The following is a 115343-nucleotide window of genomic DNA, read 5'->3' on the forward strand; positions in this document are numbered from 1 at the left end:
GGACGCTCCTATGGTCTGTCAAGGACTGGTGGGTGTTCGAGGAGGCGGTAGAGGTCGCGGGCGATGTAGCGCTTGAGGCAGCGTTTGATCTCGCGTGGGGTCTTGCCCTGGGCGGTGCGGCGGGCGGTGTAGTCCTTGGTCGGCTGGTGGTAGCGCTGACGGGACAGGACGATGGTGTGCAGTGCCCGGTTGAGTTGTCGGTCCCCATGGCGGTTGAGTCGGTAGCGGGTGGTGGTCTGGCCGCTGTTGGCGGGGATCGGGGCGACGCCGGCCAGCATCGCGAACGCTGCTTCGGAGTGGATCCGGCCAGGGTGGGACCAGGCGCACAACACCACGGCGGCGACGATCGGGCCGACGCCGAGTTGGTCGAGCAGGTCGGGTCGCCAGCGCTTCACGATGGCCAGGATCGCTGTTTCGTGGCCGGCAGCCTCGGTCTGCAGGCCCTGGCAGCGGCGCGCGAGCTGGCGCAGCACGCGCGCCGTGGTGCTGGTCTCGGTGTCCCAGCTGGGCTGGATGCGTAGCTTGGCGGCGATACGGACCTGCTCGACCGGCCGGTGGCCGCGCAGCTTGGCGCGCAGGACCTCAGGGGCGGCGATGGTCAGGCTGAACAGTTGGCGCATGGTCACGGTGTAGGCATCGACCGCGGAGCCACGCGCGGCGAGCAGCACGGAGAGGGCTTGTCGGTCCCCGGCCGCCCGGGGTGTGCCCAGCACGGGCCGGGCCAGGGCTTCACGGGCGGCGCGGACCGCGTCGATCTTGTCGGACTTCGCCCCGTGGCGGCGCTGGGTGCGTTCGGGCCGGTCCAGCTCCACCACGTACTCCTCGCCGGCCGCCAGCAAACGGGTCAGTCCGGCGCCGTGGCCGCCGGTGCCCTCGATCGCCCACGCGCGCAGCGCGCCGTGCTCATCAGCGAAGTCGATCAGTGCGCGGTAACCCTCGGGGGTGGTCGGGACGCTCAGGTCGGCCAGCGCGGCACCGGTGTGGGCATCGATCACTGCGGCTGTGTGGGTCTCGACGTGGGTGTCGACCCCGATGACGAAGTCGACGACTTCGGCCAGACTGGTCATGCGTTCTCCCTTGCTCCGGAATGGACGTGGTTCCGGTCCGGGAGGAGTCACGGCAGGACTGTGACGGGACACCTCAGGTGCTGTGAACACCTGAGGGTCAAGCTCCTGATCAGGCCAACAAGGCTCCGACCGGGCCGGGGTCGGCCACCCGTGACGGACAAGTCCACTGAAAGGCACACAGGCCAGTCAGGCCAAGGGTCACGTCACCAGGTGGCTTCCCCACAGCCCATCACCAGACGAGCTGTACCGCCATCCTCACAGTCAGTCCTCTAGCGTGGTGGAACTCAGCGGGGGCCGTTGAGCGTCTCGATGCTGGGGCGGAGGGAGGGGCGACCCGGGTTCGGAGTAACGACCGAGAAACCCCCAGGGTGCCCACGCTGACCCATCAACCCCAGTCTGCCCTGTCCACCCTGATCGCGGAGGTGCTCGCCGATCCCGACCTGCGCAAGACCAGGTGTCCAGCAGCCTGATGTGTCCCGCTTCGTGAAGGTCTTCGCAGACGGAGACCAGGGATCGTTGCGCCGAGGCGTTGCTGCTGGCATCAATGGCGTCGGCCCGAGGTGAGTCCTGTCGCCTTGGGGAACCGTCTGTCAAACGAACGTGATTGTTGGAGATGTGCCGTCCCGATAGGAAACAGCAGTGTCCATCGGGACGTGGATGAGGGCAACGTGTGGCCGGAAGGGTTCGGCCGTCCGGTCGTGGCGCGTCTGACCGATGGGTCAGCGGCCGGGGGACTGGTTGGCTGCGGCGGCGTAGGCCTTGCGTCCTTGGAGTGTCAGGGACAGCCAGGTACGGGACGAACCGAGTTGTCCGCGCCGCTCGAGACGGACGTCGCCGGCGTTCGTCAATGCTGCGACCTGTTCGTCCAGCTCCGAGGCGGGGACCGCCAATCCCTCCACGACGGCGGCGCGTTCGAGGGCGGAGACGGGGTAGAGACAGGCGCACAACGCCGCTCGGGTGGGAGACCGGAAGGACTCCGGGCACTCCCGCATCAAGATCGGCGCAGCAGTACCAGCGAGCCTTTCGATCGTGAAGCGCTCGGTCAGCCGCAGGTAGCCCAGGCCGCCCGACATTGCGATGACCGCTACTGCCAGCGCCCACCACGGCTGCCAGGCATGTGGCACGCGGGCCTGGCCCAGCACGAAGACGGCGAGGTACATCGCCATGAACATCAGCGCCGAACGTCGATCCGTCAGGCCCTCGCCGGGAACGTCGCGTCGCTTGGCGAACGAGCGATTGAGGACGACGGCGATCGTGATCGTGAGCGCCAACAGGATGATCCCCACGATCCAGCTCCAGATTGCCTGGAAGGAGGCCACCCCCAGGGTGACGCCCATGCCCGCGGCTAGGACGACATCGACCCAGCCGGGACGGCGGGAGGCTTCCAGGGTGCGTCTGCGTCGGTCGGTGAGGTCCGGGACGTCCATGCCTCCACCGTAGTGGGCCTCTCCCCAGCCTCGGCCCGTACGTACGCCCGAACTGATCCAGCCCGAAGGTGTGCAGACGGCGGGGCATGGCGAGGTCTGCCAGTCGACGGTTCCGAGTCGGCAGCCGGGACGACACGACGAGGAGCAACAGGGCGGAAGGCGTACTCGCCCTCGTACGGAGCCGGGTGCTTGCGCGTTCACCGACCGCTGCATAGCCATCCCATTCACGACTATGCATCACAGCGTGGTCGCCAGTTCCTCGACGGCGGGTGTCTGTCAAGCGAACGAGATTGTTGGACTTCTCGAAGGGGGATCCATCAACCAGGTGTACGTCGACGAACTCGCGTCGCTCAGTACCGAACAGCTCCTCGACAGGCTGCGGGATCATCTGCGCCCACAGGGGCTGGCCACGACCTTCGGGGGCCGGCTCGCCCTGCTCGATGTCACCATCCACCATCAAGACATCCGCCGACCGCTTGGCAAGCCACGCCAGATCCCGGCGGACCGACTGCGCTGCGTACTGGGTGACGCCGTGCGGAGCCCGGAGCTGCCGGGGCGCATCCTCTCTGCCAGGATCGCTTTGCCGTCACCCTGTCGCTCGGGCTATCGATTCGTTCGTGAAGGTGGTCGAGGTCTGGCTGCGTGCCGACATCGCCCCTGAAGGCCAGCGTGATCCCTGAACGTCTGGTCGCCGAGTACGGCCTTCTGCGGGCATCTGGGCGGCGGTGAGCCCTCGGCAGGGCAGGCGAATGACCGTAGCCCGGCTGGTCGACACCTCAGAGGGAAGGAGCCCTGGCGGACGAGACCGGACCCTGCGATCGCTGGCCTCAGCCGGAAGGGAACGCCGGTAGTTCGATGGCGTCGTGGAAGCTCTTTCCCATCGCCAGGTCCGTCACGTGCGGCAGTTCCATCAGCTTCATCACCGCGTTGCGGGCCAGCAGCCCGGACCTGCTGCGCGGGGCGAACGCCGAAGCCAGTCGTCTGGCCGCCGCCTGCTTGGAGCGCAGGAATGGGGCGAGCGTGGTCTGGTAGCGGGCGAACGCCAGCGCGTGGTCGCCGCCGGATCGTGCCAGCTCCGCGGCCAGCACGTACGACTCGATCATCGCCAGCGCCGATCCCTGGCCGGCCAGCAGCGAGGGACAGGCCGCAGCGTCCCCGGCCAGCGCCACCCGGCCCCGGGTCCATGACGGCATCTGGATCTGGCTCACCGCGTCGAAGTAGAAGGTCGTGGCCCGGGGCATCGCCTCGAGGAGTGCCGGGATCTCCCAGCCCGCGCCGCGCAACCGTTCCCGTAGCAGCGCCTGCTGGTCGGCCACGCTCCCCAGCGGCACCGTGCCGTCGTGCCGGACCGTGAGGACCACCATGGTGACGTCGTCGCGCAACGAGACCCGGACGGCCTGGAAGCCGACCTCGGCGTGCATCATGGCGACCAGTTCGTCGCGGGGTCGGTAGCCCGGGACGTCGAAGACCGAGACGACGATGTCCTGGTAGCGCTCGAACTGCTCGTCGGGGCCGAACACCAGCCGGCGGACCCGGGAGTGCAGGCCGTCCGCCCCGACCACGAGGTCGAAGTCTCGGGGCTGGCCGTGCTCGAAGGTGACGTGGACCCGGTCCCCGTCGTCCTCGAGGGCGTGCACAGTGTCGCCCAGGACCAGCTCGGCCTCACCCTGCAGTGCACCGTAGATGGCCTGGGCCAGGTCGGCCCGGGCGATGCTGACGTACCGCTCGTTGGGGCCCATGATCGCCGCCGGCTTCATCGAGGCGATCCGGCGACCGTTGCGCCCGACGGCTCGCGCCTCACGCATCACGTACCCCTCGCGGCGCAACTGGGGGATGATCCCCATCCGATCGGCCACGTCGAACCCGGCTCCCCAGAAGTCGATCAGGTAGCCACCGCGGCGCAGCTCGGGCGCGTGCTCGACCAACGTCGGCCGGTGCCCCGCCCGCAGCAGCCAGTAGGCGAGGGTAGGCCCGGCGATCCCGGCCCCCACGATCAAGACCTTCACCTCGGCGCCCTCCGTCCTGGACTTCCGGTGCTGCCACAAGTGTGGACCGGTGCCCCAACGACGTCAGCAGGGCCAAGGCCCTCCTCTTCGTGCGAACGACCAGGTCAGCAGGGTGACCCTCGAACGGTCAGCCGAGTTCTCGCAGAGCTTCGGGCGCTCGCTGGTGGAGGTCGTCTCGTCAAGGTCTGCATCGTCCCGGGAAGTGTCGGTCAAACGAACGAGATTGGCACACGCCGTTAGGCCCCGTGGGTGAGGCGTTCAGGTTCCGGATAGGTCAGCCTTCGCTGTATGGTCAGTGTGTGCTGACCATTGCTTCTCGTGTTGATGTCATGAACCGGTTGGGCCGGGCCATGGCCGACCCGACCCGCTCGCGGATTCTGTTGTCCCTGCTCGAGGCGCCGGGGTATCCGGCGCAGCTGGCGCGCGACCTGGACCTGACGCGTACGAACGTGTCGAATCATCTGGCGTGTCTGCGGGGCTGCGGGATCGTCGTGGCCGAGCCGGAGGGGCGCCAGACGCGCTACGAGATCTCGGACCCGCATCTGGCTGCCGCGCTGATGGCTCTGGTGGAGGTGACCCTTGCCGTCGATGAGGAGGCGCCGTGCGTGGATCCGCAGTGCCGGGTCCCGGGCTGCTGCGACGGCGGTGAGGGGGCGCGATGAGCGACGAGTGCTGCGGAGCGGACGAGCCGCGACGCCCTTCCCCGACGGTCCACCGGATCACGTTCGGTGCCCCGCGCCCGGCTGGCGATGCCCGCCCCGGCCACGGCCAGGACTCTTCAACGCTGGCGGTTCCGCCGCTGGCGCATGAGGACGGCGACGGCTGTTGCGGTCCGGATCCGGCCAGGCAGAGCGACGGCGAGCCGGGGGAGGTGCGGCCGCCGTGGTGGCGAGACCCCGCCTTGCTGCCTTCGACGGTCTCGGGGGTGTTCCTGGCTGTGGGGCTGGTCCTCGCGTGGTCAGGGCTCGAGGTGCCGGCGCTGGTCGCCCAGTGGGTCGCCCTGCTGGCCGGGGCCTGGACGTTCGTCCCCGGCGCGATCCGGCGGCTGGTGCGCGGCCGGCTGGGTGTGGGCCTGCTGATGACGATCGCCGCGATCGGCGCGGTCCTGCTCGGCCATGTCGGGGAAGCCGCGGCGCTGGCGTTCCTGTTCTCCCTGGCCGAGACGCTGGAGGACCGGGCGATGGACCGGGCCAAGGAAGGCCTGCGCGCCCTGCTGTCCCTGATCCCGCAGACCGCCCGGCTGTCCCGGACAGGTGGTGATGTCACGGTCCCGGTCGCCCAGATCCGTGAGGGCGACGTCCTGGTGGTCGGTGCCGGGGAGCGGGTCGCGACCGACGGGATCGTGGCCCAGGGCCGCTCCAGCATCGACACCTCCGCGGTGACCGGCGAGTCGATCCCCGTGGGGGTCGGCCCTGGTGACCCGGTGCCGGCCGGGGCGGTGAACGGTTCGGGGAGCCTGCTGATCGAGGCGACCGCTGACGGTCGGGACAACTCGCTGACCCAGATCGTGGCCCTGGTCGAGCAGGCCCATGCCCGCAAGGGCGAACGCGCCCGCCTCGCGGACCGGATCGCGCGTCCGCTCGTGCCGGTGGTGCTGGTCGCCGCCGCACTGGTCGCCGGGTTCGGCCTCCTCACGGGGGATCCGTGGACGTGGATCGAACGAGCCCTGGTCGTGCTGGTCGCCGCGTCCCCCTGCGCCCTGGCGATCGCGGTGCCGGTCACGGTCATCAGCGCCATCGGGTCCGCCTCCGGATTCGGCGTCGTGATCAAGTCCGGGGCCGCGTTCGAGCAGTTCGGCACCATCCGCACCGTCGCGTTCGACAAGACCGGCACCCTGACCAGCAACCAGCCCCAGGTCGTCGACGTACGTACCGCGCCCGCGATGGGCAGGGAGGAGTTACTGGGACTGGCTGCGGCGGTCGAATCCACCAGCACCCACCCGTTGGCCGCCGCGATCATCACCGCGGCCCCCGGCTCCCCGGCCGCGGCGCAGGTGAGCGAGGATGCCGGCCACGGCATCACCGGACGTGTCGGGACGCGCATCGTACGGGTCGGCAGCCCCCGCTGGATCGATCCCCAGCAATTGGGCGACGATGCCGATGCGATGAGCGGGGAAGGCATGAGCGTCGCGGTCGTCGAAGCAGACGGGCAGGCCGTGGGCCTGATCGGGATCCGCGACGAGCTGCGCCCCGAAGTCGCCGAAACCGTGAGGATGCTGGCCGACCAGGGCATCGAGACGCTCATGCTCACCGGCGACAACCCACGCACCGCGGCAGCCCTCGCGGCACAGGCCGGCATCACCAGGGTCCTGGCCGACCAGCGTCCGGCCGACAAGGCCGCCGCGATCACCGATCTGGCCCGTACCCACCCCACGGCGATGGTCGGGGATGGCATCAACGATGCCCCGGCGCTCGCGACCGCGACCGTCGGGATCGCGATGGGCGCGACCGGGTCGGCGGCAGCGGTCGAGTCCGCCGACATCGCCTTCACCGGCCACGACCTGCGGCTGATCCCCGCGGCGCTCGCCCACGCCAGACGCGGACGGCGGATCATGACCGCCAACATCGCCCTCGCCCTGGCGATCATCATCGTCCTGTTCCCGCTCGCCCTGTTCGGGGTGCTCGGGCTGGCCGGGGTCGTCCTGGTCCACGAGGCCGCCGAGGTCATCGTCATCCTCAACGGCATCCGCGCCGCCCGCAGACCCTCCGGGCTGCCCGCCACGGAGGCGGGCGCCGCACTCGAACCGGTCCGCGCATAGGTCTGACCCGCGAGCCGCGGTCGGGGCCCGATTCGAGGGGGAGGGCAGAGTCGGTCGGGTCGGTGCTGGTGGCCGGTTCTCAGAGAGGCGTGGGAGGCCCCATCCGGGGCCTCCCACGGCTCCTATGTCGTGGTGTGGTCGTTGCCGCGCATGCGGAGGGCGACGACGAGGCCCGACAGTGCGGTGAGCGCGGCGACCGCGCCGATGGCGGCGGGGATTCCGTACAGGTCTGCGATGAGCCCGGAAAGGAGCGCCCCGACGGCGAACCCACCGTCGCGCCACAGCCGGTAGATCCCGACGGACCGGGCCCGCCAGGTCGGGTGGGCCACGTCCCCGATCGCGGCGAGCAGGGTCGGATAGACCATGGCGGTCCCCAGGCCCAGGAGGACGGCGGCGACCAGCCAGATCGCGAAGGTGTCGCCTCCGGCGACGACGGCCAGGCCGACCGCCTGGACGAGCATGCCGGCGGTGATGAACCACTTGCGGCCCCACCTGTCGGAGGCGGCCCCGGTGAAGAGCTGCCCGGCACCCCAGACCGCGGGGTAGACGGCCGCGAGGATGCCGATCTGGTGCAGGCTGAGCCCGGCGCCGGCGAACAGGACGGGGAACAGGCCCCAGGCGAGGCCGTCGTTGAGGTTGTTGACCATGCCCGCCTGGCTCACCGAGGACAGGGAGCGGTCCTTGAAGCTGGTGAGGGTGAAGATCTCCTTGGTGGTGAGGCCGGCGTGCGCCTGGTCGTGGGCGTTGACGTGCTGGGAGGCCTCGGCCCTGGCGTGGTGGTGGGTCTCGCGCACCCTCAGGACGGACAGGCCCAGGCCGAGGGCGATGTACGCCGCGCCGAGGAGGAACGGGGCGGGGCGCAGCCCGTATGCGGAGGCCAGGTACCCGGTGGCGAGGGCGGTCACGGCGACCCCGAGGTAGCCGGCTGCCTCGTTGAGGCCCATGGCGAGGCCGCGCTGCCTCGGGCCGACGAGGTCCATCTTCATGATCACGGTGGTGGACCAGGTCAGGCCCTGGCTGGTGCCCAGGAGCACGTTCGCCGCGACGATCCACGCCCAGGTGGGCCCGAAGATGAGCATCAGCGGGATGGGGATGGCCACCAGCCAGCCGGCCACCAGCACCGGTTTGCGGCCGTACCGGTCCGAGAGCGTGCCCGCGAAGTAGTTCATCGCGGCCTTGGACAGGCCGAAGGCGAGGATGTACGTCAGCGCGCTGGTGTACAGACCGAGGTGAAACGTCTGGGACGCCAGCAGCGGCAGGACTGTGCGCTCCTGGCCGAGGGTGCCGCCGACGAGGGCGTTGACCGCGACCAGGAGGAGGAATTGGGCCAGGTTCTGCCGCAGTCCCAGCACCGGGCCGGAGGCGGCACCCTCTCCCGAGCCCCGGGTCAATGATCCTTGCGTCGCCCGCTCACTGTTCGACCCCCGTGGCGACCGGGCGGCCTGCCGCCGCAGCCCACTCGTCGGGACCGCCGTCGAGGATCGTGATGCCTGACAGCCCGGCGCGTTCGAGCAGGCTGGCGCCCCCGCCGGCGCGTTCGCTGTGCCCGCACATCACCACGACCGGGCCCTCGGGCAGGGGGCCATCGGTCTTGAGGAGGTCACCGAGTTGGAGGTTGATCGCGCCCGGGACATGGCCGGCGGCGTATTCGGCCGCCTGGCGTACGTCGACGACGGTCGCGTCCGACATCCGGGCCAGGCCAGCGGCGTCGGTGAGTTCGGTGCGTTCGGTCGCGCCACCGTTCGCGGTCCAGGCGGCCATGTCCCCGGTGAGTTCGCCCGCGGGGGAGTCGAAGCCCACCTTGGCTGCGGCGGCGGCGATGGCCTCGGGATCCTGGTCCGCTCCGCGCACGATGACCAGGGGGGCCTGGGGATCGGCGAGCCAGCCCAGCCAGAGCGCGAACACGGGCCGCAAGGGGATGCTGATCGCGCCGGGGAGGTGCCCGGCGGCGAACTCACGGGTCGGTCGGGCGTCCACGACCTGCGCACCGGCGGCCAGCAGCTCCCGGACGCGGGCGGGTGAGAGCGGCGCGAGGCCCGCGGGCGAGGCCAGCACGGCCGGGCCACGGCGGTTCACCTCGGGCAGGCGGCGGAAGTAGCCGGGGAAGCTGCCCATCCGGGCCATCAGGGCCTGGACGAAGGCATCCTCGCGCTCCAGCTGCAGCAGCGGGTTCGTGCGCCGTTCGCGTCCGATGGTCGTGGTGCGCTCCGCTCCGGCGCCGGCCGAGCAGAAGGATCCCGCGCCGTGGGTGGGCCAGACCGGGGTCTCGTCGGGCAGTTCCATCAGCCTGTGCAGGGAACGGTACTGTGCCCTGGCCAAGGGGACGGTCTGCTCGGGGCCGACGAGGTCGGTCCGTCCGGCGGTGCCGACCATGAGCGAACCGCCGGTGAAGACTCCGGCGAGAGTGTCGCCCTCGTAGAGCAGGTAGGAAAGGTGCTCAGGCGAGTGCCCGGGAGTGGACAGGGCCCGGAGGGTGAGGCTGCCCAGGTCGAGGTCCTCACCGTCCGCGAGCCCCAGGTGGTCGAAGGCGCGCTCGCCCACGGCCGGGGAGATGATCCGCGCTCCCTCGACTGCTGCGAGTTCGGCGGTGCCGGAGACGAAGTCGGTGTGCAGGTGCGTCTCGACCGCGTAGACGATCCGCAGGCCGCGCGTTGCCGCTTCGGCCCGCAGGGCGCGCAGGTCGCGCTGCGGGTCCAGGGCCAGGGCGCGGCCCGCGCCCAGATCGAGCAGGTAGGTGGAGTTGCCGAGGCCTTCGTCGACAACAGGGATGGGGGCGATGGGAGCCATTCTCGTCCTCTCCGGGGTCGGAGCCCCAGCCGGCGTAGTATTCCAAGAAAGCCTGGAATAGAATTGACTCTAGTATTACATGGATCTTTGGAGGATCAAGTGGGGGACCGTGCAGAGAAGGCCGCGCTGTTCGAAGAATTCGCGCGAGTGGGCAAGGCCCTGGCCAACGGCAAGAGGCTGGAGCTGCTCGACCTCCTGGCCCAGGGCGAGCGCAGTGTCGAGGCCCTCGCCGCCGCCGCGGGCCTGGGTCTGAGTACGGCCTCGGCCCACCTGCAGGCACTTCGCCAAGCCGGGCTCGTCTCCACCCGCAGGGAGGGCACGAAGATCTTCTACGGGATTGCCGGCCCGGACGTCCTGCGGCTGTTCGCTCTCCTGCGCTCGGTCGCCCAGGACCGGGTTCCTACGGTCGAGCCCCGCCGCGTCGCCTATCTCCAGCTCGAGGGGCCCCGCGCCCAGGAGCAGGCCCTGACCCGAGAAGAGCTGGCCGCTCATGCCAAGGAGGGCAGGCTGACCATCATCGACGTTCGTCCCGCCGACGAGTACCGTGCCGCCCACCTCCCCGACGCGGTATCCATCCCGCTGGAGGAACTCGAGCAACGCATCTCCGAACTGCCCGCCGACGGTGAGCTCGTCGCCTACTGCCGGGGCGCCTACTGCGTCATGGCCTACGAAGCGCTCGACATCCTGCGCGCCCACGGTCTCCACGCCCGCCGGCTCGAGGACGGCATGCTCGAATGGCGATTGGCCGGTCTGGCCGTCGACGAAGGAGAGGCAGCCTAGAAACGGGTGCGAAGGTCCCTGCGCCCGCGAAGTGATCTGACCCCAGGGCAGCGGGCGTCCCGGGATGCGCCTACGCGCTCTCGACCCAGGTGGTGAGGAGGTGAGCCGCCTGCTCGACGTCGCTGGCCGTGGTCCAGCGGCCGAGAGGGAGCCGGACGGCGGACATGGCCCGGTCCGTGGGGACGTCCATCCGCATCATCGTGAGGTGGGCACCGGCCGCGCCCTGAGCCATCGGGCAGTATCCGGTGAGGATGCCGGAGTGGCCTCAGGGGCCGAGGGCGGATCTTGGGCCGGATGCCTGCTCAGTGCCCCTCTCCCAGTCTCCCGGACAGGCGCTCGAGGCGCCGCAGGCTCTCGCCGTCGAGGCCGACGATCTCTGCCTTCTTGCCCCGCGCCGCGTACTTGTTCCGGACCGCATCGAGGGTCGCGACCGTGGATGCGTCCCAGATATCCGCGGCAGTGAGGTCGATGATGACGGTCTCGGGGTCGCCGGCATAGTCGAACTGGTAGACGAGGTCGTTGCTGGAGGCCCAGAACAGCTCGCCCTCGACCGCGTAGCGGCGGACGTCGACGGTTCCGTCGCCGTCGACGTCGGTTTCCCAGACCGGCTCGATCAGCACCATGTGGGCGACGCGGCGGGCGAACATCACCATTGCGGTGAGGACGCCCAGGACGACGCCGATCGCGAGGTTGTGCGTGGCCACGGTCGCGACGACGGTCACGAGCATGACGAGGGTCTCCGACAGCGGCATCATCCGCAGGGTCGAGGGCCGCAGGCTGTGCCAGTCGATGGTCCCGACCGAGACCATGACCATGACGGCGACCAGGGCTGCCATCGGTATCAGGCCGACCACATCACCTAGGGCGACCACGAGGATGAGGAGGAAGAGGCCGGCGATGAAGGTCGAGATCCGGGTGCGGGCTCCCGACTGCTTGACGTTGATCATCGTCTGGCCGATCATCGCGCAGCCACCCATGCCACCGAAGAAGCCGGTGACCACGTTGGCCACACCCTGGCCCCAGCTCTCGCGGGTCTTGTCAGAGTGCGTATCGGTGATGTCGTCGACCAGCTTGGCGGTCATCAGGGACTCCATGAGTCCGACCAGGGCCATGGCGATCGCGTAGGGGCCGATGATCCGGAGGGTGTCGAAGGACAGTGGGACGTTCGGGAAGAAGAACTCGGGCAACGACTGCGGTAGCGCACCCTGGTCGGAGACGTTGGGGACGCGCCAGCCCGCAACCACGACGACCGCGGTGATCACCACGATGGTGACCAACGGGGCGGGTACGACGGAGGTCAGCCGAGGCAGGAACACCAGCATCGCGATCCCTGCCGCGACCAGCGGATAGACCAGGAGCGGGATGTCGCCGCCGATCAGGTGGGGCAACTGGGCGGTGAAGATGAGGATGCCCAGGGCGTTGACGAACCCTGTCATCACGCTGCGCGGGATGAAGCGCATCAACTTCGCCACGCCCAGGACAGCCAGCACGACCTGCAGCAGCCCTGCCAGGATCACCGTGGCCAGGAAGTAGTCGAAACCGTAGTTGCGCGCGACAGGGGCAATGACGAGGGCGACCGCTCCGGTGGCGGCGCTGATCATCGCCGGGCGACCGCCCACGAAGGCGATCGTGACGGCCATGGTGAAGGACGCGAAGAGCCCGACCTGTGGGGCGACGCCGGCCAGGATGGAGAACGAGATCGCCTCGGGGATCAGTGCCAGTGCGACGACCAGGCCGGCCAGGACCTCGGTCTTGAGTCGACGTGGCGACCGGAGGACGGACCGAACAGTATCCGGGTGACCCTGGGAGTGTTGATGCGCCAGCTCGGGCGCGACGGTCGGAGTCATGGGGTTGCCTCGCAGATGGGGGAGGAGGGGCCCGCAACGGAACTCGCCGCGCGAAGGCCCCGATTGCCAAACCTAACGTTACGTGAGGTTGGTTAGGGTGCGGAAATCGGCGCGGAATGCGTGCGCACCCAGGGCAGGGCTACTGCCCGGATCCGTCCGAGGCAGAGAGGGCTCGCAACCGATCGAGGAACTCGTCGGCCATCTGCATCTTTCGTGACAGATCCGCGCGGCGCTCAGCTGCGAGGCTCTCGAATCGCCGCAGCTCCTGCAGTGCCGTCTCGGGCGCTTCGCCAGCGGCAAGGGCGTCGGTCAGGGTGAGCAGGTCCTGCATCTCCTGCAGGCTGAACCCCAGCGGCTTCATCCGCCGGATGAGCAGCAGCCGTTCCACGTCCGCCTCCGAGTACAGCCGGAAGCCGCCGTCGGTGCGTCCGGTCGGGTGCACCAGGCCGATCTCGTCGTAGTGCCGCAACGTACGCAGGCTGAGACCGGTGCGCTCAGCCACCACGCCGATGTGCATCACCGAGGACTCCTGGGCCTGACCACTCATCGGCCCAGTCTGCCCGATCTCGTCCGCGAGGGCGCGCTGGCTGATCTGCTCATCACCAGGGGTCTTGGCCGACCAGCGTCCGGCCGACAAGGCCGACGCGATCACCGATCTGACCCGTACCCACCCCACGGCGATGGTCGGGGACGGCATCAGCGACGCCGCGCCGCGCGCAGACCACCCGGACTGGCCGCACACCGCAGACGGCCGCGGCACTCGAACCGGTCCGCGCATAGGTCCCACCCACGAGCCGTGGACGGTCACACCGAGGGGGACCGGGTAGCTGGTCAGGATCGGGCGGGGTTGGCGGGTGGGAGCGTGATCGTGAACCGCGCGCCGTTTCCGGGGCCGTCGCTGTGGGCGAGGAGCGTGCCGTGGTGGGCTTCGACGAGGGCCCGGGCGATGGTCAGGCCGAGGCCGGACCCGGTGCTGTGCGGCCCCTTCGTGAAGCGGTGGAAGAGGTGTTCGGCTTCGGACGGGGGGAAGCCGTCCCCGGTGTCGCTGACGATGATCTGCGCGGGCGCGCTTCGGGCGGTGTCGCGCGGTTGTGCCGTGAGCGTCACGGTGCCTCCGGGCGGCGTGTGGCGCAGGGCGTTGTCGAGCAGGCACCCCAGTGCCTCCTGGATCCGGTCGGGGTCGACCAGCACCAGGGGGAGACCTGGGTTGATGGTCGCCTCGAGGTGGATGCCGGCGGCGCGGTAGCGCTCGCGTTGGGCGCCGAGGGCCTCCTCCACCAGGGCGGGGATGGCGACGGGTTCGACGTTGAGGAGGAGTTGGCGTTCCTCGGCCCGGGAGACGACTTCGAGGTCGGCGACGAGGCGTCGCAGCCGGGCGCTCTGGGCAGTCAGGGTTTCCAGGGTCAGGTCGTCGGGAGGTAGGACGTGCTCGCGTACGGCTTCCAGGGTCGCTTCGATCGACGTGATCGGTGTGCGGAGCTGGTGGGCCAGATCTGCGGTGAGCTCCCTGCGGGTCGTCTCGGTGGACTGCAGCCGCTCGGCGAGGTCGTTCAGTGAGGTTGTGAGAGTGGCGAGTTCGGGTCCCATTCCGGGGTCGAGGACGCGCGCGTCGAGGTGTCCGTCGGCCAGGTGACGACCGGTGTCGGCGGCCTCCGCCACGGCCGCTGCGAGGCGTCGGGCCACGAGCCAGCTGATCGTGGAGGCGGTGAACGTGGCGATGACCACGCCGACGCCGACCGACACCAGGACGGCCTGGTCGACGGCCCGGCCGATGTGTTCGAGGACCTTCGCATCGAGGGGCACGGCGGCCCTGCGCAGGTGCAGCTGGAACACGGCCGGTGCGACGAGCAGCACGGTCAGGACGACGGTGCCGGCGCCTGCCACGATGACCAGCAGGTTGTTGAGCAGGAGGCGGGGTGCCAGCCCGAGGCGCGCGAGCCCGGCGCTGATCGGCCGGCGGGTCATCCCGGACCCATCCGGTAGCCGACGCCGCGGATCGTGAGCACGTAGCGCGGGTCACGTGGATCATCGCCCAGCTTGTGGCGCAGGTGGCCCACATGGATGTCGACGAGGTGCTCATCACCCGGTGCGGAACCTGCCCCACCCTCCCAGACCCGGTCCAGCAGCTGTGCCCGGGTGAACACCATCCGGGGGGCGCTGCTCAGGGCCTCCAGCAGTTCGTACTCGGTGCGCGTCAGGGGGACCACCGATCCGGCCACGCGGACCTCGCGGGCCGGCACGTCGATGACGAGCTGGCCGAAGACACGCGTGTCCGTGCCGGCCGGCGACGCGGCGCCGGCCACGGGGGTGCGGGGGCGTCGCAGGAGGGTGCGGACCCGTGCCACCAGCGCGCGGGGGGAGAAAGGCTTGATGACGTAGTCGTCGGCGCCGACGGCGAGCCCGATCAGCATGTCGACCTCATCGGCGCGCGCGGTCAGCATCAGGATGTAGCAGGTACTGAAGGTACGCAGGCGTCGACACACCTCGATGCCGTCCATGCCGGGCAGGCCCAGGTCGAGCACGACGACGTCGGGCTCGGACTCCTGCGCGAGCGCGAGCGCCGTCTCCCCGTCGGCGGCGGTGCGGACCTCGAAGCCGTCCTTGACCAGGTAGCCCTCCACGACCCGCACGATGCTGGGCTCATCGTCGACGACCAACGCGCTCAGCTTCTTCTCTGTCACTAGGCGTCCTCCTCCGCAAGGAACTGGCCGTGCCACGTGTGGTACCAGACCGCGCCCGTGGTGGCGTTCACCGACAGCATGCCCACCTTCTTGCCACCTGAGGTGGTGTCGATCGTGTAGTAGCCGGGATAGGCCTCGGGGGTGGCCGCCGTCTGGCCGGCCGCGTTGGTCGGCAACCACCGGTTGGCGATGGCCACCGCCTGATCGGCGGAAACCGTGGCCGTACGGTTGCCGGTGTTCCACATCATGGCAGGCCCGTACTCGGTGGCGACCGCACCGGTGGCCGGATCGACGAGTACCTCCGTCGTGGGGGCACCCGAGGTGTCCTTCAACTCGACATAGAAGTTGTTGGTGAACTGCATCACTTCACCCGGACGCAGCCCGCTGGAAGCGGCGGCCTGGGTGGCGCGGGCGCGGGCCTGGGCGATCGTCCCGACCCGCACGCCGTCACCGGCCAGCCATACCCGGCCGCCCATCATGCCCCCGGACGGTCCACCGACCTGTCCGCGGCCGCCGGGACCCGTCATTGGGGCGCCGTGCCCCGACCACTGCGGCGCGACACCACCCACAGGTGCTGGGGGCCGTCCGAACCCCCATGCCACGAAAGCCACCGAGGCGACCAGCAGTAGGCCGGCAACGGCCAGCACCACCCAGGCCAGCCACCGCGGGCCGGCCTTGCTCAGACGCTTCCTGGTCATCGGCGTTCCTTGCGGGCAGCCGCCAGCACCTCGCGCTGGGTCTGGTAGGTCTCCAGGTCGATCTCGCCGCGCGCGAAGCGGCGGTCCAGGATCTCCTCGGGAGTCTCCTGTGGGGGCTGCGGGGAGCCGCCCTCCACCCGGCGCGCCGGCAGCAGCCGGCTCACCGCCCACGCGATGAGCGCGATCAGGACGATCCAGAACACCACCATCCCGATCATGGCGCCCCAACCCATGCCCCAACCCATGCCGCCCCAACCGTTTCCGCCCCAACCCATCATGGTGATCCTCCTGGTCTGCGGGGCGGCCACTCGACCGCCCGATGTCTTCCAGCCTCGCAGCGGCCGGTAATGATGGAGGTGGGGGCAAAGTAAAGATTTCCCACAGCCCTGGACAGTGCCCGCGAGGCTGCTGCCGGGTAGGGCAAGCACACACCCCGGGACGCTCGTAGGCAGTCCCGGGGTGCGTGGTCGACGCGCGATCAGGCGGCACGCCGGTTCGGTTGGGCTGCGTCCTCCGGTGCGAGGTAGGGCATGCCCGCGGTCGGGTCGAGGCCCTGGTCGCGGACGCTACGCAGGGTGGCCACGCGCTCCTGGTAGTCCTCGGGAGTGATCTCGCCGGAAGCCAGACGTGCGGTGAGCGCCCTCATGGCCTCATCCTCCGGGCTCGTTGTGGCGCCATGCCCGGTGCGATACGGCGCCCGTGCGGCGCTGTGGCTGTCCCGACCGGCCTGCGAAGGTGTGGTGACCAGCCGGTTCCCGAGGTGGGCGCGCCGATAGAGGTAGACGAGCGCGGCGATGACGAGAACCGCCAGGACGAACAGGAAGAAGCCTGCGAACATGCCTCCCCATCCCGCGCCGCCGTAACCTGCGCCGCCGTAACCTGCGCCGCCCCATCCCATTCCGCCCCGACCCATCATGGTGATCCTCCTGGTTCCAAGAGGCGATCACTCGACCGCCCGATGTCTTCCAGCCTCCCAGCGGCCGGTAATGATCGAGGTGGGGGTAAAGTAAAGATTTCCCCCCCAGTCGTCACACCGGGCTGGCTGGCCCCACCGCGTCGGTGTGTGAGTTCGGCTGGCGATCAGGCGTGCCGTGGCATCACCGCGACGAAGTCGCGGCTGGAGGGCTGCAGGTAGCGGTCGGCGGCGGCGGTCTCGTCGCTGGTCAGCTTCTTGGCCGTCGTGGCATTGGCGGTGTGGGTGTAGGTGATGTAGCTGGTCCAGTCCTTGTTGATGTCGAGCTGCATCGCCTCGACCGCTCCGGCGTCGTGGAGGATGTGGGCGAGCGCCCCGACGGTCAGTGAGGGGCCGATCACCACGACGGTCGACCCGTCGGCGCGGGTGCCGACACCGCTGCGCCATACCGCGGCGGCGCTGCCGACGGTCTTGCCCCAGATGGCGGGGCTGGGGTTGGAGACGGCGGGGGTGATGCTTCCCTTGTCGACGAGCAGGGTGAGGTTCTGGCGCACGGCCGCGACGCCGGCGCCGGGTTGGCCGCCGGGCCAGCTCTCCACCTTCAGCATGCCGTCACTGCCGAGCACCATCGAGGCCGCGCCCTGGCGCAGTGGCGCGACGGCGTGTCCGTCCTGCCAGTAGCCGCCGTGGGCGTCGACGATCTTGAAGCCGCTGTTGAAGGAGGCCAGCACGGTCGAGGCGGCGGTGCCGCTGAGCTGGCTCGTCTCGTGCGGGACCGGGCCGGGTTCCTTCGTGCCGGGATGCAGCACGAACGAGTTCAGCCGGGGGTCCATCCAGACCACGTGGACGACGTAGGAGGTGTGCACCGCGTCCGGGCGCAGCGAGGTGACCATCGCCGCGGTGTGTCCCTGGGAGGAGTAGAGCGGGTGCCACTGCCCCTCGCCGGGCAGGGCCGGGCCGCCCTGCGAGGGGATGGTCGAGGGCCGTACGCTCTCGGTGCGTACGGCACCGGAGGAACCGACCTGGAGGGCGGAGCGGTCCGGGGTCCCGCCGGCCTTGGGCGGGTTCAGCTGGTACTGCCACTGTTCCAGGAGGGTGATGAGGCCGCTCATCCCGTGGTCGCGGGCCCATTCGGCGACGCGGGCGGCGGTGGTGTCGGTGCCCGGGGCGGCGAGCGCCTGGCCCAGCGAGACACCGTTCCACAGCAGGAGGGTGGCGAGCACGAGGGCGGGGACCGCCAGCCAGCGGCGGCGGCGCCGAGGGCGGCCTTGTGGTGCGTCCTCGTGGTGCGCGGTGCCCACCCCCGACCGGGCAGCACCATCACGGCGCCGGCGGTCCGGCAGTTCGTTGGTGGCAAGGTCTGTCATGGGACTTCCTTCCTGTGTTGCCGCTCGAGGGTCAGGCTCCGGCCACTCGGACAGCGATTGTCTTCCACTGTCCCCGCCGCCTGTGAGAAGCCGATGAGGACGGTCCCACCCCGACAAGGCCCCAGGCCTAGGCTGGGGGCGGGAACCAGGAGGTGATGATGAGCCGGATCCTGCTCGCCGTCGGCATGCGCGCCAAGCTGGCGCTGGCGACCATGGCGATCGTCGGGCTGGCCCTGGTGATGGGGACCGGCATCGTCAGCCTGGCGCTCTACTCCGCGCTGACATCGTCACTGAAGACCCAGGCCACCGCCCAACTCCAGGCCATCGTCGATCTGGTCGGCCGGGAAGGGCTCGAGGGCCTCAACGGGGAAACCGGCGCCGAGGTCGGCGCCGGCGCCGTCGTCCAGCTCATCGATGCGCAGGGTCGCCTCCTCTACAGTTCGCGTCCCGGCGCCCCCCTGACCACCCTCCACCCGGCCATCGGGCAGGTCCTGGTGGAGGGCATCACCCCCCTGCCGACCCTGCGGGACATCCCCGGCCCGGTCACCGCCGCCACCGGGGTCCTCATCGACGATCACCCCGTCACCGCCGCAGTGGCCCTGCCGCAGGTCTCCCAGCGCGAGGCCGTCACCACCGTCGTCAAACTGCTGCTGCTCGGCACCCCGGTCATCGTCCTCGCCTCCGGGATCATCGCCTGGTGGCTCATCAGCCGCTCGCTGCGACCCGTCGAGGGGATCCGCAGCACGGTCGAGTCGATCTCCTCGCGACACCTCGACGCGCGCGTCCCGGTCTCGGGGACCGACGACGAGATCGGGCGCCTGGCCCTCACCATGAACGCGATGCTCGAACGCCTCGAACGTGGCCGCCGCCAGCAGAACCAGTTCGTCGCCGACGCCAGTCATGAGCTGCGCTCCCCCCTGGCCAGCCTGCACACCGCCCTCGACATGGGCACCGGTGACCCGACGGGGGAGCGGTGGAGCAGCCTGGCGCCGGTGATGGTGACCGAGACCCACCGGATGGAACGGCTCGTCGACGACCTGCTCACGCTGGCCCGTGGTGATGCCGGCTCGGTGCCCGCCACCCGCTGGCGCGATGTGGACCTGGACGACCTGGTCGTCGAGGAGGCCCGCCGGCCGCGGCCCTCCGGCCGGGTGGAGGTCAGCTTCGACGTACGCCCCGCGCGGGTCCGTGGGGACCGACTGCAGTTGGTCCGGGTGGTGCGCAACCTGGCCGACAACGCCGTGCGGGCGGCGACCTCCCGCGTGGTGCTGTCGGTCGCCGCCGAGGGGGCCGAGGCGGTGGTCCGGGTCGAGGACGACGGCCCCGGCATCCCGGAGGACCAGCGGGAGCGGGTGTTCGAGCGGTTCGTCCGGCTCGACGAGGCGCGCAACCGCGACGACGGTGGCAGCGGGCTCGGTCTGGCCATCGTCCGCGAACTCGTCGCCTTGTACGGCGGCAGCGTGGCCGTGGACCGCTCCGGCCTGGGCGGCGCCCGGTTCACCCTCCGCCTCCCGCTCCACAGGCAGGCTTCACCAGAAGAGGACACGAGCGACCAGACCGTGCCCGCTCCTGACCTGCCGGGTCCCGCCGTGCTGGATCAGGGCACGGGCGGGCTGTCGACCAGCCGGTAGCCGACGCCGCGCACCGTCTCGATCGAATGCCGCCCGAACGGCTCGTCGACCTTGCGGCGCAGGTAGCTCACGTAGACCTGGATGATGTTGGTGTCCCCGGCGAACGCCGGGTCCCACACGCCGTCGAGGATCTGCGTCTTGGAGACCACCTGGCCACGCCGGCGCATCAGGTACTCCAGCAGCATGAACTCCTTGGCCGTCAGCTCGACCTCCGCTTCGCCGCGCCACACCCGGTGGCTGGCCGGGTCGAGTGACAGGTCGCCCACGCTCAGCACGGTCGGCCGCTCCGGCGCACCCCGACGGATCAGCGCACGCAGCCGTGCGACGAGCACGACGAAATCGAACGGCTTGGTCAGGTAGTCGTCGGCCCCCAGGTCGAAGGCGTCCACCTGGTCGTACGGCCCGTCCTTGGCCGTCAGCATCAGCACCGGGGTCCAGACCTGGCGGGCCCGCATGCCCTTCACGATGTCGTAGCCGTTCAGGGCGGGCAGCATGATGTCGATCACCGCGACGTCGTACGCCCCCTCCAGGGCCATCCAGAGACCGTCGCGCCCGTTGGACGCGACGTCGACGATGAACCCCTCGCTCCGCAACCCGTCGGAGACCAGCTTCGAGAGGGACGGATCGTCCTCGACCATCAGCATACGCATGCCTCCATTGTGTCGCCCCCACCGAGTGGCGAAGATCCGCCCCTCCCCACGGCCCGGGACGGCGTTGACTGCCTCCACGGCGTTCTTGCAGTTCGGCCGGTACAGGCCCCGCCACCAGATCGGCGGGGCCAGGAGCTACTGGGTGACGATCGGGAAGCGGACGCACACGCGGGCTCCGCCGTCTGCACGATTGCCGATCTGCAGAGTTGCGCCATGCTCGCGGGCAATGGACTCCACGATCGCCAGCCCGAGACCCGCGCCGGTACCGACCTCCGTGGGCTGTTCGCGGGCGAAGCGCTCGGTGGCGTGCGGCAGAAACCCCTCCTCGAATCCTTTTCCGCGGTCACCGACACACAGCAGGACTCCCAGGCCATCATCCCGCTCATCGGGCTCGACGAGTACGTCCACGCGACCACCGACAGGGGACGCCTTGACGGCGTTGTCGATGAGGTTGATCGCAAGCTGCACCAGCCGGTCATGTGAGCCGACCATGGGGAAAGGCCCATCGGTGACCTGCAGGGCGATCGCGACATCGCTGTGTGCCCGATTCATGAGATCGACGGCTTCGGCGGCGGTGGCGGCAAGGTCAACGAGCCCCCGATCCGGGCCGGTCGCTGCCGTATCGGCTGTGGCCTGGGCCAACAGCCCGTTCACCAGGCGGACCAGGCGTTCAGTGTCCGCGTGCGCAGATCGCAGAGACTGCTGGACCTCCTCGGGTCGGCGGCCCGCTCGCGCGCCCAACTCCAGTTCGGCGCGCAGCATGGTCAGCGGGGTACGCAGTTCATGGCTGGCGTCGGCGACGAAGCGTCGCTGCTGGCTCAGCGAATGCTGCATCCGCTCGATCAGGTCGTTGAATGTGTGGCCGAGCCGCGCCACTTCGTCGTGACGGCGTCCCACCGGGAGCCTGGCAGCGGAGTCCGGGTCCCCGCTGATCTGCTCGGCCTTCTGCCGCATTCGTTCAATGGGTTTGAGGGTCGCCCCGACAGCCAGCCACTCGACCATCGTGGCCAGGGCCATCAGCGTGGCTCCGCCGGCGACCAACTGGAGCACCATGTCATGGAGGGTCGCCAGGGTGGTGCGACGACTGGTGCCGGTGATCACCAACGCGGAAGGTGTTCCGCTGGACTCCATCGACATCGCGAACACGCGGACGGGTTCACCTCCCGGCAGGGTGGTGTTCACCGACAGCGGTGCCGTACGCGCCTGGGCCAGCTGAGTCGGGGTGAGCAGCGGATCGGTTCCCGCACCCTCCGACGTCTCGACCAGACGGTCCGAGCCGTCGACGACTTGCGCGAGGGTGTCCACCGGTGAGAGTCCGGAGGCCCGTAGGGCTCCGTCCTGGAACCCTGTGCCGGCGCCGTACTGCTGGACCAGGGCGTCCGCGCGGGCTCGCAGCGAGGTGTCCATCGCGACATCAACGGAGTGGGACAGGGAGTTCACGAGCCACCACCCCACCACGGACACGACGATCAGCATGCCCAGTGTGAAGATCAGGGTCACCCTCAGCCGCAGACTCATGTCAGCCAGTCGCAGGTCTTGCGAGCCGGTAGCCGCGTCCCCGGACCGTTTCCACGTCATGCCTGCCGAAGGGACGGTCGATCTTGCGCCGAAGGTAACCCACGTACTGATCGACCACGTTGGAGTCACCGTCGTAGGCGAAATCCCAGACCTTCTCCCGGATGAAGGTGCGTGACAGCACATCTCCGGGGTGACGCATGAACAGTTCCAGCAGTGCGAACTCCTTGGAGGACAGATCGAGTGCGACCCCGTCGCGCTCGGCCCGGTTGGCGGCCGGGTCCAACGTGAGGCCTCCCACCGTCAGCACGGTGGGACGAGGGACGGCGCCCCTGCGGGCGAGCGCCCTGACCCTCGCCGTGAGTTCGACGAAGGTGAACGGCTTGACCACGTAGTCATCTGCCCCCTCGTCCAGTCCCGTTACCCGCTCCGACACGCTTCCCAAGGCCGTGAGCATGAGAATCGGGGTCCAGACTCCCCGCTCACGGAGCTGACGGCAGACATCATGACCACTGATGTCGGGAAGCCTGATATCCAGCACGATGACGTCATACGGCAGAGTCCGACCCCATCGCAGGGCTTCCCGACCGGTGGTGACCACGTCGACGACCCAATGTTCTTCACGCAGCCCCCGGCCCAGGACCTCGGCAGTACGCGGATTGTCCTCCACTACAAGCACGTGCATGCGTCAGCCTCCTGGAGCCCGCGTGGTGGGGCCGCCTCCTGGCGGCCCCACCACGGTGAGCGATTACTCCTGACCGTTGAACTGATGATCCACGTTGGCGCCGTTCGCGTCAGCGTGACCGCCGGGGCCGTCGTTCGCCGATTCGAGAGTACCGTGTTCGGCAGTCGTGGCCTCGGAACTCTCCGACCCGCCAACGGCGGCCTGCGTGGCGCTGCTGCTGGGGACCGGGGAGGACGGGGCCGCGAAGGCCGGAGCCACGGCCAAGCCACCCAGAACGGGAGTGGCCACCAGGGCTGTGGTGACGAGAAGTTTCTTGATGTTCATGCTGACTTCCTTCGGTCGATGCATTCAAGCCGGCTGGCTTGATGTGTCCACCGTTGCTCGGGCTCGATGTAAACACGATGTGAGATTCGGGCCCGATCTCCTCCCGACCCACCGATGCGGTCACCCCCTGGGCATGGTGCATCGGTGGTTGTGTCGGGTGGGAGCTGGGGTTCATGGTGCTGTGCCAGTTCGTCCACCAGGGCGACCTGGGGGTGGCGGCGCAGGACCGCGTCGAGATCCAGGTCGCTCACCTCCATCCCGCGATACACCACGCAGCGGGGCGGGATGATCTCCAGACCGGCGAGCAGGGCGGCGGTCTCGGGCCGGTCATGGGTCTCGACCAGGGCCACCACCACGTCCGTTCCCCGCGCGGCGCGGCGTCGGCCCTCGTCCAGCATCGCGTAGGTCTTCCCGACGCCGGGAGCGGCGCCGAGGAGGATCTTGAGCCGCCCGCGAGGGGGAAGGCTCGGCCGGCCGGGGGTGGCCGCGTCGGTCATCGAGGTGGTCCTTCGCGTCGGTGATTCGTCGCGGATCGAGCGGCTGGAGGGCGAGGTTCGCCTCGGTCACGTCGACCCGCGGACTGCCGAGGAAACCCAGCGTACGACCTGCGTAACCGGCGCGGAGGGCCTGACGCACCGTCGCTTCGGGATGCCGTGGGTCCTTGCGGTCCGGGGCACCTGATCGGCGGCGTACGTCGACGAGATGTGGTCCTGGGACCTCGTTGACCGCCACCGATTGTGTTGGGCGAACATCCAAGCCCTGAGGGGCGCATGGGGGGAGCGCCTCCTCAGGGCCCGCCCCAGTGTAGTGAGTCGATCGTCCAACCTCGTTGTCGGATCAATGTGATGCCTGCCACGGACTGGCTCCCGGTGGGAGGGCGACTGGCCGTCCGTGGCTCGATGGGGGGATCATCTACCTCGGTGCCCCGGATGGTGCCGGTGTACGTCGAGGAAGGCAGTCGCATGGAATCTCCTCTGAGCGCCTTGGGTGCGAACGCGGGTGGCGGGCGTCGACGCTCCGAGAGGCGCCGGGAGTTGTCGGGGCTGCTGGTCTCGGTGGCGGGTCTGGTGGGTCGTCCCGTACGTGGCCAGGACGGAGCCCCCGTCGGGCGGCTCGACGACGTCGTCGTACTGGCCGGTGACCCGCACCCGCCGGTGGTCGGGTACACCGTCCGGATCGGTCCGCGCAGGGTCTGGCTCCACGCCGAGGACGTCGCAGGTGTCGAGCAGGGCGAACTGCGGCTCCAGGCCTCGAAGTTCGATCTGCAGGACGTACGCCGACGTCCCCTGGAGATCCAGCTCTACCACGATGTCGTCGACCACCAGTTGGTCGATCTGCACGGGGTCCAGGTCGTGCGCGCGTCCGATCTCTACCTCGGCGACGTCGGTGACGGGTGGCGGCTGGTGGGCGTCGACACCTCCTGGTCCACCTTCCTGCGCCGAGCGTTGCCCGGCCGGCGTGGTCGGCACCCGTCACCGTCCGGGGTGCTGGACTGGGCCGGCATCCATTCCATGGCGGTCTCGGAGGAGCAAGGCGTTCAGCTCGACGTTCCCAACGAGCAGTTGAAGCTCCTCAGCGCGGCCGAGCTCGCCGACCTTCTCGGGGACCTGGGCCGCAGCGAACGCCAGGAGTTGCTGGACGACCTCGACACCGAGGACGCGGCCGATGCCCTGGAGCTGATGTCCTCGGCCGACTCCGCCAGCGTCCTCGGGGATGCCGAGGTCGGCCGTGCTGCCGAGTTGCTCGCCACCATGGAGCCCGACGAGGCTGTCGAGGCCCTGCGTGAACTGTCCCTCGAGGACCGCGAGGCCCTGCTCAATGAGCTGGCCGAGGAGGACGAGGGTGAGCTGCGTTCCCTCCTCGGCTTCGACGAGGACACCGCGGGCGGCATCATGACCTCGGCGATGCCCGTGGTGCCGGCGGACTCCACCGTGGCGGATGCCGTACAGGCCCTGCTCGAGGGGCGAGGAGACTCCGGCCAGTCGGAGGTGGTCCTGCTGGTCGATGGGAGCGGGGCGCTGGTCGACGACGTCAGCGCCCTCGAACTGCTCGGCGAGGATCCCGGCCGGCCGCTGGCCGAGCTGGTCGGGCCGCCCTGGCCGACCACCGTACGCGCCGACGCGTCCCTGGACGATGTGGTCGATGCCGTCCGGGACAATATCGGCGCGTCGATGGTGGTGGTGGACGAGGCGAATCGCCCGCTCGGCCGCATCCTGGCGGATGACATCATCGACGCCCTCGGGGACATGGAACGGCGTTGGCCGTGGCAGCGCGTCAAGGGAGGCAACGCATGAGCATCGTGCAGCACGAACCGGCGGTGGAGGAGCCGGAGGCCAGCGGTGTCGGTCGCCTGCGGCGCATCGCGATGGTTGCGGCGGCACTGGGGGCTGTCGTCGGGCCGGGGCTCATCGCCGGGCTGTCGGATGACGACCCTGCTGGTATCACGACCTACTCGACGCTGGGGGCTTCGTACGGCTACCAGCTGTTGTGGGTCCTGGTCGTCTCGACCCTCGCCCTGATCGTCTTCCAGGACCTCGGTGCGCGGATCGGTGTCGTGACGGGGCAGGGCCTGGCCGGCCTGATCCGGCAGCGCTACGGCGCCAAGGCAGGGGTCCTGTCGATCGCCGCGCTCGTGGCGGCGAACATCGGGACCACCACCGCCGAGTTCGCCGGCATCGCTGCCGGAACCGAGATCTTCGGCCTGTCGCGGTACATCTCTGTGCCCATCGCCGCGATCGCGGTGTCGGCCCTGGTGCTGCGTGGCGGTTTCCGGGGGATCGAGCGGGTGCTGATCGTCCTGTCCGCCGTCTTCCTGGCCTACATCGGTGCGGGCATCCTCGCCCGGCCCGACTGGGGCGCCGCCTTCCAGGGCATGGTGGTTCCCGCGATGCCCCTGACCAAGGATGCGATGCTCATCACGACCGCCACCCTGGGCACCACCCTGGCCCCGTGGGGCCTGGCGTTCATCCAGTCCTACGCGGTCGACAAGAAACTCGGGACCAAGGAACTCGGGCTGCTGCGGATCGATGTCGTCACCGGAGCCATCCTCACGGGAGTGATCGGGTTCTTCGTCGTCGTGGCCTGCGCCGCCACGATGCACGCCCATGGCATCCGGGTCAGCGACGCCGCCAGTGCGGCCGTTGCCCTGGAGCCGCTCGCCGGTCCGCTGGCCAAGGAGCTGTTCGCCGTCGGACTGCTGGGCGCCGCCCTCCTGGCGGCCTCGATCCTGCCGCTCTCGACGGCCTACTCCGTGTGTGACGTGGCGGGACGGCCCGCAGCGCTCGACGACACGCCACGGGAGGCTCCGTTGTTCTACGGGACCTTCGCCGCCGTCACGGTCGTCGGTGTCGTCCTCGTGCTCCTGCCGGGGGTCTCCCTGGTGCCGATCCTGGTCCTCACGCAGGTCCTGAACGCAGTCCTGCTGCTGCCCCTCCTGGCGTACATGGCGGGGATCGCCAGGGATCCGCGGCTGATGGGGGAGTACGTCGCCGGGCGTTCGGTCACCTCGGTCTACTACCTCGTGATCGGGTTGGTCGTGGTGTGCATCGTGGCCATGCTGGTACTCACCTTCGTGCCGCAGTGATGCATGGAGCGGTACGGCCGTGACCGCGACAGCAGTACCCGGTCTCGCTGAACTTCCACATCCGCCGAATCACCATCCGTGACGATCGGGTGGTGGCTGCGAATCTCATCAGCTACGACAAGAATCCTTGGATGTTCACGGTGAACCTGCTGGAGTTCCGGGGCGACAAGGTCGACCGCGAGCGCCTCTACGTCATAGATGGCTGGGAGGCCGCGGATTGGCGCACGCCCTGGCGGTCGCAGACCCCGGCGGCCCACCTCCGCCGGCCCCCTAGATCTCCGACATCCTCTGCGGTAGCGACGCCAGGTCATCGAGTCCGACAGCGCTCTTGACGGGCTCCAGAAGGCGGCGCACAGTCGGAACATGTCAATGGCGGAGCACCCGGTCCAGTTGCGGACGGTCGTTCTGCGCCCGACGAACCCCGGACTCGCGGTGCTCGTGAAGGCCGGGGCACCTCCGTACGTCGCCACTCCGGCGTCGCCACCCCTCCCTGTCCCGATCACTTCATCACCCTTGACGACCCACCCATCGAAAGGGAAATCCCGTGACATCTGACGCCCGCCCGCCCTATCCGGCGGATGACACCCAGAGCACCAGCGAGAGCGAGAACCCGGCGATCCCGACGCCGACCCCCAAGGCCCACGCCCCGATGAGGAACCAGGACTGGTGGCCGAACCAGGTCGATGTCTCGGTGCTGCACGCCCAGGGCGAGAAGGCCAATCCGCTCGGTGCCGATTTCGACTACCGGGAGGAGTTCAAGAAGCTCGACGTGGAGGCGCTCCGACGGGACCTGGTCGAGGTGATGACCTCCTCACAGGAGTGGTGGCCCGCCGACTACGGGCACTACGGCGGCCTGTTCATCCGGATGAGCTGGCATGACGCCGGCACCTACCGCACCGGCGACGGCCGGGGCGGCGGCGGGCAGGGCGCCCAGCGCTTCGCCCCGCTCAACAGTTGGCCCGACAACGCCAACCTGGACAAGGCGCGCCGCCTGTTGTGGCCGATCAAGAAGAAGTACGGCAGGAGCCTGTCCTGGGCCGACCTGCTGGTGCTGGCCGGCAACGTGGCCATGGAGGCCATGGGGTTCCGGACCGCCGGCTTCGCCTTCGGGCGCGAGGACATCTGGGAGCCGGAGGAGACCTTGTGGGGCCTCGAGGACACCTGGCTGGGCACGGACAAGCGCTACTCCGGTGAGCGGGAGCTGGCCAAGCCGTTCGGCGCCACCACCATGGGCCTGATCTACGTCAACCCGGAGGGCCCGGAGGGCGAGCCGGATCCGGTCAAGGCGGCCATCGACATCCGCGAGACGTTCGGCCGGATGGCCATGAACGACGAGGAGACCGCTGCCCTGATCGTCGGTGGGCACACCTTCGGCAAGACCCACGGTGCCGGCGATCCCACCCTCGTCGGCCCGGAGCCCGAGGCGGCCCCGATCGAGCAGCAGGGACTGGGCTGGAAGAGCTCGTACGGCACGGGCAAGGGGGAGGACCAGATCACCAGCGGCCTGGAGGTGGTCTGGACGCCCACGCCCACCCAGTGGGACAACAGCTTCCTGGAGACCCTGTACGGCAACGAGTGGGAGCTCACCAAGAGCCCGGCGGGCGCCTGGCAGTTCGTCGCCAAGGACGCCGAGGACATCATCCCCGACCCCTTCGACGCGTCAAAGAAGCGCAAGCCCACCATGCTGGTCACCGACCTGTCGATGCGCGAGAGCCCGATCTACGCCGACATCACGCGCCACTGGCTGGACCACCCCGACGAACTGGCCGACGCGTTCGCCAAGGCGTGGTTCAAGCTGCTGCACCGGGACATGGGCCCGGTCTCCCGCTACCTCGGGCCCTGGGTGCCGAAGGAGACCTACCTCTGGCAGGACCCGGTCCCGCCGGTCGACCACGAACTGGTCGACGACCAGGACGTCGCGCAACTGAAGGACACGATCCTGGGGGCGGGGCTGTCCCCGCGGGAACTGGTGTACACGGCGTGGTCGGCCGCGGCCAGCTTCCGCGGCACGGACAAGCGCGGCGGCGCCAACGGGGCGAGGATCCGGCTGGCCCCGCAGAAGGACTGGGAGGTCAACGAGCCCACCCAGCTCGCCAGGGTGCTGGCAGGGCTCGAGCGGATCCAGCAGGACTTCAACGCCTCGGCATCAGGTGGCAAGAAGATCTCGCTGGCCGACCTGGTCGTGCTGGCTGGTTCGGCCGCCGTCGAGGCGGCGGCGAGGAACGCCGGGTTCGACGTCACGGTGCCCTTCGTCCCCGGTCGCACCGACGCCTCCCAGGAGCAGACCGACGCCGAGGCGTTCGACGTGCTCGAACCCCGGGCCGACGGCTTCCGCAACTACCTGCGTACGGACGAGGAGACCCAGGTCGAGCGCCTGCTGGTGGAGCGGGCGTACCTGCTGGACCTGACCGCTCCGGAGATGACCGCCCTCGTCGGCGGTCTGCGGGTGCTGGACGCCAACTTCGCCGGCAGCAAGCACGGTGTGTTCACCGACCGGCCGGGCACCTTGACCAACGACTTCTTCGTCAACCTGCTGGACATGGGTACCGAGTGGAAGGCATCGGGGTCCGAGGCGAACGTCTACGAGGGACACGACCGCTCCACCGGTGGGCTGAAGTGGACCGCCACCGCCAACGACCTGGTCTTCGGGTCGCACTCCCAGCTGCGCGCGCTCGCCGAGGTGTACGCCCAGGACGACTCGAAGGAGAAGTTCGTGCAGGACTTCGTCAGGGCCTGGGCCAAGGTGATGACCAACGACCGGTTCGACCTGGCCTGATCCGGGATCCCGGCCAGGCCGGTTGGTGAGCGGTCCGGGCTGGGCAGGCACGCCCAGCCCGGACCGCCTGCGGGCCTTCCACTTCTTGATCGTGTACCGCAGACGGTGCGGGATCAAGAAGTGGAGCGCGGCGAGGCTCGTGCACCGGCCCGGTGCGATCCTGCCGCGAGGTGGACCGGATCGGCGCCGGCAACGACGTACGCCGGCTCCGGAGCCCACGTACCGTGGATGTGTGCCGAACCTCAGCTCTTTCCCCGACCTCTCGACGCTGCTCCGTACGGCCGTGGGCCGTGATGCCGAGCAGGATGCCGCCACCTGGGCCATCGTGGACCTGCACGGTGGCTACCCGGCCCACCAGGGCCTCGCCCTGCCGTCCGTGCTGGGTCGACCCGAGTCGCTCGAGTCGCTCGTCGAGCGCCTCGACCAGCTCGCCGGGATGGACTCCGTCCGCGGCGTCCTCGTCCGCGTGGTCAACCTGACCGCCGGCCTGGCCACCTGCGAGGCGATCAGCCGAGCGCTCGGCCGCCTCCAGCAGGGCAAGCGGGTGGTGGCCTACCTGCCGCAGGTCACCATGCGCAGCCTGCTGGTGGCCGCCGACGTACGCGAGGTGGTGGCCCCGGAGTCCGCCGAGGTGATGCTGACCGGCTTCGCCGCCGAGCGGGTGTTCTACGGCGAGTTCCTCACCCGGCGCGGGATCGGCTTCGAGAACCTGCGCATCCGCGAGTACAAGTCGGCGCTCACGCGCTTCTCCGACGACCACATGGACGACTACGAGCGCGAGCAGCTGACCGCCTACATCGACTCCGTCGAATCCTCCTGGCTGACCGCCGTGACCCGCGACGGTACCGCTGCGTCGGCCACCGGTGGTGGGGACACCGCCGGACCCTCCGCCCCCGACCCCGAGCCGGACGTCCAGCAGGGCTCCTCCGGTCCGGACGTGCTGGATGCCCACTTCACCAACGCGACCCAGCTCCTGGAGGCCGGCCTGGTCACCCGGATCGCGTACGACGACGAGATCGCCGTCCCCGCCGACCAGGGCTGGGCGCGCTCCCTGCAGTTCCTCGCGGCCCAGTTGGCCGGCAAGCGTCGGGCGAAGAAGGAGCCGGGCATCGCCGTCGTACCGGTGGTGGGTGCGATCGTGTCCGGCCGCAGCCGCCCCGGCGCGCCGCCCTTCGCCGGCCAGACCGCCGGCTCGGAGACCGTGGTCGCCGCGCTCCGCAAGGCCGAGCGGGACGAGAACACCTGGGCGATCCTGCTGCACGTCGACTCCGGCGGCGGTTCCGCACTGGCCTCGGACGTGATCTGCCGGGCCGTGGCGCGCTGCACCAAGCCTGTCGTCGCGGTGATGGGCGAGGTCGCCGCGTCCGGCGGCTACTACGTGCTCGCGCAGGCCGACCACGTGGTGGCCAGCCCGTTCACCATCACCGGCAGCATCGGGGTGGTCGTGGGCAAGCCCGTGCTGGCGGAGCTGAACGAGCGGATCGGCCGCAATCCCGAGACGGTCGGCCGCCAGATGGCGCTGTTCGGCAGCCCGAACCGTCCCTTCACCGAGCCCGAGCGGGCCTGGGCCGAGCGGATGATGGACGAGGTGTACGAGAGGTTCGTCGCCCGGGTGGCGGAGGGGCGCCGGCTCAGCCCCGAACAGGTGAACGAGATCGGCCGGGGGAGGATCTGGAGCGGGGTGGACGCACACGAGCGCGGACTAGTCGACGAACTGGGCGACCTGCAGACCGGCATCGCCGCGGCACGCCGGCTGGCCGGGCTGTCGGACGACGCCCCCGTACGGCCGGTGTCCGCCGGGTTCACCCTGCCGGGAGCGCCGAACTTCGGGAAGGACCCGGCCGCAGCGGTGGCGGCCATCGCGCTGTCGGCGGTGTGGCCGTTCGGTCAGGAGCTGGTGCTCACCTGGTTCGACTCCAGCGTCACGATCCGCTGAACGCCACGCGCCTACCCGGGGTCAGCCCTTGGTCGGGTCGTACACCATCGAGCCCAGGTCCTGCTTCTTCTCCAGGTTGCCCAGCTCCATGGTCAGGGTGTTCCAGACCTCCAGGTCGGCGGCCTGCGGGTAGCCGGTCTTCCAGGCCGGGATCTCCATCGTGGCGATGATCTCCGGGGAGGTCTTGGAGTAGCCGGCCACCAGGTTGCGGGCCAGTTCCGGGTCGGCGGCCAGGTCGGCGTTGGCGCGCTGCAGCGCGGTGGCGAAGGCCGCGGCGGTGTTCGGGTTCTTCTTCACGAACGCCTCGGTCATCGCCACGCCGGCGATCGGGATGTTGGCGGTCGGGCCGGTGTACGTCGAGCCGAGGTCGACCATGCCCTTGCTCTTCATGATCGCCTGGGCCGGTTCTGGCGTCCAGGCCGCGTCGATCGCGCCGCGCTCCAGGGCTGCCGGCATCTCGGTGAACGGCAGCTCCATCAGCTGGATCGAGGCCGGGTCGACGCCGTTCTCCCGCAGCGTGCTCTTCAGGGTCAGGTCGCCGACGTTGTTCAGCGCGTTGACGGCGACCTTCTTGCCGGCCAGGCCCTTGATCGTGGTGATCCCGGAAGCCGGGTTGGCGAAGATGCCGTTGTCCTTCTCGTTGCCGTTCGCCCCGAGGGCGATGATGCGCAGGTCGATGCCGTTCTGCTTGGACAGCAGGAAGCTCGGGTAGGTGCCGAACGCCGCCTGGAAGTCCCCGGAGACCATCGTCGCGATCGAGGTGCCGGGCGCCGCCTGCGGGGTCACGGTCAGGCCGGCCTCCTGGAAGTAGCCCTTCTGGATCGCCTGGAACAGCCCGGCGTGGTCGACGACCGGGGTGTACCCGACCTTCATCTCGGTCACCTCGGGCTTGCCGTCGTTGCTCGGGGCGGCCTTGCTGTCCGCGCCGCACGCGGCCAGCGAGACGGTCAGCAGCGAGGCCAGGGCGACGGCGCCCAGACGGGCGATGAGCTTCGGTGCGCGCATGCACAACTCCTTTGTCGTGGTCAGACGTGGTCACGTCTGCGTGGGGACCGTGGGGACGCAGGAAGCCGGCCACGTGCGGTCGCTTCATGCTCGTGTGACGCGCAACACATGTCAACGTTTACATATATTGAGATCCGAGATGGGCCCCATCAGCCGCGTCAATGCCGGGCACTCCGGCCGAGGAAACGACAGTGGGGCCCACCCCGAAGGGTGGACCCCACTGCAGGACCGTGACGGCAGGACCGTGACGGCAGGACCACTGTCAGGTCAGCGCATGCCCAGGGTGTGCGGCAGCCACAAGGAGATCTGCGGCACGAACGCGACCAGGAACAGGCCGATGATGATGGTCAGCAGGAACCAGCCGAGCTTCATGATGACCGGCTCGATCTTCAGGCCGGCCACCCGGGCACCGACGAACAGGACGTTGCCGACCGGCGGCGTGATCACGCCCACGCACAGGTTGTAGACGACCATGGTGCCGAAGTGCACCGGGTCGACACCGAACTGGGTGACGATGGGCAGGAAGATCGGAACGAAGATCAGGATGGCGGGCGTCGGGTCCATGAAGGTGCCGACGATCAGCAGGATGACCATCATGATGATCAGGATGACCGTGCCGTTGCTGGTCAGGTTCATCATCGTCTCGGAGATCAGGTCCGGGATCCGGGCGTACGCCATGACGAACGACAGTGCCGAGGAGACGCCGACCAGCAGCATCACGATGGCGGTCGTACGACCGGCGTCCACCAGGATGTTGGGCAGGTCGCGGACCCGGATCTGCTTGTAGATGAAGCCCAGGATCAGGCAGTAGACCACCGCGATGGCCGAGGACTCGGTGGCGGTGAACAGGCCCGACAGGATGCCGCCGATGACGATCACGATCATCAGCAGGGACGGGACGGCCCGCCAGATGATCATCAGCGACTGCCCGAAGGTGGGGTGCACCTCGACGACCGTGGGGTCGGTGACGCGGTTCTTGCTGCCGGTCAGGGCGACGACGAGCATGCACGCGATCAGCCAGATGATGCCCGGGCCGACGCCGGCGATGAACAGCGCGGCGATCGAGGTCGAGGACACCAGCGAGTACACGATGAAGGTGTTCGACGGGGGGATCAGCATGCCGGAGGGAGCCGAGGCGACGTTGACCGCGGCGGCCCAGGGCCGGTTGTAGCCCTCCTTCTCCAGGCGCGGGTTCATCACGGTGCCGACGGCGGCGGCAGCAGCGACGGCTGCGCCGGAGACGGCGCCGAACATGCCGTTGGCCAGGACGTTGGTGTGGGCCAGGCCGTGCGGTAGGCGTCCGACCATGACCTTGGCGGCGTCGACCAGTCGGCCGGCGATACCACCCTTGTTCATCAGGGCACCGGCCAGGATGAAGAACGGGATGGCCAGCAGGGTGAAGCTGTTGATGCCGGTGAACACGCGCGAGGCGGTGTTCATGGTGGCGACGCTCGGGTCACCACCGAGGATGACCGCGATGGCCAGGAACGACGAGAAACCGATGCTGACGGCGATCGGGACGGCCGTGATGATGCCGATGACGATGCCGAACAGCAGGATCATCGATGCGACGAATGCGATGTCCATCTCAGGCCTCCGGATCCTGCTTGTCGGGGTTCTGCTTGGGGTCGTGCTTGTGCTTGGGCTCGTCGGCATGGAGCAGGGCCTGCAGGTCCGGATCCTCCTCGAGCTCGGCCATGATCTCGGTGGCCTCGTCGAGCGCGGCCCCCTTCGGGTCGGCGACCGTGAGCGGGCCGACGCCGCGGATGTCCTCGATCATGTGGTGGATCGCGTAGAACGCGATGAACACGCCGGCGATCGGCATGACGACGTACGCCTCGCCGATGTTCAGCGGCAGCGCCGTCAGGTTCTGCATCCAGGAGTTCTGGGCGGCGAAGATGCCACCGAGGATGAAGACGATGACCGCGAACGCCAGCACGACCAGCTGGATGAAGACCGCGACGATCTTGCGGGCGGTGCGGGGCAGCAGTTCGACCACGAACGACACCGCGATGTGGCCACGCTCGCCGAAGACGAGGGCGGCGGCGATCAGGGAGGTCCACACGAAGGTGTACTTCGCGAGTTCCTCGGTCCAGGTCGACGGGTTCTGCAGAACTTCACGCGAGAAGACCTGCCAGACGACTGCCAGCACCAGGACGGTGAACAGGAAGGCCGTAAGGATCTTGAGTACCAGGTCCAGGCCATGCTTGATTCTCTCCATGGTTCCTCCTTTCCAGAGGGGAGCAGCCTGCGGGCCCGGCGCGTCGGCCGGGCCCACAGGTGAGTGACGTTACTTCTGCGCTGCCTGGAGCTTGTCCCAGAGAGCCTTCTGCGAGTCGGTGGTCAGGAACTTGGCCTGCAGCGGCTCGAGGGCGCTCTTGAAGGCGGCCGCGTCGACGTCGGAGAACTTCGCGCCGCCGGCCTTGGCGTCGGCGATCGCCTTTTCGGTGGACTTCTGCCACAGGTTGGTGTGCTCGGTCATCGCGGCGTCCCACTCCTTGTCGAAGGACGCACGATCCTCGGTGGACATCTTCTTCAGGGTGTCGGTGTTGATGATCAGGTAGTCGAGACCGACCAGGTGCTTGGTGTTGCTGAAGTACGGGGCCACCTCGAAGTGCTTCTGGGTGAAGTAGGAGACCTCGTTGTTCTCGGCGGCGTCGATCACGCCGGAGTTCAGGCCGGTGTAGACCTCGCCGTACGCCAGGGGGGTGGCGGAGGCGCCCATGGCCTGGGCCATGGCGATCATCAGGTCGGACTCCTGGACCCGGAGCTTCTTGCCGTTCAGGTCGGCCGGGGTCTTGACCGGGCCGAACTTGGTGTAGACCGAGCGCTCGCCCTGGGTGAAGCCACCGAGGACGGTGACGTGCTGGTTGCCCTCGAGGGAGGTGAAGAGGTCGCCGACGATCGACTTGTCGCGGATGACCTTCATCTGGCCGTCGATGCTGGAGAACGCCATCGGCATGTTCAGGACCCGGAAGTCCTTGTTCAGGTTCTCCAGCTGGGTGCCGGAGACGATGGCCATGTCGACCGAGCCGTTGGAGACCATCTGCAGGGCCTCCTGCTGGGCGCCCAGGGTCTCGTTCGGGAAGACCTGGACCTTCCAGCGGTCGTTGGTGTCCGTGGCGAGGCGCTTGCCGAAGTTGTCCAGCGCGATGTAGGAGGGGTGCGCCTCGGTCTGGTTCAGGGCCAGGCGGAGGGTCTTGCCGCTCGTGGCACCCGGGGTGCCGGAGCTACCCGAGCCGCCACAGGCGGCCAGGGTAAGGGTGAGCGCCGCTGCGGCGATGACTGCGAGCACCTTGGGCTTACGCATGTGGATGTTCTCCTCAATTCGGGGATGCCCCGGGACGGAGACGTCACATATGTCGAAGCACCGTCCTTGGTGGCAACTGCAGGCCTCAGTCAAGCCTCAGGGCGACAAACGACCGCAACGGTTGCACGAAGTTTCAGTGAGGAGGCTATGAGTGACCGGTGTCGGAGGTGTGAGTATGGACGGGCGCCGGTCAGTGTGCCGGCGGGAGCAGGCAGTGCTCCCCGAAACCGGCCGGCGTGACGCCCAGCCCCTGGTTGAAGCGCGCCCAGTAGTGCACCGAGGCGATCGTCGAGGCGAGCACCACCAGCTGGCGCTCGTCAAAGGCCTCGGCCATCCGGCCCAGCAGGTCCTCGTCGACGGCTACCGGGGAGGCGGACAGGCCACGGGCGTACGCGATCACCAGGTGCTCGGCCGGGCTGAACCCGGTCCGGCCGTCCTCGGTGCCGTCGCGCAGGGCGTACACGTCTTCGTCGCTGAGCCCCACTTCGCGGTGCCCGTGGGCGTTCATGTCGATGCAGAACGCGCAGTTGGCCGTCAGCGAGGCCGTGATCCGGGCGATTTTCAGCACCCGCGGGTTGAGCCCGGGGATCCGGTGGGCGGCCGTGGCCTCCAGGGCGCCCGCGCCCAGCGCGGTACGTGGGGACCAGGCCAGCAGCCGGGCGGGCACCATCCGACGGCCGGTGACGCGCTCTGCGATCCGGATGCCGAGCCACAGCAGGGGGTTCGTACCTGGGGGCTCGGGGATGACCGGGCTCACCGGCGCGGCCCGATCCAGCGGGGCACCCGGCGCATGTACTCGCGATAGTCCTCGCCGAAGCGTTCCTGGAGGGCGCGCTCCTCGGGCAGGATCTGGACGGCGGTGAGGATCGCGGCCAGGGCCGCGACCGGGGGTACGGCCCGCGGTGAACCGAGCCAGGCGGCGTGGGTGACCAGGGTGCCCGTCAGGGCCAGGTACATCGGGTTGCGGGTGTAGCGGTAGACGCGGCCGGTCACCAGCACGCTGGCATGCTCGGGGGTGCCCGGGTGCACGGTCGTCCCACGCTGCAGGAACTCGGTGACCGCCGCGATCCCGACCACCGCGCTGGCCGTGCCGATGGTGCCGGCGGTGAAGAAGCCGAGCGGGCCGGGTCGGTGCCGATAGCTCGGGCGGCCGGCCAGCAGCCACTGGGTCAGGCCGAACGCCGCCATCCATAGCGGCGGTGGGATGCGGGTGTCCAGCGGTGTCGCCATGTCATGCCTCTCCGGTGCGCCAGGTGCCGCCTGGACGTGCAAGGGTGCGGTCGGACGGCCGGCCGCACCCTGGTCCTACCGGTCAGGTCACCCCGCCGGGATCTCGTCCACGTTGATGAAGTTGCCGTCCGGGTCCTTGAACCAGACGGCGCGGCCGCCGCCCTCGTCCATCGTGGCGACCCCGTCGGACCAGGTCAGTCCCGGCATCTCGAAGGTCTCCAGGGTGACGCCGGCGCTCCGCAGCCCCTCGACCTCGGCGTCGAACGCCTCGGGCGGGACCTGGAAGGTCATTGCCGTGGCCTGGTTGGTGCCGGCGAACGTCGACTCGTAGACGAAGAACATCCCCTTCCCGGCGCAGTAGAACACCCCACCCTCGAAGTCGGTCTCGGACTGGCGCTTGAAGCCCAGTTTCGTCTCGTAGAACTCGGCAGCAGCTGTCAGGTCCTTGACCGGCAGCGTCGCCACCGATGCGTACTCGCCCAACATGATGAACCCCTCACCGATCGATCCCCGTGATCGGTCACGGTTCCAGCGTAGGTTGTGAGCTGGGTCACATCAATGGGCAAGGAACTGCACCGTTCCTGTCGATTTCGGTCTCCTCAGGAAGTTCTCGGCTCCCCATCCGGCTGCTCGCCCGGATCCCCACCGGACTCCGGCGGATAGGTGATCGTCAGGCCCTCCACGTGCGCGAACCGGGTCAGCGCGTGCGCCCGGGCCTTGCCCGGTCCCATGATGTCGAGTGCCTCGGCCCCCCGGACCAGCAAGGCGTCCCCGACCAGCGAGCGGTGGCACCGCCACGGGACCGCCTCGGCGCACATGATCGCCACGGTGTGGTCGGCGGCCAGGGCCAGCAGGTCGTCGACCGCCTCGGCGAACACGTCGGTCTGCATGTGGTCGGCGTAGCCGCGGAAGGACGCGTTGCGCCAGCCCGTGTTGGGGGAGTCGGCACGGCTGTGGCGCAGGCCGCCGAGGCGCTCCTCGTACCGGTAGTCGATCCCGGCCGCGGCGAGGGAAGCGGGCAGCGCGTCCCGGTTGAACTGCGGGTTGTGGCGCGACCGGGGGACCGTACGGATGTCGACCAGGGTGTCGACCCCGTGCTCGGCGAGCAGGGCGATGAACTCCTCGATCGGCCGGGTCGAGTGTCCGATCGTGTAGACGGTGGTCACGGCGTCTCCTCTCCGGTCGTCAGTGTGAGGCCCGAACCCTGCCCGGGGCGCCGGGGGAATTCTTGGATTGGGCCGCCGAAGACGGTTGCACTTCTTGATAGTGAACTGTCCGCGGTACACGATCAAGAAGTGGGAGCTTGCCGAGGAACGGTGATGTGACGGCGGACGGTCCCGACCGGTTCCTGGAGGAGAGGCGGAGGGGTCATCTGGTCGCTGTCCGGGCGACTGCTGTCAACTCGCTGTCAGGGCCAGACCGATCCGGCCCTCCCGGAGCCCGCACCAGTCGGGGGAGGTTCCCGGGCGGATCCGCGTGATGCCGAGGAAGTTCCGCCGGGCCATGGCATCGACGACGACCGCATCCCCCGACTCCAGCAACGCGTCCCGATACGGACGGCCCGGGCCGTCCGGATTGCCGAAGCGCAGCTGGCCGGCATCTCCCACCGACAGCAGCACCAAGGGGCCGGCGGCCTCCATGGGGCGGTGCATCCGCAGGAACGTCCCGGGGCCGAACTCGCCCATCACTGCCGCGTCCGGCGTCCAGTCGGGGTCCGGCGTCCAGTCCGGGTCCGGCGTCCGATCCGCCAATTCGGAAGCTTCCTCGTGGCTCGTTCCGGCCGCTTGGAGGGTCGCCTCACGAGCCAGTTCAACCACCCAGTCCGGCAGGCCGCGGACGAGTCCCCGGCTGGTCGCTCCCCGGGCTGCGAGCGGTTCGAGGGTCCAGCTCCGGCAGGTACGGACGAGGCGGCGCTGCTGCTCCAGGTCCAGGAATCCGGGGAGGTGAAGGGCACCCGGGGCGAGCCGTCGAGGCGTACGTACCACGAGGTCGGCGGGGAAGAGCGCGTCCGGCTGCGAGGAGGTCATGGCATCGCCAATCCGCCCCGCTCCCGGTCCTCCTGTCCAGCCGGTGACCGGGTGCGCACGCGCAGGTGCACCGGAGGATCCGATCAGGCTGGCCGTACGTGGTAGGCGACCGTCTGCACCCGGATCATCCCGTCGGTGAAGATGAAGGTGTCGATGCCGTCGTCGACCCGGCGGCCGCCGCCGGTGGCCTTCCACTCGAGGTAGAGGACGTCGTCGGCGAAGACGGTGTCCAGCTCCCACTGGGCCTGCGGGACGTCGCTGAGCAACTGGACGAAGACCTCGCGGGCGCCGTCCTTGCCGCGGTACACCTTGCCCTGGGCGATCAGGATCGCGTCGTCCGCATAGTCCGAGAGGATCTCCTCGAGGTCCTCCGCGCCGAGGGACTGGCCGTGGTGCTGGAACACTTCTTCTGCGGTGCGTGCCATGGGATCGCTCTCCGTCGAACGTACGTCGGCGCCGGGGTCGGCTACCGGTCCCCTCGAGTCTCCGCGCCTCCCCGGTGCTTGTCCATACCGAGGGGCGGCGCTGATGGCTGGGTGGGTGGCCGCGTCAGCACACCGGCCACGGGGCTCGCGGTCATTCCCAGCGGAAGGTCCGGATCGCGACGGTGAACCCGATGACGGTCCAGGCCACCAGGCAGACGAGGGGTTGCCAGCCGATCGCGGCGCCGGTCGCCGCGCTGGTCAGCAGGGACGCGACTGCCCCGCCAGGGGTCCAGTCGGCCACGGTGGCCAGCCAGCCGGGGAACACCGCCCGCGGGACCCACATGCCGGCCGCGAACCACATCACGGCGGCGGTGGCGGAGCCCACGCCGCTGGCGACGCGTGGGTTGGGGATGACTGCGGCCAGGAGCGCGCCGACCGCGAGGAAAGCGGCCGCGCACGGGATCAACAGCAGCACGACCAGCGTCTGCCTGCCCACGGAGCCGAGGCCGAAGAAGAGCGGGAGCGTGCTCAGGAACAGGCCCACGACCAGGATGATGACCAGGATCAGGGCAAGGACCGCTGCGAGCAGGTTGCCCGGGTGGGCGGGGGTGGTGCGCAGGCGACGGAGGAAGCCGAGTTCGCGGTACTGGCCCAGGATCATCGGCATCATCTGCAGCGCCAGCATCGAGGCGGCGAAGACCACCAGCGTGGGCTGGTACGCCTCCACCACGCTCAGGCCGCCGAAGGCCTCCAGCGGTTGGCGGGCGCCGGGGATGGAGCACATCACGATGATCGCGACGACCGGGATGACGACTGTCCAGATGACGATCGCCGGGGTGCGCAGGGTGAGGCGCAGTTCGTTGCGGAACAGGGCGGTGGTTGCGCTCATGTCAGTCCTCTTCGGTGACGCGCAGGTAGGCGTCGTCGAGGGTGGGTCCGGTCACCCGGAGTTGGCCGGCGGTGACGCCACGGGTAGTCAGTGCCGCCAGGACATTCTGGGCCGCAGCTGCGTCCCCCTCGACCACGATCCGGTCGCGGTCCTGGCGTACGTCGGTGACGCCCGGTAGGGAGAGCAGGTCGTCGAGGGGCACCGGGGACGACGGGAGGAAGCTGATCGACTGGCCGCCGGCGGCTGCCGCCAGCTCGTCGGGGGTGCCCTGGGACACCACTCGTCCTGCGTCGATGATGTAGATCCGGTCACAGAGGTGCTGGGCCTCTTCCATTGAATGGGTGACCAGCAGGATCGTCGTGCCCTCGGCTGCGAGGTGCTCCAGGTAGGTCCAGATGTCGCGCCGAGCGGCCGGGTCCAGTCCGGTGGTCAGCTCGTCCAGGATGGCGACCTCGGGGCGTCCGACCAGGGCGAGTGCGACCGAGAGTCGCTGCTGCTGGCCTCCGGAGAGCTTCTCGAAGCGCTGGTCGCGCTGGGAGGTGAGGCCGAAGCGCTCGAGCAGTTCGTCGGTGGGGCGGGGGTCGGGGTAGAAGGCGGCGAAGAGGTCGATGGCCTCTGCCGTGGTGATCTTGGCCGGCAGCCGGCACTGCTGGAGCTGCATGCCGAGGATCTGGCGCAGTCGGGGATCGTTGGAGGCGGGATCGATCCCGCCGACGCGGATGGCGCCGGCGTCCGGGGTGCGCAGGCCGCCGATGCACTCGACGGCGGTGGTCTTGCCTGCGCCGTTGGGGCCGAGGATGCCGACGATCTCGCCCTCGTCCACGGTCAGGTCGATGCCGTGCAGTACTTCGCGTGCGCCGTAGGTCTTCCGCAAGCCGTTGACCTCGATGATGGGCATGCCTCGACTGTCCCACCCCCGGGGGGTCAGCTGCGGGTCGGTGACCTGGTGAATGGCCTTGTCGGCCTAGGCTCGGACCATGGAGCATCCGCTGATGTTCGATCCGGACGATCCGTTCCTGCACCGGCTCCGGGAGATCGCCCTGGCCCTCCCCGGTGCCGCCGAGAAGGTCAGCCACGGCCGGCCGGCGTTCTTCACCACCAAGGTGTTCGCGTACTACGGCGGCTCGATCAAGGCCGCGGGTGCGCACGAACAGCACGACCGCTCCCTCGTCGTGCACCCCGATCCCGCGGAGGTGCTGGCCCTGGCCGAGGAGGAACGCTGCTACCGGCCGGCCTACCTCGGCCCGAGCGGCTGGATCGGGGTGGACCTGGACGGCGACACCGACTGGGCGGAGGTGCGCGAGTTGGTCGAGGCCTCCTACCGGGAGACCGCTGCTGCCCGGCTGGTCGCCGAACTCGACGCGCGCTGAGGGAAACCCGGGGCGTGCCGCCAGCTCCCGGCAGGGAAGCGCCACGACGAACACCATCGGCGGGAATATCGAGGCTTCCGGCAAGGTTGAGTCCATGACGCTCAACTTCGGTCGGGACCCGCAACCCCGCCCCGAAAGCGTCGTCAAGCACCCCCAACAGTGGCAGGCTCGGAAGAAGGAGCCCGCTTCCGAGCCGGAGAACGAAGGACACATGGACGCCAACAAGCTCACCACCAAGAGCCGCGACGCGTACTCGGCCGCCGTACGCAACGCCCTCACCAACGGCAACCCGAACGTCGAGGCCGTGCACCTGCTGCACGCCATGCTCATCACGCCGGAGAACACCGTCGGGCCGCTGCTGGAGTCGATCGACGCCGACCCGCGTACGATCGACGCAGAGGCCGAGAAGGCGATCAAGAAGCTGCCCGCGGCCGCTGGCTCGTCGGTCTCCCAGCCCCAGCTCTCCGGCGCCGTCGCCCGCGTCCTGGCCGATGCGGAGACCCGCGCCGAGAAGCTCGGCGACACCTACATCGCCACCGAGCACTTCCTGATCGCGCTGGCCGCGATCGACTCCGAGGCCAAGAAGATCCTGGTGGCCCAGGGCGCGACCGAACAGGCTCTCACCAAGGCGTTCCAGGACGCCCGCGGCTCCAAGCGGGTCACCTCCGAGGGCCAGGAGGGCACCGCGAGTGCCCTGGAGCAGTACGGCTACGACATGACCGCGGCCGCCCGCGAGGGCAAGCTCGACCCCGTCATCGGCCGCGACCAGGAGATCCGTCGCGTGGTCCAGGTGCTGGCGCGACGTACGAAGAACAACCCGGTGCTGATCGGTGAGCCCGGCGTCGGCAAGACCGCCGTCGTGGAGGGCCTGGCCCAGCGGATCGTGGCCGGCGACGTGCCCGACTCGCTGCGCGGTCGCCGCCTGATCAGCCTCGACCTGGGCGGCATGGTCGCCGGCGCGAAGTACCGCGGCGAGTTCGAGGAGCGGCTGAAGAGCGTGCTCCAGGAGATCAAGGACGCCGAGGGACAGATCGTCACGTTCATCGACGAGATCCACACCGTGATCGGTGCCGGCGCGACCGGCGACTCCTCGATGGACGCCGGCAACATGCTCAAGCCGATGCTCGCCCGCGGCGAGCTGCGCCTGATCGGCGCGACCACGCTGGACGAGTACCGCGAGAACATCGAGAAGGACCCGGCGTTCGAGCGCCGCTTCCAGCAGGTGTACGTGGGGGAGCCCTCGGTGGAGGACACCATCGCGATCCTGCGCGGGCTGCGCGAGCGCTACGAGGCGCACCACAAGGTCGCCATCACCGACCAGGCCCTGGTCGCCGCGGCGACGCTGTCGCACCGCTACATCACCGGTCGCAAGCTGCCGGACAAGGCCATCGACCTGATCGACGAGTCCGCCTCCCGGCTGCGGATGGAGATCGACTCCTCCCCGGTCGAGATCGACGAACTGCGCCGCAAGGTGGACCGGCTGACGATGGAGCAGATGGCGCTGGAGAAGGAGTCCGACACCGCCACCCAGGAACGGCTGGCGCGGCTGAACTCCGAGCTCGCCGACACCCAGGAGACCCTGCGCGGCCTGGAGCAGCGCTGGGAGTCCGAGAAGCAGGACCTCAACCGGGTCGGTGAGATCCGCTCCGAGATCGACGCCAAGCGCTCGGAGGCCGACCGTGCCCAGCGGGACGGTGACCTGGGCCGGGCCTCGGAGATCCTCTACGGGGAGATCCCGGCGCTGGAGAAGGAGCTGGCCAAGGCCGACGAGGCGGAGAAGAACGCCAAGCCGATGGTCTCGGAGGAGGTGACCGCCCAGGACATCGCCGAGGTGGTCGCCGCCTGGACCGGCATCCCGGTCGGCAAGATGCTGCAGGGGGAGTCCGAGAAGCTGCTGCACATGGAGGAGTACCTCGGCAAGCGCCTGATCGGGCAGTCCGAGGCCGTGGTCGCCGTGTCCGACGCGGTGCGCCGCTCGCGGGCCGGCATCTCCGACCCGAACAAGCCGACCGGCTCGTTCCTGTTCCTCGGCCCGACCGGTGTCGGCAAGACCGAGCTGGCCAAGTCGCTGGCGGACTTCCTGTTCGACGACGAGCAGAGCATGGTCCGGATCGACATGAGCGAGTACTCCGAGAAGCACACGGTCGCCCGCCTCGTCGGTGCCCCTCCGGGCTACATCGGCTACGAGGAGGGTGGCCAGCTGACCGAGGCCGTCCGGCGCCGCCCGTACTCGGTGATCCTGCTCGACGAGGTCGAGAAGGCCCACCCCGAGGTCTTCGACATCCTGCTGCAGGTGCTGGACGATGGGCGGCTGACCGACGGCCAGGGTCGTACGGTCGACTTCCGCAACACGATCCTGATCCTGACCTCGAACATGGGCTCGCAGTACCTCGCCGACCAGACCCTGTCGGAGGACGACAAGCGCCAGGCCGTGATGGGCGTGGTCCGGTCCTCGTTCAAGCCGGAGTTCCTGAACCGGCTCGATGAGATCGTCATGTTCAAGCCGCTCAGCCAGGAGGAGCTGACCCGGATCGTCTCGATCCAGCTCGGCCGGCTGAACAAGCGGATGGCTGACCGCCGGATCAGCGTGGCGGTCACCCCGGCCGCCCAGGAATGGTTGGGCCTGATGGGCTTCGACCCGGTCTACGGTGCCCGGCCGCTTCGTCGCCTGATCCAGTCGACGATCGAGGACCAGTTGGCGCGGGCGGTGCTGTCCGGCCGCCTGCACGAGGGCGACGACGTCGTCTTCGAGGTGAGCGCGGACGGCGAGGGCCTGCAGATCCTCGAGTCCGGGCTGTCCGGTGAGGGCGCGGTGGCGGGCACCGGCGACGAGTTCACCGACCGGCGCGACGAGATGGCACACGTGGGCGGCGACGGCTTCCACGTCGCCGGCGACGGGTCCGGTGACGACGTCGTCGAGGGCGAGATCGTCGAGGAGTGATCGTCGAGGAGTGATCACTCGCCGAGTGAGGAGGGCTCGGCTGCAGGCGGTTGCCTCCCCAGGGCGGCGCCCGCAGGTGCTCCTCCTGGGGTGGCCGAGGCTTAAGTGCGCCGTATCTATTGGTCCACCAACAGATACGGCGCACCTAAAGGGTGGTCGAGGCCGGACCTGTCCGCCGGCGGATGTTCAGGCCCGGTCGTCGCCCCCGGCGCGCCCCTCGTCCGTGTCGTCTGCCAGCAGCCAGCTGATCCGGGTTCGCATGTCCCGCGGGTCCGCCTCGGGGGTGGGCATGGTCTCGTACGTCTCCCAGGTCACCTCGCCCGGGACCAGGCCCTCCGCGCGCATCCAGTCCTCCAGCCGCTGGTAGGTCTGCCCGAGGGTGCCGTACGACCCGTGGTGCACCACCTCGGCCACCCGGCCGGCGGGCAGCAGGATCTCGTGGACCTCTCCGTCGGGCAGGATCGCCGCCGCGATCGGGAAGGCCGCGGCCACGTCGATCGTTTCGCCGGGCGTGCCGAAGTAGATACCCAGAGCCGGTCCGGCCGGCGGCACCCCTTGGCGGGTCAGGGAACCGACGATGGCGGGGTAGGCCATGTCGAAGAAGGAGGGGAGCTCCTCCATCCCGATGGTCCGGCGCAACGACGCGACCGGGGCCGACGACACCTCCCGGACCCGGGGGAGTTCGTCCGGCTCCCGAGCCTCGCCCCGATCCGCATCCAGGGCCAGGTCGTCACGGTCGCCGGGTTCGTCGTCAGCGATCGTCACGGGGCATCACTTCCTCCTCGCCCCGCTCGTTGCCGACGGCGTTCTCGCGGTAGTCGTGGCCCGGTCCCTGGGCGCGCTGCTGGGCCAGGTCGGCCGGGGGAATGGTGCCCTGGTCGTCGACGTCCGGGTCCAGCCGCCCGACCTCCGAGAGCTGGCCGCCGGCGAGGTCGCCCTCGTCCTGGGGGCCACGCTGATCCTCGGTCCGGCGTTCGCGCTCATCCTCGTGCCGGCCCGCTGGGCGGTCCTCGAAGTTCTCCTCGTTGTCGCGCATGCTGATCCGCCTTCCGCTCGCTCGGTCCGGGAGGGCGCCGCAGGCTCCGGCACCTCATCGGCCGAATAGACATGTCGATAGCCTAGGGAGAGTTGGTCTCCGCGTGAACCCCTCCCCTCGGTGGGGTGCTGCGACTCCGCGCGGAATCGTGCCTCCGGTTGTGACCTCGCTCACCGCTAGCCTCTGGGCTGCAAGCATGGAGTTCGGGCCGGGCAGGGCCAGACCATGGTCCTCGTGCATCGGCTCGACCGGGACACAAAGGGAATCCGGTGACAACGAGTACGCATGACACGAGCAACGTGAAGAGGGCACAGATCGTGCGCCTGATGGCCGTCGGGATGTCTGTCGGATTCTCGCTGATCGGGCTGGGCGCGGTCGGTACGGCCCATGCGGCGACTCCAGCGGACGCCGCTGTCCAGGAAACCACGACGGCGGTCGAGGGGCCGGTACAGGAGATCGTGTCCACGGTCACCGGGACCATGGGCAACAACGGCTGGTACACCTCCGACGTGACCGTCGCGTGGTCGTTCACCGATCCGAAGGTGGCGGCCAATGTTGTCGAGGGTACTTGTGAGAACCGGACCCTCTCGTACGACACGATCGGCGAGACGTTCACCTGCGTCTTGACCACCAGCTGGGGGGTGGCGCTCAGCAAGTCGGTGACCATCAGGCGTGACGCCACCGCACCGGTGCTCGCCGTCGGTCGGCCCGACCCGATCGTGCTGCACGACTCGGTGACCGCGGACACGTCTGCCTCGGATGCGACCTCTGGGGTCGACACGGCCGGCTGCGATCCCGTCCTCACCAGCACGGTCGGCTATTCCACCCTGACATGTACGGCCGTCGACCTGGCGGGCAATCAGGCGAGCGCCGGCATGCGGTATCCGGTCGTGGCCCCGTTCGGCTCCTTCACGGCACCGCTGCTGTCAACGGCTGCGGTCAGGTCGGGCTCACAGATCAGGGTGATGTTCACGCTGCGTGACGTGAACGGATCCTTGTCCCAGGCCGATGCCCAGACCCTGGCCAGCAACGGGCAGGTCCGTGTCGTCCTGACCGCCACGGCCGATGGCAGCGGGGAGCCGCTGGCCTCCGCGCTGTGCAAGTGGGACAAGAGGGCATCCGCCTTCGCCTGTGCCCCGAGGACTCCGAAGCTGGACGCGGCGTCGATCACCAACCCGTACTTCATCACGGTCCAGGAAACAGGCCCGGGGCAGGACGACTGGTTCGCCGCGCCCAACCTGGATGGCGCCGCCGGTGAACCGGGAAACTCCTTGCCCGTCGAGCTGAGGTAGACCCGGAGCGGCGTTCCATCGACATCCGACGCGCGATCGAGGAGCCGTCGCCGGCGTAAGCGCCGGGGGCGACGACCGGTCCGAATCGAGGCTGTCGCGGGTCGGGGAGCACGCGTAGCCTGAGAAGGATCACCCCGGGGGATGGAGGTCCGCCATGAAGCGACTGTTCCTGGCGAGCGGGGTCGCGCTCGCCCTCGTGCCACTGCTGGCGCCGCCCGCCATGGCGGCGAAGCCGAACATCTACCACACGATCTCGTCGACCCATGGGTCCGCCGTGGTCTCCCGGGTCGAGGGATGCGAGCTCACCGAAGTCTTCGTCTCCTCCAGCGCAGCCATGTACGCCGCCCAGCCGGGCCCGGTCAACAAGCAGGGCCTCACCAGTGTCTTCGTCCGGGTGACCGATACCTGCGCCAGCGCCCGGGCCGGTGCACGCGCTGCCGCGGTCCGGCCCGCGGCCGCAGGCGGTGGCGCAGTCCTCTTCAGCGCCGAGGGACAGAACATGGCGCCGCTGGTCGCAGACTCGCGGCTGACGAAGGCCTCCGTCTCCGACGTCATCAAGGGGACCGACGACCAGGAGAACCCGGTAACGATCACCCTCCACGCCTCCTGGACCGGCACCGGCCCCCTCGAGCACACGACCGTCCGCACTGGCGACCACTACGCCGACGGCAACGTGTCGGCCCATGACAACAATCTCCGCAGGGATGCGGTCGCCGAGGTGTCGGTGACCGTCACCGGGGAGGGGACGGATCTGTCGGTCACCGGAACCGATCAGACGGCGGTCCTGGAGAGGGTGAAGTCGATGTGCATCGAGGTACCACGTCCGGGCGTGACAGAGTTCTACCCCTGCTTCGGCTTTCCCGGCTGACCCCGATCGCTCGTCCGCGCAGAGGCGAGTGACCGGTGACGGGGTGGTGTGGGTTGCCATCGCCAGGCCGGATGGTCGGAGGTGCTGTGCGGAGCGTTCAGGCGGGTCGCCGTCGGGTCTGCCCATACTGGAGGCATGGGCAGACTCACGTACGGGATGATGACCTCGCTGGACGGGTTCGTGAACGGGCCGGACGGGACCTTCGGGTGGGCCGAGCCGGACGAGGAGACGCACCGGTTCGCCAACGAACGCGAGCGCGAGGTCGGCACCTTCCTCTACGGGCGACGGATGTTCGAGACCATGCGGTTCTGGGCGGACGACGAGGCACTGGCCGGCGCGCCGCCGTACATCCTGGACTATGCCGACATCTGGCGGACTGCCACCAAGGTGGTGTTCTCCTCGACGATGGACGAGCCAGCCCTGGAGCGCACCAGGGTCGAGCGCCGCTTCGATCCGGAGGCCGTACGCGCCCTCAAGGAATCCAGCTCGCAGGACCTGGCCGTGGCCGGTCCGACGCTGGCGGCCCAGATGCTGCGGGCCGGGCTGGTCGACGAGATCTCCGTCTTCATCGCACCGGTCGTGGTGGGCGGGGGAACCCGGTTCCTCCCCGAGCAGGCGGCGCTGGATCTGTCCCTGGTCCAGATGCGCCGGTTCGACTCCGGGTTCGTCTTCCTGCGCTACGCCGTTCGGCACTGACAACGATTCAGTACTGATCGTGGCCCGTGGTGGTCCTTCTCCGGCCCGTGGCAGCGGCGTAGGGTCGCGACATGAGCGTTGCACGATCCGGAACATTCCGCCTCGCCGGCCGGCTCGAGGTGACGCGCCTCGGCTTCGGCGCGATGCGCATCACCGGTCCAGGCATCTGGGGCCCACCGGCCGACCCCGACGAGGCGATCCGCGTCCTGCGCCGGGCCGTGGAGCTGGGCGTGGACTTCATCGACACCGCCGACGCGTACGGGCCCGAGGTCTCGGAGGACCTGATCTTCCGGGCCCTGCACGGCGCGGACGGCTACGACGGGGTAGTGGTCGCGACCAAGGGCGGACTGACGCGCCAGGGGCCCGAACGCTGGGCACCGGTGGGCCGCCCGGAGTACCTGCGCCAGTGCCTGCAGATGTCGCTTCGACGCCTGGGGCTGGAACAGGTCCCGCTGTGGCAGCTGCACCGGATCGACCGGCGGGTGCCGCGCGAGGAGCAGTTCGGCGTGCTGAAGGAGTTCGTCGACGAGGGGTTGGTCGGCCTGGTCGGGCTCTCCCAGGTCGGCGTGGACGAGATCCGGGCGGCCCGGGAGGCCGGGCTGGAGATCGCCTCCGTGCAGAACCGGTACAACCTCTCCGATCGCTCCGCCGAGGACGTCCTGGAGTACTGCGAGGCCGAGGGCATCGGCTTCATCCCCTGGGCGCCGATGGCCGCCGGCCGACTCGCCCAGGCGGGCGGGGTGCTGGACCAAGTGCTGCAGGCCCACCCGGGCGCGAGTCCGTCGCAGGTCGCGCTGGCCTGGCTGCTGCGACGCTCCCCGGTGGTGCTGCCGATCCCCGGCACCGGCAGCGTTGCCCATCTGGAGGCGAACTGTGCAGCCGCTGACCTGGAGCTCAGCGAGCAGGAGGTGACCGCGCTCGAGGCGGCCTGACGTCCCCGCCAGGGCTTCCACAGACTTTGTGTTGACCGATATGCCCGGTTTCGGACCGATGACCGGGAGCATCTAGGAGACCTCTCGGTGCGCCTTCCGGGGGCCGGCCTCCCTCGACTGCTGGTGTAATCACCCGCCGCGCCCTAGCATCGGGGGCGTGCGCGGGCGCGCACCCTGTCAAGGAGGACAGCAGAACACATGACCATCACCACGCCCCCCGTGACCGTCGGCCCCGAGCTGGCCCGTTCCTGGCTGCTCGTCAACGCCTCCCACCCGGACCGGTTCGCCCCGGCCGCCGCCAGCGCCGCCGACGTCGTACTGCTCGACATCGAGGACGCCGTCGCTCCCGAGGGGAAGGCCCAGGCCCGCGACAACGTGGTGGAGTGGCTGTCCACCCCGGGCAACGAGGCATGGGTGCGCCTCAACGGCTTCGGTACCGAGTGGTGGGAGCAGGACCTGCGGGCCCTCGCCCAAACGCCCGGCCTGCGCGGGGTCATGCTGGCGATGGTCGAGTCGCCCGAGCACGTGCACCGTACGGCCCAAATGCTGCCGGGCATCAAGATCGTCGCGCTGGTCGAGACCGCGCGCGGCGTGCAGAACCTGCCGGCCATCGCCGACTCCCGGCACACGTTCCGGCTCGGGCTCGGACTGGGTGACTACCGCCGCGACACCGGGTTCGACGACGACCCGCTGACCTTGGCCTACACCCGCTCCCAGTTCACCATCGCCTCGAAGGCCGCCGGGCTGCCCGGCCCGATCGACGGCCCCGCCGTCGGGGCACTCGGGGTGAAGCTGGCCGACTCCGCCGGCGTCACCGTCCAGTTCGGCATGACCGGCAAGATCTGCCTGATGCCTGAGCAGACCCTGACCGTGAACGAGATCCTCTCGCCCTCACTGGCCGACCGCTCGTGGGCGGTCGAGTTCCTGGCCGAGTTCGAGGCCGCCGGCGGGCAGATCCGCAATGGTTCGGACCTGCCCCGCCTGGCCCGGGCCCGCAAGGTTCTGAGCCTGTCGCAGTCGTACGGGCTGTCCCTGCCCGAGGGCTACGACCTGCACTTCGAGGCGCCCTCGGACACCTACCACTGCTGACCTCCCACTGCCGGGACCCCCGGTCCCACACGGGGCCGACGTTGGTGCAAGGACGGGCCCGGGCCACCGCCCGGGCCCGTACCGTTCCGTACGGTCGGGTGGGGAGCCCCCAGCGCATATGATCTGGGGGTGCCCCGACGGTTCGGGGCGGGACCGTCAGAAAGGTAGAGATGCGCTCGGACGTGGCCTTCATCATTCCCGTATACAACGAGGAGACCGTCGTCCGTGGCGTCGTCGAGAACGTGCTGCGCGACTATGCCCACGTGGTCTGCGTGAACGACTGCAGTCGCGACCGCTCCGCCGACGAGGTCGAGGCGACCGGTGCGTACCTGGTCAATCACCCGATCAACATGGGGCAGGGCGCCGCCCTCCAGACCGGCATCGAGTTCGCCCGCCGGCTCCGCGGCGTGGAGTACTTCGTCACGTACGACGCCGATGGACAGCACCGGCTCGAGGACGTTGCGACCATGCTCGACACCATCGAGCGGACCGGTGACGACATCGTCATGGGGTCGCGCTTCCTGGGCACCGAGGCGGTCGGGATGACCCGCACCAAGCGGGCCGTCCTACGGATGGCGGTCGCGTTCAGCAACGCCACCTCGGGGCTGAAGCTCACCGACACCCACAACGGGCTACGAGTCTTCAACCGCCGGGTCGCCGAGCAGATGCAGATCACCATGCCGGACATGGCCCACGCCTCGGAGATCCTCGAGATCGTGGCGAAGGGGAAGTACCGCTACCGGGAGGTGCCGGTGACCATCGTCTACACCGACTACTCACGCGGCAAGGGCCAGTCCATCGTCAACGCGATCAACATCGCCTTCGACACCCTGCTCCGGAAGGTCAGCCGCTGATGCTCATCCAGGTCATCCTCATCGTCCTCGCCTTGCTGCTGGTCTACCTGATCCTGGCCTCGCGCGGTTCCCACGGGGCCAAGGCCTCGATGAAGCTCGGACTCATCCTGCTGGCCATCGCGATGATCATCGCGGTCCTGCGGCCCCAGTTGATGTCCCAGTTGGCCTCCTTCCTCGGGGTCGGCCGGGGCACGGACCTGCTGCTGTACGCGGTCACCGGCGCGTTCCTGTTCTATGCGCTGACCCAGTACCTCAAGTCCCAGTCCCAGCGCGACGTCATCTTCCGGCTGGCTCGCCGGGTGGCGCTGATCGAGGCGGACAACCGCTACGGCTCGATCCTGACGGGGCCGCTCGACGCCCCTGATCCGCAGACCCCGCGCCCACTCACCACCGACGCCGACGACCGTACCGCGGGTCCCGTCGAGCTCGGGCAGCCGTACGTCGACCCGCACACCGGCAGGACTCCCCAGGACTGACAGCAGCCCTCGCCCACCCCCGCTCGCGTGGCGGGGAGGGGCTCTGCCGGATCGTACGATGGGGGCCATGCTCGCCCCTGGCTGGAACTGGACCATGGCAATCCCAGTCATCCTGGCCCTGGTCGCCCTGCTCTGGATCCCAGGCACGGCACTGGCCGGTGGCCTGGGGTCGGGACGGTGGCCGGCGGTCGCGCTCGCGCCGCTGATGACCACCGGCCTGATCTCCGTCGGGGCCATCATCACCGCCCTGGTCGGGCTGCGTTGGGGGATCGCCGTCGCGCTGTTCTGGCTGGTCGTGGTTCCCGCGCTGGTCTGGGCCGCCCGGATGCTCATCGCCCATACCGGACGTACGCCGTGGCGCTTCGACGCACCCACCGTGCGGGTCTGGCAGGTCGTCCTCGGGCTGGCCGTCTCGGTCGCCCTCGCCAGCTGTATCGTGCACGGGGGCACCCAGGCCCCCGGCTATATCCCCCAGCAGGGCGACCAGATCTTCCACCTCGGCACGGTCCGCTCCATGCTGGACTCCGGCAACCTATCCTCGCTGACCGCCGACGGCCTGAACCACCGGGAGGCTCCGGTGTTCTACCCGGCGGCCTTCCACGGGGTCGCCGCGACGGCCGTGATGTTCACCGGCGCACCGATCGTGGTGGTGGAGAACTCCCTGCTGCTGGTCACCGCAGCGCTCACCTTCCCGCTCGGTATGATGCTGATGCTGAACACGCTGGTTGCCCGGGACCGCCACCTGGTGCTGCTGTCCGGGGTGTTCTCCCTGGCCTTCACCGTCTTCCCCTGGGTGCTCATGGTCCGCGGCGCCGTTTGGGCACAGGTGTTCGGCTCCGCCTTCATCCCGGCGGTCGTGGCCGTCTACGGCTGGGGGGTGGCGCAGGCGTTCCTGGGGAAGAACTGGGGGAGTTCGGCGCTGCTGTTCGTGGTGTCCGTCCCGGCACTCTTCCTGGCGCACTCGAGTGCCCTGTTCGCCGCAGTCGCCGCTGCCGTGATGCTCTCGCTGGCGTACGCGCTGAAACACGCGCTGGACGCCCCGCGCAACCCGCGGCAGTGGCTGCCCCTGGCGGTGTTCGCGGTCCTGGCCGTCCTCGCGAACGTCCTCGGCGCCCTGGTCGCCCCCGCAGGGATGGCCAAGGACGTCAAGGTGCACCTGCCCGCCCAGCAGGTCATCGCCGGCATCGCGACCTCCTGGGGGTCGACGGACCATCCCTCCCAGGTCGCCGGCCTGGTCCTCACCGGCCTGGCCCTGATCGGCGCCGTGCTGTGCTTCGAACACCGCAAGGACTGGTGGCTCTCCGCGACCTGGGCATCCTTCATGGCCATCACCACCCTGCTCTACGCCAACGGCACCGGCCTGGTCTGGCAGTGGACCTGGCCCTGGTACAACTTCGGCTTCCGGGTGGAGGCGATCATGGCGATCTTCGCCGTACCGCTGGTGGTCCTGGGGGTGTCGCGGATGCTGCACCTAGCAGGGCGCTGGCGGCCAACGGTCCTATTGATCGTTCTGCTGTGCCTGGCCCTGCTACCAGTGATGAACGTCCAGGCCCAGACGGCCACCAAGACGCTCCGGAACATGTACCGCTGGGACAGTGCCACCGGCTGGATCTCCAGCGACGAGGTACGGGCGCTGGTCAAGCTATCCGCGAAGATGCCCCCCGACGCCGTCGTGGCGACCAGCCCTTGGCGTGGCGGGCAGTACCTCTACATCGTCGGGACCCAGCACACGGCCATCCCCACAGAGAAGTCCTCCGGCCGTGACGACAAGATCGTCTCCAAGGGGCTGAAGGACATGGCGACCGACCGCACGGTCTGCGCCGCGGCGAAACGGATGGGGATCTCGTACGTGATCACCGGTGGCAACGGCCTGCCGTTCGAGACGTTCGACTGGCACCTGGACCAGGCCGGAATCGACGATGTCGGGGAGTCCGGCGGCTTCCGGAGGGTGGCGTACGTCGCGCCGTACGTGCTGTGGTCCGTGCCGGACTGCGCCGCCTGAGGATGGCGTACGACGGGTCGGTGGGACGCCGCAGGTTAGGCTTCGGCCATGCTTGCATCTGACTGGACCTGGTTGACGGCGATCCCGGTCATGATGGCCTTGGTCGGCCTGCTCTGGATCCCGGGGGCGGCACTCGCCGGGGGGCTGGGGGCGGGCCGGTGGCCGGCGATCGCCCTGGCACCGCTGGTCACCACCAGCACCATCGCGGTCGGCGGCATCATCACCGACCTGGTCGGGGTGCGCTGGGGGATCGGCCCCGCGCTCTTCTGGTTGGTGGCCGTCCCGGCGCTCGTCTGGGGGGTGCGTTGGCTGATCCTCCGCAGTGGACGCCGGCCGTGGAGCTTCCGAGCGCCGGCCGTACGCTGGTGGGAAGTGGCGGTCGGGCTGGCGGCCGCGTTCGCCATCGGCAGCTACGTCATGCACGTGGCCACCGGCTCGCCGGGCAACATCCCGCAGCAGTCGGACCAGATCTTCCACCTCGGCACGGTGCGCTCCATGCTGGACTCGGGCAGCATCTCCTCACTGCGGGCCGACGGCCTCAACCACCCCTCCGCACCGGTGTTCTACCCGGCGGCCATGCACGGCGTCGTCGCGACGGCGGTGCTCTTCACCGGGGCTCCTGTCGTCGTACTGGAGAACTGCCTGTTGCTCGTATCGAACGCCTTCATCTTTCCGCTCGGCATAATGCTGCTGCTCAACACCCTGGTCGCGGCGGATCGCCGGCTGGTACTGCTCACCGGTTTCCTGGCCCAGGTGTTCATCGCCTTTCCGTGGTGGATCATGATCTCCGGCGCCGTGTGGGCGCAGGTGTTCGGGTCAGCGTTCATCCCCGCCGTCGTGGCCGTGTACTGCTGGGGACTCCTGCAGGTGTTGCGAGCGGAGAACTGGGGCAGTGCCGCACTGTTGTTCCTAGTCGCGGTGCCGGGCATCACCCTTGGGCACACCAGCGCCGTGCTGGCGGCCGCGGCGGTGGCGATCATCTTCTCCGTCGGCGCCTCGGTGGACTTCGCACTGCGTGTCCGGCGGAGATTCGTCGGCTGGCTGCCGGCGATCGGCTTCGCAGCCCTCGCCGTCCTGGTGCCGGTGGTTGGGCTCATCGCTGCACCGGTGGGCATGACCGAGCACCGGATCGCGAACCTGTCGACCTCCAAGATCCTGATCGGCCTGGTCACGTTCTGGGCCAGTCGGAACGACCTCGAGCAGGAAGGCGCGCTGGCCCTCACCCTCCTTGCCGTCATCGGAGCCGTCGTCTGCGTGCGCCGCCGCACCCACTGGTGGCTCGTCGCGACCTGGGTGGTCTTCTTCGCGATCGCCGGGGTGCTCAATGCCCGCGGCACGACGTACGTGTGGCCATTGACCTGGCCTTGGTACAACCGGGCCAATCGGTTCCAGGCCGTGGTGGTCATCGTCGCGCTGCCCCTGGTCGTCATCGGCGTGTCCTGGTTGCTGTCGTTGGCTGCACGACTACGGGGCAGATTCCGGCCCCTGGGCCTGGTCTGGGCTGGCATCGTCTGGGCCGGGGTGTTGCTCTTGGTCTGGATCGGCGTGACGAGGGCGATCGCGACGGTCCGCCCGGTGTACGAGATCGCAGATTCGCGAGCCTGGATCACGAAGGGCGAGGTCAGTGCGCTGGAGCAGCTGTCCGGGCACATGCCGGCGGACGCGGTGGTGGCGGCCAATCCCTGGCGCGGGGCCCAGTTCCTCTACATCGTCGCCCCGCAGCGGACGGTGATACCCACCGAGAAGTCGGGCGGGGAGGACCTCAACATCATCGCGCGGGGGCTCAAGAACGTGGCCTCCGACCCTCGGGTCTGTGCAGCCGTCCAGCGACAGCACGTCTCGTACGTCATAACGGGAGGCAGCCCGGTCTACCTCCAGGGGAGTGGATACCTCGACTACTCCGCTGTGGACGAGGTCAGTGGGGCCGGTGGCTTCCGGGTCGTCGCCACCGCAGCGCCGTACACGCTGTGGAAGGTCCCGGAGTGCTCCACGGGGCACTGAGGGCCCCACCCGGCGCTGGGACGGAGGCTGCTGTCGGATCGGTGGGGGGCTCCGGACAATCCAGTAGCATGACCGACATGCTTGCTCCCGACTGGTCGTGGCTGACCGCCATCCCCATCGTCATCGCCGCGGTTGCTCTCCTGTGGATCCCGGGGGCCGTGCTGGCCGGTGGACTCGGGGCGGGTTGGTGGCCGGCGATCGCCCTGGCACCTCTCCTGACCACGAGCCTGGTGGCGGTCGGAGGCATCCTCACGGACCTGGCCGGTATGCGGTGGGGTATCGGGGCAGGGGCGTTCTGGTTGCTTGCGATCCCGGCGGTGGTCTGGGGCCTGCGCGTGCTGTGGGTACGACGTAGGCGGCGGCCATGGAGGTTCGACGCACCCCACGTCCGTTGGTGGGAGGTCGCGGTCGGCGCGGTGGTCGCCGTGCTGATCGTCTGCTGGGTCTTCTACTTTGGCACGGTGCGCCCCGGCAACTTCCCGCAGCAACCTGACCAGATCTTCCACCTCGGTCTGGTGCGGTTCATGGTGGACTCGGGCAACCTCTCCTCGTTGGAGGCCAACGCGTTCAACGAACCTGCCAGTGCGTCGTTCTATCCGGCTGCCCTGCACGGGATCAGCGCCACCCTCGTGATGCTCACAGGTGCCCCCGTCGTCGTGGTGGAGAACAGTGTCCTCCTCGTCTCCTGTGCCCTGATCTACCCACTGGGCCTGATGTTGATGTTGAACACTCTGGTGGCGACCGATCGGCGGCTGGTGCTGCTCACGGGCCTCCTCGCCGCGGCGACCACCGCTTTCCCGTGGCGGATCCTGTCCTGGGGTGCCGTGTGGGCCCAGGTCTTCGGGTCGGTCTTCATCCCGGCAATCATCGCCGTGTACGGCTGGGGCCTGTTGCAGGTGTTCCGCCGGCAGCACTGGGGCAGTGCCGCCCTGCTCTTCCTGATCTCACTGCCGGGGATCAGCCTCGCGCACACCAGCGCCACGATGGTGGCCGCAGCGGCGGCCATCCTGTTCTCGCTGGCTGTTGCGATCCGCCACGCACTCACGGCCCGGCGCGGAATTGTCGGTTGGTTGCCCGCCATCGGCTTCGCCCTCGCCGGCATCCTTGGGCCCGTCCTGGGGGCTTTCGCGGCACCCACGAGACTGTTGGCGATGCAGGAGCTGAACGAACCGTTCACGAAGGTCGTCATCGGGATGCTCACCTTCTGGAGTGGCCGCAACGATGCCGAACAGGTGGCCACGCTCGCCCTCTTCGCCCTTGCCGTCCTCGGCAGCGTGGCGTGCCTGCGGCGCGGCCGCGACTGGTGGCTGGTGGCGTTCGGCTGGATCTATATCGTGCTGTGCACGGTCCTCAGCTCCCGCGGTTCCGCCTATGTGTGGCCCTTCACCTGGCCTTGGTACAACTGGCCCTACCGCTTCCAGGCAACGACGGCACTGGCTGCCACACCGCTGATCGTGGTCGGGGCCTCGTGGCTGATCTCCTTCGGCGAGCGCCTGCGCGGACGTGGCCGGGGGCTCGCCATCGCGTGGACCGTGCTGGTGGCGGTCGGGCTGTTCACGACCGTGGCGTTCGAGACTCGGGCCAGCGTCGGTGTCGTTCGGCGCTCGTACACGGCGAAGGCCCCCTACTCGGGGACCAACGATGCCGAGGTGCGGGCGCTGGAGCAGATCTCCGCCACGCTTCCCGACGACGCCGTGGTCGCCTCGAACCCCTGGACCGGCTCGGCCTTCCTCTACGTGCTGGGCCCCGAGCAGACCTTCATCCACACCAAGAACACGTGGAGCCCGGACATCGCCCTCGTCGCCCACGGGCTCGACAACGTCCGCGTCGATCCGGCGGTCTGCGGGGCGGTCAAGCGCAACCACATCACGTACGTGATCACAGGAGGACGCGAAGCCACGAAGGACTTCACCGGGATCGACTCCGTCTCCGCGGCCGATGGCTTCGTCCTGGTGCAGCGGACGGGCCCATACACGCTCTGGAAGGTCCCCGACTGCCGCCAGTAGCGATTGCCGACCCCCGCAACGACGAAGGCCCGAAGAGCGGGGGGACTCTCCGGGCCTTCGCCTCGACAGCAGGCGGACCTGCCGGTTTTGGGGGATCAGCTCTCGTTCGGCATCAGGATCCAGGCCAGCAGGTAGATCCACAGCGGGACCCCGGCGAACCAGATCAGTGCGACGAAGCCTACGCGGACCCACAGCGAGCTGACGCCCAGCTTGCGGGCGATGCCGGAGCAGACGCCGGCGATCACGCGGTCGTTGCGGGGGCGGTACCAATCATTCATGACACGGGCCTTTCTCGGAGGGGCAGGTCGGACGGGGAAGGTCGGACGGGGCAGTGCGGGTACGGGGTGCTGCGGAGGCGTGGGGCTGCTCACTTCTCGCTGGGCATCAGCACCCACAGCACCGCGTAGACGAGGGCGCCCGCGCCTCCGAAGAACAGCGAGACCGCGAAGACCACGCGGAGGATCAGGGGATCGAGGCCGAACCGGGGCGCCAGTCCAGCGCACACGCCGGCGATGACGCGGCCCTGGGCGGGACGGGTGATTCCGATGTCGAGCATGAGGGGTCCTTCCCTGGTGGGTCGGGCCGTCACGGTCGGCCCGGAGATCTGTGAGACGTACGAACCTTGTCTTCCTCCAGCCTGACCGCTGAAGGGGCCACGGTAAAGGCTTCCGGGCAGAGTTCGGGGACCAATCGGGGACCGCGACCCCGGAAACCCTGAGGTTCATGTGCGTCCCCTGACAGGGGCAGCGGGTAAGTTGGCGTGGTGGCACGACGCAGAGACGAACCGACCGGCGGTCCGACGGCCGGGGGTGCCCGAGTGGTCCCCGACCCTGACCGACCCGGCAGCTGGTTCGTACGGATCGGTACCACCGACCAGTCGCACGTCGACCCCGACCGTCCCACCCTGCTGGAGTTTGACTACATGCAGCGGATGGCCGAGGCGATCGACGCGTACGGCGATCCGGGGGAGCGGATCCGGGCGGTGCACATCGGGGGTGCCGGCATGAGCCTGGCCCGGTACGTCGCAGCCACCCGTCCCACCTCGGCGCAGATCGTCCTGGAGCCCGACGCCGAGCTGACCCGGGAGGTCCGCGACAAGGCGCCGCTGCCACGCCAGTCCGGGATCAAGGTCCGCCCGGTCGACGGGCGGTCGGGGATCGCCGCGATGCCGGATGACTACGCGCAGGTCGTGATCCTCGACGCGTTCGCGGGAGCGCGGGTGCCCCCCGAGCTGACCACCGTGGAGTTCTACGCCGACGTCCGGCGGGTGCTGACCGGCGGCGGATTGTTCCTGGCCAACGTCACCGACTCCGGCGCGCTGGACTGGGCCCGTCGCGCTGCCGCCGGAGTGGCGGCGACCTGGTCGCATGCCGCGGTCTCGGCCGAGCCATCGACCTGGCGCGGCCGCCGCTTCGGCAACGTCGTCCTGTACGGATCGGCCGCGCCGATTCCGACCCGCCAGCTCGCCCGGGCGGCGGCCGGCGCGGTGTTCGCCTACCGGATCATCGACGGGCAGGACCTGGTCGACTGGTGCGCCGGTGCGCGGGCCTTCACCGACGCCGATGCGGAGGCCTCCCCGGAGCCGCCGTCGATGTTCCTGGGGCACTAGGGATGTCCCGGTCGCGCTGGATCCGTTCGGTTCCGTACGTCGGGGGCTTGGGTTGGGACCCCGCGGTGGCGAGAATGGGCACGTGAGTTCACCCACCGCCCGTCCGGCCACCTCCGCGCGCCGCAGCCCTGTCGGCGTCGTCGTCGGGATGGCGCTGCTGGTCGTGGGGCTGGCGGTGCTCGGCTGGTTCGGCTACCAGTTCATCGGCACCACGATCATCGCCCGCCAGGAGTTCACCCGGACGACCTCGGGCCTGGAGGACGCGTGGGCCAAGTCCCCGGTCCCGGGCTCGGGTTCTGCCGCTGGCTCTGGTGCCGCTGCCGCTGGCTCGGGGACGACCGCCGCCGGCTCGGGGAAGACCGCCAGTGGCGAGGTCGCCGCCGACGGCACGATCACGCGCACCCCGGGTGCGGCGGCCGCCATCATGCGGGTGCCGGCCTGGGGTGACGGCTGGGTCGTACCGATCCTGGACGGGACCAGCGAGCAGGTGCTCGCCAAGGGCCTGGGCTGGTACGAGGGAACCGCCCCGCCGGGACAGGTCGGCAACTTCGCCGTGGCCGGCCACGTGGTGACGCACGGCCAGCCGTTCCGCCGGCTCTCCTCCCTGCCGGCCGGGTCCACCGTCCTGGTCGAGACCCGCGACACGATCTATACGTACGCGATCGACTCCTCGACGGTGGTGAAGGACAGTGACACCTGGGTGGTGCAGCCCGTCCCGGGCCATCCGGGGGAGCAGCCGACCGACCGGCTGATCACGCTCACCACCTGCGCGGACCTCTTCCGCTCCCCGGACCGCTACATCGCGTTCGGGCACCTGGTCAACGAGCAGGCCAAGTAGGCGTACGCGCTGGACTGGCGCGCCTGCGGGGTGTGTACGGGCAGCGGGGGAGCGTGGGCGCAGCCGGATCGCTAGAGTCTGGGGCATGTCTCGCTCCGATATCTCCGCCGCCGATCGCGAAGCCCTGATCGGCCACGTCAACGACCTCGCCGTGGTCCGCGAACACGTCGTGCTCTCCTCCGGCAAGGAGGCGGACTTCTACGTCGACATGCGCCGGGTGACGCTCGACGGTGCCGCCGCGCCGGTCGTCGGCCGAGTGATGCGGGCGCTGACCAACGACCTGGACTTCGAGGCGGTCGGTGGCCTGACCCTGGGCGCCGACCCCGTCGCCGGCGCGATGCTGCACTCCGCAGCCGCGGACGGGAGCCGGCTCGACGCCTTCGTGGTACGCAAGGAGGCCAAGCAGCACGGCCTGCACCGCCGGATCGAGGGCACAGACGTGTCCGGCAAGCGCGTGCTGGTGGTCGAGGACACTTCCACCACCGGTGGGTCTGCGCTAACTGCCGTCGAGGCGCTGCGCGAGGCCGGTGCAGAGGTGGTGGCCGTGGCCGTCATCGTCGACCGTGGCACCGGGGCTGCGGAGAAGGTGGCCGAGGCCGGGCTCGAGTACCGCTACGCACTGTCGGCCGCCGAGGACCTCGGCCTGGTCTGAGCCCCGGCTAAGCTGGCCGTGCCCCTGCATCCCACGAACAGGAGACCCCCATGAGTGGGCTCATCATCATCCTCATCGTCATCGTTCTCCTCGTGCTCGGCGTCGTCGGCTGGACGGTGGGCCAGTACAACTCCCTCGTCGGCATGCGCAACCGGGTGCAGGAGTCGTGGCGCCAGATCGACGTCGAGCTGAACCGACGCTACGAGCTGATCCCGAACCTGGTCGAGACCGTGCGCGGCTACGCGGCCCACGAGCACAACACGCTCGAGGACATCACCCGCCTGCGCAACCAGGCGGCCTCGCTCGCCTCGCACGAGGGAGCGACGCCCTCGGCACAGCGGGCCCAGGCCGAGGAGCAGCTGTCCGGTGCCGTCCGTAACCTGCTGGTCAGTGTCGAGGCCTACCCCGACCTGAAGTCGAACACGAACTTCCTGGAGCTGCAGCGCGCCCTCACCGAGACCGAGGACCGTATTGCGGCCGGGCGTCGCTACTACAACGCGAACGTCCGCAACTACAACACGAAGATCGAGTCGTTCCCGACGAACATGATCGCGGGCCAGTTCAACTTCCAGAAGGCCGCGTACTTCGAGGTCGCCGACCACGCCCGGGCGGCCACCGACGTGAACTTCGGCGAGATCTCCTACCGTGGCGGTCAGCCGCAGGGCCAGCAGACTCCGCAGGCGCTGCCGCAGCAGCAGTCGGGGACACCGGCGATGCCCGCAGACTGGGGTCAGGGCCAGCAGGCCCCGCAGGGCCAGCCGCAGCAGTACGGTCAGGCTCCGCAGGGGCAGCCGGGGCAGTACGGTCAGGCTCCGCAGGGGCAGCCGGGGCAGTACGGTCAGGCTCCGCAGGGGCAGCCGGGGCAGAATGGCCAGTGGCCCCAGAACCCTCAGAACTGACGCCCGGGCCGACGCCCGCGGCGCCGGGGCGAGGCTGGAGTGGCGGGTCCGGGTGGCTTAGGTGCGCCGAATCTGTTGCTCCACGGATAGATTTGGCGCACCTAGCTGTCCGAGGAGAAGTCGGCTGCCGACGGTTGCGCCCATGGATCGAGGTCTGAAGCTCCGAGCACCGGTTCTTGGTTCTGTGGAGGCGGTACCGCCGCCTGCGACAGGGCCGGTGCGTCGATGCAAAGTCGATGTGCGCCTGGTTGACCGGGGTCCCTTGGGTGCGGCAAATCTGTTGCTCCACGGATAGATTCGGCGCACCCAAGGAACTCGGGCGGACCGCCTGCGGCTCTACACTCGCATGGTGAACGCCGGCCAGGTCCCCTCCGAATCTCCGCGCCCGAATCAGCCGAACTCGTACGGCCAGGTGAACCAGCCCGGTCCTTCCAACCAGCAGAACCCCTACGGCCAGGGCAACCAGCCCGGCGCGTACGGGCAGCCGAACCAGCAGGGTCCTTACGGGCAGCCGAACCAGCAGGGTCCTTACGGGCAGCCGAACCAGCAGGGTCCTTACGGCCAGCCGAACCAGCCCGGTTCGTACGACCCACGAGCGGGGTCCGCGTACCGGTTGCCCGCCGAGCAGCACGGGCCCGGTGGACTGGTGGATCCCGCAGACGCCCGGGCCACACTCGAGGCACGCAAGGAACTCGGGCCGGACATGGACCAGGCTCTCGTCGATTCGTTCACGGCCCGGGTCGAGCAGGCGCTCGTTGCCCGGGGCGGGTTCGAGGAGGCAGAGCGGCAGCGCCAGGCGGACCTGGCCAGGGTCGAGAGCAAGAACCAGATGGTTCTCGGCATCGTGTCGCTCAGCCTGGCCATCCCGCTGACCGCGATCTTCGCCGGGATCAGTGGACTGCTCGGCGGGATCATCGTGTGGGTCGGCATCGTCCTGGTGAACATGGCCTACGCCATGCGCAAGGGCCATCGGGGACCCGAGAGCCACAGCTGATCACTTCGTCCTGATCGACTCTGCCGACCCGATCGGCCGGCGTCACCCGACCCCCCGAACCGGGTAGGACCCGAGCCCTGCTATCCGCGCGCCCCGGCACACCGTCGGCAGCGGAGCGGCGACCCTTGCCAGCCGTTCGCCTTCAGCACCTGCGCGACCTCGGCAGCCACTTCGCACGGCCGGATCGCGACGTCCGACCAGCCGTAGCGCAGCGTCGTGAAGCCCAGCACGCTCGACTTGTTGTCCCGCTTCATGTCCCGGAAACGAGCCTGGCCGCTGTGGTAGCGGGCGCCGTCGAGTTCGACCAGCGTGCGGTACTCCCGGTAGGCCACGTCGTGGAGCGCCCCGGACCTGATCGCCGCCTGCAACTCCCCGACCGGCAGTCCGTGCACACGTTCGCAGTCACGCCGGTACCGGTACTCCAGCACGCTGCGCGCCCCGTTCGCCTCGTCCAGGATGTCCCGCAGCAGCGCGCGGTGGGGGAGCCGTGCCCGCTGCCGGGACCAGTAGTCCAACCCGGTCGCGGCCCAGCCGAACAGTCCCAGGGCCCCGGTCAGCAACGCCACGACCTCGTCCTCATCCTCGATCTCCGAGAGGAGGTCCAGCACGGTGTCCTCCATCGACGTCATCCGGACGCGCCAGGGGAGCCGGACCTTGTCCGAGACCGGCCCGGCCTGCTCGCACCGGCCGAGACGATCGGTCCGCGGGACCCACAGTCCCGTACCGTCCCGCACGTGGGTGCCGGGGACACGTACGGTGACCGTCCGTGGCGGACTGTCCACCAGTCGCCAGACGTACGCCGCGGCCCGGCCGCCGACCGCCGCGCCCTGCCCGTACGCCAGTCCGGCGGCCACCACGTAGTGCTGCCAAGCCAGTGGGTCGGGGGCGAGCCGGTAGATCCCCCTCCCGAGGGCGCGCCACTGGCCGTCCCGGGCCCGGTTGCGGATCATGGCGTCGGTGAACCCGTCCGCGAGCAGGTCCCGGCGGGTGGTGGTCAGGTCGGTGGAGGCTGCTCGGCGCAGCAGGTCACGGCTCGGCAGGCGTCGGGAAGGCACGCCGGAGGGTGGGACAGTGGGACGTCCGACGTCCCCTGCGTCGCCCGGCTGTGGACAACGGACGGACCCGCCATCCGGCTGTGGAAGACATCGCGCGCTGCGTTCGATATCGCGCGGGATCGCTGCATTCGACCGAGTAGGGTCGGCACCCGTGACCGCCCCAGACGATGCCGACCTCCGATCCGACGGCCCCGGGGTCGGTCCGCGCCCCCTGCCGTGGCCCGACGACCCGCGCCTGGACCCCGACCTGCTCTCGGCGGGCGACCACCGCAACGTGGAGGACCGCTACCGCTACTGGAGCGTGGACGCGATCGTCGCCGACCTGGACACCCATCGGCACCCCCTGCACATCGCAATCCAGAACTGGGAACACGACTTCAACATCGGCTCGATGGTGCGCACCGCCAACGCCTTCAACGTCGCCGGGGTCCACATCGTCGGGCGGCGCCGCTGGAACCGTCGCGGCGCCATGGTCACCGACCGCTACCTGCACGTCCACCACCACCCCGACGTGGCCGACCTTCAGGCGTGGTCGACGGCATCGGGGGTCCCGCTGGTCGGGGTCGACAACATGCCCGGCTCGGTGCCGCTGGAGCGTACGACGCTGCCGCGGGAGTGTTGCCTGGTGTTCGGGTCGGAGGGAACCGGGCTGACCGAGGAGATGCTCGCCGCCTGCGGCCGGCTGGTGGCGATCACCCAGTACGGCTCGACCCGCTCGATCAATGCCGGCGCGGCCGCGGCGATCACGATGTACCACTGGGCGCTGTCCTGGGCCGACCCGAGCCGCGACTGATCCGATCGACCGGATCGAGCGGCGACTGAGGGGGCCCCAGCGGCGACTGAGCCTCCGACCAGCCAGATCTGCCCGAATCGCCCCCGTTCTCCCGGCCGGTGTGGGACGGTTGTCCTGCATCGCCCCCGGGGATCGACGACGTGACGTAGTATCGATTCGCCACGTCCGTGACCGCCAGCGGGCACTGCCGTCGCTCGGCGACGAGGCCGACGAACAGGAGGGCGATGGTGGAGCCGACGCAGAGTTCGCCGGGTGGCCAGTTGCCCCCGACGCTCCCGGCCGCCGCCTCGGTACGTACGACGACCAAGCGGGTCCAGGTGCGCCGACTCCTCGAGGAGCACATCGACACCAAGCTCCACCCCGGTGACGCGATCCCCTCGGAGCGGTCGCTGGTCAGCACGCTGGGAGTGAGCCGGGTGACCGTCCGCCAGGCGATCGCCGACCTGGTCGACGTGGGCCGGCTCGAGCGCGTGCACGGCAAGGGGACGTACGTCACCGGCCCGCAGGTCGACTCGCAGCTGCACCTGACCTCGTTCTCCCGCGAGATGCGCGAACGCGGCCTGCACCCCGAGACCAAGGTGCTCGCGGCGACCCAGGAGGCCGCCGACGCCGGCGTGGCCGAACGCCTGCACATCCCCCAGGGCCGTCCGGTGATCCGGGTCGAACGGCTGCGGCTGGCCGACGGGACGCCGATGGCGCACGAGGTCGGCTACTACCCGTCGGCGCTGTTCCCGGGGCTGCTGGACCAGCAGCTCGACGCGCTGTACGACGTGTTCGCCAACAAGTACGGGCTGATCGTGTCCTCGGGCTACCAGACAGTCAGCGCCGAGGCCGCGGACGCCGCGCACGCGCAGATCCTGCAGATCCCGCGCAAGGCCCCGCTGCTGGTGCAGGAGCGGGTCACCAAGTCCGGAGACACCCTGATGGAGGCCTCCACGTCGTGGTACCGGGCCGACCGCTACCGGATCCACATGCGGATCACCCCGGCCGGCGCGGCGGACTGAGCCGGCGCCTCGTACGCCACCTGCTCGTACGCCACCTGCTCGTACGCCGCCCGCTCGCCCGCAGCCGCGTTGGCGTGCTCTGGCACACTGGGGCCATGCTGCCCCTACCGGCCCCCAATACGGAGGACTTCCTGCACGTCAGCTGGGACCCCAGGGCGGCGGAGGGCCGGGTGGCCCTGGCCCGGCGGCGCTTCGTGGCCGGCGTGAGCAGCCTGGTCCTCACCGTGGTGGTCTGGGGTGGGCTCTACCTGTGGTCGCGCAGGTCCGGCCAGGAGTGGTCGGGCACCGGACAGTGGTTCTTCGCCGGCATCGTCCTCGGACTGTCCCTGGTGCTCCTGCTGGTGCGACTGGCCATCTGGCGGATGGCCGTACGGCACCGGCGGCAGGTCGGTGAGGGGGAGGTGATCACGGCCTCGTGGCCGGGGCTGCAGATCGCCGGCTACTACTGGGACTGGGACCAGGTCGGGCAGGTGGGCTCGGTCCGTGGCAGGCGCGGTGGCGGCGACCGGTACGTGATCGACACCCCGAACGGTCCCTGGTCCTGCGAGGTCGACGACCTGGACACCACGCCGGCGGCCCTGCACGCGGCGCTGGCCCTCTACTCCCAGGGACGCTGCGGCGTCGCCATGGAGCGGATCGCGCACTGAGGGTTGTACGACGTAGTACCTCTCCTTCGGCGCGGATCGTTTCCTCCCTGCGGATCGGCGCGGATCGGCGTACTGACGCCGTTCGCGGCACCCGTCCGGGGCGGTTGCACGGAATTGCCGGGCCCCGCCGTCCGGGCTGAACCGGGGCACATTAGGGTTGTCCCTGTTAGCACTGCTGTCGTCAGGACGGCCGGAAAATCCCGGGCCTGATGGTGGAGAGCAGACGCCGGTAGCCGGCCACGGGACCCCTCGAGGTTGAGGCCGGCACGACGAGAGAGAAGAGCACATGCCCATCGCAACTCCTGAGGTCTACGCCGACATGCTGGACCGGGCCAAGGCGAACGGTTTCGCCTACCCCGCCATCAACGTCACTTCGTCGCAGACCTTGACCGCTGCCCTGCAGGGGTTCGCCGAGGCGGAGTCGGACGGCATCGTCCAGATCTCCACCGGTGGAGCCGAGTACCTGTCGGGTTCGACCGTGAAGGACATGGTCACCGGTGCGTCCGCGCTGGCCGAGTTCGCGCACGTGGTGGCGAAGAAGTACCCGATCAACATCGCCCTGCACACCGACCACTGCCAGAAGGCCAAGCTGGACAAGTACGTCCGTCCGCTGATCGCCATCTCCCAGGAGCGCGTCGACGCGGGCAAGAACCCGCTGTTCCAGTCGCACATGTTCGACGGTGGCGAGCTGCCGCTGGCGGAGAACCTGGAGACCGCCCAGGAGCTGCTCGCCCTGGCCGCGGCCGCGAAGATCATCCTCGAGGTCGAGATCGGCGTCGTCGGTGGCGAGGAGGACGGTGTCGTCGGCGATTCGCCCGACAAGCTGTACACCACCCCCGAGGATGCGCTGGCCACGGCCGAGGCACTCGGCCTGGGCGAGAAGGGCCGCTACATGGCTGCCCTGACCTTCGGCAACGTGCACGGCGTCTACAAGCCGGGCAACGTGAAGCTGCGTCCGGAGATCCTCAAGCAGGCCCAGGACGCCATCTTCGAGAAGTACGGCAAGGAGAAGGGGCTCGACCTGGTCTTCCACGGCGGCTCCGGATCGACCGCGCAGGAGATCGCCGACGCCGTCTCGTACGGCGTGGTGAAGATGAACGTCGACACCGACACCCAGTACGCCTTCACCCGCCCGGTCGTGGAGCACATGTTCCGCAACTACGACGGCGTGCTGAAGGTGGACGGCGAGGTCGGCAACAAGAAGCAGTACGACCCCCGCGTCTGGGGCAAGGCTGCCGAGGCCGGCATGGCCGCCCGCATCGTCGAGGCCTGCCAGAACCTGAACTCGGTCGGCACGCACAAGTGATCCACCCTCCCGCCTGAGCGCGGGAGCGTACGAGGGGCCCCGGAGCGATCCGGGGCCCCTCGCATTTCCGTCGTCCCACGGGGCCGCGCGATCGCTAGGCTGGAACCATGACCGAGACCCACGTCAACCTGCTGGCGGATGGTGCCCCAGTGACGAAGCTGCCCGATGACCCCGCAGTGGCCAAGTTGGCCGAGCACGGGCGGGATCATTTCCTCGACGTCCTGATGGCCCACCCGGCGTCGAGCCTGTGCTGGGCGCTACTGGCCGAGGGGTCGCTGAACATGGGCTCACGCGAGGGGGACGTGGCGGCGTACGCCTACGCCCGCACCGGCTACCACCGCGGTCTCGACGCCCTGCGCCGCAGCGGATGGAAGGGCTCCGGCCCGGTCCCGTGGGAGCACGAGCCCAACCGCGGCTTCCTGAAGGCGCTGTGGGCCCTGGCGGTCGCCGCGCACCGGATCGGGGAGACTGAGGAGTACGAGCGCTGCGCCCAGTTCCTGCGCGACTCCTCCGAGACCGCGTACGCCGTGCTGAGCGCCGAGCGCCCGGTCGGTGAGGCGGTCGACTACCCGCCCGACGAGCACGACGAGCAGTTCGACGAGGTTGTCGACGAGGCCGGCGAGCGCGACAGCGACAGCCCGATGACCGGCCCCGAGCGCGATGACCTGGAGGCCGAGGTCGCGCTGGAGGACGAGCCGTCCGACCGCGTGCTGGACGGCGCCGAGGGCGACCGCACCTCCGAGCGCCACCACGACTCCGAGGACAACGTCTCCGACCACTGACCGGTCGCCGTCGCGACCAACGGGAGGATCCCCTTGTCCACGTACGCCTCGCAGGAGCCCAGCGACCGCCCGAACAGGGTCATCGACGTGCACGCCCACGCCATGCCGATGCCGTTCCTGGAGTGGCTCGAGGACGAGGGACTGGCGGACCTGTCCCGGGTCCGCGACGAACTGGTGGTGCTCGACCCGCGGATCAGCGGCGTTCCCGCCGGGATGGCGTTGCCGCTGCCGGTGACGATGTGGGGCGGGACCGAGCGACTGGTCGAGATGCAGGAGTCCGGCGTCGAGGTCCAGGCCGTGTCCCTGCCGCCGTTCCTGATGGCCTCCACCTGCCGGGACGGCGCCCTGGTCGCCGAGGTGGTCCGCCGCGGCAACGATGCGCTGGCCGAGTACGTCCGGCAGGCGCCGGACTACCTGGTCGCGCTCGGTGGCGTGCCGGTGGGCTGGCCGGGGGCCGAGCAGGAGGCCGTGCGCTGTCTCGACGAGCTCGGGATGGCGGGCATCGCGATCGGCTCCCAGGGCGGCGGGGCCGACCTGGACGCCGACGTCAACGAGCCGTTGTGGGAGCTGCTGTCGCATCGCCGGGTGTTCACGTTCCTGCATCCGAGCGGGTCGCCGGCGCCGGAGCGGACCCAGGACTTCTGGTTCCCCCAGCTGGTCGGCTACCCGCTGGAGACCGCGCTGGCGGCGTCCCGGCTGGTGTTCGCCGGTGTCACCGAGCGTCATCCCTTCCCGCTCTGCCTCGCCCACGGCGGCGGGTGTTTGCCCGCCCTGCGGGCCCGGCTGGCGGTGGGCTGGGAGCGCAAGCCGCAGGCCCGTACGATCCCGCACCCACCGGCCACCTACCTGGACCGGCTGTACTACGACACCGCGGTGTTCGACCCGGAACAGCTGCGACGGCTGGTCCAGGACGTCGGGGTGGGGCAGGTACTGACCGGCACCGACTACCCGTTCGACCTGGCCGACCGGGACCCGGTGGGGACCGTCGGGTCCGTGCTGGACGGTGCCGAACGCGAGCAGGTGCTGGGCGGGACCTCCGCCGGCCTGCTGGGCCTGGCCGACCGGCCCCTCACGGCCGGCTGACCCGGCTCACTGGTAGCTGACGAAGTCCGGCACCGGCGTCACCTGCCGGTAGGTCTGCTCGGGGGTGAGCATCGGCTTGTCCTCGTCGATGAAGTTCTTCCAGCCCCAGTGGATGCCTGCCGGCGCACTGTTGTGCAGGGCCGCCCAGGTGCCCTGCTTGGCGCCCTGGCCGCCCTGGCCATCGGCATGGACCAACACGGCCACCTGCGGGTGTCCCGTGTCGAGCCGGCTCCGGTCGGTGATCATCCGGGTCTGGAACTGGTGCAGGACCAATAGCTTCTGCGGCAGGCGGTTCTCGGTGACGAAACCGGCCAGGTAGGCGCTGACCTTGTTGACCTCGTCGACACCCACACTGCCGATCTGGGTCAGGTGCTTCTGGTCGGGGCGCAGGCGCCATTCCGGGTCCAGGGCCACCCCGACGTGCGGCTGGCGCAGCAACTGCTCGTACTGCTTGACCTGGGTGAGGAAGTCCGTCCTCCCCGGCTGGAAGTCCAGCACCACGTACTGGCCCGCCTGACGCGCGGCCTCGACCAGCGGCATGATCGCCGCCGGGTCTGTCTCGGTGGAGTAGTTGCCGTCGGACCCGGCATCGCCGGAGGCGACGGTGACGATGATCTCCAGCGCCGGCACCACCCGGTCCTTGGTGAGGGGACGGTAGGGGGCAGCCATCTGCTCGGCCCGGGCGATCGTCGCCGGGGTACCCTGCTCGCCGAGCAGGCCGAGGGCGGGGGTGATCGGGCTGCCGTAGAGGGCGACGTAGCGCTTGCCGTCGAACACCTGCTGGCCGCCGCCGGGCAGCTCCACGCCGGTCTCGGCGGCCTGGGCCTGCCAGGTGAACGATGCGTCGTCCCCGAAGCCGGTGCCCAGGCCGACCACAGAGGTCTTGCCCTTCAGCTCGGCGACGGCCTCGGAGGTGGCACCGACGTGCCCGTGGGACACCACCGCGGTGGCCCCGGCCGCTCGGGCCGTACCCACGGCCGCGGCCTGCGCGGGACTGCCGTCACTGACCGCCGCGGCGCCCTCGGCCCGGGTGGTGGCCTGGACCTTGGGCAGCTCGCCGCGCCCCTTGGCCGGCGCGGGGGCGTCCGCGGGGGCTGCCAGCACCTCTGTCGGCCCGAGTGTGGCGAGCTGCTGCACCGGGGCCTTCGCATCAGGGTCGACCTGGTCGACCTTCAGGCCGAGTACCCGGCCCAGCTCACCGGCCCCGGTCGGGGCGGGGACGACAGCCAGGGCGTCGGCGAAGTCGGCGATGTCCACGGTCCCGACGGTGAGGACCGCGCCGGCGCCCAGCCGGGTGAGCTCGGCGTCGACCGGGCTGTCCGCGACCGGGGCCGTACCGTCGCCCTCGGCCAGTAGCGCGGGCACGCCGGCCGCTGCGGCGATCGAGGCGGCCCGGGCGACCGCAGCCTGGTCGCGGGGATCGGCGACCACCGCGTACGCGGCCTGCCCGAACCAGGTCCGGCTGGAGGCCAGTGCCAGCTCGTGCGGGTCCTGCGAGGCGAGCAGGGTCGGACCCGCCGGAGCCGTGGCCACGCCGGCCGTCCGCGCGTCCGGGGACCGTCCACCGGCGCCGCCGGCGGCACTGCAGCCGGCCAGCAGGAGCGTGGCAGCGGTGAGCGCACCGATGGCGGCAGGGGCCGTGCGGGGACGTGGTCGGAAGTCTCGTTCTCGGGTACCCATGGGCCCAACCTACGTGAGCGCCGGTCGACGGCAACGCATCTGCCCGCGCCCCGGATGATGGCGTCGCGCTGACCGTGGCGATGGTGCGGTACCTTCCCGCACTGCTGCAGGGAAGATCCATTGATCGGAAGAGGTGCTCGGTGGATGTCGGTCCGACGTCTAGCCTCGGTGGTCACAGTGGGCGCGCTCGCCTCGGTCGCCCGATCATCGAGGAAGGGCTGTCATGGCCAATTCACCAAGCGGGGAGTCGGTCATCTCCCGGGTTGTCCGGATCCTGGAATCCTTCGACCGGCAGCGCTCGCAGCTGAGCCAGAGCGCACTGGCACGCCGGGCCGACCTCCCGTTGAGCACTGCCCAACGGCTCACGGTCGACCTGGTCAAGGCCGGGCTGCTGGAACGTACGCCCTCGGGGGACCTGCGACCTGGACTGCGGTTGTGGGAACTCGCGCTGCGCAGTTCCCGGGCGCTCTCCCTGCGCGAGATCGCCCTGCCCTTCATGACGGACGTGTTGACGGCGGTCAAGCAGCACACGACGTTGGCGGTGCTCGACGGCGGCACCGTCCTCTACGTGGAGCGGATGTCGGCGTCCGAATCGGGTCTGGACCAGGCGCACATCGCCCAGCGGATGCCGATCCACGCCTGCTCGTCGGGCATCGCCCTGATGGCACACCAGCCGCCCGACGTGCAGGAGACCTTCCTGGCCGGACCGCTGGCCGCGCTCACGCCCTTCACGCCGACCGACGCGGCTGCACTGCGCCGGCTCTTCGCCGAGGTGCGGTCCCGGGGCTTCGTGGCCCCGGCCGGCATCGGCGTGACCACCTGGACCGGTATCGCCGTGCCCGTCTGGGGCCCGACCGGCGTGATCGCCGCCCTCAACGCCATCGTTCCCACCGAGGGGTCGGACGTCTCCCGCATCGTCCCTGCCCTGGTCACCGCGGCCCACGGGATCGGCAGGGTGCTGCGCGACGAGATCGGCGACTCGGCCCTGTCCACGTCCCTGCTGCTCGGTTGAAGGCGTACGCGGGGGCGCCGCCGGCCACCCGTTGAACGGGTGAATGGAGATTGTTTCTCCATTGAACGGGTTGAGCGGTTCAACCAGGTGAGAACCTCACGCACTCTGATTGTGCGCTGGCTCACACGGTAGCCGGCTGACTGCCCAGAGCATGTTGATCACCCAGAGAACGGAGCGACAACGATGTCGATTGCCACCCAGGAGACCACGGGCCTGCCGACGAGCGAGCCGAACACCCACCCCTACTCCCATGAGCTCGCGTGGCCGGAGGGCCTCGAGCCGTGGAAGGTCGTCGACGACGGTTCCCAGGGGGATCCGTACGAGCACTACACCTGGATGCACCGGAACGCCCCGGTCGTCCGTGCCTGGACGCCCACCAACGACGTGTGGTTCCTCGCCGCGTACGACGACGTGAAGATGGCGTTCCGCAAGCCCAAGATCTTCTCCTCCGAGGTCGTCAAGCCCGTCCCGATGACCTTCCTCACCCTGATCGACGACCCGGAGCACAACCGCTTCCGTCAGGTCATCGCCAAGGCCTTCACGCCGAAGGCACTGCAGGCGTTCGCCCAGCGGATCGAGGAGAACGCCGAGATGCTCCTGGACCGGATGATCGCCGCCGGTGGCGGCGAGGTGGTGGAGGACTTCGCCATCCCGCTGTCGATGACCACGATCTCCGCACTGCTGGACGTGCCGGCCGAGGACCACGAGAAGATGAAGTTCTGGTCCGACGAGACCTTCAGCTACTTCGGCCGCCTGGCCCGCAATGCCCCTGGCACCGGGACCGACGAGCAGAGTGCGCACGACTTCTGGGCCTACCTCAAGGAGCGCCTCGAGGTGCTGTACGCCGAGGGCAGCGAGTCCATGGGCGGCCACATCGCCCGGATGTGGAAGGACGAGGGCATCCTCAGCGAGCAGGAGGCCAAGGAGCTGTGCTCCTTCGTCTTCATCGCCGGCCACGACACCACCACGATCCTGCTCGCCAACGCCTTCCGGATGGCCAGCGAGCACCCCGAGCTCCTCGGCCGGATCCACGACAACGAGGAGGACGCGGAGCGCTTCGTCGAGGAGCTGGCCCGGTACCGCGGCACCGTGCAGCGGGCCAGCCGGATCACCACCGAGGAGGTCACCGTCTCCGGCGTCACCCTGCCCAAGGGGGCCGTGGTCCGGCTGCTGAACGCGGCGGCCAACCGTGACCCGCAGAAGTTCGAGGACCCCGACACCTTCGACATCGACAGGAAGACCGACGGCCACTTCGGCTTCGGCGCCGGCGTGCACTCCTGCGTCGGGGCGCCGCTGGCCCGGATGGAGACCGTCGCCTCGACCCTCCAGCTGGCCCGCAAGGTCGCCTCGGTCACCCTCGACACCGACCGCCCGATCGAATACGTCCGGGGCAACAACCTGACCAACTCGGGTCCGGAGAAGCTGTACGTCCGTCTGGAGGCCCGCCGTGGCTGAGTTCGACATGATCCTCGACGACATCAACCCCGAGGACATCGACCTGCCGGTGGTCATCATCGGCGCCGGCCACGCCGGTGTCCAGGTCGCCGCAGGCCTGCGCACCCGCGGCTGGACCGGCGGCATCGTCCTGGTCGACGAGGAGGGTGGCCTGCCGTACGAGCGCCCTCCGCTGTCGAAGGACGTGCTGGGGCCGGACGAGACCGCCGAGGGCGGCCCGCTGCTGCGCAAGGACGCCTTCTACGCGTCCAAGGACATCACCCGGCTCGCCGGGGTGCGGGTGGGGTCGATCGATCGCGGTCGCCGCGTCGTGGCCCTCGACGACGGCCAGGAACTGGCATACCACCGTCTGGTCATCGCTTCCGGTGCCCGCGGTCGCCGGCTCACCGTGCCCGGACATGACCTGTCCGGCGTACTGTCCCTGCGGACCGCCGCCGACGCCCTGGCCGTCCGCGGCGAACTCGTCCCCGGCGCGCGCGTCGTGATCATCGGCGCCGGCTACATCGGGATGGAGGTGGCCGCCGCAGCGACCAAGCGTGGCTGCGACGTCACCGTCCTGGAGTTCCAGGACCGCGTGATGAAGCGCGTCACCTCCGAGCCGGTCTCCGAGTTCTACCAGCAGCTGCATCGCTCCAAGGGTGTCCGCTTCGCCTTCGGCGCCGCGGTCTCGGCGATCGAGGGGGAGGGGCGCGTCGAGCGCGTGCTGACCGCGGACGGCCGGTCCTACCCGGCCGACGTGGTGGTCGCCGGCATCGGCGTCATCCCCAACCAGGAGCTCGCCGAGGCTGCCGGTATCGCCTGCCGCGACGGCATCCTGGTCGACGAGGCGTGCCGTACGTCCGACCCGGCGGTGTACGCCGCAGGCGACGTCACTCGCTTCATCAGCACCTTCGGCGGCGCCGAGATGCGGCTGGAGTGCCTCCAGAACGCCCAGCAGCAGGCGGACGTGGTGGCGGACACGATCATGGGCCGCACCCCGCGCGAAGCCGAGGTGCCGTGGTTCTGGACCGTCCAGTTCGACGTACGTCTCCAGACCGCCGGGGTGATGCATCCCGACGACGACATCGTGCTGCGCGGCGACCCGGCCACCGGCAAGTTCAGCGTCTGCTACCTGCGCGAGGACAGCCTCGCTGCGATCGACACGGTCGGCAGCCTTGCGGACTTCCGCCAGGGCAAGAAGCTGATCGCCGCCGGCACCTTCATGGACCGCACCGCGCTGGCCGACCCGGCCGTACGGCTCGAGGACTGCGTCCTGGAGACGGCGAAGATCGCCGCCTGATCAGGCACCCGCACACCACACCCCATACGAACGTCATCGAACACGAGGAACAACCATGTCTGTCATCACCATCGACGTCATCGACCGCGAGGGCTCCCGCCACGAGGTGCCCTGGGAGCAGGACCAGGTCCTGATGGAGGCCCTGCGCGACAACGACCTGCCTGTCCTGGCCTCCTGCGGCGGCAGCGCTTCCTGCGCCACCTGTCACGTCTTCCTGCCCGAGGACGTCTACCCGACGCTGCCGGAGCGCAGCGAGGACGAGATCGAGCTGGTCGAGGAGGCCCCCGGGTTCCGACCGACGCAGTCCCGCCTGTCCTGCCAGGTCCACTACGCCGACCGGTTCGACGGCATGACGGTCACCCTGGCCCCCGAAGAGGACTGAAAGCTGCACCCTCGGTCGCTCCCTGACAAGGGCGAGCGACCGGCGCAGAAGTGGGGGCATCCGGCGCAGGCCGGGTGCCCCCACTCATGTATGCCGGTCGTACAGAGGTCGTCGACGAGTCCCCGGGACGTGGCCCGGCCCGCTCGGGTCAGTGGGACGCTGACGCCGTCGGCTCCTGCCAGCCGTCGATCAGGGCGTCGAGGGTGGCATGAACCAGCTCATCGGCCGAAGCAGGGACGGAAAGGGGAATCTGGTGGAAGGCGGCGAGGCGGGCGAGGCCGTATGCGGCGCCCCAGGCGCTCGCCACCCGACGCAGCACGTCGCCCTCCGTCACGGTCGAGGGTTGGCAGGCCGCCACCGCATCCTGCAGCAGGTTCCAGTATTCGATCGCGGCCTGCTGGAGGAGAGGGTGGTCGCTCTTGGCGACTGTGGTCCCGTACGCAAGGTCGTGAAGGTGGGGGCGGGTGCGGATGAACCCCAGGTAGGAGTCGGCGAGGGCGTGCAGGCGGGTCCGGGGGTCCGTGCCGGCGGCTTGCACCGCTTGGGATGCCGCCCCCGCGGCTTCGCGGAGCCCGACGCCGGCGACCGCTGCGAGGAATCCGCGCTTGCTCCCGAAGTGGACATAGGGCGCCTGGTGGCTGACCCCGAGTTCCTGGGCGATCAAACGGATGCTCAAGCCCTCCGCGGGCGTCTCCGCCAGCCGTTCGAGTGCCGCATGCAGCAGTCGCTGCTCGAGACCCTCGCTCTCGGAGGAATCGGAAGGCACCGACCGGCTCGAACCCTTGACACTGTCAACCACGAGTCCCATCCTAGCGGTAGACAGTGTCAACATGGGGGTGGCAACAATGAACGAGAACCAGGTCGTCAGTACATCGGTCGGCCAGTTGTCCGTCCGGCTCCTCGGGAGTGGGCACCCTGCAGTGCTGTGGCACAGCCTCTTCGTCGACGAGCGATCCTGGGGGCGGATGGTTCCCGAATTGCAGGCCCATCGGCGGCTGGTGGTGATCACCGGTCCCGGTCATGGGGACAGCACCGACCCGGGGCGCCGGTACAGCAACGAGGAGTGTGCGGAGGCGGCCGTAGAGGTCCTGGACGCCCTGGGGATCGAGGAGCCGGTCGACTGGGTCGGCAATGCGTGGGGCGGGCATGTGGGAATCACCCTCGCCGCGACCCGACCCGACAGGTGCCGGAGCCTGGTCGCCCTCGGGACCCCGGTGGCGGCGCTCACGCCCCAGGAGCGTACGAGGACGTGGCTGCTGCTCGGCGTGTACTCACTGCTGGGTCCCACCACGATGGTCGTGGATGGCGTCATCAACACGTTGCTCTCCGAGCACACGCGCAGCCACGACCCGGAAGCAGTGGAGCTCGTGCGCGAGTGCCTGCTCACCGCGAACCGCCGCAGACTCTCCAACGCGGTGGTGTCCGTCTCGCTGCGCCGCAGTGACCTGGCCGGGGAGCTGGACAGGCTGACCCAGCCCACCCTGATCGTGACCGCCGCCGATCACGCCGGCTTCACCCCCGACCAGGCGCGAGCGGTGGGCCGGCGGGTCAGGGACTGCCGGGTCGGTATCGTCCCGGACGCCGCCTACCTTGTCCCCCTGGAGGCTCCGCAGGTGACGGCCTCCCAGGTCCTCGAGTTCTGGGACGCCCTCGATCAGCGCCGGGAGGCAGCATGATGGCAGGTCGTCGCTCCCGGGACCTCCTGTACCGCGTCGGTGCCCCCGGGTGCGGCCCGCGTCGGGCCGGAACTGCGCGGGTCACGTACGAATGCCCCGGCCAGTAGGCCGGGGCATTCGACGAAGAGGGATCAGGAGGCGGGGCTCACGCGTCCTGGAGCGCGTGCTCCTCGTTGTGGGTTCGCGGCCTGGTGGCGACCGGGCCCAGGTCGGGCAGGGGCGTGAAGGCGGTCTCCCGGGCGGTGAAGGCCGCGATGGCCGAGATCACGGCGCAGAGCGCCGCGAAGACCAGGACCGGGATCCAACCCCAGACTCCATCGACCAGGAGTGCGGCAGCCACCGCCGGGGCGAAACCGCCGATCATGAAGCCGATCTGGGTGCCGATGGCGAAGCCGGAGTAGCGTACGCGCGGCGCGAACAGTTCGGTGAAGAAGGACGGCCACAGGCCGTTCACCCCGCTGTACACCAGCCCGGCGAAGAGCGTTCCGGACAGGAAGACGAGCGGGTAGCTGGCCTGCTGGATCGACCACAGGTAGAAGAAGAAGGTGGGGATGCAGCCGAGGACCGCACCGATCCACACCGGTCGGCGACCGACGCGGTCCGAGACCCAGCCCCAGAAGGGGATCGAGAAGATCGCCAGGCCGTTGGCTGCCACGGAGACCCACAGCATCGTGGTCCGCTCCAGCCCCACGGTGGTCGCGTAGCCCAGCGACCAGACCGCGAACAGCGCCTGGAAGACGTTGAAGATCGACATGCCCACCACGCGCACCACGTCCGAGGCCTGGGTGCGGAACAGCTGGGCGACCGGAACGACCTCGCTCTGGTGCTCGCGCTCCTCGACGAAGACCTCCGGCTCCTCCAGGGAACGACGAACGATGTAGCCGACGATGATGACGACGATGCTGGCCAGGAACGGGATCCGCCAACCCCAGGAGAAGAGCGCTGCGTCCGGCAGGGCGGCGATCGGCAGGAAGACGAGGTTCGCGATCACCATCCCGGCAGCGAAGCCGGCCATGGCGAAGCTGGTGAAGAAGCCGCGGCGCCCCTCCGGGGAATGTTCCAGGGTGAGGGTGGAGGCGCCCGCGGCCTCGCCGCCGGCCGAGAAGCCCTGCAGCAGTCGCAGCAGGAGCAGCAGCGCCGGCGCCCACACGCCGATGGCGTCGTACGTGGCGAGCAGGCCGATGCCGAGGCTGGACGCGCCCATCAGTACGAGGGTGAAGACCATCACCTGCTTGCGACCGATGGTGTCACCGAAGTGCCCGAGCACGAGGCCACCCAGCGGGCGGACGACGTACGCGGCGCCGAACGAGGCCAGCGACATGATCGTCGCCAGGGCCGGATTGCTCGAGTGGAAGAAGAGCGTCGGGAAGATCAGCGCGGCACTGAGCCCGAAGATGAAGAAGTCGTAGTACTCCAGGGTCGATCCGACGAAGGCCGCGAGGGCGGACTTCTTGGCGTTCACCAGGGTGGCTCCGCCGCGCGTGTCGACGATCGAGCCGAGCCTCATGTCGATGCCGTCAACGGTGATCTCGGGCAGGTGCAGCCGGTCGTCGGTCTGCCCCTCGGGCCGACGCGGTGATCGCGTGTCATTGGTGCTGGTCATGGTGGGCTCCTGTGCTTCCGGCACGAGCAGGCAACGCTGCAGGCCGATTCGGTTGCTGGTGGGGCCTTGCGTGATCAGCTCCGGGCCCGGATCCGGGGGGCCGGCGAGTCGCAAGGTATCTGCATGGTTTGTCCTACGGGGCAACTGCAACAAGCGGTACATTCATTCAACGGAAGGCGATGGAGCCTTCTCGTCGGAGAGCCGAGGACGGGACATGGCGAATTCGCCAAGTGGTGAATCGGTCATCAGCCGAGCGATGCGCGTGATCGACGCCTTCGGTGCGGAGGACGCCCTGCTCGGCGTCTCCGAGATCGCCGAGCGGGCCGACCTGCCGCTGGCGACCACGCACCGGATCGTGGCCGAGCTCGTCGCCGAGCGGGTGCTGGAGCGCGACAGCCACCGCAAGGTCCGGATGGGGACCAGGCTCTGGGAGATCTCGCAACGGGCCTCGCGCGAGATGGACCTGCGGATGGCGGCGCTGCCGGTCATGGAGGACCTGCAGTCCCTGGTGCGCTCGCACGTCCAGCTCGCCGTGATCAGCGGGGGACAGGTGCTCTACCTGGAACGGCTGAGCCGGCGCAATGCGGTGATCAACCTGGCCGACCGCGCCTCCCGCATCCCGCCGTACCTGTGCTCGGCCGGGCTGATCCTGCTGGCGTACGCACCGCGGGAGATCCAGGCGAAGGCCGCCGAGGGCCCGTTCATCAGCCGCACCCCCAACTCGATCCGCACCGGCGACCAGTTGCGGGCCGTCATCGCCGCGAGTCGCCAGCAGGGCTACGCGGTGTCGTACGGGCTGATGCAGCCCACCGCCAAGGGCGTGGCCGTCCCGCTGTTCGGTGAGGCGGGCCGCATCGTCGCTGCGCTGTCGGTCGTGATCCCGCTCGAGGCGGACCACCTCCCGATCGTGCCGGCGATGCAGGCGGCGTCCCGGATGATCTCCCACGGGCTGGAGGCCCACCAGGTCCGTGAGGACGACGTCTGGCACGCGCCGGGAGCGGAGCCTTCGCGCTGATTTTCGTTGAACGAAAACTCCTCTAGGGGATTGGCTGGAGGGACCGTACGTTCTTGCTCCAGAGGCACGAGATGCCCGCCACGACCGGCGGGCGACGGTGCCGGACCCGTCCCCCGAGCCGTGGACATCGCTGTCCACGGGTTTTGGAGCCCACCCATGATCCGCCACATGCTGCTCGTCCGCTGGAAGCCCGAGTTCCCCGAGGCCCAGCGCCAGGACTGGCTCGACAAGGTCCGCGCCCTGCCGGAGAAGATCGAGACCATTCGCTCCCTCAGTGTCGGCGCCGACGTGCTGGACGGACAGCGCTCCTGGGACCACGGCCTGGTCGCCGACTTCGACTCCCTCGACGACGTCAGGGCGTACGCCGTGCATCCGGACCACCTGCCGCTGATCGCCATCTCCGGCCCCAACACCGAAGCGATGGCATCGGTCGACTTCACGATCTGAGCCCTCGGCCCACCACCTCTCCACCAGGCCCCGTCGCCGGACGACGGGAGGACTCTGCCCTCGACCGGCCTGACCGCCCAGCCAACCGCGTGTAAGGAAGAACAACATGACTTCGACCATCAAGACCGACGTCCTCGTCATCGGGTCGGGTGCCGCCGGCATCTCGGCCGCGATCAAGGCAGCCCACCAGGGCCACAATGTCCTGGTCATCGAGAAGGACAAGTACCTGGGCGGCACCTCCGCCATCTCCGGCGGCTGGGGCTGGCTCCCGGGCAACAAGCAGGGCCGTGCCCAGGGCGACACCCGCGAGGAGCAGGTCGCCTACATCAAGGCGCTGGCCGGGGACTCGTTCAACGAGGAGCAGGTGAACTCCTTCCTCGACGGCGTCCCGGAGGCGATGGACTTCTTCGAGCAGGATGCCGACATCGAGTTCCACTACGCCGACAAGGCTCCCGACTACCAGATGGACGCCCCGGGTGCCAAGGTGTCGGGCCGTGCGGTGACCGTCGCGAAGACCGACGCCCGCATCCTCGGCAAGGACCGCAAGCGGATGCAGCCGTACCTGATGGCGTACACGATCTTCGGCTACATGCCCGAGATCGGCAAGGACATGGCCACCATCCTGGAGGCCAACGTCTCGCTGAAGTCCTTCTTCTACACCGCCAGCAAGCTCACCAAGACCTGGGTCGAGACCATCTTCACCGGCCGCTCGTTCGATCGTACGAACGGCAACGCGATGATGACCCGCCTGATGTACGCCGCGCAGCAGCAGGGTGTCCGGCTGTGGACCTCGACCAAGGCCGAGGAGATCCTGCGTGACGAGGACGGTGTCGTCACCGGTGCCCGGATCTCCGGTGAGCACAGCGGTGTGGTCGAGGCCCGCTTCGGCGTGATCATCGCCGCCGGTGGCTTCTCCCGCAACAAGGAGATGCGCCAGCAGTACTTCCCGCACGACCCGAACGGTGACAACCACACCAGCCCGGTGATCGGTCACGACGGCGATTCGTACTTCCTGGCCAAGCCGCTGGGGGGCCACATCGACAACAGCGTGCACCAGCCGTCCTCGTGGGGCCCGATCACCCCGTTCAAGGACACCCTGCGCCGCGACACGTACTTCCCGCACCTGCGGGCCTTCGGCCTGCCCGGCCTGATCGCGGTCGACCGCGAGGCGCAGCGCTTCGCCAACGAGTCGCTGTCCTACCACGACTTCTGCATCGAGATGCTGAAGAACGACGAGAACCGTGAGGGGACGTACGCCTGGATCATCGCCGACGACAAGGCGATGAAGCGCTACGGCATCGGCTGGGCCAAGCCGTGGCCGCTGCCCCAGGCACTGTGGCTGAACGACTACCTGAAGAAGGCCCGGACCGTGGAGGCGCTGGCCGAGAAGATCGGCCTGCCGGCGGAGAAGCTGAAGGCCACGCTGGAGGAGTTCAACAAGCACGCGGCCATCGGCGAGGACCCGAAGTTCAAGCGCGGCACGCTGCCCTTCCACCACTTCAAGGGCGACATGAAGCACAAGCCCAACCCCAACCTGGCGACCATCGACAAGGGCCCGTACTACGCGGTGCGCATCGGCATGGGTGACCTCGGCACCTACTCCGGGCTCGCGGTGAACGACCGCAACGAGGTGCTCGACACCCAGGGTGAGGGCATCCCCGGCCTGTACGCGGTCGGCACGGCGGCGGTCTCCGTCTTCGGCGGCGGCTACCCGGGCTACGGCGCCAACATCGGCCCGGCCCTCGTGTTCGGCTACCTGGCCGGCCGCGACATCGCCCAGCACGCCGCCGAGCGCGCCGGGCACCGGACCGCCAAGCGCGGGATCACGCAGCAGGACCTGGCGGCCCAGACCGTCCCGCTCAACGGCTCCGCCGAGCCGGCCCGGGTCTGAACCGCTCCCCGAACCGCCCGGTCGCCACGACCGGGCGGTTCGGGGTCACCTGTTCCACCCCGCCCTGCTTCCCGTTTGCCGGGCCTGCCGCGGGAAACCGACCCGACCACGTACGTACACGCCCTTGGAGGAACCATGACCCGCCAGATCATCGACACCGATGTCGCGATCGTCGGCGCCGGCCCGGCCGGACTGATGCTCTCCCACCTGCTCGACCGCCGCGGCCTGACCTCCGTCGCGCTCGACATCCGCACCCGCCAGCAGATCGAGACCACCCACCGCGCCGGCATCCTCGAGGACGGCCCCGCCCGGATGCTCGTCGAGCAGGGCGTCTCCGACCGGATCCTCACCGACGGCCACGAGCACGCCGGAGTCGAGCTCCGCTTCAACGGCGAAGGCCACCGGATCGACTTCTCCGAGTCGGTGGGCGCCTCGGTCTGGCTCTACCCGCAGACCGACGTCTTCATCGACCTGGCCGATGCCCGCCGACGGGACGCCGGGGACGTACGCTTCGGCGTCACCGACGTCGAGGTGTTCGACATCGAGACCGACCGTCCCCGGGTGCAGTTCACCGACGGTGACGGGATCGACTGGGAGATCCGTCCGCGGATCGTCGTGGGCTCGGACGGCTCCCGCTCCGCATCCCGCTTCCTCATCCCCGAGGCCCGTCGCAAGCAGTTCTTCCACGAGTACCCGTACGCCTGGTTCGGCATCCTGTGCGAGGCGCCGATGAGCGCTCCGGAGCTGATCTACGCCAACTCCCCGCACGGCTTCGCGCTGATCAGCCAGCGCACCGACAGCGTCCAGCGGATGTACTTCCAGTGCGACCCGAACGAGGACGCCGCGTCCTGGTCCGATGACCGGATCTGGAGCCAGCTGCAGTCCTGTGTCGCCGGCGCCGATGGGTTCAGCCTCCAGGAGGGCCCGATCATCGAGCGTACGGTGCTGAAGTTCCGCAGCTTCGTGCAGGAGCCGATGCGCCACGGCCGACTGGTGCTTGCGGGCGATGCGGCCCACACGGTCCCCCCGACGGGTGCCAAGGGCCTCAACCTGGCCCTCAACGACGTACGCGTCCTGGCCGACGTCATCGAGCGCACCTTCGCGAAGAACGACTACGACGTGCTCGACGAGTACGAGCCGATGGCCCTGCGCCGGGTCTGGCGCTCGCAGAACTTCTCCTACTGGATGAGCCAGATGATGCACCGTACGCCGGGCGACGAGTTCGCCTCCAAGCGGCAGCACGGGGAGCTGAACACGATCACCGGTACGGCGCAGGGGCGTGCCTACTTCGCCAACGCGTACACCGGTTGGGCTGCGGACCCCACGGTCTGAGCGGGACCGTCTGGGGCGCGACGGTCTGAGGGCAACCCTGGGTGAAGGCAGCACTGTGTGAGGGCAGCACTGTGTGAGGGCAGCGATGTGTGAGGGCAGCGATGTCCGGTACCAGGGTCGGGGGGACAGGAGGGCGGGACCGGGATGCCGGTCCCGCCCTCCTGTCGTCCGTGCTCGTCGGGTGGTACGCGTAGGGCGTGGTAGTCGGGCGTCTCAGTCGTGCGTACTCAGTCGCGCGTGGCCAGGGGCGGGAACGTACGAAAGCCCGCGGTCACCGCCGCCGGGAGGGCAGCGGTGACCGCGGGCTGGGAGAGCTGGGGGCTCAGCGGCAGATGTAGCCGCCGTCGATGGTGACGGTGGTGCCGTTGATGAACCACGAGGAGTCCTCGAGGAGGTGCAGCACGGACGGAACGACGGCGTCCACGGTGCCGAGGCGGCCGACCGGGTACAGCTTGGCGGCCGTCTCGGGGTCGCTGGTGCCCAGGCCGCGGTTGGTGGCGATGCCCTGGGTGGGCAGCATCTGCGTGATGCTGGTGCGGATGTTCGTGCCGGTGATGGATCCAGGGGCGAGGCAGTTGGTGGTGATGCCGGCCGGGCCCAGTTCGACGGCCAGGTGGCGGACCAGACCCTCGACCGCATGCTTCGACATGGTGTAGGCGATGCCGCCGGCACCGGCCACGCTGCCGGCGATCGAGCCGAACAGGACGATACGGCCCTGGCCGCGCTCCTTCATCGCCGGGACGACGGCCTGGACCACGCGCAGGGCGCCGAAGGTGTTCACGGCGAAGACCGTGTCCAGCACCTGGGGGGTGATCTCCTCCAGGGTGGCGTAGCCGTCGAGGGCGCCGGCGGCGTACACCAGGCCGTCGATGCCACCGTGCGTCTCGACGACGGCCTTGATGGTGGCCTCGATGGAGTCCTGGTCACGGACGTCGACGACGTGGTGGCCGCCGGAGGGCTGCTCGCCCTCCGCCGGGTTGCGGTCAAGGACGGCGACGATGTCCCCGCGGGCCTCGAGGGCCCCGGCGACGGCCTTCCCGATGCCGGCGGCACCGCCGACGACGAGGATGACGCGGGGATCTCGGTCGGTCCGCGGATCGAGGTCGGTCCGGGTCTGGGTGGTAGCGCTCATGCTGCTCCGATCACGACGTTGTGGACGGGACGGGGCCCGTACGGTGCGACCGATGCTAGGAGCGCGTCGATCGGGGCGGCACCGGAGTTTCCGATGAATGGTGGATCGGCCGACGTCCTCGAAGCCGCGCGTCGGTCACTCCGTGGTCGCTCGCGGCGACCGGGCACGGCGGAGCGCCAGGCGTCAGGTACCCGTCGGGGGAGTGCTGCCGGCCGCGTGGCCCAGCCCGGCGCAGGTCTCGACGAACAGCCCGTCGAGCTGGCGGGGCTGGTGGTGGCCCACGCCGCGCAGCACCCGCAACGAGCTGCCGGGGATCAACCGGTGCAGGGACTCGGCCTCGGAGAGTGGGATCACCGCGTCCTCGTCGCCGTGCAGGATCGCGGTCGGCACGGCGATCCTGCCCAGCCGGTCCGACCAGTCGGGGGTGGCGGCCATCGCGCGGTCCTGTCGCTGCTTGCCCGCCGGGTCGTGGTCGCGGACGTACAGCAGGCGGCCCAGGGCAGCCAGTTCCCGTTCGTCGAACGGGTACAGGGAGCCGGCCAGCGGGAGGGCCGACGAGACGTACGCCTCGACCCAGTCGGCCTCGGCGAGGTGCCGGGCGGACGGCGGGGCCGATCGGGCGACTCGGCTGCTGCGCGGAGCGGTGGAGAACAGGCCGAGCGCACCGACAAGGCGCGGATGGTCCAGTGCCACGAGTTGGGCGACCATGCCGCCCATTGATCGGCCGCAGACCGTGGCCGGCCCCTCGCCGAACACCTCGATCAGGCCTGCCACGTCCTCGGCCATGTCGGCCAGGTCGTAGGCGACGCCGGGGAACCTCTGCGACCGGCCGATGTCGCGGTTGTCCACCCGTACGACCCGGAAGCCGGCGGCGGCCAGGTCGATGCAGAACTGTCGCGACACGTTGACCAGTTGGCCGCCCCGACCCTCGAGCTGCACCTGCAGTGGGGCATCCGGGGTCCCGAAGACCTGGACGCACAGGCGGGTGCCGTTCATCGACTCGACCAGGGTGTCGATGCCCTCGGGGATGTCGTGTGCCGGTCCGTCCCACAGCGGCAGCTGCTCCATGGCGCTGACGCTACCGCTCGGCAGTCCCGGGCAACCCGTCACCGGGCAACCCGTCACCGGGCAGCCGCGTCACTGGGGGGGGTGGGCGTCCGTCTCGTGTCCCGTCGGACCGATGTCAGTGCCGATGAGTAGAGTTGCCTGGTCGGTTCGGCGAACGTGGACCGGCCGCGGAGCGACGACCTCGTGGGCTCCGCTCAACTGCACCCGTGGCGCTGTCGCGGGAACGTCGCACGTGCGAGAGGTGGCAATCGTGGCCGGAGTGATCGTTATCGGTACCCAGTGGGGTGACGAGGGCAAGGGCAAGGCGACCGACCAGCTCGGCGACTCGGTCGACTTCGTGGTGCGCTACTCCGGCGGCAACAACGCCGGTCACACGGTGGTGGTGAACGGCGAGTCCTTCGCCATGCACCTGCTGCCCTCCGGCATCCTCAACGAGAACGCCGTGCCCTGCATCGGCAACGGCGTCGTGGTCGACCTGGCCGTGCTGTTCCAGGAGATCGACGAGCTGGCCGCGCGCGGGGTGAACACCGACCGCCTGCTGATCTCGCCCAACGCCCACCTGATCACCTCGTACCACACCACGATGGACAAGGTGGGGGAGCGCTTCCTCGGCAAGCGGAAGATCGGCACCACCGGCCGCGGCATCGGCCCGGCGTACGCGGACAAGGTGAACCGGCTGGGCCTGCGCGTGCAGGACCTGTTCGACGCCTCGATCCTGCGCCAGAAGGTCGAGGCCGCGCTGGCCCAGAAGAACCAGCTGCTGGTCAAGATGTACAACCGCCGCGAGGTCGACCCGGTCCAGATCACCGAGGGCCTGCTGGAGTACGCCGAGCGCGTCCGCCCGCACGTCGCTGACGTCGCCCGCGTGCTCAACAAGGGGCTGGACGAGGGCAAGACCGTCCTGTTCGAGGGCGCCCAGGCGCACCACCTCGACGTCGACCACGGCACCTACCCGTACGTCACCTCCTCCAACCCGACCGCCGGCGGCGCGCTGACCGGCTCCGGTGTCGGCCCGACCCGGATCGAGCGGGTCATCGGCATCGCCAAGGCCTACACCACCCGCGTCGGCGAGGGCCCGTTCCCGACCGAGCTCTTCGACCAGGACGGCGAGAAGCTGCGCGAGATCGGCCACGAGTACGGCGTCACCACCGGCCGCAAGCGTCGCTGTGGCTGGTTCGACGCGCTCGTCGTCGAGGCCGCGACCACCTACAACGGTGCGACCGACATCTTCCTGACCAAGCTCGACGTGCTGTCCGGCTGGGACCGGATCCCGGTCTGCGTGGCGTACGACATCAACGGGGAGCGGGTCGAGACGCTGCCCGCCAACCAGACCGACTTCCACCACGCCAAGCCGATCTACGAGTACCTCGACGGCTGGACCGAGGACCTGAGCGAGTGCCGTACGTTCGAGGACCTGCCGGTCAACGCGCAGCGCTACGTGCGTCGCCTCGAGGAGCTGTGCCGCTGTCGGATCTCCGGCATCGGCGTCGGGCCGGGGCGCGAGCAGGTCGTCATGCTGCACGACCTGATCGGTCCGGTCTCCGCCTGAGGCCGTCCCACCCTGCACGTACGTCCGAGGAGGAAGCATGGCCGGGGAACCCATCGATCGGGGATTCGGGCTCGACTCGACCGCCGACATCGCGGACGACCTGGACCAGGAGGGGATCCTGGAGCCCTCGGCCATGTACCCGCCCTCGGTCGTGCCGGACACGGTGGTGCTCGCCTTCCTGCCCGAGACCGTACGGTCGGTCGGGCAACGGGAGGGGTCGCGGGTGTGCCGCCACGTCAGCGACATGCTCGAGCCGCGGCCGCTCTACGAGCGGGACCACCGCGGGGTCCGGGTCGGCTTCTGCTACCCGGCCATCGGTGCCCCGCACACGGTGATGATCATGGAGGAGCTGATCGCGCGGGGCGTGCAACGCTTCGTCGCGGTCGGCTCCGCCGGCGTGCTCGTCCCCGACCTGGTGCTGGGCCACCCGTTCGTGGTGACCAGTGCGCTGCGCGACGAGGGCACCAGCTCCCAGTACGCACCCCCCGCGCCGGTGATCGAGGCCGATCCGCTCGGCGTCCGCGCCTGCGAGGAGGCGCTCGACGAGGCCGGGGTCGGCTTCAGTGCCGGGCGGGTGTGGACCACGGACGCCATCTACCGGGAGACCCGCGGGCGGGTCGCGCGGCGGATCGCGCAGGGCTGCGCCCTGGTGGACATGGAGGCCTCCGCGCTGCAGGCCGTCGCCCGCTACCGCGGGGTCCGGATCGGACAGATCCTCTTCAGTGCCGACACCTTGGTGGGCGAGGCCTGGGACTCGCGGTCCTGGAACCATGCCGCGGACGTGCACGAGACGCTGTTCTGGCTGGCCATGTCGGCGGCGGTGAGGCTCACCGAACTTGACACGGATCTATAGCACCTCTTCCTGGGAACAAGCTGAGGAAGATCTTGATCTCGTTTCACTCACGGGATCCGCTTAGAAGTTTCACAGACTTCGGGTCGACCATCGAAAGCATGGACTTTCTCGCACTCACGCCCTTGGCCATTCCCGGGTTGCACTACCTCGGTGACCCGGCAGCCCTGCTGCACCAGCTGGGGCCATGGGCGCTGGTCGGGATCGCCCTGATGGTCTTCATCGAGTCGGGGCTGCTGTTCCCGTTCCTGCCCGGCGATTCGTTGATCTTCACGGCCGGACTGCTGCACTTCTCCCTCGGGTTGAACCTCTGGGTGCTGATCGGGGTCACCTTCGTCTGTGCGTTCCTGGGCGACCAGGCCGGCTACTTCCTTGGTAGCCGGTTCGGTCGCGGCCTGTTCAAGGACGACGCCCGCGTCCTCAAGACCGAGCACCTCACCCGCGCCGAGCAATTCTTCCACCGCTACGGCGGCCGCTCGCTGGTGATGGCTCGCTTCGTCCCGGTCGTCCGGACGTACGTCCCGCTGGTCGCCGGCATGGTGCGTCACCCGTACCGCCACTTCCTCGGCTGGAACGCCCTCGGTGGGCTGCTCTGGGTCGCCATCATGTCGATCGCGGGGGCGACCCTGGGTGGCTTCGCGATCATCGCCAACCACGTCGACGTGATCGCGATCGTGATCGTGCTGGTCTCGCTGATCCCGGTGTTCCTGCAACTGCTCGCCACGCGTCGCGACAGCGGTGCGCGCCGGGCCGTCGAGTCCGTCGAGTCCGAAGAGGTCTGAGCCCTCGGACCGCCTGCCTCACCTCCCCGACTGACCCGAGCACCGCGTCCAGTCCTGTTCCGTTCTTTCCTGATCACTGCCAAGTCCCGGCAACTTGCTGCCCGAGGACCGGCGGTGTCCGTACGGTCAGGAAGAACCGTGAGTCGATCAGGAAGGTCCAACCATGCAGCTTCGTGAGGATGCCCAGTGGGCGCTCGTCGTGCCGACGTCGATGGGTGTGCGCATCACTCCTGAGAACCGCCAGCCGGTGCATACCGCCGACCACTTCCTGATGCAGGTCACCTCCGCCGAGACCAACGTCGCCTCCGTGGTGTCCTACCTGGGCGAGCCGACCAAGGTGCTGACCTCCTTCGTGGAGGGCTCGCCCATCTCGGCCATGATCAAGTCGAACCTGCTGTCCCGCCACATGTCGTACGAGGGCAAGGACCTGCCCCAGGGCGACGCGTGGGGCCTGCGCCACCAGTTCAACATCGCCGACGGTGGCTTCGGTGGCCGCGGACCGCGCGTCTGGAACGACCGTTCCGGCGAGGTTGGTCGCGAGCTCAGCGTCGACCAGTTCGACCTGGACCGGATCTTCGGTGACGAGGGCGTCAAGATCCTCCACATGTCCGGCGTGATCGCCGCCCTGTCGCCCAAGACCTCGAAGTTCTGCGTCGAGCTCGCCAAGGCCGCCAAGGCCCACGGCACCGTCGTCGCGATGGACCTGAACTACCGCGCCTCCTTCTGGAAGGGCCGCGAGGAGGAGCTCTCGAAGGCGTTCCACGAGATCGCCGAGGTCTGTGACATCCTCTACGGCAACGAGGAGGACTTCCAGCTCTGCCTCGGCATCGAGGGCCCGGAAGCCGGCGGCAAGTCGATCGACGAGAAGATCGAGGACTTCAAGGCGATGATCGGCCGGGTCCAGAAGGTCTACCCGAACGCCAAGTACATCGGCACCTCGCTGCGTGAGGTCGTCTCCGCCAACCACCACAAGTGGGGCATGGTGCTGTGGGGCGAGGGCGAGTTCGTCGTCTGCTCGCTGCGCGACATCGACGTCATCGACCGCATCGGCGGCGGCGACGGCTCGGTCGGCGGTGTGCTGTACGGCATCCTCAAGGGCTGGACGGTCGAGCAGTGCGCCCAGTTCGGTTGGGCCACCGGCGCCCTGGCCGCTACCTCCCTCTACGACTACGGCGCTCCCGCCGACGAGGAGCAGGTCTGGGCCATCTGGAAGGGCAACGCGCGCGTCAAGCGCTGATCCTGGCCAGGAGATCCGACACAGCCGCGGATGCTCTGCCCAGTTGCGGACCTTACAAGGTCCGCAACTGGCGGTAGCGTCCGCGGCTGTCGTGCTGCGTGCTGCGTGCTGCGTGCTGCCCGGCGTCCGCTGCCCGGTCCGGCATCCCACGCTGTCGTGCTGTGCGCCAAGGTGCCTGACCGCCGTCAGGTCGACCGTCCGACGGGCATCGCCGGAATCGGTAGGCTTAGGGACTGTGATGCAGCCGAAGTCAGTTCTCGTCGTCGGGTCCGGTGGCCGCGAGCACGCGCTCGCCCTGGCCATCAGCCATGATCCCGCCGTGGCGAGCGTGCATGTCGCCCCCGGCAACCCCGGGACGGAGTCGTTCGCCACCAACCACCCGGTCGACCAGAACGATCCGGCCGCCGTCGCCGCCCTCGCCACCCAGCTGGGGGTCGAGCTCGTCGTCGTCGGTCCCGAGGCCCCCTTGGTGGCCGGCGTCGCCGATGCAGTCCGCGCGGCCGGCATCGCCTGCTTCGGCCCTTCCAAGGAGGCCGCCCGCCTGGAGGGCTCGAAGGCCTTCGCCAAGGAGGTGATGGCCGCCGCGCACGTCCCGACAGCCGCCTCCCGCGTCTGCACCACCCCGGAGCAGGCGGCCGCGGCGCTCGATGAGTTCGGCGCCCCGTACGTGGTCAAGGACGACGGCCTCGCCGCCGGCAAGGGCGTCGTGGTCACCTCCGACCGCGCCGAGGCGCTGGCCCACGCCGCGGCCTGCGGGCGCGTGGTGATCGAGGAGTACCTGGACGGCCCCGAGGTCAGCCTGTTCGCCATCTGCGACGGCCAGAACGTCCTGCCCTTCGACCCGGCCCAGGACTTCAAGCGGGTCGGCGACGACGACCGCGGCCCCAACACCGGCGGCATGGGTGCGTACACGCCGTTGCCGTGGGCCCCGGCCGACATCAAGCAGCAGGTCGTCGACACGGTCATCCAGCCGACCGTCGACGAGATGGCCCGCCGCGGCACCCCGTTCGTGGGCCTGCTCTACGCCGGGCTGGCCCTGACCTCCAAGGGCCTGCGGGTGGTGGAGTTCAACGTACGCTTCGGGGACCCGGAGACCCAGCCGCTGCTGGCCCGGCTCTCCACCCCGCTGGGCCAGGTGCTGTATGCCGCCGCGACCGGCCAGCTCGACCCCGAGGTCCCGCTGCGGTTCGGTTCCGGCTTCGCGGTCGGTGTCGTGCTCGCCGCGCACGGCTACCCGGACAACCCGCGCAAGGGCGACGTGATCGTCGGCCTGACCCCCGACGTCAAGGGCGTCATCCACGCCGGCACCGCCCGCAACGAGAAGGGCCAGCTGGTCTCGGCCGGCGGCCGGGTGCTGACGGTCGTCGGCACCGGCGACTCGCTGCCCCAGGCCCGGTCCAACGCCTACCACCGGCTGGAGGACATCCACCTGCCCGGCGGGTTCTTCCGCTCCGACATCGCCCTGCGCGCGGCCCGCGGCCGGATCACGCTCTGAGCCAGCCGCTGCCCCGGCGGCCCGTCGCCGGCAGCGATCATCCCGAGCCCCCACCTCGCCCCGAAAGGCCCATCGTGACCGTCCCCAATGTCCTCGCCACCCGCTATGCCAGCGAGCAGATGCGCCGCATCTGGTCCCCGGAGAACAAGATCGTCGCCGAGCGCCGGCTGTGGATCACCGTCCTGGAGGCCCAGCGCGACCTCGGCGTGAACTTCGGTGGCGACGACCCCAACGCGGTGATCGAGGCGTACCGCCGCGTGGTGGACCAGGTCGACCTCGACTCGATCAACGAGCGCGAGAAGGTCACCCGGCACGACGTCAAGGCCCGGATCGAGGAGTTCTGCGCCCTCGCCGGCTACGAGCACATCCACAAGGGGATGACCTCGCGCGACCTGACCGAGAACGTCGAGCAGTGGCAGACCCGCGAGTCGCTGAAGGTGGTCCGGGACCGGATCGTCAGCGCGCTGGCCCAGCTGGGGCGCCTTGCCACCCAGTACTCCGACCAGGCCATCGCCGGGCGCTCGCACAACGTCGCCGCGCAGATCACCACCCTCGGCAAGCGTTTCGCGACCGGTGCCGACGAGCTGCTGGTGGCGTACACCCGGATCGAGGAGCTGCTGGAGCACTTCCCGCTCCGCGGCATCAAGGGCCCGGTCGGCACCAGCCAGGACATGCTCGACCTGATGAACGGCGATGCCGGCAAGCTTGAGGAGCTGGAGCGCCGGGTCGCGGACCGGCTGGGCTTCACCGAGGTGCTCACCTCCACCGGGCAGGTCTACCCGCGCTCGCTCGACTTCGACGTCGTCTCCGCCCTGGTGCAGGTCGCCGCCGGTCCCTCGAACGTCGCCATCGCGATCCGGCTGATGGCCGGCAACGAGCTGGTCACCGAGGGCTTCCAGCCCGGCCAGGTCGGCTCCTCGGCGATGCCGCACAAGATGAACACCCGCTCCTGCGAGCGCGTCAACGGCATGTCGGTGATCCTCAAGGGCTACCTGTCGATGATCTCGGAGGTGGCGGGCAACCAGTGGAACGAGGGCGACGTCTCCTGTTCCGTGGTCCGCCGCATCGTCCTGCCCGACTCCTTCTACTGCCTGGACGGGCTGTTCGAGACCTTCCTGACGGTGCTGAACGACTTCGGCGCCTTCCCGGCCGTGATCGAGACCGAGTTGCAGCGCTACCTGCCCTTCCTGACCACCACCAAGGTGCTGATGGCCGCCGTCCGCAAGGGCGTGGGCCGGGAGCAGGCGCACGAGGCGATCAAGGAGAACGCGGTCGCCGTCGCCCTGGAGATGCGCGAGACCGGCCGCAAGAACAACGACCTGTTCGAGCGCCTGGCCGGCGACGCGCGCCTGGGCCTGTCCAGCGAGGAGCTGGCGGGCCTGGTCACCGACCCGCTGGACCTGACCGGGACGGCCCGAGGCCAGGTCGAGCGACTCTCGGCGCGGATCCAGGAGATCCTGGACGCCCACCCCGACGCCGCCGCGTACGTGCCGGGGTCGGTGCTCTGACGGTTCACTGCTGACCGCTTCGGGGCCCCGGGTTCTTGATCGTGCACCGTCCTGGGTGCACGATCAAGAACCCGGAGCTCAGCGCCCGGCGCGATCCGCGTGCGGCGAACCCGGCGCCTGCTCCGGCGGCGGAGTGGTGGTCCGCACCCGCAGGGCGGACCGCTCGATCGTGCACCGGAACGCCCGCACCTCGCCGAACAGGTCGCCGTCCAGCTCGAACGGCTCGGCGTGGGTCAACTGGATCTCCATGTCCTGGCCGATCAGGTAGTGCAGGGCGCGGATCGGCTTGTCCGGGCCGGTGATCTTGCGGGCCACGTCGCTGCGCCGCAGCACCGCGTGCTGGGCGACGCGCCCGACGATCTGCAGCCAGCCGAGCAGGCCGCCGGGACGCAGCAGCACCATCTCCAGCCGGCCGTCGTCGGCGCGCGAGTCCGGCAGCAGCACGATCCCGCCGGGCAGCTCCCCGCAGTTGCCGATCATCGCCGAGTGCACCCGGGCGCGCCGGGGACGGTCCTGGTCGACCCGGTACCGCACCCGCAGCCGGTCCCCGCCACCGACCGACCTGCCGAGCGCCTGGACGTACGCCAGGATGCCGGCCTTCTTCTTGAGGTCCTCGTCGGTGTTCACGATCATCTGCGCATCGATGCCCACACCCGCCATCACGACGAAGTCGGCGCTCTCCCGGCTGCCGTCGGGGCGGATCACGTCGACGGTGGCGATGTCGATCGACTCCTCGGTGCCGCCGAAGGCCACCTCCACGGCCTCCTCCATGTCCAGCGGCAGGTGCAGGTTGCGCGCCAGCAGGTTCCCGGTCCCCTGGGGGATCACCCCCATCGCCGCGTCCAGCCCGTGAACCCCCTGGGCGACGCAGCGTACGGTGCCGTCACCGCCGCAGGCGACCACCATCGACGCGCCGCGCTCGACCGCCTGCAGGGCCTGCCCGGTGCCGGGATCCTCCTCGGTGGTCTCGATCCACAGCGAGGGGCCCCAGCCGTGGGTCTCCTCGGCGGAGGAGATGGCCGAACGGAGTGTGTCGAGGTCCACCTTGGTCGGGTTGTACACGATGGCGGCGCGCCGTGAGGAGTCCATGGGCCCAGTCAACACCAGTGCGGTGCCGGTGGGTTGGACGCTCGGGGATCGGCGGGGGTGTCGGGCCGGGTCCGGTCGGGTCGGGCGCCGTACGTCGGGATCCCGTACGCCGGGATCCCGTACGTCGGGCATCCCGTACGTCCCGTGGCGCCTACGCGGCGGGGGAGGGGCGGGTGGTGGCAGGATGGCCCCGTGAGCCAATTCGCGGAACTGGGACTACCACTGATCCATGCCGGCAAGGTGCGGGAGCTCTACGCCCTGCCCGAGGACGACCGGATGCTGATGGTCGCCACCGACAACATCTCGGCGTTCGACTGGGTACTGCCCTCGACCATCCCCGACAAGGGGGCGATCCTGACCCAGATGTCGCTGTGGTGGTTCGACCGGTTGCGCGACATCGTCCCCAACCACGTGATCTCCACCGAGGTGCCGGCTCTGGTCGACCGCCGCGGCTTGGTCGTCGAGAAGCTGCAGATGATCCCGGTCGAGTGCGTTGCCCGCGGCTACCTGACGGGTTCCGGGTGGGCCGAGTACCAGCAGTCCCCTACGGTCTGCGGCATCCCGCTCCCCGAGGGCCTGGTCGACGGGTCGCGGCTGGAGGAGCCGATCTTCACCCCGGCCACCAAGGCCGAGCTCGGCGAGCATGACGAGAACGTCGACTTCGAGACCATGGTCGGCACCGTCGGGCGCGAGACGGGCGAGGCGATCCGCGACCTCACCCTGCACATCTACCGCGCCGCCGAGGAGATCGCCCGCGAGCGCGGCATCATCCTGGCCGACACCAAGTTCGAGTTCGGCGTACGCCCCGACGGCACGATCGTGCTCGCCGACGAGGTGCTCACCCCTGACTCCTCGCGCTTCTGGGATGCCAAGACCTGGGAGCCGGGCGGGCGCCTGGACTCGTACGACAAGCAGTTCGTCCGCAACTGGCTGCTCAAGGAGTCCGGTTGGGACCGCAACTCCGGCCAGGCCCCGCCCGAGCTGCCGGCCGCGGTGGTGGAGCAGACCCGCGAGCGCTACGTCACGGCGTACGAGCAGCTGACCGGGATGTCGTTCGACTGATCCTGTGCTGTCGCGCTGCCCTGGCGGGGCGGGTCCGGGCTGGTGCCGTTGGCGTTGCGGACGTTGTGCGTGCCTGCTGCCGTTACAAGGTCCGCAGCACCGAAGAGCGTCCGCATCGGGTCACCCACGTGGCCGCTACGGGGGTGAACCAGGTCCGCATCCGCCCGCCGGGCGCACCCGGGTCGCGCGCCGAGTCCCGGGAGCTTATTATTCACGGGAAGACCGTGGAATAGGCTGATCGGAGACGCCATGACGACGAGCACTCGCACCATGCCCCCCAGGGTCGTGCGGACCCAGCACCAGGACATCGACGAGAAGCCGTTCATCGTCATCTGGGAGGTCACGCGGGCCTGCCAGCTGGTCTGCAAGCACTGCCGCGCCGACGCCCAGACCCGTGCCGATCCGCGCCAGCTGAGCACCGAGCAGGGCAAGGCGCTGCTGGACGACATCGCGCAGTGGGACACCCCGCGCCCGCTGGTCGTGCTCACCGGTGGGGACCCGTTCGAACGGGCCGACCTGGCGGAGCTGGTGGCGCACGGCTCGGCCGCCGGCCTGTCGGTGGCGTTGTCGCCCTCGGTCACCCCGAAGTTCACCGCCGACCGGCTGGCGGGCCTGCACGCCGCCGGCGCCAAGGCCGTCTCGCTGTCCCTCGACGGTGCCAGGCCCGCCACGCATGACGCCTTCCGCGGGTTCGAGGGGACGTACGCGGCGACCCGCGAGGCCGCCACGATGGTCCGCGAACAGGGCATGCGCCTGCAGGTCAACACCACCGTCACCCGCGACAACGTCGGTGAGCTCCCGCAACTGCTGGCCGATGCCCTCGAGATGGGCGTGGGCCTGTGGAGCGTGTTCTTCCTGGTCCCGACCGGTCGCGGCCAGCAGCTCCAGGCGCTGGAGGCCGACGAGGTCGAGGACGTCCTGCACTGGCTGGCGGATGTCTCCTCCCTGGTGGCGATCAAGACCACCGAGGCGCCGCAGTACCGCCGGGTCGTCATCCAGCGGGCCCGCGCCCGGGCCGAAGGGACCGCGATGCCGGCCACCGGCGCCCTGCACGAGCGCCTGGTGGCGGACACCGTCTCCGTGCTGGGTCACCCGATCGTCGCGACGCGCGTCCCGCGGCCGCCGATCGACGTCAACGCCGGGCGTGGCTTCGTGTTCATCGACCACACCGGCGACGTGTACCCCTCCGGCTTCCTGCCGTTCAACTGCGGCTCGGTGAAGGAGGCGGGTCTGCGGGCCATCTACCGCGATTCCCCGACGCTGCAGGCGCTGCGCCGGCCCGAGCAGTTCGGCGGCGCCTGCGGGGTGTGCGAGTTCCGCGAGGTCTGCGGCGGGTCGCGCTCCCGGGCGTTCGCCGTCGCCGGTGACCTGCTCGGGTCCGACCCGTCCTGCGTCTGGCAGCCCGCCGCTGCCGCCCCGGCATCGGCGTCGTCCCACGGATCCGGTGTGCCATCGCGGACCGCCGGGAGGCGCTAGGATCAGCGCCATGGCCCGTGTAATTGTTGACGTGATGCCCAAGCCGGAGATCCTCGACCCCCAGGGCAAGGCAGTCACCGGCGCTCTCGGCAGGCTCGGTTTCCCCGGACTGTCGGTGCGGCAGGGCAAGCGTTTCGAGATCGAGGTGGACGGAGACGTCACCGAGGAGCGCTTGGCGGAGGTCCGCGAGGCGGCGGAGCGCCTGTTGGCGAACACGGTGATCGAGAACTTCGACGTCCGGGTCGAAGAGTGACCACCCGTATCGGCGTCGTCACCTTTCCCGGCACCCTCGACGACAGCGACGCGGCGCGCGCCGTCCGGCTGACCGGCTCCGAGCCGGTCGCGCTGTGGCACGGCAACGACACGCTCGACGGCGTCGACGCCGTGATCCTGCCGGGCGGGTTCTCGTACGGTGACTACCTGCGCTGTGGCGCCATCGCCCGCTTCTCGCCGGTCATGGGTGAGCTGATCAAGGCCGCCAACGACGGCATGCCCGTCCTGGGCATCTGCAACGGCTTCCAGGTGCTGGCCGAGGCCCACCTGCTGCCCGGCGCGCTGATGCGCAACGCCTCGCGGACCTTCATCTGCCGCGACCAGAAGCTGCGGGTCGAGTCCCGCGACTCGGTCTGGTCGAACGCGTTCGAGGTCGGCCAGGAGATCACCATCGTGCTGAAGTCCGGCGAGGGCAACTACATCGCCGACGCCGAGACGCTGCAGCGCCTGGAGGACAACGACCAGGTCGTGTTCCGCTACATCGGCAACCCGAACGGTTCGGCCAACGACATCGCCGGGATCACCAACCAGCGCGGCAACGTGGTCGGACTGATGCCACACCCGGAGCACAACGTGGATCCGGACGCCTCGCCGACCACCGACGGCGTCCCGTTCTTCACCAGCCTGGTCAGCTACCTGCAGCAGGTGTCCTGACGCCGTGGCCGCCAGCACGCCGGGTGCGGGACTGACTCCGCCCGGGGACGGAGTGGTGCGCGCGTCGGGCTGGTCCCGCCCGCGCTGGCTCCGGCACCGCTGGCTGCGACACCTGGTCGGCCTGGCCGTCCTGCTCGGCGTGCTGATGGTCGTCGCACGACCGGTGCAGGTCACGCCCGTACCCGTCTCCACCTCCCGTCTTGTCGTGATCGGGGTGGGGGAACGCGGTGAGCTCGGCCCGGTCGACCGTACGGTCCTCGAGTCGCGTTCGACGTCCTCGGCGTACGGCGTGGTGGCCACCGACCGCAACATCGGCGAGTGCGTCTCCGCGGCCTGGCTCAGCCTCGGCACGGGCCGGCTGGCGAGTACCGGTGCCGAGTGCGAACCCCAGGTCACCCTCTCGCCCGGCGTACGACTCGGCGGGGTGGGCGGCGCCGCCGTGACCAACTGGCAGCAGCTGGCATCCATCAACAGCGCGCTGACCCTGGACCTGGGCCGCAACGAGCGGCGCCTCGCCGACGCCACCGAACCGACCGGCGACCGGTGCATCCTGGCCGTCGGCCCGGGAGCCGCCCTGGCCGCGGCGGACCGGGACGGCACGGTCCAGCGCTACTCCGACCTGGCCGCCTGGCAGGCCGGCGGTTACCCCACCGACTGCCGGGTCACCATCGTGGACGCCGCGGTGTCCTCCGGGGAGGCGATCCGCCACCTGGTCGACGCCCAGCGGGCCACCGTGGTCGTCGTGGGGCTCGGTCCGGCCGGCCCCCTGGTGCGCGACAGCGGCGGGGTCCCCCGGGCGGACAAGCTGAAGCTCTCCTCGGTCCAGGCGGCCTACCGGGTCGATCCGGACGGCACCGCCCGGGCCGGTGCGCTCTCCTCGGAGACCACCCGCGAACCGGGCGTCATCACGCTGTCCGACGTCAGCGCCGCGATCGCCGATGTCCTGGGCGGCCAGGACGCCATGGTCGGCCCGACCCGTGCGGCGTCGTTGGGCGTGGTCCCCGGACCGGTCTCGGCCCAGAGGGCCGCCGACCTGCTGCGGACCGTGTCGGTGCTGCAGGACCGCCGGCCCATCCTGCTGGCCCACGGCGGCGTGCTGGTCGCCCTGCTCCTGGTCTCCGCCGTGATGGTGCTGCGTCGCGCGTGGCGCCACGCACCGATCCTGGGTGCCGCCCTGACCACCTGGCCGATCGCGCTGCTGTCGGCAGGTGCGGTTCCCTGGTACGCCGCCCACCGCCCCGTCCTGGCCGGCATCGCCGTCGTCCTGGCGGCCTGGCTGGTCGCGACGGTGCTGGCCCGGCTCCTCACCACTCCCCGGCGCCCGGCCGGGATCGCCGGCGCCGCCCTGGTGCTGGCCGCCACCGCCGCCTCCGCCGCGCTGGGCGATGCCTGGCAGTGGGGGACGCTGCTCGACTCGACCACCGCGCTGGGGCCGGACTGGGTGGGGATCGGCCCGGGTGCCGCCGCTATCTGTGTGGGGTCGGCCCTGTCCATCGCGGCCTGGTGGGCCGATCGGCTGCCCAAGCGCGACAGTGTCATCGCGATCGTGGCCCTGGTGGTGCTGTGCGGCATCGTGCTGCTGCCCAACGTGACGTACGCCGTCGCGCTACTGTGCGGCGGCGTGGTCCTGACCTTCGCCGACACCGCGCGGAGCTGGGTACGGGCCGCCATCCCGTGGGCGGATCCGCTGTTCGCCGGCAACTCGGTGGCGACCCTGGTCGCGGCGCTGGTCGGCACCGCGCTGCTGTTCGTCGACTCGGGCACGATCCTGCTCCGGGCCGCCCCGGAGACCCCGATCTTCGGTGGCCTGATGATGGGCTGGCTCGGTTGCGTGACCTTGGCCATCTGGCTGGAGATTCGCGCCGCCGCATGGTTCACCGCGCGCGACGCCGGGCAGTTGCCGGCTCCGACGTCGCTCTGACCGAGTTCCGCTGTCCGCCTGAAGCCTCCAGACGCCGACGTCCGTGACGTTCCTGGCCCCGTCCTCAGCCCTGCGGGCGGACGAACGGGAAGGTGAGCACGTCGCGGATCGGCCGGGCGACCAGTGCCATCACCAGCCGGTCGACGCCGATGCCCATCCCGCCGGCCGGCGGCATGCCGACCTCGAGCGCACGCAGGAAGTCCTCGTCGACCTCCATCGCCTCGGGGTCCCCCGCGGCGGCCTTCCAGGACTGCTCGACGAAGCGGCGGCGCTGCTCGATCGGATCGGTCAGCTCCGAATAGGCGGTCCCCAGCTCCATGCCGCCCAGCACCAGGTCCCAGCGCTCCACCAGGCCGGGCTTGGTCCGGTGCGGACCGGACAGCGGCGAGGTCTCTGCCGGGAAGTCGGTGTAGAACGTCGGCAGCACCGTGACCGGCTCGACGAGCTCCCCGTACAGCTCCTCGATCAGGGCCCCCGCCCCCCAGTCGTCGCGGACGTGGACCTCGTGCTCCCGGGCCAGCTCGAGCAGCACCTCCATGTCGGTGTCCAGGTCCACGGGGCGCCCGACGGCCTCCGAGACAGCCTCGCACACCGGCACCACCGCCCATTCCCCGGAGATGTCGACCATCTCGTTTCCCCGGCCGCCGCCCAGGTCGAGCGGCACCGCCTCGCGTCCGTGCACGGCCATCGCGGCGGCCCGGACGAGCCGCTCGGTCAGCAGGCGCATGTCGGTGTAGTCGGCGAACGGCTCGTACGCCTCCAGGGAGGTGAACTCCGGGTTGTGGGTCGCGTCGGCGCCCTCGTTGCGGAAGTTCCGGCCGAGCTCGAAGATCGGCCCCAGGCCGCCGACGAGCAGGCGCTTCAGCGCGAGCTCGGGGGCGATCCGCAGCACCAGGTCGGTGCTGTAGGCGTTGATGGTCGTACGGAACGGGCGGGCACTCGCCCCGCCGTGGACGGTCTGCAGGATCGGGGTCTCGACCTCCTGGTAGCCCGCCTCGCGCATCGTCGTACGGACCGCCTCGATCGCCCGCGACCGGGCACGCAGCAGATCGGCCTCGTCGGGGTGGACCACGAAGTCCAGGGAGCGGTTGCGCAGCCGGGCATCGGGATTGTCGAAGCCCTGCCAGGGCACCGGGCGCAGCGACTTGGACAGCATCCGCCAGGACGCGACCTGCAGGGAGGGGGTCCCGGTCCGCGAGGTCACCGGCCGGACCTCCACCTGCACCAGGTCCCCGGAGTCGATCATCCGGGCGAAGTCGCGCACCTCGTCGTGGCCGAGCACGCCGGCGTCGAGCAACAACTGGGCGCGGGCCCGGCCGTCCACCAGGTCGGCGAAGCACACCCCGCCGTGGTCGCGGATCGTACGGATCCGCCCGGCCAGCGACAGCGTCGGGGCGTCGGCGGCTGGGGAATCATCGAGTGACGGGAGGGCCGCCTCGGCCAGGCGCGTGACCTCGGTGCGGCCGAGCGGATAGCCGGCGCGCCCCGAGGCGGTCAGCTCCTCCAGGTGGCGCAGCCGGTGCCGGGTCTGGTCGTCCCGGCTGGGGTGCAGTTCCGCGAGGGGACGCACGGTCTCCAGCTCCCGTGCGCGGTCCAGGTGGGCGGCGTCGAGTCGTCCGGCGGACGTCTCGGGGTTGATCCACGGGGGCAACGGCAGGAAGCCCTCGGCCTCGGCGGCGGCGATGCTGACGAACAGCAGGTCGATCAGCGCGGGCAGGCACAGGTAGCGAGGCTGCCAGCTGGGCTGGTACTTGGCGTTGGCCAGGTAGAGCCGACGCATCTGCCAGAAGCGGTCCAGCCAGGTGAGCACCTGCGAGTTGAACCGGGTCAGGGCGCCGGCGGTGACCCGCTCGGCGTCGGTGAAGACCTGGCGGAAGAACGCGAAGTTGAGCGAGACCCGGGTGACGCCGTTCTCCTCGCACCAGGCCATCAGCTCGGCCACCAGCAGTTCGTTGATGCCGTTGGGGGCCTGCGGAGAGCGACGCATCAGGTCCAGGGACAGCCCCCGCCGCCCCCAGGGCACGAACGTCTGCAGGGCGATCGGTTCACCGGCATCGTCCAGGGCGGTGACCACCAGCACGCGGCCGTCGGCCGGGTCGCCGAAGCGACCCAGCGCCATCGAGAACCCGCGTTCGGGGCCCCCCGTGCGCCAGCCCGTGGCGAGGCGGTCCAGCCGCTCCAGCTCGTCCGGCTCCAGGTCCTCGGCCCGCCGCAGCTGCACGGTGACCCCGGCGCGCCGGACGCGGCGGGAGGCCTGCCGGACCGGGGTCATCGAGGTGGAGTCCAGGCGGAAGCGCTCCGGGTGCAGGATCGCCTCGTCACCGAGGTGGATCACCTCCGAGCCGATCGCGGCGGCGTACATCCTCGCCCCGGTCTCAGAGCTGGCCAGTACGGCCGGTGCCCAGCCGTACTCTCGCGCGTACCGCTCCCAGGCCCGGGCCAGGTCCGGCCACAGCCGGGGGTCACCGATCGGGTCGCCGCTGGCCAGGCAGACCGAGCCGACCACCCGGTAGGCGATCGCGGCCCGGCGGTTCTCCGAGAAGAACAGCATCTTGTCGCGGCGGGTCGCGTAGTAGCCCAGGGAGTCCTCCTCCCCGAACTCGGTGAGCAGGCCGCGCAGTGCCACCTCGTTGTCCTGGCGCCATTCGCCCCGGAAGGTGGCCGACCGCAGGAACGCGGCGACGGCCAGCAGCAGCGACAGGCCAGCGATCGCACCGGTCACCTCGGGGACCAGGTGCCCGACGCTCACGTGCCAGATCCGCGGGGCGGGCAGGCCCACAGCATGGAGCAGCGTCACGGAGAGGATCTGCCAGGCGGGGCCCTTGGCATCGGTGACGGTGCGCAGCAGCAGGTGGGTCAGGCCCAGGTCGAGCAGCAGCCCGCCGGCCAGGATCGCCAGCGCGGCCCCCCACGAGCCGCGGCGGGTGCGGGCCGGGAAGACGGGGCGCAGCCACACCATCAGGACGAACAGGCCGATGGACAGGGCCATGTTCGCCAGCGCGACCCAGCCGTGGTTCTCCTCGATGAACGGGATGTCCGGCTGGGTGCGGTGCGTGCGCGTGTACCAGAAGGCCAGCACGTCCGAGGCGATGCCGATGACCTGGAACAGGGCGATGATCTTCAGTGCGAACCGCTTGCGTTTCAGGATCGCCGCGGTGAGGACCGCCAGTCCGGCCACCGAGACCAGCGAGGCGGTGACCGGGACGTTGAGGGTGATGAAGAAGTCCTGGATCGGCCACGGGCCGCGTGGGTGCGGCGCCAGCCGCCGGCGGAGCCAGTCGATGGCCGCGGCGATCGTCGCCACCACGTACAACCAGCCGAGCAGCTCCGCGACGAGCCGGCGGGCGGGGGTCGTCATGCGGCGCGCCAGGCGAACTGGGCATCGGTGGTACCGAGCCACTGCAGCCCCAGCGGCAGGCCCTGCAGCCAGACGTCCCAGCGGTGCCCACCGGTCTGCTGGGTCTGCGTCTCCATCGTCGTCGGCGGCCTGACGGCCTTGGTGAAGCCGGCCAGGGCGGTCATCGCCTGCTTGTCGTCGCGCGCCGCGTACGCCCACAGGGCCGCTTTCGGGCGGTGGGTGCCCACGATGGTGGTGAGGTCGTACGACTTGTCGCCGGTGGGGAGGTACTGCTGGTGCGCCGTCCACTCGGGGGCGAAGTAACCGGACATGACCATGCCGTGACTGTAGTGGTCGGGGTGACGGACCGGCAGCATGGCTGCGCAGAAGCCTCCGGCGCTGTACCCGACAGTTGCCCACGCGTCAGGGCTGTCGACGGTGCGCAGGTTGGTCCGCACCCAGTTGCGTACGTCGGTGTCGACGTAGGTCTCCCACGGGGCGGGGTTGGGGCCGGTGGTGCCGTCCACGCACTCGCTGTCGTTGCCGGGGACGAAGGTGGTGGGCACGACGACGATCGCCTCGCGGAGCTGCTTGGCTGCGGTGAGGCTGGTCAGCGTGGTGCCGATGTCGAACTTCTCGTGGTAGGCGCTCGGGCTACCGGGGATGCCGTGGAAGCCGAGGATGACCGGGTAGAACCGGTCGGGGTGCGAGGCGTACGAGGGCGGCAGCCAGACCAGGGCGGGCTGCTTGATGCCCGACGCGTCGCCGGCGATGGTCACGGTGAGGTACTGGCCGCCGGTCGCGTGGGCGTTGAAGCCGGGCAGGGCGTGGTTCGAGGCCGGGGCGGCCTGCAGTGCCGTGGCCCTGCCGGTGACCAGCTCGGCCGGCTTGGCCGGACGCGTGTGGGCGCCCCGGGTGTAGTGCGTGGTCGAGGAGCCGGGTACGGTCCCCGGTAGGTCTGACCAGTTGGTGTACCAGCCGTTGTCGCGGTTCAGCACCAGGCCGACCAGGAGCAGGGACAGGGAGGTGGTGAGGAACAGCGCCAGGACCTGGGCGAGGGCCGCCCGGACGGCACCGCCACGGTGGCGCGGCAGCCAGAGCACCGCCCAGACGAGGATGCCGAGCAGGACGAGTGCCACGACTGCCATCGTCCAATGTGAGGTGAGGCCGAACACTCGTGTCACGCTACGTCACTTCCGGTTCGCGGGTAGGGGCGGCAAGCAGGCGGACGAGGCCGGCGGTCACGCCGCGACACGGTCGGGGCAGTTGGTCCGCCGCCCCGCGACGACCAGCAGTGCCAGGCTCGCCGTCGCGACGAGCACGCTGAACAGTACATCGGGGGAGGAATCGGCTGCGGCGTGCAGGGCCACCACCACGACGAATCCGGCCAGGAGGGCGGCCAGGGCCCCGGGCCGGGGGTGGTCCCGGACCTGCCAGAGGGCGGCAGCCACCACCCCGGTCCAGGCGAGGTGGCAGGCGGGATGGAGGACGTCGCGGACCAGCAGGCCACGGTCCAGGGACCGGAGCGCCGAGCCTGCCGGGAGCGAGGTGACTCCGGCGCCCAGCATCTCCAGGATCGCGAAGCCGGCCCCGGCGGCCACGCCGATCACCGCTCCTGCCCGGCGGTCCCGTGCCATCCCGGCGGCGAGCACCAGCCCGGGGACCAGGAGCTTCAACGACTCCTCGATCCCGGCCACGGCCAGGGTCGTCGCTACGGATGTCCGGCCGTCCGCGAAGGACTCGAGGATGTTGCTCAGCGGCACCCCGACCACGCCGCTGAGGATGGTGACCCCGACCACCAGGACGCCGCTCACCACCGGCCGGGGCGTGGACCAGTTGAGGTAGGCCAGGACGGCGGCGGGGAAGACCAGTGCGCCGAGCAGCAGCACGATCGGCAGCATCCGTACGTCGGAGGTGGCGATCAGGACCAGCAGGGCCAGCCAGTACAGGGCTCCCGCGGCACACAGCACCAGGATCCACCGCCATGATGCGGCGGTGTGGTCCTGGGTGGGCATGCTGCGAAACCTAGGTGGGAGGCGCTGAACCGACACTGAGCCGTTCCCTTCCGGCAGTTGGGCCGAGGCATCGTACGGCAGGATGGTGGTATGCCTGCGCACCGTCACCTACCGCCCGCACCGCGGGCGACCGAGGGCATCCTCGGCATCCGGAGCCAGGCCGCCCTGGTGGCGATGCTGGTGATCGCGTTCACGCTGTTCACCGGTGGGGTGGTGATGATCCTGGTCCTCGGTTCCGCGCTGCGTGGCGGGGTGGAGGAGTCCTTGCGCAGCCGTGCGGCGGAGGCGTCGGCCATCGTCGCGGCCGAGGGGCCCGGGGCCCTCGGGGCGGTCGAGGCCCGGCACCTGATCGCCAGCGGGCCGCTGCAATTGGTGGAGCACGGCCCCGCCGACGCCGGCAAGGTGGTGTACACCTCCTCGGTGATCTGGGACACACCGGTGACCGCCCTGAACCCGGAACCCGGGCAGGTGCTCGTGGATCCGCACGCGACCTCCCCGCACACCGGTGACCCGATCATGGTGGTGACCCATGGGGTGCAGGTGGGAAACCATGACTACGACGTCGTGGTCGCCGGCAGCCTGGTATCGGTGGAGCGGGCCCTGCGCCAGGACGCCATCTCGTTGCTGGTCGGGGTGCCGCTGCTGTCGCTGCTGGGCGGCCTGGCGGTGTGGCTGGTGGTGGGCCGTACCCTGCGGCCGGTGGAGCAGATCCGGACCGCGGTGGAGGAGATCAGCGTCGCCGACCTGCACCGGCGGGTGCCGGTGCCACCGGGCCGCGACGAGGTGGGCCGGCTGGCGACGACGATGAACGCCATGCTGGACCGGATCCAGCATGCCCAGGACAGCCAGCGCCGCTTCGTGGCGGACGCCAGCCACGAACTGCGTTCACCGGTCGCCGCGCTCGGGGCCGGCCTGGAGATCCTCGCCGAACGTCCCGAGGAGTCCGGGGCGGTGGTGCCGCTGCTCAAGACCGAGACCCGGCACCTGGCATCGCTCACCGAGGGGCTGCTCCTGCTGGCCCGGGCCGATGCCGGGACCCTGCGCGGGCGGCGGATCGACGTGGACATGGACGACATCGTGGGCGCCGAGGTCGTACGGCTGCGGACCGCCGGTCGGCTGAAGGTCGAGGCACACCTCGAGGCGGCGCGGCTCGTGGGGGACCCGGACGAGCTGCATCGGGTGGTGCGCAACCTGGTCGACAACGCGTCGCGGTTCGCGCGCAGCAGGCTCGGACTGACGGTGGTGCACGAGGACGGGCAAGTCGTCGTCAGGATCGACGACGACGGGCCGGGCATCCCCGCCGACGAGCGGGCCAGGGTGTTCGAACGGTTCGTCCGGCTGGACCCGGCACGCGGCCGGAGCCACGGCGGGGCCGGGCTCGGGCTGTCGATCGTGTCCAGCATCGTGGCGGCGCACGGCGGGACGGTCGAGGCCGGCGAGTCGCCGTGGGGCGGGACCCGGATCTCCATCCGGCTGCCCGGCACCGACGCGGTGACCCCCGACCCCGAGGACAGCTGAGGGCGGCCCGAGAACCGGGGACGGGTCAGGCGGTGGCGAGGCGGTAGCCGCGTCCGCGCAGCGTCTCGATGCTGCGGACGCCGAAGGGCTCGTCGATCTTGCGGCGCAGGTAGCCGATGTAGACCTCGACGATGTTCATGTCACCCTCGAAGGCGGAGTCCCAGACGTGGTCGACCAGTTCGGCCTTGGGGATCACGTCGCCGGCGTGCCGCATCATGTACTCCAGCAGCGCGAACTCCTTGGCGGTCAGGTGGATCGCGGTGCCGCCGCGGGTCACCTGCCCGCTCCCGGGATCCAGGACCAGGTCGCCGACGGTGAGGACCGCCGGGCGCGCCGGGGCGCCGCGCCGGATCAGGGCGCGCAGCCGGGCGGTCAGCACGGCCAGGCTGAACGGCTTGGTCAGGTAGTCGTCGGCGCCGATGTCGAAGGCGTCGACCTCGTCCAGGTCCCCGTCCTTGGCGGTGAGCATGATCACCGGAGCCCAGACCTCGGCCTTGCGGATCCCCTTGAGGATGTCGTAGCCGTTCAGGCCGGGCAGCATGATGTCGAGCACGACCGCGTCGTACGGGTTCTCGGTCGCTGCCCACAGCCCGTCGTTGCCGTTGTGCTGGACATCGACGCTGAAACCTTCGGCCGCCAGTCCGCGGCGGACGAGCTCCGCCAGCGACAGGTCGTCCTCAACCAACAGGACTCGCACGGTGACCGTTCTCCTCAGTCCGTGGCCGTTCTCCGTGAGCGGAACGACCGTGTGACGCCACAGTACGACATCACGGAAGGATAGGGGCGGCTCCCGGCCCACACCGGTCGATGCGAGTGTCTCCCGGGTCGCCGCGCAACGGCGGGCCGAGCCAATTCCGTCCCGTGTCGGCCGAGTCGGTCGGACCGTGGTCGGCCGAGCGGAGCATCGTCCTCAGCGGATCAGGAACGACCCGGTCACCAGCCACAGCACCACGTCGGCGGCCAGGACGAGTCCGCCGAGCAGGATCGCTGCGGTGCCGACCCGCCCGAGCGGCCCCGCGATCCGGCTCCAGGAGCGGCGCATCCAGCGGCCGACCGGCTCACCCGCGCCGAAGGCGATCGCGATGGCCAGCGCCACCAGCGGGGACTGGCTCAGCAGCCACCACAGCGCCGCGATTCCCAGGGCAGGTCCGGCCTGCAGGCGGTGGACCAGGGCCACCAGGCCCCAGAAGCCCGGATCGCCCAGCACGGTGAGCCCGTACGCCGCGCCGGCCACCGTCATCGCCCCGGTCCCGGTGCCGCGCCGGCGGCGGGAAGCACCCTCCGCGTCCGGGTCGGTCGGAGCCTGGTGTCCGTCGTTGCGCCGCGACAGCAGCCGGCGCAGCCCCCAGGCCAGCAGCCCGAGCGCGGCGGCGGCCTCCAGGCTTCCCCACACGATGCTCGGGACGTGCGGCAGCCCGTGCGGCAGGACGGCGTACGCGAGCAGGTCCAGGGCCACCGCCGCGGCGACGATCACCGCGGCGCTGGCGACGGTGAAGGCGACGGCGGCACGTCGACTCGTGCCGCGCGCGACGGCCCCCAGCAGCACCAGCGCGCCGAACGGGTCGAAGCCGGCGATCGCCATCGCGACACAGGCTCCGAGCACCTGCCAGGAGGTCACCCGTCCGTCCGTGGGGGTTCGTGCGGGTACGTGAGCGCGACCGGTCGGAGGGGACGCCGCAGTGGGGTCCGGATGTAGGTCCTGATCCCTGCGTTGGCCACCGCCAGGGCCGGGACCGCGAACAGCGCACCGGCCGCCCCGAACATCATCGATCCGGCGGTGACGGCAAAGATCACCGCCAGCGGATGCAGGGAGACCGCCCGGCCCATCAGGAACGGCTGCATGACGTGGGACTCCAGCTGCTGGACGCCCGCGACGATGGCGAGCATCACCAGGCCCGCGACCCAGCCCTGCAGGAGCAGCATGGCCAGGATGCTGATCCCGCCGCCCACCACGACGCCGATGATCGGGACGAAGGCGGTGATGAACACCAGCACGGCCATCGGCAGCGCGAACGCCGACCCGAGGATGGCGGCGCCGGTCCCGACCATCACCGCGTCGAGGGCCGCGACCAGCAGTTGGGTGTGGATGTAGGCGGACAGGCTGCGCCAGCCGCTGCGGAAGCCGGCATCGATCCGGATCCGCGACGCCAGCGGGAAGGGTGCGATCAGGAAGATCCAGATCCGGCGGCCGTCTGTGAGCAGGAAGATCGTGGTGACCAGGCACAGGATCGCGCCCATGATCGTGTCGAGCGCGGACGAGCCGACCTGGAAGGCGCCCTGGGTCAGGTTCGACGTGTGCTGGGCGACCCAGGTCTCGACCTGGGTGATGACGCTGTCGATCTGCTCGGGCCGCAGGTGCAGGCGGCCATGGGTCAGCCAGTTCTCCAGCCGCCCCATCGCACCGGTGAAGTCCACGTGGGTACGGGACACCCCCGCCGCGATCCAGCGGCCCGCCAGCGCCAGCACGCCGGCGGCCAGCACTGCGGTCAGCCCGACCGTCAGCAGCGACCACAGCCCCCGGGGCCACCGCGTACGACGCCTCAGCCAGGTGACCACGGGCCCGAGCAGCACGGTGAGCAGCAGGGCGACCAGGGTGGCGAAGACCAGCACCGGGATCTGTGCCAGCACCTTCCAGATGCCGTACGCCACGATCGTGAGCACGATCAGCCGCCAGCCCCAGGCGGCCGCGACCCTCAGGGTGCGCGGGACGACCTCGTCGGCTGGGAGCGGCACCGGACCGTGCGGAGTGGACACCTGCCCAGAGTACGGGCGTTGTGCCTAAGAGTGGTCTGAATCGGTTGACCCCGGCCGCCGGTGCGCCACGATGAGGGGGCCCGCATCTGCGGGCCGATCCCTGCAACGAAGGAGCGCCCCGATGCGTCTTGCCACCCTGCGTACCCCCGACGGCACCGCCGCCGCCCGCCTCGACGGCGACACCTACACCATCATCGAGGGCTGCGCCGACCTCAGCGAACTTCTGGCCGAGCCGGACTGGCGCGAGCTCGCCGAGGCCGCCGCCGGTGCGACCGTCCCCGCCGCGGACGCCGAGCTGGAGACGCTGCTGCCGGCCCCGAGCAAGGTCATCTGCGTGGGACTGAACTACGCGACGCACATCAAGGAGATGGGCCGTGAGCTGCCCGAGTACCCGACCCTGTTCGCCAAGTTCGCCGACAGCCTGACCGGGCCGTACGACGACGTGGTCGCCCCGGCCGAGGACGAGATGCTGGACTGGGAGTGCGAACTCGGCATGGTGATCGGCGCCGATGCCTACCGGGTCGCCGAGGCCGACGCCGCGGCCCACATCGCCGGCTACACCGTGGTCGACGACGTCTCGATGCGCGGCTACCAGAGGCGGACGGTCGAGTGGCTCCAGGGCAAGATCTGGCAGTCCTCCACCCCTGTCGGCCCCTGCCTGGTCACGGCGGACGAGTTCGACCCGGTCGATGCAGCGATCACCACCCGGGTGAACGGCGAGGTGATGCAGGAGGCCAACACCGGCGACCTGGTCTTCACCCCCGCCAGGCTGGTCGAGTACCTGTCCACCATGATCACGCTGCGTGCCGGTGACCTGGTGCTGACCGGCACCCCCGGCGGCGTGGGCCTGGCCCGCGACCCCCAGGTGTTCCTGAGGGCGGGCGACGTCGTCGAGGTCGAGATCGCCGGCCTCGGCCGGCTGGAGACCCACGTCGTGGCGCCGCAGGCCTGACCCGGACCGGGAAACAGGCCCCTTCGTCGGGGTAGGGACGCGGCTTCGCCGATGCGGCCGCCGCCGGCTGCCCTCGTCGTTAGGCTGGGACGGTGAGCAGCGCGAACCTGACCCGGGCCGAGGCGGAGCAGCGTTCCGCTGACATCGAGGTACATGCCTACGACATCGACCTCGACCTGGCCGTAGCACCCGACCCGGGTGCGACGGGGTTCGCCTCGACCACCACGATCACGTTCCTGTCCGCCGGCGAGGACGTCCGCCTCGACTTCATCGGGGAGGCCGTCCTCGCCGTCATGGTCAACGGCCAGGACCGTGACCTCGACGGGCTGTGGGACGGCTCCGCGCTGCACCTCACCGGCCTGCTCCCGAACCGTACGAACCGGGTGCAGGTACGGGCGATCGCGGCCTACTCGCGGACCGGCCAGGGGCTGCACCGTTTCGTCGACCCCGTCGACGGGGAGACGTACGTCTACTCGCACCTGGAGCCGGCCGACGCGCGGCGGGTCTTCGCCACCTTCGAGCAGCCCGACCTGAAGGCCTCGATGATCCTGCACGTCACCGCGCCGGTCGGCTGGTCGGTGGTCGCCAACCAGGAGGTCGGCTCGCAGGTGCCGGTGGGGGACACGGCGCTGCGGACGACCTTCCACCCGACCCCTCCGCTGTCGACGTACCTGGTCGCCGTCTGCGCCGGGCCCTGGCACCACGTGCACGACCTCTGGTCCCAGCGCAGCGAGACGTCCCCGCTCGAGGTCCCGCTCGGCCTGTGGTGCCGGGCCTCGCTGGCCGAGTACCTGGACGCCGAGGAGTTGTTCGCCACCACCCGCAAGGGGTTGGACCTGTTCCACGACCTGTTCGGCTTCCCCTACCCCTGGGGGAAGTACGACCAGCTGTTCGCGCCGGAGTACAACATCGGCGCGATGGAGAACCCGGGCTGCATCACCTTCAACGAGAAGTACCTGTTCACCTCCCGGCCGACCCGCCAGGAGCTGGCCCAGCGTGCGGGCACGATCCTGCACGAGATGTCCCACCTGTGGTTCGGTGACCTGGTCACCCCGGCCTGGTGGGACGACCTGTGGCTGAAGGAGTCGTTCGCCGAGTACATGGGCACCCGGGCCGAGCGGGAGGTCGGGTTCGACGAGGCCTGGGTCGCCTTCGCCGGGGCCCGCAAGGAGTGGGCCGCCAGCGCCGACCTGATGCCGACCACGCACCCGATCGCCGCGGACATCCCCGACCTGGAGGCCGCCCGGCAGAACTTCGACGGCATCACGTACGCCAAGGGCGCCGCGGTGCTCAGGCAACTGGTGGCGTACGTGGGGGAGGACGCGTTCTTCGCCGGTGCCCGGCTCTACTTCACCCGGCACGCGTTCGGATCGGCCCAGCTGGTGGACCTGCTCGACGCCCTGGAGGCGACCTCGGGCCGCAACCTGCGGGCCTGGGCCGAGCAGTGGCTGCAGACCGCCGGTGTCGACGAGCTCGAGGTCGTCGGCCCCGAGCCGGGGGCGGGCCCGGGCGTGCTCCGGCTCGAGCGGACCTCTCCGGACGCCGCCCGAAGGCCGCACCGGATCGCGGTCGGCCTCTACCTGCCGGACGGGGACGGGCACCTGGCCCGGGTCCGGCGCAGCGAGCTCGACCTGTCCGGCGACGGTGCCGTGGTGGACCTCTCGCTCGACCCGCTCGGCGCCGAGTTGCGCGGGGGCGGTCCGGCAGCCGCCGACGTGTGGGCCCGGCCGCACCTGTTGCTGCCCAACGACGACGACCTGACGTACGCGCTGACCCGGCTCGATCCGACCAGCCGTGCCACCGCCCTGGCCGGGGCCGGCGGCATGGTCGACCCGCTGGCGCAGGCGCAGGTCTGGTCGGCGCTGTGGAACGACGTCCGCGAGGCCCGGCTGCCGGCCGCCGCCTACCTGCGGGCCGTCCTGGACCACGGCGGGCGGCTGGACTCGCGCGACGAGGAGAGCGCCACCACCGTGCTGCCCCGGCTCGTCGCCTGCGTCGGGACCGGGATCGCCGACTACCTACCCGAAGTGCTGCGGGCGCCGGCCTGGGCCGATGCCTTCGACGGTGCCTGGCGGCGCCTCGGCGCGGCCAGGCCCGGTAGCGACCAGCAGCTCGCCTGGGCCCGTGCCGTGGTCCGGTTCGGTGGCCAGGTCGGCAGCGCCGACGCCGATGTCGTGGCCGCCGGGCTCCGGTCCCTGGTCCAGGAGCCCGGCCTGGCCGGGCTGGAGGTCGGGCCCGAACTGCGATGGGGGGCGCTGGTCGCGCTGGCGGCGCTGGACCGGGTGGACGACGAGGAGCTGGACCGGGCCCTGGCCGCGGACCCGACGGCCGCGGCGAGGGCGCACCGGCTCACCGCGCGGGTCGCCCGGCCCGGGATCGAGACCAAGCAATGGGCTTGGGATGAGCTGCACCGGTCGCCGGCGGTCTGGTCGAACGAGGAGATCAGCGCCGCGCTGGCCGGTTTCGCGGTCGCCTCGCAGCGCGAGCTGCTCACCGGTTTCACGCCGGGGTACTGGGCCGGACTGGAGCAGGTCTGGGGCCGGTTCCCGAACGAGATCGCCGCCCGCCTGGTGTCCGGGCTGTTCCCGGCAGTGAACGAGGTCGACCCGGACCGGCCGGCGGCCGAGCACGAGGTGCCCGCCGCCGCTCGCGACTGGCTGGCGACCAGGTCCGCTGCCCCGGCGGCCCTGCGTCGACTCGTCGTGGAGCAGGCCGACGCCGCGGAGCGCGCGATCCGCGCCCAGCAGGGAGTGCTGGCCCTGCTGGCGGGCGAGAAGGGCTGATTCGGCGCGGAGGTTCCTGGCTTCGTGGCGCACGTCGCCGCTGCGATGCGTACGTTCCCCGCTCCGGCACGTACGTCAACGACTCGGCCGGGGACCCCTACTGTGATGTGAACCACAAGGGAGGGGTGTCGCCCCGCCCGCCACGCACTCCCGGAGGGTGACATGAGACAGCAGGTCGCGCCAGCCGCGGAAACCGCCACCCCGGCCGGACCCCCGCGCAGCAACCTGCGCCGCGACGTCTCGGTCTCGGCAGTGGTCGCCGGGTTCGTGGCCGTGGCCATCTCGTACGCCGGGCCCCTGCTGGTCGTGCTGCAGGCGGCTCGGGCCGGCGGACTCACCCCCGGGCAGACCAGCTCGTGGGTGTGGGCCATCTCGGTCGGCTCTGGAGTGGCCTGCATCCTGGGCAGCCTGGTCACCCGCCAGCCGGTGATGATCGCCTGGTCGATCCCCGGCGCCGCGGTGCTGATGACCACGCTCGGCAGCTACTCGATCAACGAGGCGATCGGCGCGTACATCGTCTGCGGGGTGCTCAGCGTCGTGCTCGGCGCCACCGGCCTGATCGGCAAGCTGCTGGCGATGGTGCCCAAGCCGATCACCCAGGCGGTGCTTGCCGGGGTGCTGATGCCGTTCGCGATCAAGGTGGCCGGCGCGGTCGTGCAGACCCCGATCATCGCCGGCGGCATCGTGGTCGGCTACCTGCTCGGGCGCCGTTTCTTCCCGCGCTACGCGGTCTTCGGTGCGATGGCCCTGGGCGGCGTCCTCGCCCTGGTGACCGGCGCCACCGGCACCTTCGACGTACGCCCCGGGCTGACCATCCCCGAGCTGATCCTGCCGCACTTCACCATCGGCTCGATCCTGGGCATCGCGCTGCCGCTGTTCATCGTCACCCAGGCCGGCCAGAACGCCCCCGGGCTGATCGTCATGCGGGCCTCCGGCTACGAGCCCAACGACAAGCTGATGCTCACCGGTTCGGGAGTGGTGTCGGTGGTCTTCGCCTTCTTCGGCTGCCATGCGCTCAACCTCGCGGCCGTCACCGCAGCCATCGCGACCAGCGCCGAGTCGCACCCGGACAAGCACCGCCGCTACGTCGCAGGGATCTCCACCGGCGTCTTCTACGTGATCGGCGGGTTCCTGGCCACCATCATCGTCGGGCTGTTCGCCGCCATCCCCGCGCCGATGCTGACCGCCCTCGCCGGCGTCGCCCTGCTGGTCCCCACCCAGAACTCGCTGTACGGCACCATGCAGGAGGGCGGGTTCGGACCGGCGGTGATCGAGGCGTCGCTGGTGACGCTGGTCGTGTCGCTGTCGGGGGTCGCGCCGTTCGGCATCGTATCGGCGTTCTGGGGCCTGCTGGCAGGGATCGTCACGTACGCCCTGCTGAAGCGGCGCCCGCTGCGGGCCTGACCGGGGCCGGGTCGCTCCCGATCTGTGGCGCGCACGACGCACGGCTGGGCGAAGGGCTAGATTTGGCCCGTGGCCGACACCGTGAAGAATGCGCAGGAGACCCCCGACGTCGAGCAGCCGTGGGCTGAACTCGGTCTCAAGGAGGACGAGTACCAGCGCATCAGGGAGATCCTCGGACGCCGCCCCACCGGGTGCGAGCTGGCGATGTACTCCGTGATGTGGTCCGAGCACTGCTCGTACAAGTCCTCCAAGATGCACCTGAAGCGCTTCGGTGCGCTCAGCAAGGAGACCCCCCGGGGCGCGCTGCTGGCCGGGATCGGCGACAACGCCGGCGTGGTCGACATCGGCCAGGGCTACGCGGTCACCTTCAAGGCCGAGTCGCACAACCACCCCTCGTACGTGGAGCCGCACCAGGGCGCCGCGACCGGCGTCGGCGGCATCGTCCGCGACATCCTCGCCATGGGCGCCCGCCCGGTCGGCGTGATGGACGCGCTGCGCTTCGGCCCGCTGGACGCCCCCGACACCGCCCGGGTGCTGCCCGGCGTGGTGGCCGGCGTGGGCGACTACGGCAACTGCCTGGGCCTGCCCAACATCGGCGGTGAGGTCGAGTTCGATGCCTCGTACGCCGGCAACCCGCTGGTCAACGCGCTGTGCGTGGGCGTGCTGCGGCACGAGGACCTGAAGTTCGCCAAGGCCACCGGCGCCGGCAACCAGGTCGTCATGTACGGCGCCCGTACCGGCGGGGACGGCATCGGCGGTGCCTCGATCCTGGCCTCGGAGACCTTCGACGAGGGTGGCGAGGGCAAGCGCCCCGCCGTACAGGTCGGCGACCCGTTCATGGAGAAGCTGCTGATCGAGTGCACCCTCGAGCTGTTCGCCGCCGGGGTGGTCACCGCGATCCAGGACTTCGGCGCCGCGGGCCTGTCCTGCGCCACGTCCGAGCTGGCCGCGGCCGGCGACGGCGGCATGTGGGTGAACATGAACGAGGTCCAGTTGCGCGACCACACCCTCTCGCCCGAAGAGATCCTGATGAGCGAGTCGCAGGAGCGGATGATGGCCATCGTGCATCCGGGCGACGTCGACCGGTTCATGGAGGTCTGTGCCAAGTGGGACGTCGAGGCCGCGGTCATCGGCGAGGTCACCGACGGTGACCGCCTGGTCATCGAGTGG

The 115343-nt window shown here is 70.0% G+C and carries 100 protein-coding genes and 5 pseudogenes (1 of these 105 running past the window's edge); 57 read left to right on the forward strand and 48 right to left on the reverse strand.

Annotated elements, in window-relative coordinates:
- Positions 1–8: 8 nt before the first annotated feature.
- Together GA0111570_RS00005 and GA0111570_RS00010 are read right to left on the reverse strand one after the other, a co-directional pair.
- Positions 9–1067 carry an IS110 family RNA-guided transposase gene (locus tag GA0111570_RS00005; RefSeq protein WP_092605118.1) on the reverse strand — a complete coding sequence of 353 codons (1059 nt, stop codon included), beginning with the start codon at positions 1065–1067 and terminating at the stop codon, positions 9–11.
- Positions 1068–1786: 719 nt separating this feature from the next.
- Complete coding sequence (locus GA0111570_RS00010; RefSeq protein WP_092605120.1) at positions 1787–2494, reverse strand: hypothetical protein; 708 nt, start codon at positions 2492–2494, stop codon at positions 1787–1789.
- A gap of 244 nt (positions 2495–2738) precedes the next feature.
- Here GA0111570_RS00010 and GA0111570_RS17805 point away from each other — a divergent pair, with 244 nt between their 5' ends.
- Positions 2739–3155 carry a maleylpyruvate isomerase mycothiol-dependent enzyme family protein gene (locus tag GA0111570_RS17805; RefSeq protein WP_217633936.1) on the forward strand — a complete coding sequence of 139 codons (417 nt, stop codon included), beginning with the start codon at positions 2739–2741 and terminating at the stop codon, positions 3153–3155.
- Positions 3156–3321: 166 nt separating this feature from the next.
- Here GA0111570_RS17805 and GA0111570_RS00020 read toward each other — a convergent pair whose 3' ends face one another.
- A complete protein-coding gene (locus tag GA0111570_RS00020) occupies positions 3322–4500 on the reverse strand; it encodes an FAD-binding domain (RefSeq protein WP_092605122.1) in 1179 nt (392 codons plus the stop codon).
- A gap of 299 nt (positions 4501–4799) precedes the next feature.
- Here GA0111570_RS00020 and cmtR point away from each other — a divergent pair, with 299 nt between their 5' ends.
- A complete protein-coding gene (cmtR, locus tag GA0111570_RS00025) occupies positions 4800–5162 on the forward strand; it encodes a Cd(II)/Pb(II)-sensing metalloregulatory transcriptional regulator CmtR (protein ID WP_092605943.1) in 363 nt (120 codons plus the stop codon).
- A 137-nt stretch (positions 5163–5299) separates the two neighbouring features.
- A complete protein-coding gene (locus GA0111570_RS00030) occupies positions 5300–7258 on the forward strand; it encodes a heavy metal translocating P-type ATPase (protein WP_425438592.1) in 1959 nt (652 codons plus the stop codon).
- A 122-nt stretch (positions 7259–7380) separates the two neighbouring features.
- On the opposite strand, the gene GA0111570_RS00035 is transcribed toward GA0111570_RS00030, so the two are convergent.
- Positions 7381–8649 (reverse strand): MFS transporter, encoded by a 1269-nt coding sequence (locus GA0111570_RS00035; RefSeq protein ID WP_092605126.1) that lies wholly within the window; start codon positions 8647–8649, stop codon positions 7381–7383.
- A 19-nt stretch (positions 8650–8668) separates the two neighbouring features.
- The gene (locus GA0111570_RS00040; RefSeq protein ID WP_092605128.1) at positions 8669–10045 is read right to left on the reverse strand and encodes an MBL fold metallo-hydrolase; all 1377 of its coding nucleotides are present in this window, start codon (positions 10043–10045) and stop codon (positions 8669–8671) included.
- Positions 10046–10144: 99 nt separating this feature from the next.
- Between GA0111570_RS00040 and GA0111570_RS00045 the strand changes: the two genes are divergently transcribed.
- Positions 10145–10825, forward strand: a complete 681-nt coding sequence (locus GA0111570_RS00045; RefSeq protein ID WP_092605130.1) for an ArsR/SmtB family transcription factor — start codon at positions 10145–10147, stop codon at positions 10823–10825.
- Between the two features lie 70 nt (positions 10826–10895).
- Here the strand turns inward: GA0111570_RS00045 and GA0111570_RS17505 are convergent, their stop codons facing one another.
- The 9 genes from GA0111570_RS17505 to GA0111570_RS00085 form a co-directional block, all read right to left on the reverse strand.
- The gene (locus tag GA0111570_RS17505; RefSeq protein WP_175557247.1) at positions 10896–11057 is read right to left on the reverse strand and encodes a hypothetical protein; all 162 of its coding nucleotides are present in this window, start codon (positions 11055–11057) and stop codon (positions 10896–10898) included.
- Between the two features lie 70 nt (positions 11058–11127).
- Positions 11128–12672, reverse strand: coding sequence for a SulP family inorganic anion transporter (locus GA0111570_RS00050; RefSeq protein ID WP_092605132.1), 1545 nt, complete (start codon positions 12670–12672; stop codon positions 11128–11130).
- Positions 12673–12811: 139 nt separating this feature from the next.
- Positions 12812–13219 (reverse strand): MerR family transcriptional regulator, encoded by a 408-nt coding sequence (locus tag GA0111570_RS00055; protein WP_092605945.1) that lies wholly within the window; start codon positions 13217–13219, stop codon positions 12812–12814.
- A gap of 284 nt (positions 13220–13503) precedes the next feature.
- Complete coding sequence (locus GA0111570_RS00060) at positions 13504–14637, reverse strand: sensor histidine kinase (RefSeq protein ID WP_092605134.1); 1134 nt, start codon at positions 14635–14637, stop codon at positions 13504–13506.
- Complete coding sequence (locus GA0111570_RS00065; protein WP_245702951.1) at positions 14634–15353, reverse strand: response regulator transcription factor; 720 nt, start codon at positions 15351–15353, stop codon at positions 14634–14636. Before GA0111570_RS00065 ends, GA0111570_RS00060 begins: the two co-directional genes overlap by 4 nt.
- On the reverse strand, positions 15353–16051 hold the full coding sequence (locus tag GA0111570_RS00070; RefSeq protein ID WP_217633937.1) for a hypothetical protein: 699 nt from the start codon (positions 16049–16051) through the stop codon (positions 15353–15355). Before GA0111570_RS00070 ends, GA0111570_RS00065 begins: the two co-directional genes overlap by 1 nt.
- Positions 16048–16326 carry an SHOCT domain-containing protein gene (locus tag GA0111570_RS00075; protein WP_217633938.1) on the reverse strand — a complete coding sequence of 93 codons (279 nt, stop codon included), beginning with the start codon at positions 16324–16326 and terminating at the stop codon, positions 16048–16050. Before GA0111570_RS00075 ends, GA0111570_RS00070 begins: the two co-directional genes overlap by 4 nt.
- Before the next feature lie 203 nt (positions 16327–16529).
- A complete protein-coding gene (locus GA0111570_RS17510) occupies positions 16530–16889 on the reverse strand; it encodes an SHOCT domain-containing protein (RefSeq protein ID WP_092605138.1) in 360 nt (119 codons plus the stop codon).
- A 242-nt stretch (positions 16890–17131) separates the two neighbouring features.
- A complete protein-coding gene (locus GA0111570_RS00085; protein ID WP_092605140.1) occupies positions 17132–18331 on the reverse strand; it encodes a phosphodiester glycosidase family protein in 1200 nt (399 codons plus the stop codon).
- A gap of 158 nt (positions 18332–18489) precedes the next feature.
- On the opposite strand from GA0111570_RS00085, the gene GA0111570_RS00090 reads away from it, so the two are divergent.
- Positions 18490–19962: a sensor histidine kinase gene (locus GA0111570_RS00090; protein WP_139283094.1), complete on the forward strand. Its 1473-nt coding sequence runs from the start codon at positions 18490–18492 to the stop codon at positions 19960–19962.
- On the opposite strand, the gene GA0111570_RS00095 is transcribed toward GA0111570_RS00090, so the two are convergent.
- From GA0111570_RS00095 to GA0111570_RS18240, 5 genes and pseudogenes are all read right to left on the reverse strand, one after another.
- Positions 19929–20612: a winged helix-turn-helix domain-containing protein gene (locus tag GA0111570_RS00095; RefSeq protein WP_092605144.1), complete on the reverse strand. Its 684-nt coding sequence runs from the start codon at positions 20610–20612 to the stop codon at positions 19929–19931. The two genes, GA0111570_RS00090 and GA0111570_RS00095, sit on opposite strands and share 34 nt — an antisense overlap.
- 135 nt (positions 20613–20747) lie before the next feature.
- Positions 20748–22130, reverse strand: coding sequence for a sensor histidine kinase (locus tag GA0111570_RS00100; protein ID WP_175557248.1), 1383 nt, complete (start codon positions 22128–22130; stop codon positions 20748–20750).
- 1 nt (position 22131) lies between these two features.
- Entirely contained in the window at positions 22132–22812 is a 681-nt protein-coding gene (locus tag GA0111570_RS00105; protein ID WP_092605148.1) for a response regulator transcription factor, read from the reverse strand.
- Between the two features lie 63 nt (positions 22813–22875).
- Positions 22876–23136: a hypothetical protein gene (locus GA0111570_RS00110; protein WP_092605150.1), complete on the reverse strand. Its 261-nt coding sequence runs from the start codon at positions 23134–23136 to the stop codon at positions 22876–22878.
- 167 nt (positions 23137–23303) lie between these two features.
- Positions 23304–23633 (reverse strand): annotated as a pseudogene (locus tag GA0111570_RS18240) (histidine kinase); the annotation flags it as partial.
- Positions 23634–24098: 465 nt separating this feature from the next.
- Here GA0111570_RS18240 and GA0111570_RS00125 point away from each other — a divergent pair.
- The 4 genes from GA0111570_RS00125 (at position 24099) to GA0111570_RS00140 (ending at position 31431) form a co-directional block, all read left to right on the forward strand.
- Positions 24099–25430: a magnesium transporter MgtE N-terminal domain-containing protein gene (locus GA0111570_RS00125; protein WP_175557249.1), complete on the forward strand. Its 1332-nt coding sequence runs from the start codon at positions 24099–24101 to the stop codon at positions 25428–25430.
- Positions 25427–26719, forward strand: a complete 1293-nt coding sequence (locus GA0111570_RS00130) for an NRAMP family divalent metal transporter (RefSeq protein ID WP_217633939.1) — start codon at positions 25427–25429, stop codon at positions 26717–26719. Before GA0111570_RS00125 ends, GA0111570_RS00130 begins: the two co-directional genes overlap by 4 nt.
- A 544-nt stretch (positions 26720–27263) precedes the next feature.
- Complete coding sequence (gene katG, locus GA0111570_RS00135; RefSeq protein WP_092605158.1) at positions 27264–29495, forward strand: catalase/peroxidase HPI; 2232 nt, start codon at positions 27264–27266, stop codon at positions 29493–29495.
- Between the two features lie 232 nt (positions 29496–29727).
- Positions 29728–31431, forward strand: coding sequence for a S49 family peptidase (locus GA0111570_RS00140; RefSeq protein WP_217633940.1), 1704 nt, complete (start codon positions 29728–29730; stop codon positions 31429–31431).
- 21 nt (positions 31432–31452) lie between these two features.
- Here the strand turns inward: GA0111570_RS00140 and GA0111570_RS00145 are convergent, their stop codons facing one another.
- The 12 genes from GA0111570_RS00145 to GA0111570_RS00200 form a co-directional block, all read right to left on the reverse strand.
- Positions 31453–32436 carry an ABC transporter substrate-binding protein gene (locus GA0111570_RS00145; protein WP_092605160.1) on the reverse strand — a complete coding sequence of 328 codons (984 nt, stop codon included), beginning with the start codon at positions 32434–32436 and terminating at the stop codon, positions 31453–31455.
- Positions 32437–32703: 267 nt separating this feature from the next.
- Positions 32704–34023, reverse strand: a complete 1320-nt coding sequence (locus GA0111570_RS00150; RefSeq protein WP_092605162.1) for a TRAP transporter large permease — start codon at positions 34021–34023, stop codon at positions 32704–32706.
- A 1-nt stretch (position 34024) separates the two neighbouring features.
- A complete protein-coding gene (locus GA0111570_RS00155) occupies positions 34025–34657 on the reverse strand; it encodes a TRAP transporter small permease (protein ID WP_092605163.1) in 633 nt (210 codons plus the stop codon).
- Positions 34658–34726: 69 nt separating this feature from the next.
- Positions 34727–35746, reverse strand: a complete 1020-nt coding sequence (locus tag GA0111570_RS00160; RefSeq protein WP_092605165.1) for a TRAP transporter substrate-binding protein — start codon at positions 35744–35746, stop codon at positions 34727–34729.
- Positions 35747–35936: 190 nt separating this feature from the next.
- Positions 35937–36503 carry a carboxymuconolactone decarboxylase family protein gene (locus GA0111570_RS00165; protein ID WP_217633941.1) on the reverse strand — a complete coding sequence of 189 codons (567 nt, stop codon included), beginning with the start codon at positions 36501–36503 and terminating at the stop codon, positions 35937–35939.
- On the reverse strand, positions 36500–36976 hold the full coding sequence (locus GA0111570_RS00170) for a methyltransferase family protein (protein ID WP_092605167.1): 477 nt from the start codon (positions 36974–36976) through the stop codon (positions 36500–36502). Before GA0111570_RS00170 ends, GA0111570_RS00165 begins: the two co-directional genes overlap by 4 nt.
- 87 nt (positions 36977–37063) lie before the next feature.
- A complete protein-coding gene (locus GA0111570_RS00175; RefSeq protein WP_092605169.1) occupies positions 37064–37462 on the reverse strand; it encodes a VOC family protein in 399 nt (132 codons plus the stop codon).
- A gap of 113 nt (positions 37463–37575) precedes the next feature.
- Positions 37576–38142 carry a DUF488 domain-containing protein gene (locus tag GA0111570_RS00180; protein ID WP_092605171.1) on the reverse strand — a complete coding sequence of 189 codons (567 nt, stop codon included), beginning with the start codon at positions 38140–38142 and terminating at the stop codon, positions 37576–37578.
- Between the two features lie 231 nt (positions 38143–38373).
- Positions 38374–39003 carry an alpha-ketoglutarate-dependent dioxygenase AlkB gene (locus GA0111570_RS00185; RefSeq protein ID WP_092605173.1) on the reverse strand — a complete coding sequence of 210 codons (630 nt, stop codon included), beginning with the start codon at positions 39001–39003 and terminating at the stop codon, positions 38374–38376.
- 83 nt (positions 39004–39086) lie between these two features.
- Positions 39087–39428, reverse strand: a complete 342-nt coding sequence (locus GA0111570_RS00190) for a nuclear transport factor 2 family protein (RefSeq protein ID WP_092605174.1) — start codon at positions 39426–39428, stop codon at positions 39087–39089.
- Positions 39429–39579: 151 nt separating this feature from the next.
- Positions 39580–40317, reverse strand: a complete 738-nt coding sequence (locus GA0111570_RS00195; RefSeq protein ID WP_092605176.1) for an ABC transporter permease — start codon at positions 40315–40317, stop codon at positions 39580–39582.
- Position 40318: 1 nt separating this feature from the next.
- Positions 40319–41215 (reverse strand): ABC transporter ATP-binding protein, encoded by an 897-nt coding sequence (locus tag GA0111570_RS00200; protein ID WP_092605178.1) that lies wholly within the window; start codon positions 41213–41215, stop codon positions 40319–40321.
- 79 nt (positions 41216–41294) lie between these two features.
- Here GA0111570_RS00200 and GA0111570_RS00205 point away from each other — a divergent pair, with 79 nt between their 5' ends.
- Together GA0111570_RS00205 and clpB are read left to right on the forward strand one after the other, a co-directional pair.
- A complete protein-coding gene (locus GA0111570_RS00205) occupies positions 41295–41687 on the forward strand; it encodes an MmcQ/YjbR family DNA-binding protein (protein WP_092605180.1) in 393 nt (130 codons plus the stop codon).
- A 211-nt stretch (positions 41688–41898) separates the two neighbouring features.
- A pseudogene (clpB, locus tag GA0111570_RS00210) lies at positions 41899–44472 on the forward strand (ATP-dependent chaperone ClpB); the annotation flags it as partial.
- Positions 44473–44814: 342 nt separating this feature from the next.
- Here clpB and GA0111570_RS00215 read toward each other — a convergent pair.
- Positions 44815–45393 carry a GyrI-like domain-containing protein gene (locus GA0111570_RS00215; protein WP_092605185.1) on the reverse strand — a complete coding sequence of 193 codons (579 nt, stop codon included), beginning with the start codon at positions 45391–45393 and terminating at the stop codon, positions 44815–44817.
- A complete protein-coding gene (locus GA0111570_RS00220; RefSeq protein ID WP_092605187.1) occupies positions 45380–45664 on the reverse strand; it encodes a hypothetical protein in 285 nt (94 codons plus the stop codon). The genes GA0111570_RS00215 and GA0111570_RS00220 overlap by 14 nt, the downstream gene beginning before the upstream one ends.
- A 299-nt stretch (positions 45665–45963) precedes the next feature.
- Here GA0111570_RS00220 and GA0111570_RS00225 point away from each other — a divergent pair, with 299 nt between their 5' ends.
- From GA0111570_RS00225 to GA0111570_RS00270, 10 genes are all read left to right on the forward strand, one after another.
- Positions 45964–46956: a hypothetical protein gene (locus GA0111570_RS00225; RefSeq protein WP_092605188.1), complete on the forward strand. Its 993-nt coding sequence runs from the start codon at positions 45964–45966 to the stop codon at positions 46954–46956.
- Positions 46957–47110: 154 nt separating this feature from the next.
- Positions 47111–47824, forward strand: coding sequence for a hypothetical protein (locus tag GA0111570_RS00230; RefSeq protein ID WP_092605190.1), 714 nt, complete (start codon positions 47111–47113; stop codon positions 47822–47824).
- Positions 47825–47959: 135 nt separating this feature from the next.
- A complete protein-coding gene (locus GA0111570_RS00235; protein WP_092605192.1) occupies positions 47960–48520 on the forward strand; it encodes a dihydrofolate reductase family protein in 561 nt (186 codons plus the stop codon).
- A gap of 71 nt (positions 48521–48591) precedes the next feature.
- Positions 48592–49452 (forward strand): aldo/keto reductase, encoded by an 861-nt coding sequence (locus GA0111570_RS00240; protein ID WP_092605194.1) that lies wholly within the window; start codon positions 48592–48594, stop codon positions 49450–49452.
- 198 nt (positions 49453–49650) lie between these two features.
- A complete protein-coding gene (locus tag GA0111570_RS00245; protein ID WP_092605196.1) occupies positions 49651–50541 on the forward strand; it encodes an HpcH/HpaI aldolase/citrate lyase family protein in 891 nt (296 codons plus the stop codon).
- A 170-nt stretch (positions 50542–50711) separates the two neighbouring features.
- Complete coding sequence (locus tag GA0111570_RS00250; protein ID WP_092605198.1) at positions 50712–51395, forward strand: glycosyltransferase family 2 protein; 684 nt, start codon at positions 50712–50714, stop codon at positions 51393–51395.
- Positions 51395–51871, forward strand: a complete 477-nt coding sequence (locus tag GA0111570_RS00255) for a DUF2304 domain-containing protein (protein WP_092605200.1) — start codon at positions 51395–51397, stop codon at positions 51869–51871. Before GA0111570_RS00250 ends, GA0111570_RS00255 begins: the two co-directional genes overlap by 1 nt.
- A 94-nt stretch (positions 51872–51965) precedes the next feature.
- Complete coding sequence (locus tag GA0111570_RS00260; protein WP_139283095.1) at positions 51966–53873, forward strand: DUF6541 family protein; 1908 nt, start codon at positions 51966–51968, stop codon at positions 53871–53873.
- A gap of 48 nt (positions 53874–53921) precedes the next feature.
- Positions 53922–55874, forward strand: coding sequence for a DUF6541 family protein (locus GA0111570_RS00265; RefSeq protein WP_139283096.1), 1953 nt, complete (start codon positions 53922–53924; stop codon positions 55872–55874).
- A gap of 68 nt (positions 55875–55942) precedes the next feature.
- Complete coding sequence (locus GA0111570_RS00270; RefSeq protein ID WP_092605206.1) at positions 55943–57880, forward strand: DUF6541 family protein; 1938 nt, start codon at positions 55943–55945, stop codon at positions 57878–57880.
- Positions 57881–57975: 95 nt separating this feature from the next.
- Here GA0111570_RS00270 and GA0111570_RS00275 read toward each other — a convergent pair whose 3' ends face one another.
- On the reverse strand, positions 57976–58158 hold the full coding sequence (locus tag GA0111570_RS00275; protein WP_092605208.1) for a PspC domain-containing protein: 183 nt from the start codon (positions 58156–58158) through the stop codon (positions 57976–57978).
- Between the two features lie 89 nt (positions 58159–58247).
- Positions 58248–58436 (reverse strand): PspC domain-containing protein, encoded by a 189-nt coding sequence (locus GA0111570_RS00280; RefSeq protein WP_175557250.1) that lies wholly within the window; start codon positions 58434–58436, stop codon positions 58248–58250.
- A 207-nt stretch (positions 58437–58643) separates the two neighbouring features.
- On the opposite strand from GA0111570_RS00280, the gene GA0111570_RS00285 reads away from it, so the two are divergent.
- The 5 genes from GA0111570_RS00285 (at position 58644) to GA0111570_RS00305 (ending at position 62872) form a co-directional block, all read left to right on the forward strand.
- Entirely contained in the window at positions 58644–59489 is an 846-nt protein-coding gene (locus tag GA0111570_RS00285) for a spermidine synthase (protein ID WP_092605959.1), read from the forward strand.
- Between the two features lie 82 nt (positions 59490–59571).
- Positions 59572–60327, forward strand: coding sequence for a class E sortase (locus tag GA0111570_RS00290; RefSeq protein ID WP_092605210.1), 756 nt, complete (start codon positions 59572–59574; stop codon positions 60325–60327).
- Between the two features lie 85 nt (positions 60328–60412).
- Positions 60413–60979: an orotate phosphoribosyltransferase gene (pyrE, locus tag GA0111570_RS00295; RefSeq protein WP_092605212.1), complete on the forward strand. Its 567-nt coding sequence runs from the start codon at positions 60413–60415 to the stop codon at positions 60977–60979.
- Positions 60980–61029: 50 nt separating this feature from the next.
- A complete protein-coding gene (locus GA0111570_RS00300) occupies positions 61030–61878 on the forward strand; it encodes a LemA family protein (RefSeq protein WP_092605214.1) in 849 nt (282 codons plus the stop codon).
- 349 nt (positions 61879–62227) lie between these two features.
- Entirely contained in the window at positions 62228–62872 is a 645-nt protein-coding gene (locus GA0111570_RS00305) for a collagen-like domain-containing protein (RefSeq protein WP_139283098.1), read from the forward strand.
- Positions 62873–62952: 80 nt separating this feature from the next.
- Here GA0111570_RS00305 and GA0111570_RS00310 read toward each other — a convergent pair whose 3' ends face one another.
- A complete protein-coding gene (locus GA0111570_RS00310; protein WP_245702952.1) occupies positions 62953–63927 on the reverse strand; it encodes a DUF559 domain-containing protein in 975 nt (324 codons plus the stop codon).
- A 151-nt stretch (positions 63928–64078) separates the two neighbouring features.
- Here GA0111570_RS00310 and GA0111570_RS00315 point away from each other — a divergent pair, with 151 nt between their 5' ends.
- The 6 genes and pseudogenes from GA0111570_RS00315 to GA0111570_RS00340 all read left to right on the forward strand — a co-directional run bounded on the left by GA0111570_RS00315 (position 64079) and on the right by GA0111570_RS00340 (position 69542).
- Positions 64079–64720, forward strand: coding sequence for a TrmH family RNA methyltransferase (locus GA0111570_RS00315; protein ID WP_245702953.1), 642 nt, complete (start codon positions 64079–64081; stop codon positions 64718–64720).
- Positions 64721–64944: 224 nt separating this feature from the next.
- Entirely contained in the window at positions 64945–65724 is a 780-nt protein-coding gene (locus tag GA0111570_RS00320; protein WP_092605222.1) for a GntR family transcriptional regulator, read from the forward strand.
- 95 nt (positions 65725–65819) lie between these two features.
- The gene (locus GA0111570_RS00325) at positions 65820–66371 is read left to right on the forward strand and encodes a hypothetical protein (protein WP_139283099.1); all 552 of its coding nucleotides are present in this window, start codon (positions 65820–65822) and stop codon (positions 66369–66371) included.
- Between the two features lie 286 nt (positions 66372–66657).
- The gene (gene fbaA, locus GA0111570_RS00330) at positions 66658–67677 is read left to right on the forward strand and encodes a class II fructose-bisphosphate aldolase (RefSeq protein ID WP_092605226.1); all 1020 of its coding nucleotides are present in this window, start codon (positions 66658–66660) and stop codon (positions 67675–67677) included.
- 107 nt (positions 67678–67784) lie between these two features.
- Positions 67785–68258 (forward strand): annotated as a pseudogene (locus GA0111570_RS17925) (DUF3151 domain-containing protein); the annotation flags it as partial.
- A 234-nt stretch (positions 68259–68492) separates the two neighbouring features.
- Positions 68493–69542 (forward strand): amidohydrolase family protein, encoded by a 1050-nt coding sequence (locus GA0111570_RS00340; RefSeq protein WP_217633942.1) that lies wholly within the window; start codon positions 68493–68495, stop codon positions 69540–69542.
- Positions 69543–69548: 6 nt separating this feature from the next.
- On the opposite strand, the gene GA0111570_RS00345 is transcribed toward GA0111570_RS00340, so the two are convergent.
- Positions 69549–71222, reverse strand: coding sequence for a hypothetical protein (locus tag GA0111570_RS00345; protein WP_092605230.1), 1674 nt, complete (start codon positions 71220–71222; stop codon positions 69549–69551).
- A 223-nt stretch (positions 71223–71445) separates the two neighbouring features.
- On the opposite strand from GA0111570_RS00345, the gene GA0111570_RS00350 reads away from it, so the two are divergent.
- The 4 genes from GA0111570_RS00350 (at position 71446) to GA0111570_RS00365 (ending at position 75350) form a co-directional block, all read left to right on the forward strand.
- Positions 71446–72234 carry an IclR family transcriptional regulator gene (locus tag GA0111570_RS00350; protein ID WP_092605232.1) on the forward strand — a complete coding sequence of 263 codons (789 nt, stop codon included), beginning with the start codon at positions 71446–71448 and terminating at the stop codon, positions 72232–72234.
- Between the two features lie 183 nt (positions 72235–72417).
- Positions 72418–73689, forward strand: coding sequence for a cytochrome P450 (locus GA0111570_RS00355; RefSeq protein WP_092605234.1), 1272 nt, complete (start codon positions 72418–72420; stop codon positions 73687–73689).
- Entirely contained in the window at positions 73682–74968 is a 1287-nt protein-coding gene (locus GA0111570_RS00360; RefSeq protein WP_092605236.1) for an NAD(P)/FAD-dependent oxidoreductase, read from the forward strand. The genes GA0111570_RS00355 and GA0111570_RS00360 overlap by 8 nt, the downstream gene beginning before the upstream one ends.
- A 55-nt stretch (positions 74969–75023) precedes the next feature.
- Positions 75024–75350 (forward strand): 2Fe-2S iron-sulfur cluster-binding protein, encoded by a 327-nt coding sequence (locus tag GA0111570_RS00365; RefSeq protein ID WP_092605238.1) that lies wholly within the window; start codon positions 75024–75026, stop codon positions 75348–75350.
- 148 nt (positions 75351–75498) lie between these two features.
- Here GA0111570_RS00365 and GA0111570_RS00370 read toward each other — a convergent pair whose 3' ends face one another.
- Positions 75499–76116: a TetR/AcrR family transcriptional regulator gene (locus GA0111570_RS00370; RefSeq protein ID WP_217633943.1), complete on the reverse strand. Its 618-nt coding sequence runs from the start codon at positions 76114–76116 to the stop codon at positions 75499–75501.
- Between the two features lie 64 nt (positions 76117–76180).
- Here GA0111570_RS00370 and GA0111570_RS00375 point away from each other — a divergent pair, with 64 nt between their 5' ends.
- Positions 76181–77026, forward strand: a complete 846-nt coding sequence (locus GA0111570_RS00375) for an alpha/beta fold hydrolase (RefSeq protein ID WP_217633944.1) — start codon at positions 76181–76183, stop codon at positions 77024–77026.
- Positions 77027–77171: 145 nt separating this feature from the next.
- On the opposite strand, the gene GA0111570_RS00380 is transcribed toward GA0111570_RS00375, so the two are convergent.
- Entirely contained in the window at positions 77172–78629 is a 1458-nt protein-coding gene (locus GA0111570_RS00380; RefSeq protein WP_217633945.1) for an MFS transporter, read from the reverse strand.
- Positions 78630–78843: 214 nt separating this feature from the next.
- On the opposite strand from GA0111570_RS00380, the gene GA0111570_RS00385 reads away from it, so the two are divergent.
- The 4 genes from GA0111570_RS00385 (at position 78844) to GA0111570_RS00400 (ending at position 83314) form a co-directional block, all read left to right on the forward strand.
- Positions 78844–79644: an IclR family transcriptional regulator gene (locus tag GA0111570_RS00385; RefSeq protein ID WP_175557251.1), complete on the forward strand. Its 801-nt coding sequence runs from the start codon at positions 78844–78846 to the stop codon at positions 79642–79644.
- Between the two features lie 156 nt (positions 79645–79800).
- Entirely contained in the window at positions 79801–80091 is a 291-nt protein-coding gene (locus GA0111570_RS00390; RefSeq protein WP_092605246.1) for a Dabb family protein, read from the forward strand.
- Between the two features lie 106 nt (positions 80092–80197).
- On the forward strand, positions 80198–81982 hold the full coding sequence (chcC2, locus tag GA0111570_RS00395; RefSeq protein WP_092605248.1) for a 4-oxocyclohex-2-ene-1-carboxylate 5-dehydrogenase: 1785 nt from the start codon (positions 80198–80200) through the stop codon (positions 81980–81982).
- Between the two features lie 135 nt (positions 81983–82117).
- Complete coding sequence (locus GA0111570_RS00400; RefSeq protein WP_092605250.1) at positions 82118–83314, forward strand: 4-hydroxybenzoate 3-monooxygenase; 1197 nt, start codon at positions 82118–82120, stop codon at positions 83312–83314.
- A 322-nt stretch (positions 83315–83636) separates the two neighbouring features.
- On the opposite strand, the gene GA0111570_RS00405 is transcribed toward GA0111570_RS00400, so the two are convergent.
- Together GA0111570_RS00405 and GA0111570_RS00410 are read right to left on the reverse strand one after the other, a co-directional pair.
- Positions 83637–84446 (reverse strand): SDR family NAD(P)-dependent oxidoreductase, encoded by an 810-nt coding sequence (locus GA0111570_RS00405; protein WP_092605252.1) that lies wholly within the window; start codon positions 84444–84446, stop codon positions 83637–83639.
- Positions 84447–84629: 183 nt separating this feature from the next.
- Entirely contained in the window at positions 84630–85514 is an 885-nt protein-coding gene (locus tag GA0111570_RS00410; protein WP_092605254.1) for an alpha/beta fold hydrolase, read from the reverse strand.
- A 250-nt stretch (positions 85515–85764) separates the two neighbouring features.
- On the opposite strand from GA0111570_RS00410, the gene GA0111570_RS00415 reads away from it, so the two are divergent.
- The 6 genes from GA0111570_RS00415 (at position 85765) to purB (ending at position 92935) form a co-directional block, all read left to right on the forward strand.
- Positions 85765–87063, forward strand: coding sequence for an adenylosuccinate synthase (locus GA0111570_RS00415; RefSeq protein WP_092605256.1), 1299 nt, complete (start codon positions 85765–85767; stop codon positions 87061–87063).
- 37 nt (positions 87064–87100) lie between these two features.
- Positions 87101–87916: a nucleoside phosphorylase gene (locus tag GA0111570_RS00420; RefSeq protein ID WP_092605258.1), complete on the forward strand. Its 816-nt coding sequence runs from the start codon at positions 87101–87103 to the stop codon at positions 87914–87916.
- Positions 87917–88014: 98 nt separating this feature from the next.
- The gene (locus GA0111570_RS00425; protein ID WP_092605260.1) at positions 88015–88695 is read left to right on the forward strand and encodes a DedA family protein; all 681 of its coding nucleotides are present in this window, start codon (positions 88015–88017) and stop codon (positions 88693–88695) included.
- 163 nt (positions 88696–88858) lie between these two features.
- Positions 88859–89932: a PfkB family carbohydrate kinase gene (locus tag GA0111570_RS00430; RefSeq protein ID WP_092605262.1), complete on the forward strand. Its 1074-nt coding sequence runs from the start codon at positions 88859–88861 to the stop codon at positions 89930–89932.
- Between the two features lie 238 nt (positions 89933–90170).
- On the forward strand, positions 90171–91427 hold the full coding sequence (gene purD, locus GA0111570_RS00435; RefSeq protein ID WP_092605264.1) for a phosphoribosylamine--glycine ligase: 1257 nt from the start codon (positions 90171–90173) through the stop codon (positions 91425–91427).
- 74 nt (positions 91428–91501) lie between these two features.
- Positions 91502–92935, forward strand: a complete 1434-nt coding sequence (gene purB / locus GA0111570_RS00440; RefSeq protein WP_092605266.1) for an adenylosuccinate lyase — start codon at positions 91502–91504, stop codon at positions 92933–92935.
- 78 nt (positions 92936–93013) lie between these two features.
- Here the strand turns inward: purB and GA0111570_RS00445 are convergent, their stop codons facing one another.
- On the reverse strand, positions 93014–94024 hold the full coding sequence (locus tag GA0111570_RS00445) for a diacylglycerol/lipid kinase family protein (RefSeq protein ID WP_175557252.1): 1011 nt from the start codon (positions 94022–94024) through the stop codon (positions 93014–93016).
- Positions 94025–94216: 192 nt separating this feature from the next.
- Between GA0111570_RS00445 and GA0111570_RS00450 the strand changes: the two are divergent.
- The 5 genes and pseudogenes from GA0111570_RS00450 to GA0111570_RS17515 all read left to right on the forward strand — a co-directional run.
- Positions 94217–95071: pseudogene (locus GA0111570_RS00450) on the forward strand (phosphoribosylaminoimidazolesuccinocarboxamide synthase); the annotation flags it as partial.
- Positions 95072–95335: 264 nt separating this feature from the next.
- Positions 95336–96562, forward strand: coding sequence for a TIGR04053 family radical SAM/SPASM domain-containing protein (locus GA0111570_RS00455; protein ID WP_245702954.1), 1227 nt, complete (start codon positions 95336–95338; stop codon positions 96560–96562).
- A pseudogene (purS, locus tag GA0111570_RS00460) lies at positions 96561–96815 on the forward strand (phosphoribosylformylglycinamidine synthase subunit PurS); the annotation flags it as partial. The gene GA0111570_RS00455 and the pseudogene purS, both read left to right, overlap by 2 nt.
- A complete protein-coding gene (gene purQ / locus GA0111570_RS00465) occupies positions 96812–97489 on the forward strand; it encodes a phosphoribosylformylglycinamidine synthase subunit PurQ (RefSeq protein WP_092605276.1) in 678 nt (225 codons plus the stop codon). The pseudogene purS and the gene purQ, both read left to right, overlap by 4 nt.
- A gap of 4 nt (positions 97490–97493) precedes the next feature.
- Positions 97494–99410: a hypothetical protein gene (locus GA0111570_RS17515; RefSeq protein ID WP_175557253.1), complete on the forward strand. Its 1917-nt coding sequence runs from the start codon at positions 97494–97496 to the stop codon at positions 99408–99410.
- 64 nt (positions 99411–99474) lie between these two features.
- Here the strand turns inward: GA0111570_RS17515 and lysX are convergent, their stop codons facing one another.
- The 3 genes from lysX to GA0111570_RS00485 form a co-directional block, all read right to left on the reverse strand.
- Positions 99475–102768, reverse strand: coding sequence for a bifunctional lysylphosphatidylglycerol synthetase/lysine--tRNA ligase LysX (lysX, locus tag GA0111570_RS00475; protein ID WP_092605280.1), 3294 nt, complete (start codon positions 102766–102768; stop codon positions 99475–99477).
- On the reverse strand, positions 102765–103895 hold the full coding sequence (locus tag GA0111570_RS00480; RefSeq protein WP_092605282.1) for an alpha/beta hydrolase: 1131 nt from the start codon (positions 103893–103895) through the stop codon (positions 102765–102767). The genes lysX and GA0111570_RS00480 overlap by 4 nt, the downstream gene beginning before the upstream one ends.
- Before the next feature lie 93 nt (positions 103896–103988).
- The gene (locus GA0111570_RS00485; RefSeq protein WP_092605284.1) at positions 103989–104762 is read right to left on the reverse strand and encodes a PrsW family glutamic-type intramembrane protease; all 774 of its coding nucleotides are present in this window, start codon (positions 104760–104762) and stop codon (positions 103989–103991) included.
- A 90-nt stretch (positions 104763–104852) separates the two neighbouring features.
- Between GA0111570_RS00485 and GA0111570_RS00490 the strand changes: the two genes are divergently transcribed.
- Positions 104853–106280 carry a sensor histidine kinase gene (locus tag GA0111570_RS00490; protein WP_092605286.1) on the forward strand — a complete coding sequence of 476 codons (1428 nt, stop codon included), beginning with the start codon at positions 104853–104855 and terminating at the stop codon, positions 106278–106280.
- A 25-nt stretch (positions 106281–106305) separates the two neighbouring features.
- Here the strand turns inward: GA0111570_RS00490 and GA0111570_RS00495 are convergent, their stop codons facing one another.
- The 3 genes from GA0111570_RS00495 to GA0111570_RS00505 form a co-directional block, all read right to left on the reverse strand.
- On the reverse strand, positions 106306–106977 hold the full coding sequence (locus tag GA0111570_RS00495) for a response regulator transcription factor (protein WP_092605288.1): 672 nt from the start codon (positions 106975–106977) through the stop codon (positions 106306–106308).
- 213 nt (positions 106978–107190) lie between these two features.
- Positions 107191–107898: a hypothetical protein gene (locus tag GA0111570_RS00500; RefSeq protein ID WP_092605290.1), complete on the reverse strand. Its 708-nt coding sequence runs from the start codon at positions 107896–107898 to the stop codon at positions 107191–107193.
- The gene (locus GA0111570_RS00505; RefSeq protein ID WP_092605292.1) at positions 107895–109034 is read right to left on the reverse strand and encodes an AI-2E family transporter; all 1140 of its coding nucleotides are present in this window, start codon (positions 109032–109034) and stop codon (positions 107895–107897) included. The genes GA0111570_RS00500 and GA0111570_RS00505 overlap by 4 nt, the downstream gene beginning before the upstream one ends.
- A 121-nt stretch (positions 109035–109155) precedes the next feature.
- Here GA0111570_RS00505 and GA0111570_RS00510 point away from each other — a divergent pair, with 121 nt between their 5' ends.
- The 4 genes from GA0111570_RS00510 to purL all read left to right on the forward strand — a co-directional run.
- The gene (locus GA0111570_RS00510) at positions 109156–109986 is read left to right on the forward strand and encodes a fumarylacetoacetate hydrolase family protein (RefSeq protein ID WP_092605294.1); all 831 of its coding nucleotides are present in this window, start codon (positions 109156–109158) and stop codon (positions 109984–109986) included.
- A 92-nt stretch (positions 109987–110078) separates the two neighbouring features.
- The gene (gene pepN / locus GA0111570_RS00515; RefSeq protein ID WP_092605296.1) at positions 110079–112769 is read left to right on the forward strand and encodes an aminopeptidase N; all 2691 of its coding nucleotides are present in this window, start codon (positions 110079–110081) and stop codon (positions 112767–112769) included.
- A gap of 162 nt (positions 112770–112931) precedes the next feature.
- On the forward strand, positions 112932–114173 hold the full coding sequence (locus GA0111570_RS00520) for a benzoate/H(+) symporter BenE family transporter (protein WP_092605298.1): 1242 nt from the start codon (positions 112932–112934) through the stop codon (positions 114171–114173).
- 69 nt (positions 114174–114242) lie between these two features.
- A protein-coding gene (gene purL / locus GA0111570_RS00525; protein ID WP_092605300.1) for a phosphoribosylformylglycinamidine synthase subunit PurL crosses the window boundary here: on the forward strand, positions 114243–115343 show its 5' end (the start). 1155 nt of this gene lie beyond the right edge of the window; only the first 1101 of its 2256 coding nucleotides appear in the window; the start codon lies at positions 114243–114245; its stop codon lies beyond the right edge, outside the window.

The organism is Raineyella antarctica, from assembly GCF_900092135.1.
Taxonomy (GTDB): domain Bacteria; phylum Actinomycetota; class Actinomycetes; order Propionibacteriales; family Propionibacteriaceae; genus Raineyella; species Raineyella antarctica.

Bases quoted from the DNA above. Each gene is read 5' to 3' on its own strand.
- GA0111570_RS00400 (WP_092605250.1), top strand. From the start codon at position 82,118: ATGACCCGCCAGATCATCGACACCGATGTCGCGATCGTCGGCGCCGGC.
- GA0111570_RS00375 (WP_217633944.1), top strand. From the start codon at position 76,181: ATGGGGGTGGCAACAATGAACGAGAACCAGGTCGTCAGTACATCGGTC.
- GA0111570_RS00480 (WP_092605282.1), bottom strand. From the start codon at position 103,895: ATGGCAGTCGTGGCACTCGTCCTGCTCGGCATCCTCGTCTGGGCGGTG.
- GA0111570_RS00520 (WP_092605298.1), top strand. From the start codon at position 112,932: ATGAGACAGCAGGTCGCGCCAGCCGCGGAAACCGCCACCCCGGCCGGA.
- GA0111570_RS00420 (WP_092605258.1), top strand. From the start codon at position 87,101: ATGGCCGGGGAACCCATCGATCGGGGATTCGGGCTCGACTCGACCGCC.
- GA0111570_RS00145 (WP_092605160.1), bottom strand. From the start codon at position 32,436: ATGCGCGCACCGAAGCTCATCGCCCGTCTGGGCGCCGTCGCCCTGGCC.
- GA0111570_RS00130 (WP_217633939.1), top strand. From the start codon at position 25,427: ATGAGCATCGTGCAGCACGAACCGGCGGTGGAGGAGCCGGAGGCCAGC.
- GA0111570_RS00280 (WP_175557250.1), bottom strand. From the start codon at position 58,436: ATGCTCGACATCGGAATCACCCGTCCCGCCCAGGGCCGCGTCATCGCC.
- GA0111570_RS00255 (WP_092605200.1), top strand. From the start codon at position 51,395: ATGCTCATCCAGGTCATCCTCATCGTCCTCGCCTTGCTGCTGGTCTAC.
- GA0111570_RS00075 (WP_217633938.1), bottom strand. From the start codon at position 16,326: ATGGGTTGGGGCGGAAACGGTTGGGGCGGCATGGGTTGGGGCATGGGT.
- GA0111570_RS00085 (WP_092605140.1), bottom strand. From the start codon at position 18,331: ATGACAGACCTTGCCACCAACGAACTGCCGGACCGCCGGCGCCGTGAT.
- GA0111570_RS17505 (WP_175557247.1), bottom strand. From the start codon at position 11,057: ATGGCTCAGGGCGCGGCCGGTGCCCACCTCACGATGATGCGGATGGAC.
- GA0111570_RS00380 (WP_217633945.1), bottom strand. From the start codon at position 78,629: ATGACCAGCACCAATGACACGCGATCACCGCGTCGGCCCGAGGGGCAG.
- GA0111570_RS00205 (WP_092605180.1), top strand. From the start codon at position 41,295: ATGGAGCATCCGCTGATGTTCGATCCGGACGATCCGTTCCTGCACCGG.
- GA0111570_RS00300 (WP_092605214.1), top strand. From the start codon at position 61,030: ATGAGTGGGCTCATCATCATCCTCATCGTCATCGTTCTCCTCGTGCTC.
- GA0111570_RS00150 (WP_092605162.1), bottom strand. From the start codon at position 34,023: ATGGACATCGCATTCGTCGCATCGATGATCCTGCTGTTCGGCATCGTC.
- GA0111570_RS00010 (WP_092605120.1), bottom strand. From the start codon at position 2,494: ATGGACGTCCCGGACCTCACCGACCGACGCAGACGCACCCTGGAAGCC.
- GA0111570_RS00090 (WP_139283094.1), top strand. From the start codon at position 18,490: ATGAGCCGGATCCTGCTCGCCGTCGGCATGCGCGCCAAGCTGGCGCTG.
- GA0111570_RS00005 (WP_092605118.1), bottom strand. From the start codon at position 1,067: ATGACCAGTCTGGCCGAAGTCGTCGACTTCGTCATCGGGGTCGACACC.
- GA0111570_RS00175 (WP_092605169.1), bottom strand. From the start codon at position 37,462: ATGTTGGGCGAGTACGCATCGGTGGCGACGCTGCCGGTCAAGGACCTG.
- GA0111570_RS00240 (WP_092605194.1), top strand. From the start codon at position 48,592: ATGAGCGTTGCACGATCCGGAACATTCCGCCTCGCCGGCCGGCTCGAG.
- GA0111570_RS00060 (WP_092605134.1), bottom strand. From the start codon at position 14,637: ATGACCCGCCGGCCGATCAGCGCCGGGCTCGCGCGCCTCGGGCTGGCA.
- fbaA (WP_092605226.1), top strand. From the start codon at position 66,658: ATGCCCATCGCAACTCCTGAGGTCTACGCCGACATGCTGGACCGGGCC.
- GA0111570_RS00050 (WP_092605132.1), bottom strand. From the start codon at position 12,672: ATGACTCCGACCGTCGCGCCCGAGCTGGCGCATCAACACTCCCAGGGT.
- GA0111570_RS00430 (WP_092605262.1), top strand. From the start codon at position 88,859: ATGCAGCTTCGTGAGGATGCCCAGTGGGCGCTCGTCGTGCCGACGTCG.
- GA0111570_RS00070 (WP_217633937.1), bottom strand. From the start codon at position 16,051: ATGACCAGGAAGCGTCTGAGCAAGGCCGGCCCGCGGTGGCTGGCCTGG.
- pyrE (WP_092605212.1), top strand. From the start codon at position 60,413: ATGTCTCGCTCCGATATCTCCGCCGCCGATCGCGAAGCCCTGATCGGC.
- purD (WP_092605264.1), top strand. From the start codon at position 90,171: ATGCAGCCGAAGTCAGTTCTCGTCGTCGGGTCCGGTGGCCGCGAGCAC.
- GA0111570_RS00125 (WP_175557249.1), top strand. From the start codon at position 24,099: ATGGAATCTCCTCTGAGCGCCTTGGGTGCGAACGCGGGTGGCGGGCGT.
- GA0111570_RS00095 (WP_092605144.1), bottom strand. From the start codon at position 20,612: ATGCGTATGCTGATGGTCGAGGACGATCCGTCCCTCTCGAAGCTGGTC.
- GA0111570_RS00250 (WP_092605198.1), top strand. From the start codon at position 50,712: ATGCGCTCGGACGTGGCCTTCATCATTCCCGTATACAACGAGGAGACC.
- chcC2 (WP_092605248.1), top strand. From the start codon at position 80,198: ATGACTTCGACCATCAAGACCGACGTCCTCGTCATCGGGTCGGGTGCC.
- GA0111570_RS00385 (WP_175557251.1), top strand. From the start codon at position 78,844: ATGGCGAATTCGCCAAGTGGTGAATCGGTCATCAGCCGAGCGATGCGC.
- GA0111570_RS00185 (WP_092605173.1), bottom strand. From the start codon at position 39,003: ATGACCTCCTCGCAGCCGGACGCGCTCTTCCCCGCCGACCTCGTGGTA.
- GA0111570_RS00040 (WP_092605128.1), bottom strand. From the start codon at position 10,045: ATGGCTCCCATCGCCCCCATCCCTGTTGTCGACGAAGGCCTCGGCAAC.
- GA0111570_RS00405 (WP_092605252.1), bottom strand. From the start codon at position 84,446: ATGAGCGCTACCACCCAGACCCGGACCGACCTCGATCCGCGGACCGAC.
- GA0111570_RS00100 (WP_175557248.1), bottom strand. From the start codon at position 22,130: ATGAGTCTGCGGCTGAGGGTGACCCTGATCTTCACACTGGGCATGCTG.
- GA0111570_RS00365 (WP_092605238.1), top strand. From the start codon at position 75,024: ATGTCTGTCATCACCATCGACGTCATCGACCGCGAGGGCTCCCGCCAC.
- GA0111570_RS00230 (WP_092605190.1), top strand. From the start codon at position 47,111: ATGAAGCGACTGTTCCTGGCGAGCGGGGTCGCGCTCGCCCTCGTGCCA.
- GA0111570_RS17510 (WP_092605138.1), bottom strand. From the start codon at position 16,889: ATGTTCGCAGGCTTCTTCCTGTTCGTCCTGGCGGTTCTCGTCATCGCC.
- GA0111570_RS00235 (WP_092605192.1), top strand. From the start codon at position 47,960: ATGGGCAGACTCACGTACGGGATGATGACCTCGCTGGACGGGTTCGTG.
- GA0111570_RS00105 (WP_092605148.1), bottom strand. From the start codon at position 22,812: ATGCACGTGCTTGTAGTGGAGGACAATCCGCGTACTGCCGAGGTCCTG.
- GA0111570_RS00170 (WP_092605167.1), bottom strand. From the start codon at position 36,976: ATGGCGACACCGCTGGACACCCGCATCCCACCGCCGCTATGGATGGCG.
- GA0111570_RS00485 (WP_092605284.1), bottom strand. From the start codon at position 104,762: ATGCCCACCCAGGACCACACCGCCGCATCATGGCGGTGGATCCTGGTG.
- GA0111570_RS00455 (WP_245702954.1), top strand. From the start codon at position 95,336: ATGACGACGAGCACTCGCACCATGCCCCCCAGGGTCGTGCGGACCCAG.
- GA0111570_RS00160 (WP_092605165.1), bottom strand. From the start codon at position 35,746: ATGCGTAAGCCCAAGGTGCTCGCAGTCATCGCCGCAGCGGCGCTCACC.
- GA0111570_RS00510 (WP_092605294.1), top strand. From the start codon at position 109,156: ATGCGTCTTGCCACCCTGCGTACCCCCGACGGCACCGCCGCCGCCCGC.
- GA0111570_RS00275 (WP_092605208.1), bottom strand. From the start codon at position 58,158: ATGAATGATTGGTACCGCCCCCGCAACGACCGCGTGATCGCCGGCGTC.
- GA0111570_RS00200 (WP_092605178.1), bottom strand. From the start codon at position 41,215: ATGCCCATCATCGAGGTCAACGGCTTGCGGAAGACCTACGGCGCACGC.
- GA0111570_RS00220 (WP_092605187.1), bottom strand. From the start codon at position 45,664: ATGCGCGACAACGAGGAGAACTTCGAGGACCGCCCAGCGGGCCGGCAC.
- GA0111570_RS00355 (WP_092605234.1), top strand. From the start codon at position 72,418: ATGTCGATTGCCACCCAGGAGACCACGGGCCTGCCGACGAGCGAGCCG.
- GA0111570_RS00325 (WP_139283099.1), top strand. From the start codon at position 65,820: ATGCTGCCCCTACCGGCCCCCAATACGGAGGACTTCCTGCACGTCAGC.
- GA0111570_RS00055 (WP_092605945.1), bottom strand. From the start codon at position 13,219: ATGAGTGGTCAGGCCCAGGAGTCCTCGGTGATGCACATCGGCGTGGTG.
- GA0111570_RS00390 (WP_092605246.1), top strand. From the start codon at position 79,801: ATGATCCGCCACATGCTGCTCGTCCGCTGGAAGCCCGAGTTCCCCGAG.
- GA0111570_RS00260 (WP_139283095.1), top strand. From the start codon at position 51,966: ATGGCAATCCCAGTCATCCTGGCCCTGGTCGCCCTGCTCTGGATCCCA.
- GA0111570_RS00350 (WP_092605232.1), top strand. From the start codon at position 71,446: ATGGCCAATTCACCAAGCGGGGAGTCGGTCATCTCCCGGGTTGTCCGG.
- GA0111570_RS00270 (WP_092605206.1), top strand. From the start codon at position 55,943: ATGACCGACATGCTTGCTCCCGACTGGTCGTGGCTGACCGCCATCCCC.
- GA0111570_RS00490 (WP_092605286.1), top strand. From the start codon at position 104,853: ATGCCTGCGCACCGTCACCTACCGCCCGCACCGCGGGCGACCGAGGGC.
- GA0111570_RS00410 (WP_092605254.1), bottom strand. From the start codon at position 85,514: ATGGAGCAGCTGCCGCTGTGGGACGGACCGGCACACGACATCCCCGAG.
- GA0111570_RS00320 (WP_092605222.1), top strand. From the start codon at position 64,945: ATGGTGGAGCCGACGCAGAGTTCGCCGGGTGGCCAGTTGCCCCCGACG.
- GA0111570_RS00190 (WP_092605174.1), bottom strand. From the start codon at position 39,428: ATGGCACGCACCGCAGAAGAAGTGTTCCAGCACCACGGCCAGTCCCTC.
- lysX (WP_092605280.1), bottom strand. From the start codon at position 102,768: ATGACGACCCCCGCCCGCCGGCTCGTCGCGGAGCTGCTCGGCTGGTTG.
- GA0111570_RS00425 (WP_092605260.1), top strand. From the start codon at position 88,015: ATGGACTTTCTCGCACTCACGCCCTTGGCCATTCCCGGGTTGCACTAC.
- GA0111570_RS00110 (WP_092605150.1), bottom strand. From the start codon at position 23,136: ATGAACATCAAGAAACTTCTCGTCACCACAGCCCTGGTGGCCACTCCC.
- GA0111570_RS00265 (WP_139283096.1), top strand. From the start codon at position 53,922: ATGCTTGCATCTGACTGGACCTGGTTGACGGCGATCCCGGTCATGATG.
- GA0111570_RS00345 (WP_092605230.1), bottom strand. From the start codon at position 71,222: ATGGGTACCCGAGAACGAGACTTCCGACCACGTCCCCGCACGGCCCCT.
- GA0111570_RS00445 (WP_175557252.1), bottom strand. From the start codon at position 94,024: ATGGACTCCTCACGGCGCGCCGCCATCGTGTACAACCCGACCAAGGTG.
- GA0111570_RS00155 (WP_092605163.1), bottom strand. From the start codon at position 34,657: ATGGAGAGAATCAAGCATGGCCTGGACCTGGTACTCAAGATCCTTACG.
- GA0111570_RS00245 (WP_092605196.1), top strand. From the start codon at position 49,651: ATGACCATCACCACGCCCCCCGTGACCGTCGGCCCCGAGCTGGCCCGT.
- GA0111570_RS00195 (WP_092605176.1), bottom strand. From the start codon at position 40,317: ATGAGCGCAACCACCGCCCTGTTCCGCAACGAACTGCGCCTCACCCTG.